A 115,343-nucleotide genomic window follows, 5' to 3' on the forward strand; every position below is an offset into this window, starting at 1 on the left:
AGGCTCATAACCTGAAGGTCGTCAGTTCAAATCTGGCCCCCGCAACCAGGGGAGATAATAAAACAAATCAAAGATATAGCCGCCCTTAGGGGCGGCTTTTCTATGCTCAAAATCAACCCCCACATACCGCATAGACGGGAGCAATCTTGTAGCGGTTTAACAGCGCCACCGTGGCGCCGATGGAGGCGTTCATCGCGAGGGATTGGGTATTACGACGCCCTGCAAAGCAGTAGGGCCAGATGCGATTTAACAGGGCGTCGTTCTGATGCGATGTAGCGCTTACCAGAAGATCGCATACAAGGCGGTAAGGATGGCGACTACGCCAATCGCGGCGATGTTAAATCCCCACGAGGTTTTAAAATCGATTTTTGCCAGATCGATGACAGCGCCCGATCGGGACTCGTCAGTAAGCAACGAAACCGCAATGCAGGTGAGCAGCGATATCCAAAAGACCCACCCCACCCGATTCAGGAATGGCATGTCCGGCAGATGGGTGATCAGCCAGCCTGTCAGTGGCCCCTGAGCCGGATGGTTATGGAAATAGGCGGCCAGGTAAAAGACGCAAGAGGCCAAAAAGCCTGCGGCAATGGCCGCAAAGGCGCCCGGTGTCGTGCACGGCTTCCATACCATGCCCAGAACAAAAATGACGACGACGCCTGGCGCAAAGAAACCGGTCAGGCTTTGACCGAACTGAAAAACCTGGTCAAAATTGCCCAGGAGCGGCTTGGCGACCACGATGGCGATAAAAAGCGCGGCGACCGAGCTTATGCGGCCTGTCATGACCAGCGATTTGTCCGAGAGGGCCGGATTGACCGGCTTTACGATATCCATCGTAAAAATAGTCGCTATCGCGTTTATTTTTGAGGCCGACGACGCAACGATGGCGGCGACGAGCGCGGCGAAAACAAGTCCCAGGCATCCGGTGGGCAACAGGGTCATCATCGTAGGGTAGGCCTGGTCCGAGCGTTCAAGGTTCGGCGCCAGTACAAGCGCAGCCATGCCGGGAACCACTACGATCAGCGGCATGAGCAGTTTGAGATAAGCGGCAAATGCCATGCCCTTTTGGGCTTCCGGGAGCGATTTGGCCGCCAGGGCGCGCTGGATAATGTATTGGTTGAAGCCCCAATAGGAGACATTCATGATCCACATCCCGCCGATCAGGACGGCGATTCCTGGAAGGTCTTTGTAGTAGGGACTTGTCTTGGGAAGGATCATTTTGAAGTGCTCAGGAAATTGACGCATCAAAACAGCGGCGCCCTCGAAAACCGCTGGCAATGAATTATGTCCGCCAATCTTGGCCAGGGTGACGGCGACAATAATGAGGCCGCCTAATGTGAGCAGGGTCACCTGCACGATATCTGTCAGGGCCACCACTTTCAGGCCGCCGGACAACTGGTAGGAAAGAGCAAAGGCGCCGAGCAGGATCAGGGCTAGCATCGGGTCCATGCCGGTCACGGTTGTGATGGCGGTCCCGCCCAGCCAGAGAATGGCAGTCAGGTTGATCAAAATGTATTGGGCGAGCCAGAAAATCGCCATCAGATATCTGACGCTCGGGCCATAACGCTGGGCCAGGAAGCCCGGCATGGTCAGAATGCCGCTGCTGAAGAAAACCGGCAAGGCGAATTTGCCGACAAGGAGCAGGGTCGCGGCGGACATCCATTCGTATGAGGCAACGGCAAGGCCTATCCGAAAACCTGAACCAGACATACCGATGATTTGCTCGGCGGAAATATTGGCGGCAATCAGTGAGGCGCCAATCGCCCACCAAGGGAGCTGATTGTCAGCGAAAAAATAGCCCTTTGTGCTGGTCTGAAGTTCGGGCCGCCGGCGCGAAACGTATTGCGCCAGGGCGAAGATGGCTATCGCATAGATGATGGTAATCGAGACATCGACAGCCGATAAGGTATTCGCTGTCATGCGTCGTCTGCCCGTTCCGTTTCGCTGTTATCTGAGACTGTTTTATAGCCCTAGCGGAAATCGTCATCATGCGTAAGGTGGGGCATGGCTGAAATTCGCAGGATACCGGTGTCGATTGGCGTGATTACGTCTGGTGACTGCAAAGCGTCTCATGCGAGGCATTTTTTAGTTTTGCGGCGTTCTCTGATTTTTGGGCGCCGCTTATAGTCGCGTTACTTGTTGGGCTTTGAACACGCCCGCATATTGTCACTCACCATCAGGATCAGGCTCTTAACGTGTGAAATGGCGCTATAGGCATCATTTGCCTTCGAAATTTAAGGTTTGAAAACGAAGAAAAAATCATACAAATTGGCCTGTTAAAGTTTCATTGCTTGATTCCAGTGTTCCCTGAGGAGAAGGTCGCGCCTTGATCTTCTCTCCTGACTCGACTGAAGTTCTCCTTCATGCTCGTCCCGCGTATGGGAATGGCGGGAATTTCTTTCAGGTGGCTTCAGAGGCATTACGGGTGAGCCTGATCGATTTATAACGAAACAATAAGGGGAGGGGGGCGGTGCGCCTCTTTGGAAGCAGGATGCGTCTGCTAAGTGTCATGGCCGCCAGCCTCGTCTGTCTGGGGCAATTTTCAGCCCCTGCTTTCGCCGCCTCCCAGGCGTGCGCCGCTGCTTCGCGGGATGCGCTGGCAGATGTGGCGATCTCGCCAAAATGGCATGAGCCGGGAAAGGCCTTCGAAGGCTGGGGGACAGCCCTTGTCTGGTTTGCCAATGTCACCGGCAAGCTGCCGCCGGAAAAGCGCGAAAAACTGGCCGACCTGCTGTATGGCGATAGCGGCCTCAGGCTGAATATCGCCCGCTACAATATTGGCGGTGGAAATGCCCCCGAAACGAAGCCCTATCTGCGGACGGGCGCCGATATTCCGGGATTTTGGCGGCGTCCCGCGGGCGTGCAGGGCGTGGACTGGTGGCGGGCCGATGAGGAAACGCAATGGGACTGGTCGGCCGATTCGGGGCAGCGCTGGTGGCTGGACGCCATTCGTGATCGCGTGCCGGCAAAGGAACAGATTTTCGAAGCCTTTTCAAATTCGCCACCTTATTTCATGACCATGAGCGGTCTTGTGTCCGGCAATGCGGATGGCCTGACGGATAACCTGCGGCCTGGTTTTGAAGATTCGTTCGCTGACTACCTGGTGCGGGTGACGGGCGAGCTGGAGCGGCGCCATCATATCCATTTCCGCACCCTGTCGCCGGTCAATGAGCCGAACACACCTTATTGGTATGCGGGCAATACGCAGGAGGGGACGCATTGGTCGCCGGCTCGCCAGGCGCAGGTCATTAAGGCTGTGGACAAGGCCCTGCGGGCGCAGGGCCGCGATACGCAGATATCCGCAGTGGACGAGACGAACGCGCAAACCTTCGTCGAGGACTGGGCCGGTCTTGATCATGAGGCGATTGCGGCCATCGACCAGATAAATGTGCATAGCTACGATACGACCGGGAAGACGGGCGTTCGTGACATTGCGCGGATGACCGGCAAGCGCCTGTGGATGTCGGAGGTGGATCTGTCGCCGCCAAATGTGCCGCAGGCCTTTGATGACATGCGTCCGGCCGTGGCCTTGGGCGAGGAGATCGTGAGCGACATCAATCGCCTGGAACCCGCCGCCTGGGTGTTGTGGCAGGCGGTGGAGAATGAATCGAAACCGCCCGCGAAAGGATCGGACTGGGGGTTGATCAAGATGGATTACGCGGATACGGCCAATCCGCAGATCAATGTCACCACCAAATACTGGGCTATGGCCAATTTTTCGCGCTTCATCCGGCCCGGTGACAGATTCCTGCCAACCGACGATACGGATACGGTGATAGCGCTAAAGCCGGATGGCCGCACATTTGTCGTTGTCCACGTTAACCCCGGCCTTTACGCCCGGCGGCTAAGGATCAATATGCCGGGTCCTGGCGCCTATCGGATATCATCCACGGTAACGGACGCGGCGCATCACGCCGAAACCGTCTGCGCCGGTGAGGCTCTGGATGGCGGCGCAGTTGTGGCGCCGCCGCGATCGATCACAACCTTTGTTTTCACGCCAGGGGCTGGTAGCGGCGCCGGGAAAAGGCCATAATCCACCTGAAGGTCGCGGGGGCGCACGGTTGACACCTTGCGTTGATCCTTTAGCTAATACATATGAATGGATGTAAAAGGGCCGGGTTTGACTGATGCACGACAGTGGAACGAACGACGAAATGGGCGACTTCACTTATGATGAAGGCCTGTCACAGCGTCGGCTTCATGGAACGCTTGCGCATCGGTTGGCGGTAGATATCCTGCGGGGTGTCTATAAGCCTGGCGATATACTGCCGTACCAGCTCGATTCCAGCGAAGCGCTCAATATATCGAGAACGCCCTATCGTGAGGCGCTCAAGATTCTGGCGGCCAAGGGGTTTGTCGAGAGCCGGCCCAAACGCGGCACCCGTGTTTGCGATCGCACGCAGTGGACCCTGCTTGACCCGGAAGTCATGGGGTGGATGTTCGAAACGACGCCTACGGCCGGCTTCATCGACGGCCTGTTCGAACTGAGACTCATTAACGAGCCGGCGGCGGCCGAACTGGCGGCGGAGCGCCGGACCGAAACGGAGGTCGACCGGATGCGGGAGGCGCTGGAGGTCATGCGCGTCGAGACCCTGGCCACGGAAACCGGTCGGGTGGCAGATCTCGATTTTCACAAAACGCTGCTTATCGCCACGCGCAATGAGGTGCTCATCTCATTGAACAGTTCCATCGCCGCAGCCATCGCCTGGTCAACGCGCTTGAAATCAACAGACCCCAAAGATGCCCGAAACAGTTGGCAGGACCACGCCAGGGTGTTCGATGCCATTGCCGCCGGCGATGGTCGTTCGGCCAGGTGGTCGATGGAATCCCTGGTGCGCCTGGCGTTGGAAGATACCCGGCGCTCTCAAATGCGCCGTGACGCCGCACCGGTAGCTTAATCATCGGATCATAAAGCTATTGATTTGCGTCAATAAGTCACATTTTATAATTGCCTTCCCTTTATTGTGTGATAATTGAAATATCAGCGCTTGCTGGGATTGGGTCAATTCAGGTCTCGCGGCGGTTAAAAATTAAACAGAATGTGCCGCTTTTGAGCAAGGCGCCACACAAATATCGTGTTGGCGGGCGTCTTGTCCGTCAGGTGGCTGGCTTTGAACGAGGTATAAAATCGCATTTAAGGGGTGGTTGAAGAGCCGCTCTCGGCGCGTTCATGCGCGGCAACAAATGGTAAGCGGCCAAAACAAATCGGGAAGAAAAAGACTCAGATGGAAGCGAACACGTTAAGCAGACGAAATTTCATGTCGATGGTGACGGCGATGGGCGCAAGCCTCGCGGTTTTCAGCCCCGTTATGGCCTCCGCGGCGGCGCCGAGATTTATCGTTCAGGATGACGAATTCAGCCTCGACGGAAAGCCCTTCCAGATACTTGCCGGTGAAATGCACTATCCGCGCATTCCGCGTGCCTATTGGCGTGACCGGTTGCGCAAGCTGAAGTCCCTGGGTCTCAATACACTTACGACCTATGTCTTCTGGAATGCGCACGAGACGGCGCCGGGCGTGTACGACTTTGCTGGCAATCTCGATATCGCCGCCTATGTGCGAATGGCGCAGGCGGAGGGGCTGTGGGTCAATCTTCGGCCAGGGCCGTATGTCTGCGCCGAGTGGGATGGCGGGGGTTTGCCGGCGTGGCTGTTCCCCGAAGAAACCGGCATCGCCCGGACCCGCGACCCCAAATTTATCGAACCGATGAAGCGCTGGTTCAAGCGCCTCGGCCAGGAACTGGCGCCGCTCCTGATTGATAACGGCGGGCCGATTATCCTGACGCAGGTAGAGAATGAATACGGCGCGTTCGGCGCTGATCATGGCTATATGGAACAGGTCATGCAGGCCGAGCGCGACGCCGGCTTCTCCGGCCTGCTCTATACAGCGGACCCCTCGCAATTCATCGCCAACGGCTCTCTGCCGGGCGTTGTGGCAGGCATCAATTTCGGCACCCATTACAAGGCTGAAGAGGAGTTCGCCGCGCGCGCCAAGGTGCGCAAGGACGGTCCGTTCTTCAATTCCGAACTGTGGGGCGGCTGGTTTGACGCCTTTGGCGACCTGCACGCCACCATGGAAATTCCGCCGCTCATCGCCAGCCTGAAATGGATGCTCGACCGGAAAATGTCGATCAGCTTCTATATGTTGCACGGCGGTACGTCGTTCGGCTGGTACGCAGGCGCCAACTGGGACAGCAAGGGGTATGCCGCCGATATTTCGAGCTACGACTACGACGCCATACTTGATGAAGCCGGGCGGCCGACGCCAAAGTATGAAGCGGTTTTGGCGCTTCTCAAAAACTACCTGCCGGCCCAGGCCTTCGCGGCGTTGCCGGAAGCTGAAGCGCCCGTCATCGTCCCGCGTTTCCGTTTGAAGGAAGTTGCCGCGCTGAGCCAGTTATTGACGAAGCCCGTCCTGCAAAAGACGCCGAAGTCGCTGGACGCTTCCGGGCAGATGCACGGGCTTATGCTTTATCGCCATCGCGCCGCCGTGGCAGGGAAGGGGGAACTCAAATTCGGGGATATTCGTGACTATGCGCTTATCCGGATCAATGGCAAGACCGTGGCGACGCTGGACCGCCGCCTGAAGGAGGCCTCGGCCACGATCGATCTGCCCAAGGGCGCGGTGCTTGAGGTCCTGGCCGATACGCATGGCCATTGCAATTACGGTAAGAATATCGGGCGGGATCAAAAAGGCATTATCGGCGCCGTGACGCTGAACGGCGCGCCACTGGAGGGCTGGGAGCAGTTCGCCCTGCCGATGGACGGCCTGGAAGGCCTGACGTTTTCCTCTACAGCGGCTGAGGGACCTGCCTTTTATCGCGGGACGTTCGCGGTCAATACGCCGGGCTTCACCTTCCTCGATCTGCGCGGCTGGGGAAAGGGATATGTTTTCGTCAATGGGCACAATCTCGGCCGTTATTGGTCAGTGGGGCCGCAGCGGGCGATGTTTGTGCCGGGACCGTGGCTGAAGGCCGGCGAAAACGAAGTCGTGGTGCTTGACCTGCATGAGAGCGGCGAGCGCACGCTGGCCGGCGGCGCCAATGAAATATGGGACCTGCCAGGCCTGGTTAAGGCCTAGTCATCAATCGTGACAAGAGCAATCATGCCCCGCCGGACGGGACTGTAACAGGCAATTGGAATGTTGATCTTTGCCGAGGCAGGATATGCCCCGGCAATCATTCTGTCTGGCAATTGAGTCGATTTTTGCGAGGATTGGCGGGGTGAAATGCCGAGAACGGGGGCTGGCGCGGGTTGATTCATGTCAATCTGCCCTGAATAATCCGCTTTATAGTCGCTTAAAATTATAAATTAGTGCGATTTAATTGACGGCGCAGCGATCAAGTTTGGATCGTTGCGATGCGCGGCGTCATGGGCGAAGTTGCGGGCTTACAATTAGTTGTTAAAAAAAATAAGTTAAATCAATGTGTTGGTATTTTCAGCGGTTGCCTTGGGAAGATGCGTTCCGGCCTGTCTGTCTCCAGCCGCAAATGCGTGTAGCAAAACCGACACAGTGGTCACGATTTAATCGACGGACTAAAATCTCTTTTTGCAATTAAATCATATTGTCGTACAAATGCCTTCAACAAAGTGTGCCTCTGAAGCGCGCTTTATAACAACTCCGGGAGGAACGTATGAGATTTAAAATTCAATTGCTCGCGTCTGTATCTGTTGCCCTGCTGACGGCACACGGCGTGGCCCTAGCGCAGTCCGCCACGGATGCCGCAAAGCCGGGCGCCGCCGTTGCGGATCAGGCCACGACGGATAAATCCGGGGCAAAGACGGACGATACAATCGTTGTCGTCAAGGGCTACCGCGCCAGTCTGCGGTCCGCGCAGCAAATCAAGCGCCGTTCAGATTCGATTGTTGATGCGGTCGTCGCCGAAGACATCGGCAAGCTGCCTGACGTGAACGCGGCTGAGTCGCTGGCGCGTCTGCCGGGTATTCAGATTGTTCACGGCAGCGATGAAGGCAGTGGCGTGCTGGTGCGCGGTCTGCCGGATGTGGCGACCACCGTCAATGGCCGCGATATCTCGACCGCCGAACTGCGTCGCGTCCAGCTTCAGGATTTCCCGTCCGGCGCCCTGGCCGGCATGGAAGTCTACAAGTCCGGCACGGCGGATCTGCTGGAACCTGGCCTGGCGGGTCTGATCAATGTCCGCACCCGCCGCCCGTTCGACTTCAAGGGTTTTGAAATCGACGGCGCCATCCGCGAAACCTACAACGACCAGAATGAAAAGTTCAACACCAACGGCAACCTGCTGATCACCGATCGCTGGTCGACGAGTCACGGCGATATCGGCGCCCTGCTGAACGTGTCCTATACCGAGCAGGATTTCCGCAACGCTGTCCGCTGGGCGACCGGTTATATCGCCAATTCCACTGCGGACCCAGCATTGCCCAGGTATCCGGACCAGGTTGGCGTTTATATGGATACCGGCCACCGCTGGCGTCCGTCCGCCAATGCCACGCTGCAATGGCGCCCGAACGATCAAACCGAACTTTACGCCGACTTCCTGTGGCAGGCCTATCGCGCCGAACACTGGAATGACTGGGCCATGGCACCGTTGTGGAGCGGTACAAAGACCAATGTCGTGATGCAGGAAGGCACCAATCAGATCGCCAGTATGACCAACACGGGCGGTGATCCGATCCAGTTCTACCGCTCGACAGGATTTGACCGCACCGACACGCAGCAGATCGCTGTGGGCGGCAGTTGGACCAGCGGCAAGCTGAAGCTCTCCACTGATCTGGCCTATACCAACAGCCTCTATTCGAACTCGTCATGGAGCCTCGACTCGGCGCTCAAGCAATCCTATCCGATTAATGTTAGCTATGTCACTGACGGTGGCGCTGCCTGGTCGGCCGAAGGTCTGGATGTCTCGGATGCCAGCAATTATGTCTGGCGCGGCTATTATGAAAGCATCTACAAGGTTGGCGGCAACGGTATCCAATGGCGTGGCGATGCGGTCTATGATACCGATTGGGGTATCTTCAAACAGTTGAAAGCCGGCCTGCGTTACTCGGATCGTAACGCCTTCTACGAAGCCAATGATCGTTATGGCTGGGTGTTGCCGCTCGCCATTCCGTTCGACTCGATCGGTGTTGGCGAACTGTCTCTCACGCAAGATACTTTCAGGGGCAGTGATCAGGGCTTCCGGAACTACCTGCAGCCTTCGCGTGCCGGCATTGTAGACAACACGACGCTGCTGGTGAACGAGACCCGCGCGGCGCTTGCCCAAATGGGGAATACTGGTGGCGTGGCGCAGTACACCCCGATCCTCATGGGCTATGATCCATTCCGTGGTTTCACCGCCAAGGAAGCGACCCGTACAGCTTATGCCCAGGAGCACTATCAAACCCACTTCTTCAACTCGGATGTTGACGGTGTGATTGGTGTGCGTGTGGTCAATACGGTCGGCAAATACAGCGGATATTCGCGCGTGAAGTGGAACAATGTCGAAACCGGCGTTCCGAAAACCATTGATCAGAACTACATCGATGTTCTGCCTAATTTCAGCATGCGCCTGAAGCCGAACAGCGAAATGCAGATTCGTTTGGGGGTGACTAAGACCCGCACGCGTCCGGATTTCAGTCAGCTCAACCCGGCGTATAGTATTACGCAGTTCGATCCGAGCACGGGCGGCAACAATCCTGATCCGGCCGATGCCTATGGTTCCGCCGGTAATCCGGACCTGAAGCCGCTGACGTCGACGAATTACGACGTCACCTGGGAATACTATCCGGAGGCGAATACCTCGGCGAGCGTGGCCGTGTTCTACCACGACCTCTTCGGCTTCATCAGCAACTATACGACCCGGACCAATGACCCGATTTACGGTGTTCTTGAAGTTTCGCGTCCTGAAAACGCTGGCGCCGGCAAGATCAAGGGTGTCGAAGTTGCCGGTCAAACCTTCTTCGACTTCCTGCCGGGGGCGTGGAATGGTCTCGGTGTTCAGGCAAACGTTACCTATATCGATGCGTACAATGAACTGCCGGACGCTATCGACCACTCGAAGCAGATGGTGAAAATCCAGGGCGTGTCGAACTGGAGCTATAACCTGGCTCTGTTCTACGAAAAGGGTAAGATCTCCACGCGTCTGTCCTATAACGGCCGCTCTCGCTGGATCAACTCCTATGATAACCGCAAGGGCTCTTGGGAAGGTGAAGGTACGGAAGCTGTGAACCGCCTAGACTATTCGCTCAGCTATTCGCCGAACGACGCTTACACGATCAACCTGGATGCCTCCAACCTGCTGGCGCAACCGTTCCATAACTTCCACGAGTATGACGGCAATGCGCACGCAAAGTTCGTCCGTGATATCCGTGACGAAGGCCGCTATTACGGTCTGTCGGTACGCTTCAAATATAACTGATTGAAAATTCGGGGGCCGCGCCTTGCGGCCCCCGAATAATTGCTGGATTTCAAGTTCTTGGGGCCGGTCCAATCGGATACGGCCCCATTCATATCCTGTGGGGGTAACGCCCATGAGAACGCGCAAGCCTTTCCCCATAAAGCGACCCGCAGATGATGAAGGCTGCCGGCATCGCTGTTTCGATTCAGTGCCAAAAAGGAAACGACCCCTCATGAGCATATTTAAATCATCCATTCCGGCGGGTACGATGGCCCTGGTTCTCGCATTGCCGTTGTGCCAGATCGCCCACGCCGAGACTGGCCGCTGGAGCGAGGCGAAAGCCAATGCCTGGTATGGCGAACAGCGCTGGCTCGTCGGTAGTAACTTCCTGCCCGCCGACGCCATCAACCAGTTCGAGATGTGGCAGGCCGACACTTTCAACCCGGCCGAGATCGACAAGGAATTTGGTTACGCCGAGGGCATCGGCATGAACACCATGCGCATCTTCCTGCATGATCAACTTTGGGCGCAGGACCCGGAAGGTTTCAAGAAGCGCATCAATATTGTCCTCGATCTCGCCGCCAAACATCACATCAAGCCGATGCTGGTTTTATTCGATTCCTGCTGGGATCCGAATCCGAAGACGGGTCTGCAACATGCACCTGTGCCAGGCGTTCATAATTCCGGCTGGGTACAGTCTCCCGGAACCGCCGGGCTGCTCGACGAGGCCGGTTGGCCGAAATATGAATCCTACGTCAAGGGCATTGTCGGTGCATTCGGCAAGGATAACCGTATTCTCGCCTGGGATGTGTGGAATGAACCCGATAATACGGGCGGTGGAAATTACACGCAGCTCGACGAACCGACAAAGACCGGACAGGTCGCTAAACTCCTGCCGCAGGTCTTCGCCTGGGCGAGAAGTGAGGCCCCGATCCAGCCGCTAACTTCCGGTGTCTGGCACGATGATGACTGGTCGCCAAAGGGAAGGCTTAATGCGGTCGAGCATGTGCAACTCGATCAGTCAGATGTCATCAGTTTCCACAGTTATGATTGGCCTGAGCGCCTCGAAGAACGGATCAAGTCGCTTCAGCCCTATGGGCGGCCGCTGCTGATGACGGAATATATGGCGCGCGGCAATGGCTCGACCTTCGATTCCGCCTTGCCGATGGCGCGCAAGTACAATGTCGCTGCGATCAACTGGGGCTTTGTGCTTGGGAAGAGCCAGACGAACATGCCCTGGGATTCCTGGGAGAAGCCCTATGTTAAAAATCAGCCGACGCTATGGTTTCACGACATCTTTTATCCGGACGGCAAGCCCTATCGGCCGGCGGAAACGAACCAGATCCGCTCGATGACCACCGAGGCGGACAAGGCGTTTGCCCGCAAATAACCTTTGGATGACACCAAAATGCGAAACGGGAAATCGATGTTAATGCCTGGCGTAAACATGACGGTTCTGGCGGCCGCTACCGGGCTATGTATATTTGTATCCGAACTGATGTGATGAATGGCGAACGGGGTTTTATGCCATGCGCGAATTGACGCGGCGGGGCGTTACCATTCCCGATCAGGTCGCCGTCATGGGCTTCGACGCGCTGATCGAGGGCGATGCGGTGACGACCACGCGCATCCCGACACAATTGGTCATCCGTGACTCATGTGGCCCTCAGGGGCGCCAGACGTAGGGCGCTGTGGATGTGACTTCCGGCACAGGCGCGGTCAGGTCGCCACCCTGTTTCGGATCGGCCTGCGAGTCTTGGTCGACAAAGCCGCTATAGACGCCTTTGTTGAGTTTCGGGCCGCCGCGCACCTCGGCGTCACCGATGATTTCGGCTGTGCCGGAAAGTTCGGTGCCGGGTTCGAAGCCGCCAATACCGAGGAAGGTGGTCTCGACCTTCGCGATATCCTTTACCGTCACGCCATCGTCGATGAGGCTCATGGCGCCGATCACCGCATTGCCGGAGACCGTGCCGCCGCGAACCAGGGCGTGGTCCTCGATACGGGCATTGCCCCTGACCGTGCCGCCGAGCACGCGGGCGTATGGTCCGACATAGACCGACGCATCGACATGGGCCGCATTGCTGACCCAGCCACCGCCATTGGGGTGGGCGTGGCCATTGCTGCCGGCGGTATAGCCGGCTTCATAGCCTTGCGGTAATGCGCCGGTGAGCTGCACCATCCACGGATAGCGATAGATCGAATACCAGGCCTGATCCCACTGGATCTTCTGCTGGCTTGAGGGGGTGCCGACCACCACCATATAGACCGCCTGGTCGCCGGCCTTGAGGTCGAACGACAGGTCGCCATCGGCGCCGCCCATCAGCGGGCCATAGCGCGGCGTGCCGTCGGCCTGGATAGCCACCACGCCCCAGCGCCAGTCGGACGAGGGTTGGGGAACCGCCGCCGGATCATTGGTGAAGCCGGGCAGGGTGGTGGTAGCCGGGGCGGCCTGCACCACGCCGCGGAAGCGGACGGTAATCTTCGTCGCGCCGGCATCGGGCATCAGGCGCACGACATTATAACCCCAGCGCTGTGGCGCCCACGCATTGGGCACGGCGAAGCGGCGCTGGCCGAGGTCCATCGGATCGAGCGAGGTCACCCGCAGGGCGCGCTGGCCTTCACGCTGGTCGTATGAACCGTATTTGGCGTGATAGACCGGCCCCTGGTCATTGCCGTCTTCATCCACGTAATCCCAGGTGATGTTGCGCAAGGCCCATTCGCCGAACTCATCGTTGAGATCGGCAACCGACCATTTCTGATTGCGCATCAGGGTGCTGAACGGGTCTTCCTCCAGATAGCCGGCCTGGTCTGGTTTCAGACCATTGGCCCAGATATCGTTGACCGTCTGATAGCCATACTTGTCCTTGAGATATTCGAGGAATTGCCAGTTGCAGTAACGGTCGCGGGTCGAGCCGTAATAAAGGTGCGGGAAATTGACCAGCAGTTCCGAGCAATGAACCTCGTTGCGGTATTCCGGCATCTGGTGTGCCATCCAGTTGGCATGGCTTTCCCATAGCCAGCCGACATATTTGCCGTCGCGGAAGCTGCGGGTCGAGCCTTGCAGGGCATGGGTGAATTCATGCGCCAGGCCCCAGTGGTCCTTCAGCGCCAGTGGCCCCACCCACATGCCCATGTCGCGTTCGCCGGTCGGGCCGCCATAGAGGCCGGAATCGGGGTTGATATTGATATTGGCCTTATGTTTTCTGGCCGTGTCGCAATAAGGTTCCGGAAACTTCACATCGGTTATGAAGGTCTTCCAGACCAGTTCGAGATACTGACCGGCGGTCACGGCATCGGCCATCTGCACAACGCCCGTCTTCCAGCGGAAGGCGAAGTGCGCCGTTTCATACTGCACGGCCTGTTCATCGGGCGTGCCGGAAACCACCGTCCATGCGCCGGACACACAGGCGCCTGTGACCGGGGGCTTTACAGGCGGCGTGACCGGCGGGGTTTGAGCCGCTGCCGAGCCGCCGCCGCATCCCGTGAGAAACGCGCAGACCGGCAGCAGGGCAAGATGGGATACGCGTGTTCTCAGCATGATTTTCAGGCCTTCACATCTGAGGGCGCGGCGGTGAACAGCAGGACGCCGAAGACCATGCCGGTGGAGCGGCCTTCCACAGGCACGAGCTTGACCGTCACCGAGGTTTTGCTCTGCGTCAGGGCTTCCGGCACAGGGTATTGCTCATCGAAGAACTCACCGGGCTTTACGGGTGCCTTGTGTGAGACGGTCGTCATTTTCTGGCCGTCGATCAGGATATCGAACGCGCACTTGTCATCGCCCCAATAGGTCGCCTGCATGACCAGCGGGCCGGGCTTGACTTTCATGGTGAAGGACATGAAACCGCCGGAGCGGGCGTCACGGCCATTGCGGCCGCGATAGGTGCCGGGCCAGGACACGTCCGATTCGAGGTTGTGGTCGCGTTCGGCCTGCATTTCGCCGAGGTGCATGACATCGACCGAACGCGCGGCGAGGTCGCGCTGGCGGGCCTGTTCGGCGATAAAGGCGGCTTCCTCGACCTTCCAGGCGGCCTCGTCGAAGGCCTTGAAATAGACGCCGCTGCGGCGTTCATACTGGCTGTAGAAGGGCACGAAGTTGAGTTCGCCTGGGCGACCGATACCGACCGTTTTATAGTGCGCCTTCTCAATAGCCACGGGCGCGAAGCCGGCCAGCAGATCATCGCCGACCAGCGCCGGTTCGGTCGCCTTGTAATCCTCATCGACGGAACCGAGATCGGCCGCCAGCACCAGCGGGCCACGCAGAATGGCCACGACGCCGGGATTGTCACTGGTCGGTTCGATGAGCAGGTCAAGCGGCAGCGAGAGGGCGATCTTGTCGCCGGCCTGCCAGACGCGATCGACGATCAGATAACCGCGGTCGCGCGTCGCTTCGGCCGGCCTGCCATTCAGCTTGAGCGAGGCGGTTCTCGCCCAGCCGGGCACACGCAGGGCCAGTTTGAAACGGGTCGGACGGCGGATGGCGGTCAGGCTGAGGCGCACCTCACCGTCAAACGGATAGCCGGTATCGAGGCGCAGGCTGGCATTCTTGGCCGCCCACTTGGCGGTCGAGGGGATATAAAGATTGACGAACAGCGTGTCGTCGTCTTGCCAGTAGATCGACTCGGCGTGCCGGGCGTGGCTTTCCATGCCGGTGCCGTGGCAGCAGGTCCAGTTATCGACCGGATCGGAGAAGCCGCGGGCGGCGCCGGTGAACAGCGGCGTCATGTAGGAGAACATGCCGGTCTTCGGGTTTTGCTGCGCCAGCACATGGTTGAGATGGGCGCGCTCGAAATAGTCGAAATAACCGGCGTCGGGCGCCCAGCTATAGAGCTGGCGCGACAGCTTCATCATGTTGTAGGTGGCGCAATGCTCGCAAGTCGCCTCGGTGATGTGCTTCGAGATGGTGTCCGGGTCGAAGAAATATTCGCGGTCGCCATTGCCGCCGATAACGAAGCTGTGGTGCTTGGTCACGCGCTCGTAGAAGAAGTCGGACGCCGTATGGTAATCGGCCTTGCCGGTGACTTCGTACAGGCGCGCCAGGCCGAGCACCTTTGGGATATTGGTGTTGGAGTGGATATTGGCCAGCTTGTCTTCGCGCGCCACCAGTGAATCGAGTACCCTGTGGTGATAGAGGCGCTCGGCCAGTTTCAGCCAGCGGGGATCATTGGTGCGGGCGTATAACTCGGCGAAGCTGTCATTGATGCCGCCGTGTTCGCAGTTGAGCACCTCCTGTACCTGGGCGTCATCGAGTGCGGCGAAGACTTTGTCGATATAGAGGCTGAGATTGACGGCGACCGGAATCGCCTTGTCGAGGCCGCAGAAGGTCTGGGCGTCATAAAGGCCGGCATAGAGCTTGTGCCAGTTATAGAAGGGCACCCAGCAACCATTGAGGTCGAAACCGGCCGAGCGGATATCGCCCGCCATGATTTCCGGGAAGATTTCCTTGCCGTCAACCACCGTGCCGTCTTTGCGTTTGCGCAGGAAGCCGGCGACGTAACCATCGCCCTGCATCCCCTGGATCAGGGCCAGTTCATCGATGACGTAGGATGCGTGGGCTTTCAGCGCCGGATCGCCCGTTTGCGCATACATCAGCGAGATAGCCGAGAGGTAGTGGCCGAGGCTGTGGCCGGCGATGGTGTCCTGCTCCCAGCCGCCATAGGCTTCGGCCTTCGGCTTCAGGCCGGCGCCCTTGCGGAAATTATGCAGGAAGCGGTCAGGTTCGAGCGTGATGAGATAGGCATGGTTGACGTCGAGCGCCGTCTTGAAATCGGACGGCAGCAGGCGGACATCCGACAAGGGCAGGGCGGTGGCCTTTTGTGGTGTTATTACACCGGCAAAGGCGTGGCGGGAAATCAGGCTGAACCCTGCGAAAGCCACCGTTGCGGTTAAGATTTGGCGACGATTGCCGGTCAAAATAGCCATGTTTACCCTCCAGTTGTCGGACAATTTGGTATACAATATACATGCAATTGCAAGCGGGAAAGCGTATAGCTGTCGCCACAATGTGAGGTTTCACAGACGAAATATCTGGTTCTGATTGGATTTTGTTGCGGAAATATTTCAAATTCATGCATGTTTTCAAAATGTGAATTTACATATTATATATTAAATTCAATGTATTATGTTCAAATTTTTGCTGCGTCCCTATATGTGGAATACGGGCAGGGCATACCTTTCGCCTGTTGCATGTTAGCCACATTAAATTGTCATGTTATTGGATTTGTCATGATATCGCCGTATATCGTATAAAATATTTTGACGACCTTCGATTTTCATGTCCACATCGTCACATCGGGTTTTTTTGAAAACGGGGACTATAGATGTTGACGACACGAGTGAGTAAAACTGTATTGCTGGCCGCCACAGGTCTGGCTGCGGCGATGATCTGCGCGCCGGCCCTGGCGCAGGAGCCGACCGCTGCCGAAAAGGCCGCCGCTGCTGCTGCCGAAGCGCAAAGCGATGAGGTCATTATCGTCAAGGGGTTGCGCAAGAGCTTGAAGTCGGCTGTCGACCGCAAGCGCAAGGCGGCCCAGATCGTCGATTCGATCGACGCCGAAGACGCCGGCAAGCTGCCGGATAATAACGTCATCGAAGCCATTGCACGCGTCACCGGTGTTCAGATCGAACGCGAACGCGGCGAAGGTTCGGGGCTGAAAATCCGCGGCATGGAAGATGTCCAGACCACCCTGAATGGTTCGCCGAACAATACCGGTGTTGGTCGTGCAGCCTCGCTTAACGATATCCCCGCCGAACTGCTGAAGTCGGTTCAGGTCTACAAGAACCGCACGGCTGATCAGGTCGAAGGCGGTATCGCCGGTACGGTCAATGTTGACCTGCGTCGTCCGTTCGACCTGCCGAAGAAGTGGACCTTTGCGGGCAGCATCCGCAATGTCTCTGCCGATGTCGGCAGCACCGAAAGCCCCTATGCTTCAGCCCTGGTGTCCAAGCGCTGGGATACGCCGATCGGTGAGATGGGCTTCCTGCTCAACGCCTCATTCCAGGAAAATAATTATAAAGAACAGTGGGTTACGTCGGAAACGCCGTATGACTTCCGCTGGTGGGATACGCAGCGCCTGAGCCTGCCTGCCGACAGACTACCCACCAACGAAGCTGGCAAAATGGGCGATGTCATCGCACCCTATAAGGTTCAGAACGGTATCCAGGTCGGTACGGTCAAACGCAATTCCTACAATGCCGCCTTCCAGTGGCGCGCCACGGAAAATCTGGACTTCCTGATCGAAGCCTCCGGCTTCAACGCTGATGAGAATCGCGCAGACGATTTCCTTGAAGCCCGCATTAAGGACAGTCCCGGCACCCTGTCGAACATCGTCTTCATGCCGGATGGCCACACGATCAAGTTCGTGACATCGACTGATCCCAATCCGGCGGATGGCAATATCCTGCCAATCGGGCCGTTCGCCCGCGATAACGTCATCACCACGCGCAACACCCGCGTCAATTTTGAGGCGCATTACAACAAGGACCGATGGACGGTCAATTTTGGCGCTTATCGTGACGAAAACCGCCTGGACCTCGACTGGTATCAGCAGTTGCTGCGCATGAAGAACATGGGATCGGTCAATTTTGACTTCGCCTCGGACAAGATGGCGGAGCCTGGGCCTTACCTGCAATTCTTCGATACCGCCGGAAAGGCTTACGATTTCAGTAACAAGGACAACTACTATGTCCGCGAGATCGAGAACGGCAAGGGCTACGAAACCAGCACGGAAAACGTCTTTACGCTTGATGGCACCTATCGGGTCAGCGACGACAAGCTGATCCGCAGCATTCAGATGGGCGTCCGTAAGACCACCCGCGACGCTGCACGTCTCTACGGTTATCGTTATGCCGGCTTCGCGGACGCCAAGGCCATCCTGCTGAATGATTTCCCCGGCGGCACGGGCGCCAACACCATCTTTGCCGACGTGCCGGGCTATCAGTCGGCGCAATGGTATCGCATGTCGCTCGACAGCTATCTGGCCAATTTTGACGCGATCCGCGGCCTGGCCTCCGATCCGGCTACTCTGTCCTATGGCGGCGGCGGCGCATGGGACCCCGCGACCGGTGCGGTGCCGGCGACGGAACAATGGTCGACCGCAGAGGTGCAGACCGAGCGGATGATGGGGTCGTTCACGACCCAGGAAAACACTGCGGCTATTTATGCCCAGATATTCTATGGCTTCAAGATCGGCAATATCCCAGTAGATGGGGTGATCGGCGGGCGCGAGATTCATACCTGGGGCAGCAGCTTCTCCTATGATCGCCAGATCAACTGGCTTCCTAACCCAAGCTACGATCCCACCCTGCCGGAGGGCACGCCAGGCAATGACGAACTGATCGTCGGCACGCCCGACCAGATCATGGTGCCGCGCACCACGGAACTGGATTACAAGGACTTCCTGCCCAGCGCTCACGCCGTGGTTCACTTCACACCGAAACTGCAGTTCCGCGTGGCCTATTCGTTCAACGTCCAGCGTCCGCGCTTTGACCAGGCAACGTCCTTCACCTTCCTCGACGCGGGCAACAAGAGCACCAATGTCGGTGGCGGCTGGGGCGGCAACGCCAATCTGAAAGCCAACAAGGAAGACAATTACGATGCTTCGCTGGAATATTACTTCGGTCGCGGCAGCGTTATCTCCTTTGCCGCCTATCTGAAGAAGCCAGACGGCTTCATCTATGACTCCACCGAACTGGAGACGATCGACGGCAAGCAGTACAATATCACCCGCCCGCGTAACGCCAGCCCCGGCACTTTCCAGGGTTACGAGTTCAACGCGCAAGGCTTCTTCGACTTCCTGCCGGGCAAGCTCGCCAACTTCGGCGGCCAGTTCAACTACACCTATAACCAAGTCGCCAAGATCGATTATCCGGGTGATGATGATAACGCGGTCGGCAATTCGAAATACACCTATAACCTGATGTTGTACTACGATACGCCGCAATTTAGCGCCCGTATCGCCTATAACTACCGCGACCGTTTCCGCGCTTGGGCTTTGCCTGAATTCTCGGAATACTCGCCATATGTCGAGGCCACTTCGCGTCTGGATGCGGCCGTCAACTGGACGCCGGTCAAGTACATGACCCTCAGCCTGGAAGGCACTAACCTGCTTCAGAACAACACCCAGATGTATTGGGGTGAGCAGAAACTGTTGCCGCAAGGTATGCGGGTTCAGGCCCGGACCGTTCAGCTCAGCGCGCGTTTCCGTTACTGATCTGATTGCTGCCAAAGCAAAACACCCCGCCGGGCAACCGGCGGGGTGTTTTTTTGTACTTGATGCAAAAAAAGAATTGAGTCAGACGTTAACCAGTTGCGGTGAAGGGCACACCTTGGCGACATAGGCGTCGTGCATGGGCATCGCATTGGCCAGGCCCGTCGTGCCTTCCTTCACGCGATCCATCCGCCAGCGGAACTCGTCTTCCGTCATCAGGTCGGCAACGGGGTGATAGGATTTAGGCGTCAGGCCTTGCCCGACAAGGACGGCGAACCAGCTCGCCTCCTTGAACAGTTCGTTGGGTTGCACCAGCGACAGATTGTTCTGCTCGAAGCTTTCCAGGCGCGCTTTCAGGCTGTCGGGGATATCCATATGCTTGCACCAGGCCCAGAACGGCGTGTCCTCGCGCGTCGTGATCTTGTAGTGGGCGATCAGGAAGTCCTTCACATCGTCATAGGCGAACAGCATTTCACGGTTGAAGTTTGAGCGCAGGCTGTCGGTGATCCGGTCGCGCGGGAAGTAGCGGATCAGCTTCATGATCGCTTCCTGCAACAGGTGGATCGAGGTTGATTCCAGCGGTTCGAGGAAGCCGCTGGCTAGCCCCATCGCCACGACATTGCGGTTCCATTGCAGTTTGCGGTGACCAGTCGTGAAGCGGATGATGCGCGGATCGGCCTGCGGCTTGCCATCGAGCCGTTGCAGCAGCAGTTCGGCGGCCTTGTCTTCCGAAAGGAAGTTTTCGCAGAAGACATAACCGTTGCCGGTGCGGTGTTGCAGGGCGATGCGCCATTGCCAGCCGGCTTCGCGGGCGGTCAGTTGCGTATAGGGGGTGACGGGCTTCACCTTGTCGCACGGTACGGCGGCGGCGCGATTGCACGGCAGCCAGTGGCTCCAGTCGGTATAGCCGGTTTTCAGCGTCTGCTCGATCAGCAGGCCGCGGAAACCGGAGCAGTCGATGAACAGGTCGCCGGCGATGGTCTGGCCGCTTTCCAGCGTGACCGAGGTGATGTCGCCGGTTTCCGGGTGTTGCGTGACGGTGGTGATCTTGCCTTCCTGGCGCACGACGCCAAGTGCCTCGCTGTAACGGCGCAGGAATTTGGCGTAGAGCGAGGCGTCGAAATGGAAGGCATAGTTGACGTTCGGCGCCTTCGGGTTGATCTCGCTCATGCGGCCGAAGCGGCCCTGCCGGGCGGCGACGGTTTGCGGATTGAACAGGCCGAAATCCGCTGCTCCCCCTGCGAGGCGATAGCGCATCCAGTAGTGGGTGAAGTTGACATTCATATCGACGCCATAGGTGCCGAACGGGTGGAAATACTCGCTGCCGGGCGCCGACCAGTCGAGGAAGCGCAGGCCCAGCTTGAAGGTGGCGTTGGTCTCCTTCACGAACTGGTTCTCGTCGAGTTCCAGAAGCTTGTTGAATTCCTGGATGGTCGGAATGGTCGCTTCACCAACCCCGACAATGCCGATCTCGTCGGATTCGATCAGGGTGAGGCTGTACTTTTGCGTGCCAAAAACCTTGGCAAGCGCCGAGACGGCCATCCAGCCGGCCGTGCCGCCGCCCACTACCACGATTTTACGAATATGACCTGCCATCCGAACGCCTTATAATCTTGTTGTCAGGCGATTATGACCGGCTGGCCTGCTATGTCAATTCATCGGTATATCGTATAAAATATTTGACATTTAAATATGGCCGTGCGGATTATGTCTGACAATAGTTTGGTGGGGGTTGTGACATGCGGATAGCGAAGCTTTTTATATTGGGTGCGGGGATTGCGCTGGCCGGGATGAGCCAGGCAGCCCTGGCGGAAACCGTGACGGTGAAGGTGCCGGGCACATCCATGCCGTGGGTCATCAAGAAGAAAAATCCGGACCTGCCCTATGGCAAGGTCGATGGTACGGCCCCGGCTGTGGCGGCGCTGAAACTGACCGCCGGCACGCCATTGCAGATCACCGCGACGGGATCGACCACGACCGTGGCCGGCGGTGGCGGTTTCGATCCCGGCGGCCAGGCTGAATTTATCTGTGATGACCATCTCGGCGGTTCGGGGATGCCGTTTCCCAGCATGTATATGGGGCATGGTTTCTATCCGGTGCATCTCAATGAGCTGGTGGCCGTCTTTACCGACGCCAAGGGCAAGATCGTCAAGTCGCCGTTCCCGATCGGGCCGGGCCTGAACATCACCGTGCCAGAAGGGGCGGAGGCCATCCAGTTCGGTCTCAATGACGACATCTATGCCGACAATACCGGCGAGATCGAGGTGACCATCACCTCGGCTCCGCCCGCGCAATAATTTTAAAGAGTAGATCATGCGATTATTTCCCCTTCTCGTAACCGGCGGCGCTTCACTGCTCGCCCTGACCTCCGTCGCCTATGCCGAAACCGCGCCGATCGCCGAGCGCTACGCCACCGCGCAATCGTATCTGGCGGGCAAGACCGGTGAACTGGTCACCGATCTCGACCTGCGGGCGCGTTTCGTGGCGGGCGGAACGAAAGTGCTCTATCGCCACGGCGCCAAAGGGCAGGGGGTGATCGCGCTGGCCGATGCCGCTACGGGGCAGATCAGCGATCTGGTGACGGAAGCGGCCATGCAGCCGCTGTTGGCGACTGTATTGGGCGATAAGGGACCGTTCGATGTCTCGCCGGAAGATTACGACGCCGACAAGCGCAGCCTGACCTTTTCGTCGGGCGGGCGCAAACTGATCTACGACATGGCCGCGAATACGGTCACGAACGCACCGCCACCGCCGGCCATCGATGAAGGCGTGGTGTCGCCGGACGGCCTCTACAAGGTGATCCACAAGGGCTATGATCTGGCTCTGGTCGAGATCGCCACCGGCAAGGAAACGTCGCTAACCGCCAATGGCAGCTATGACCAGCGCTACGGCATGAACTACCCGATGTTCGCCGATATGGTGGCGGCCCAGACCGAAACCCCGCCCATGCCGGTCAGCGTGCAGTGGTCGCCGGATTCGAAGCAGATCCTGACCTACCGCATGGACCGCAACAACAGCTACATCTGGCATGGCGTCCAGCCCAATCCGCCGGGCAGCCAGTTCCCGCGCCACTATGATTATGTCTACCCGACCGCCGGCGCCGAATTCGTGCCGCAGATCGTGCCGGTGGTGATCGATGTGGCCGCGTCGCTCAAGGGCACGGTCGCGCCGAAAGTGCTCAATGTGCCGGCCAATTCCCTGCTGTGGCCGGGCGATCCCAATATGAGCTGGGACAAGGACAAGGTGCTCTATCAGTGGACCAAACGCGGTTATGGCGAGGTCAATCAGTACGAGATCGATCCGGCTGCCAATGTCGCCACTCTGCGGGTGCATGAAGCGGTCAAACCGATCGTGACGGTGACCTCATCGCAGGTCAGGCCGGTGCCCGAACTGAACGGCGATCTGGTGATTTCCGAGCGCACCAGCTGGGCGCAGCTTTACTATGTCGCCAAGGGGACAAACCCGGCCGGCGGCAAGGCGCTGACGAAAGGCAACTGGGAAGTCACCGATATCGTGCGCGTCGATGACAAGGCGAAGGCGCTGCTGGTCACCGGCATCGGCCGCGAGGCCGGCGTCAATCCCTATTTCTCCAGCCTGTACAGCGTCACGCTCGATGGCGCGATCCGCAACCTGACACCCGAACCGCTGGATCACGATGTCAGCGTGTCGGAAGACGGCAAGACCTTCATCGACCGCATGTCCAGCCCGACCGTACCGACGCGCACCCTGCTGCGCAGCGCGGCGGATGGCCATATCATCGCCGAACTCGGCAAGGCTGATCCATCGGCGCTGCTGGCCAGCGGCTTCACGCCCGCCGAACCGTTCCAGACCCTGGCTGACGACGGCAAGACCGTGCTCTATGGCATGATCTTTCGGCCGAAGAACTTCGATGCGTCGAAGACCTATCCGGTGATCGAATATGTCTATACCGGCCCCACCACCCATGTGATCGACGAGACCTATGGCCGCAATATCCGCAATCCGGCGGTCGGCATGGCACAGATCGGCGCCATCGTGGTCGAGATCGACGCACGCGGCAGTTCGCAGCGCGGCCAGGCCTTCCGCCTGCCGGCCTACCAGAATCTGGGCGAGGTCGGGCTGGACGATCATATCTGGGTGCTGAAGGCGATGAAGGCGAAATACAGCTATTTCGACCTCGATCGCGTCGGCGTGTTCGGCCATTCGGCTGGCGGTTATGACGCGGCGCGCTTCATCCTGCGCCGGCCTGATTTTTACAAGGTGGCGGTGGCCAATTCGGGCAATCAGGATCAGCGGCTCGACAAGGCGTGGTGGCCGGAAGTCTCGATGGGCGCCGCCGACGATGCGACCTGGGAGAAAAACTCCAATATTCCGCTGGCCGGCAATCTCAAGGGCCATCTGATGCTGACCCACGGTGACATCGACGACAACGTGCCGGTAGCGGCGACCCTGCGGCTCGATGCGGCGCTGGTGGCGGCCAACAAGCCGCATGAACTGGTCATCTTCGCTAACCGCAATCACAATACGATCGGTCCGTACTACTGGCGCAAGCATATGGACTTCTTCACCCAGCATTTGCTGGGCGAGACGCCGCCTGCGATCCAGTAACAAAAAGCCTGACCACAATAAGCGGTCAGGCTTTTTGTTATACCTTCTGCCGCGCCCTGAGGTCCGGCAGCCAGGCGGCCAGCAGGCCGATGGCCGGCAGGACAGCGCAGACCTGGAACACGGTGTCTATGCCCCAGACATCGGCCACCTTGCCGAGCACCGCGGCGCCGATGCCGCCCATACCGAACGAGAAGCCAAAAAATAGCCCGGAGATCATCCCCACCTTGCCGGGCACCAGTTCCTGCGCGAAGACGACGATCGCCGGGAAGGCCGAAGCCAGCATCAGGCCGATGATGACGCTGAGCACGCCGACCCACATCAGCGACACATAGGGCAGCAGCAGGGTGAACGGCAGGACGCCCAGTATCGACGCCCAGATGACGTATTTGCGGCCGAAGCGGTCACCGATCGGTCCGCCGATGAAGGTGCCCGCCGCCACCGCCGCCAGGAAGACGAACAGGTGCATCTGGGCATTGCCGACCGACACGCCGAAATGGTGGATCAGGTAGAAGGTGAAGTAGCTGGTCAGGCTGGCGAGGTAGACATATTTCGAGAAGATCATGGCCAGCAGGATGGCAATACCGCGCCGGGCCGCGCCTTTTGGCAGGACGACGCCCTCCATCGCCTTGCGGTTCAGGTTGAGGCGCGTCAGGCCGTGATGGCGATACCACTGGCTGACATTCCACAAAACGGCGCAGGACAACAGGGCCAGCAGGGCGAAGGTGGCGATGCTGCTCTGGCCCCAGCGCACGACGACGATCGCCGCTGCCAGCGGGCCGAGCGCCGAGCCGGTATTGCCGCCGACCTGAAACAGGGCTTGGGCCATGCCGTTGCGACCGCCGGCCGCGGCCCGAATGACGCGTGAGGATTCCGGGTGGAAGATCGAAGACCCCATGCCCAGGGCGCAGGCGCCCAATAGCAGCAGCGGATAGATGTGCGCCGTCGACAGGATGGCCAGGCCGGTCAAAGTAAACAGCGGGCCGCCGGGCAGGGCCAGTGGCGTCGGCCGGCGGTCGGCATAGAGGCCGACAAGCGGTTGCAGGATCGAGGCGGTGATCTGGTAGGCGAGGGTTATAACGCCGATCTGAGTGAAGCTGAGGCCCAGCCCGCTTTTCAGATTGGGGTAGATGGCGGGCAGCAGGGCCTGCATCATGTCATTGAGCATGTGGCAGAAGGCGACGGCCAGAATAACGGAAAAGACGGTGCCGCCGGCCTGTACGACGGGGGCGGGGACTGTGGCGGTTGGCGATTGTTCCATGATGGACTTCCTCTGTAATGGAGGCCGTGATAGAGGAAAGGCGAGCGTCCCGCATTCCATGACGGGACTATATGTTTTGAGAGTGGGGCGATCCATGAAGAACTCTGGTCATGAAAAACCCGGGCCATGAAAGAACCCTGGATATACCGCAATGAGTATGATCACATTCCGCGCCCAATCGTGGCAAGGGCCAGGAGCTATCCGCCTTCCTTCGAGCTGGATTGGCACACGCATGGACGTGGCCAGTTCGTCTATGCCGCCAGCGGGGTCGTGGTCCTGAGTACGCCCTACGGCGCCTGGGTGGCGCCGCCGGAACGTGCGGTGTGGACGCCGGCGGGAATGCCGCATTCGGTGCGTATGGTCGGCGCGGTCGAAACGCGCAGCGTGCTGCTCGATGAGGACACCGCGCGCCTGCTGGGGCCGAAATCGGCCGTTATGAGCGTCTCGCCCCTGCTGCGGCAGCTGTTGATCGCCGCGGCGGACCTGCCGCTGGAATATGACATCAGTGGCCGTGATGGGCTGGTGATGTCGCTACTGGCGGCGGAACTGGCCCATGCGCCGCGCGTCGATCTGTCGGTGCCCTTTCCGGTATCGCCGAAACTGGCGGCACGCTGCCATGCCTTTCTGGAAGCGCCGGATATCCATGCCACGATCGAAGACTGGTGTGACGCCCTGGGCATGGACCGTCGTGCCTTTACCCGTGCTTTCCGGCGTGAAACCGGGATGAGTTTCGGTGAATGGCGGCAGCAGGCCTGCCTGCTGGTGGCCCTGCCGCGGCTGGCGGCGGGGGAAAGCGTCACCGCCATCGCGCTCGATCTGGGTTATGACAGTCCCGCCGCCTTTTCGACCATGTTCCGCCGGTTGCTGGGCGTGCCGCCAAGTCGGTATGCCGGTTAGTTCGGCGATTGACGCTTTCAGATGCCGGCCATAGGGTGCGGGCCTTAGCCGGAGGTCACCATGAAGCGTTTGTATTCTATAATTATCATTCTGGCTCTGATCGGCTGGAATGGCATGGCCCACGCGGCGGGCTGCGGAATAGGCGCGGCGGGCACGACGCAAAGCATCGCCATTGGTAACACCGGGCGGTCGATGTTGATTCACTTGCCGGTAAGTGCTGACGGTTCGCCCTTGCCGGTCCTGTTTCTTTTTCATGGCAGCACCGGCACCGGCGCGGGGATGCTAAAGGATTCGCGGCTGGAAGAGACCGCCGACCGGCATGGCTTTATCGTTGCCGCGCCCGATGGCGGGATTGCGGTGGAGAAGGGTTTTGTCTGGAACATTCCCGGTGTGCCGACCGTCACCGGCGCCATTCCCACGGAAACCGACGCCGATGATGTCGCCTATATTGGCGCGGCGATCGACTGGCTGGTCGGGCAGGGCTGCGTGGCGCGCGATCAGGTCTACGCCACAGGGCTTTCCGGCGGCGGACGGATGACCTCGTGGCTGGGGTGCGTCGATGCCGACCGCTTCGCCGCCATCGCGCCGGTGGTGGGATTGCGCGCCGGTAATCCGTCGAAAGCCGATCCGACAAAGCCCGATCCGGCCACCTGTAAGCCATCGCGCCCCATGCCGGTCATCGCCTTCGCCGGTGACAAGGATACCACCAATCCGATCGAAGGCGGCGGCGCGGGCTACTGGCAATACACCATGCACGCCGCCGAACAGCGATGGGCGCAACTGAATGGCTGCGCTGCGGCGCCGACAACCGAGTGGGTGGCGACCGGCGTCTATGAGGAGCGCTATACCGGCTGCCGTGGTGGTGCGGACGTGGCCGGGCGGATTACCGTCGGCGGCAAACACCAATGGGTGGTCGATAACGAGGCGATGTGGGCGTTTCTGTCGCACTATCGCCGATAGAGCAAAATGACTTAGATAGAATCGTCATTTTGCTCTATCTTTTTGTTTTGCCGCGCAATTTATCCGAAACGAAGTTCGGCGAAGCCAAAAGTGGTGGCCACTTTGTCGGATTGCGCTCTAGGACTAACTTCCGGCTTTACAGGTCAATATCGTATACGGTATCCGTGTGGGGTTCTCCAACCCAAAGGTCTTGTCATGCGCCGTTCCCTGCTGTTGCTTCCGTTATTGCTGATGGCCGGTGCGGCACAGGCCGAAACCTGGGCCGTGAATTCCCCGGATGGACAAGTTGTCGTAACCATCGACAAGGCCGATGCTGGATTGCCAAAATACAGCGTCAGCTTTCATGGAAAGACCTTTATCGCGCCATCGGAACTGGGCCTGCGCACCGATCTCGCCGGGTTTGGCGCGAAAGGCTTTGATGCGCCAGCCGTGACGACGCGCGCGGTCAACGAGACTTACAAGATCGTGGCCGGCAAGGCCGCCAGCGCTCCTGACCATTATAACGAACAGACCCTGACCTTTCATGAAACCGGCGGCAGCCGTAATCTGACGCTGATTTTCCGCGTCTATGACTCAGGCGTTGCCTTTCGCTATATCGTCCCGGCGCAAGACGCGGCTTACGGCCTTTATGGTGAAAAGACCGAGTTTGCCTTCGCTGCCGACTATGACTGCTGGGGACTGAACCTTGGCAAGTTCCACAACGCCCACGAAGGCGAATTCGATCCCGTCAAGGCGTCGCTGATCCGCGACCACAGCCTGTTCGACTCGCCATTGGTCTGCAAGACGGGTGAGGGGGAAAGTACCTTCGCTCTGGCCGAATCCGATATCGACCACTATCCGGCGACCTATTATTCGCGCACCGGCGACAACAAACTCGGCGTGGCCATCCACCTGCCGCCGCGCCCCGACGCTGACGACATCAAGCCCTATGTGGCGAAGTTCGCCAGCGATGCCGAGGTGAAGACGCCGTGGCGGGTGATCATGGTCGGCGACAGCCCGCGCCAACTGGTCGAATCGAACCTGATCGCCACGCTTGGCGCGCCGTCGCGGATAAAGGACGCAAGCTGGATCAAGCCGGGCAAGAGCGCCTGGGACTGGTGGAATGGCTTCCGCGCGCCGGTGGCCAATCCCGGCATCAATACCGAAACCTACAAGGCCTATGTCGATTTCGCCCACGAGATGGGGCTGGACTATATCCTGATCGACGAGGGCTGGTATGCCGGTTCCTCCACACGGTCCAAGCCGGGCGCTGACGTGACGAAACCGATCGCCGCCGTCGATATGCCGGCCATCATCGGCTATGCGAAAGACCGCAATGTCCGCGTCATGGTCTGGCTGCAATGGCAGCAACTCGACTGGCAACTGGACGACGCACTGGCGGCTTATGAAACGTGGGGACTGGCCGGGATCAAGGTCGATTTTATGGACCGCTCCGACCAGGACATCACCGACTATTATCACCGCGTCCTGTCAAAGGCCGCCGATCACCACCTGCTGGTCGACCTGCACGGCGCCTATGCGCCATCCGGTCTGCTGCGCACATATCCCAACTATATCACGCAGGAAGGCGTGCTGGGGGCGGAATATAACAAATGGACGACGCGCATCACCGCCACGCACAATGTCACCCTGCCGTTCACCCGCATGATCCTGGGGCCGATCGACTATACGCCGGGCGGCTTCGGCAACCGCACGCCGCAGACCTTTGAAATCCACGAGGGTCATCCGCTGACCCAGACGACGCGCGGCCAGGCCATCGCCATGTATGTCGTCTATGACAGTCCGCTGGTCATGGTGGCCGACGCGCCGCAAGCTTACAAGAAGGCGGATGGCGCCTGGGAGGATGGCGTCGATTTCATCCAGGCCGTGCCGACGAGCTGGGACGAGACCCGCGTGCTGCAAGGCGATATCGGCCAATATATCGTCACCGCCCGCCGCAAGGGCGACGTCTGGTATGTTGGCGCCATGACCAATGAGCTGGGCCGCACGATCGAAGTGCCGCTGAACTTCCTCGGTGTCGGCAGGTATGAGGCGACCGTCTGGCAGGACGGAGACACGCCGACGACCCTGACCCGCGCCACGCGCAAGATCAGCGCGACCGACAGCCTGACCCTCAAACTGACCGGATCGGGCGGTGGGACCGCTATCATTCGTCCTGAAAAGACGTTGAAAAAGAAGGCATAAGCATCACGCTTTCGTAATCGTATAATTTATATTTGACGCGCGGCGCGATCAATGGTTTAGATTACTCAGTCAATTAGCCTCCACCATTCCTCCCTGGAAAGGCGCGCTGCTTGATGAACGTTGTCGCTTCGTTACGGACGTGTTGAGTATCTGTCCGGATCGCCAGGGGTTCTCCGGCCTTAGTGCGGTAGGCTTCGGGCGGCGCGTTTAACGTCTCTGATCTGGTTCCGGATCACCCTTTCCGATGCCCGCCCGGTCTCACTCCCGTGACCGGCCTCGTGCATCGGGACAAACTTTCAAACGCCTGTCGCAACGGTCCCCCCAATGCGGCAGGCGTTTTTTTATGCGAATTTTGGGGATCGGCTTAGGCGCTGGCCACCATCTTTTCCATTTCAAACTGCTTGCGCAGGTCTTCCAGCGTTATGGCGATATGCTGCCGCATTAGGGCGGACACCTCATCCGACCTGCCGGCCGACCACAGGTCCAGCAGGGCGGAGTGCTCATTATGGGCGCGATCGTCGCGGCCCGCCGGCTCCAGATGCTTGCCGACATAGCGTTCACAGATAATGTTCAGCCGTTCAATGATCTGGAGCGTGACCTGACGATGCAGCGGGCGGACCAGCGACATGTGGAAGGCGCGGTTGAGCTTGCCGACCTGGGTTTTATCGGTATTGGCGGCGACATCGAGCGCATCGAGCGCGGCGCGGGCGGCCTTGCGGTCGGCGTCGGTTGCCATTTTCGCAGCCTCGCCAACGGCGTCGGGTTCCAGTTTGAGGCGCAGGGCGTAGATCTCTTCGACTTCATCAACATTGAGCGGACGAACAAAGTAACCGCGATTGGCGTGTGACAGCAGCAAGCCTTCCTGTTCTAGGCGGGCCAGGGCTTCGCGCAGCGGAATCTTGCTGACGCCCAGTTCGGCGGCCAGGGCGTCCTGACGGATGGCGGCGTCTGCCGGGATCCTGCCGGAAATGATGCGATCGCGGACCAGGGAGAAAATCTGTTCGGAGAGGGTTTGAACCACAATTGTCATGGCGGACCTTGCGATGGAGAAAGGGAGGAAAGTTATATAATTTAAGCTTTACCGGCTTGTCAGGCATTCATTCTGGTGTCCGGCAAGCTGTGTCAGGGTTGATTAAGGGGTGATTCTGCAACTTCAGGAATGGAGGTATCTTTCAGGGAGGCAAAGGCCTATTGCTATTGTCAGACTATTGTATACCGTATAACACTTAAGAAAGTGCGCAACCTGACAAAAGAGGCCAGTGATGACCCGGAATTTTGCCAATCCCCAGTTTAAAATCAGGCGTGGTTTTATGTCGCTAATCTGCGTCCTGCCGCTGCTGATGGCGTGCGCGCAGGCGCAAGAGTGGGAAACCGTCCAATCGCCAGGCAATCCGATCCTGGCCGACGGCAAGGACTATAGCACCGATCCGGCGCCGCTGGTGGCCAATGGCAAGCTCTATATCCTGACAGGCCGCGATACGGCCGCGCCCGGCGTCAACGACTTCATCATGCCGGAATGGCAGATGCTGGAAACCGAAGATCCGGCCTCCGGCGTGTGGCGGCATAATCCGCATTTCGTTCGTCCGGAAGCCGTGTTCAAATGGGCGACGCCGGCGCGCGCCTATGCCGGCCAGATCGTACAGGGGCCTGACAAGCGCTATTACATGTACGCGCCGATCATCGAGGCGGACAGCAAGAATAAGGACCCGTTCGCCATCGGGGTGGCGGTTTCCGACAGTCCGGAAGGGCCGTGGACCGATGCGCATCCCTCAGGCCCGATCGTGTCGCAGTCCTATCCGGTCAAGAACGAGATCGAGAACATCGACCCGACCGTGCTGGTCGATGACGATGGCCGCGTCTATTTCTACTGGGGCACGTTCGGCCGCCTGAAAGGCGTCGAGCTGGAACAGGACATGGTGACCTTCAAGGGCCAGCCAGTCGATGTCCATGGCCTCAAGGGCTTCTTCGAGGCGCCCTGGTTCTTCAAGCGCAACGGCACATACTATATGATGTATGCCGGCAATACGGCTGGTCCGGACTCGGAGTGCACCGAAGCGGTCTACTATGCCTGTCAGGCTTACGGCACGGCATCGTCGCCGCTCGGCCCGTGGACCTATCAGGGAGTGCTGCTCGATCCGGTGTCCTCGACCACCTCGCATGGCGGCATCGTGCAATATAAGGACAAGTGGTATCTCGCCTATCACACGGCGGATGCGAAAGGCGGCGATCACTTCCGCCGCAGCGTCGCTATCGATGAGGTCAAATGGGATGACAGCGTGACGCCGGCCCTGATCGAGAAGGTGATTCCGACGCATCTGCCGGCGCCGGCGCCCTTGCCAACGCGCAATATCGCCCCGGCGGCGCGCATCGTCGCCTCCAATTCGCCGGTGCCGGTGCAGTACTGGATCAGGGCGCTGAATGACGGCAAGGTGCATGAAAACCCGCTACCGCCCGACACATGGGGCACCTGGTCGCCGAACAATCCGGCGCAGCAATGGGTGGTCTACCAGTGGGAACAAAAGCTGAAATTCAATGGTTCGCGCATCCGGTTCTGGAATGACCAGCCGGCAGGTTCCGGCGTCGGGGTAGCCGCCCCGAAAGCCTGGCGTCTTGAATACTGGAATGAGCAGAAATGGGTGCCGGTATCCAATGTCAGCGCCTATGGCACCTCGACCGATGCCTTCAATGACGTCAGCTTCGATATAGTCGAAACGCGCTGCCTGCGGGCGGTGTTTGATGCCTCGACCGATGGCAAGTCCTATGCCGCCGTGGCCGCCCAGGAATGGGAAGCGCTGTACCCCAAGCCGGTTCTGGTCGAGCCGGCGGATACCAAACTGCCGGCCTCGCCGGTCTGCGCCGCGACTGAATAAAACCCGCAATCAATCAAAAAGAAGAAATGCCAATGTCCAGGAAGTTCCTCGCCGAAACCAATCCCCATCTCTGTGAAGCCGCCTGCGGCTGTGGCGCCGTCAATCGCCGCTCCGTTTTCGCCTGCGCCGCCGGCGCGGCGGTCTTCGCCGGTCTCGGCAGCTTTGCGTTTGCGTCGCGCGCCGATGAAACGTCGGTCAACCTGGCGAAGGTGGCCACGCCCTCGACCTCTTTCCAGTCCGGCGACAGCAAGGTCAGCGCCATTAATGACGGCGCGGTTCCGGCCAACTCCGCCGACACTGAAAAGGGCATGTACGGCAACTGGCCGAAGACCGGCACCGAATGGGTGCAGTATGACTGGAGCCAGCCGGTCAGCCTGAACAAGGTGGCCGTCTACTGGTGGGTGGACGGGCAGGGCGTCGGTGCGCCACAGGCCTGCCGCGTGCTCTACTGGGACGGCAAGGCCTTTGTGCCGGTAGCCAATGCCAATGGCCTTGGCGTGGCGAAGGACAGTTTCAATACCACCACCTTCGATCCGGTGACCACCGACAAGCTGCGCCTGGAAATCGTCTCGGACGGCAAGCTGTCCACCGGCGTGCTGGAATGGCAGGCATGGAGCGTGGGTCCGGTGCCGGCCTTTGCCCCGGTTGTGGCGGCGGGTATTGATCGCACCGTCGTCATGGGCGGCAAGACCTACCTGATGGGCAAGACGGACACCCTGACCGCCGGTGGCGATACCGGCAGCCTGTGGCGTAAAATCTCTGGCCCAGGCAATGTCACCTTCGCCGACGCGCTGTCGCCGGAAACCACGGCCACCGTCTCGGCGCCGGGCGCCTATATTCTTGAACTCACCGCCCATGCCGGTGGGCAGGTCTCGACCTCGCGTCTGCGCCTCAATGCCCAGGTCGCGCCGCCGCCCCAGCGCCTTGATGTCGTCTATACCAAGAATTACACTATCGACAGCCCGCTGTGGAACGCCCGCGCCAAGGCCCTGATCGTCAACTGGATTCCACACGTCATCGATTACTGCGAACGTACCGACCTCAAGATCGGTAATGGCGGCCTCGACAACTTCATCGAAACCGGCAAGGCCAATCGCGGCGAACCGCATGGCCCGCACAAGGGCTATGTCTTCTCCAATGCCTGGGTGGTCGAGTCGGTCGAGGCCATGTGCATCGCCCTGATGGTTGATCCACAGGGCGATCCGGAAATGATCAAGGCGCAGGACAAGATGCGCGCCACCCTGGAGCGCTGGATTCCGATCATCCTGGCGGCGCAGGAACCGGACGGCTATCTGCAAACGGCCAAGACTCTGGCCGCGCCGGGGGCATGGGACGAGCGCTGGGATCCGGCGCACCGTTCCGATCACGAAGGCTATATCGCCGGCTATTTCATTGAATCCGCCATCAACCATTACACCCTGACCAATGGCCAGGATCTGCGCCTGTATAACGCCGCGAAGAAGCTGGCCGATTGCTGGGTCGCCAATATTGGCCCCGGCAAGAAGGAATGGTTCGACGGTCACCAGGAGATGGAGCAGGCGCTCGTCCGCTTCGGCCGCTTCGTGAATGACGAAGAGGGCAATGGCAGGGGCGACAGCTACATCGCGCTCGCCCGCTTCCTGCTGGAATCGCGTCGTGGCGGCCAGGAATACGACCAGAGCCACCTGCCGCCGATCAAGCAGTACGAGGCCGTCGGCCATGCCGTTCGCGCCGTCTACTTCTATTCCGGCATGGCCGATATCGCCGCCGAAACCGGCGATGTCGACTACCAGAGCGCGGTCGCCTCGCTGTGGGACAATATGGTCAACCGCAAATACTATGTCACCGGCGGCGTTGGCTCGGGCGAAACCTCGGAAGGCTTCGGACCGGATTACTCCTTGCGCAACGGCGCCTATTGTGAATCGTGCTCCAGCGCCGGCCTGATCTTCTTCCAGTACAAGATGAACCTGGCCTACCACGACGCCAAATACGCCGATCTCTACGAGCAGACCATGTACAACGCCCTGCTCGGCGGCATCGATCTCGACGGCAAGAGCTTTTGCTACACCAATCCGCTGGTGAATACCGAGCGCACCCTGTGGCACGTCTGCCCGTGCTGCGTCGCCAATATCCCGCGCACCCTGCTGATGATCCCGACCTGGACCTATGTGAAGGACGCCAGGGGGCTGTACGTCAATATGTTCGTAGGCAGCAAGATCACGGTCGAGAAGGTGGCCGGCACCGATGTCGAGATGGTGCAGAAAACCGACTATCCGTGGAACGGCCAGGTCAAGATCACCGTCAATCCGAAAGAAACGAAGACTTTCGCCCTGCATGTCCGTATCCCGGACCGTACCACCAGCGAACTCTATACCACCGTGCCGGTGGTCAATGGCGTCAAGCTGTTCAAGGTCAATGGCAAGGCGATGACACCGAAGATCGTCAATGGCTATGCCGTCGTCGAGCGCCAATGGCAGGCCGGCGACACCATCGAACTGGAACTGCCAATGGCGCCGCAGCGCATCTATGCCGATCCGAAGATCGAGGCCGATCGCGGCCTGGTGGCGCTGGGCTATGGCCCGCTGGTCTATAATGTCGAACTGGCCGACCAGAAAAGCATCACCCAGCCACTCGGCAAGGCCGCTCTGAAAGCGGAATGGAAGCCGGATCTGCTGGGCGGCGTCATGGCGCTGAGCGGCAAGTGGGCCGATGGTTCTGCCATGCTGGCCGTGCCCAACTATGCCCGCATGAATCGTATCGGTGGTCCGGAAGAGATTGGCGCCGGTGATGTCGATTACGCGCCGGGAACCGAACAGGCGGCCCTAGCCGAGGTGGGGCCGCGCCGGCATTTCAAGGGGCTGCAATCCCAGGTGTGGGTCAAAAATCAAGCCTAAAAGGCGAGGAGGGGGAGGGAGCTAACATCCTCCCCCTTCGTTCATTTAGAAGATTGTGTCCATAAGGTGACAATGTTTCAGACTTTTTACCCGGACCTATCGTATACAGTAGTAAATATACTTAGATTATTATAGCGTCGGCCCTATAAACTTAAAAAGGGTCAGGTTATGAAACATTCGTCGCTTCGCGGCTCACTCACCTGTGGCTCGATCCTGGTCCTGAGCATGGCGGCCTTTGCCGCCGGTGCTTTCGCCCAGGAAACGTCAGGCGCCACTCAGGCCGCCGATGACGCGGCGTCGGAGACGACCGAGATCGTCGTGACCGGCACGCGCATCCGCCACAAGGGGGCGGCCAGCGCCACCCCGACCACGGTCATCAATGCTGAAACCATTCGCAAGACCGGCACGCGCCAGATCGCTGATCTCGTCAACCAGATGCCGGCGCTCGTTATCAGCCAGAGCGACCAGACCTCCAACGCCAACCGCGACAAGGATTCGCTCGATCAAAGCCACCCCGGCCTGAACGCGCTTGACCTGCGCGGCCTCGGCACCAAGCGGACCCTCGTTCTGGTTAATGGCCGCCGCCATGTGCCCGGCGCTCCTGGCACCTCGGCCGTCGATATCAGCACTATTCCCGCGGGCCTGGTTGACCGCATTGAAGTCATCACCGGCGGCGCCTCCGCCCAGTACGGCGCCGACGCCGTGGCTGGCGTGGCCAACTTCATCCTGAAGAAGAACTACGAAGGCCTCGACGCCAGCCTCCGCTACGGCAACTCGACCTATGGCGACATGCCGAGCTATGACGCCGATATCCTGTGGGGCAGGAATTTCGCCGGCGGCAAGGCCAATGTCACCCTGTATGGCTACTACGGCCAGTCCAACGGCGTCGTTGGTGGCCAGGATCGCCCGTCGACTGCCTATGGCAATCCGTGGTGGACCCGCCCGCCGGGCCAGACGATGAACACCATTCTCGACGACCAGCACAGCCTCAGCTACTCGAAGCGCGCCGTGGTTCTGCTGGGGTCGAAGCCCTACGTCTTCAATGATGACGGCACCATGCGTGCCCCGGTCCTCGGCTCGGCCGGTATCCTGCCCAATCAGCTCGACCTGACCCTGAATTCCAGTGTTACCCAACTGGCGACCAACAGTGGTTCCGAATTCGGCGGCCGCTACGACAACTGGCTGCTGTCGGTGCCCAATGACCGCTTCATCACACACGGCACCTTCGGCTACCAGTTCAACGACAATGTGCGCTATTTCCTCGAAGTCGATTACGCTACCAACAAATCGCATGGCGAATACGGCGTATGGTATGAAGGTGGCGGCAACAAGCTGTGGGACGGCAATCCTTTCATTACACCGGAAATCATCGCGGCCAATGACGGCAAGCCCTTCGGCGACGCCGGCCTGACCTTCGTGCGCCAGTATCCGGAATTCGGCAAGTCGCGCTCGGACTACAAGCGCGACATGTACCAGATGGTGACGGGCTTCGAGGGCGAACTGCCGGCCCTGTTCCGCGAGCATGACTGGGCCTGGTCGACCTACTTCTCGTATGGCAAGACCACCGAAACGATCCAGGATTTCAACAGCACTTCCAATGACCGTTATCTCCGTGCGCTCGACGCCGTGGCCGGTCCGGGCGGCACGCCGATCTGCTGGGTCAATTCCGACGCCGACACCTCGAACGACGATCCGAACTGCGTGCCGCTCAATCCGTTCAAGCCGGTGACGCAGGACGTCATCAAGTATCTGCAATATAACTCAAGCGCCTCTTCGACCTCGCTTGAGCAATACGTTCTGTCGGGTTATGCGACCGGCGGCATCTTCACCCTGCCGGCCGGCGAGGTCCAGGTGGCGTTGGGCGGCGAATACCGTCGTGAAGCCAATAATATCGGCGCTCGTGCCGAATACGATCCGAACAACCCGGCCTATGTGCCCGATTACGGCGTCGTCGAAAATCCGCTGAAAGGGTCTTTCGACGTCTCGGAACTGTTCGCCGAACTGAGCGTGCCGATCCTGAAGGACCTGCCGTTCGCCTATCGCCTGACGGCCGACGCCGCCGTCCGCACCGCCGATTATTCGACCGCCGGCAAGACAACCGCCGAGAAGTACGGCCTGCAATGGGCGCCGGTCAGGGATATCCGTTTCCGCGGCACTTACGGCAAGGCCGTTCGCGCGCCGAACATCAGCGAAGTCTTCACCGCCTCGTCGATCAGCGGCCAGTGGCTGAGCGATCCGTGCAACTACTGGAATCTGCCGAATCGCGTCGACAAGACCCAGTACACCGCCGCCAATTGCGCCGCGGTCATGCCGGCCAACGAGAACGACTACTGGCTGTATCTGGACGTCATCAAGAAGGGCAATGCCGATCTCAAGGTCGAAACGGCCAAGACCCTGACCCTCGGCGTGGTGCTGCAACCGCGCTTCCTGAAGAACTTCACCGCCACGTTCGATCACTACGATATCGATATGAGCAATGTGATCTCCTCGATCGAACCGCAGACCATCATCAACAAGTGCATGGATGCGCCGACGCTCGACAACTCCTACTGCGACATGATCGTGCGTGATCCGGTGACGCATAACCTGGTTTCGGTGGTGAAGCAGAATATCAACCTGGCCCGGCGCACCACCAGCGGCCTTGATGTGGAACTGGACTACTTCGTCGATCTGGAATCGTGGGGTTTCAGCAGCAACAGCGGTCGCCTGGGCATCAACACCATGATCACGCGCCTGTACGAAAACAAGTACACCGCCGATCCCGATCATCCCGAAGTGATCACCGATACGCTGGGCGTCTTCGGTTTCCCGAAAGTCAAGTCACGCACCGCCTTCACCTACAGCCGCGACAAGCTGTGGCTGGGATGGACCGTGCGCCACTATTCGGGGATGCGTCAGACCACGACGATCACGCAGGCCACCTATACGCCCTACATGACCAAGCCGATCGACTATAACGATTTCTACATGTCATATCAGTTGAAGCCGAACATGACCCTGGGGGCGGGCTTCACCAATGTCTTCAACAAGCAGCCGCCCCGTTATCCCGGCGCGGAAGCCGGCGGCGCCTATTTCGGCGACGAAGGCTGGCAGTCCGGCATTTATGACGTGATGGGCCGCACGGGCTATATCAGCCTCCGCTTCACCCGCTAAATATAAAAGGCCCCGGTATGCAAACGCCGGGGTCTTTTATTGTGGCCAAAGCCAGCTTTTAACGCCAGGCAAAATACGATATGCACATGCCAATCGCACCTCAAGGCGCGAGACAGACAAGGGCGGATATAAAGCGGAATGGGTGCGCATAATCAGGGGCTTGAGTTTCGCCATGTCGTCAAAGCCTACGATGATCTGTGCGTTTTCGAGAACCTTTCGCTGACCATCGGGACCGGCGAATTCTTTGTTATCCTTGGGCCTTCCGGTTGCGGCAAGACCACCCTGCTGCGCCTGATCGCCGGGCTGGAAAAGGTCGATGGCGGTGAAATCTGGCTGAATGGCCGGGCGATCCATAATCAGGCGGCGGGCGATCGGGGCGTCGCTATGGTGTTCCAGGACTACGCCCTCTATCCCCATATGACGGTCAGCGAAAACCTCGCCTTCGGCCTGCGCAACATGGGCGTGCCGACCGTCGAGATTGCCGCCCGCATTGCCGATACGGCCAAAATACTGGCCATCGAGCCTTTTCTCGACAAGCGGCCGTCCAAGCTGTCCGGCGGCCAGCAACAGCGCGTGGCGCTGGGGCGGGCGCTGGTCAAGAAACCCGATCTGCTGCTGATGGACGAACCCCTGTCGAGCCTTGATCCGGCGCTGCGTTTGCGGACCCGCCGCGAACTGGCGCAACTGAGCCGCAGCCTGTCGGCCACGGTGGTGATGGTGACCCACGATCAGGTCGAGGCCATGACCCTGGCGTCGCGGATCATGGTCATGCACGATCATGTCGTCCAGCAGATCGGCACGCCGCTGGAAATCTTCATGCGGCCGGCGAACTTGTTCGTGGCGCAGTTTGTCGGCGCCACGCCGATGAACGTGCTGGCCGGACAGTTGCGCAATGGCAGCGATGGTCTGGCGGAAATGACGCTGGCCGGTGGCGCGGTGGTGAAGACGGCAGTGCCGACGGCGAATCTATCCGAAGGCTTGTGGCGAATCGGCTTGCGGGCCGAACATGTGATGCTGACCGCGCCGGACGGCGGCCTTTCCGGCGTCGTTGATTTTGTCGAACGGCTGGGTGAGCAATCCTGGGTCCATGTGCGGCTGGGGGACGGCAGCGAAGTGGTGGCGGCCCAGGCCGGCGTCAGTGCGCTTCAGGCCGGGGATGCGGTTGGCGTGACCCTCAATGGCGCGCAGGCGCATCTGTTCGATGCGGCGGGTGCGGCCTACCACGCGCCGGAGCCGGCGTGATGACGACGCGCGGTGCGCCAAAGGGCTGGGGAAACCTCCTGTTCGCCTTGCCGTTTTTGGCCGTTTATCTATGGCTGCTTGTCTATCCGCTGCTCGCCGGTATCCGCCTCAGTCTTTACCGCGCCAATCTGTTCGGTGGCGAGCACTTCATCGGCTTTGAGAACTATGCCCGGCTGTTCCGTGACCGGACCTTCATCCAGGCGCTGGGTAACAGCCTCCTGTTCGTGGTGCTGACCGTACCGCTGCTGATTGTCCTGGCGCTGGGTCTGGCCCTGGCGCTCAACAGGGGGACGCGTTTCGCCGGTTTCATGCGCAGCGTCGTCTTCGCCTCGTCGGTCCTGTCGGTGACTGTGCTGACGATCATCTGGCGGCAGATACTGGTGCCGGATGGTGGCCTGATCAGCCATTTCAGCCGCCTGATTGGCCAGACGCCGGTAGCCTTCCTCAATGACCCGAAACTGGTCCTGCCGAGCCTGGCCATCATTACCGTCTGGTGGAGCCTCGGCCTGCCGATGATCCTGTTCCTGTCTGCGCTCCAGCAGGCGCCGCGTTCGGTCTATGAGGCGGCGGCGCTCGATCGCGCCACGCCCTGGTCAATCTTCCGACGCATCACCCTGCCGGCGGTCATGCCGGCGGTGATACTGGTCGCGGCCTATGAATGCGCCTTGCAGTTTCAGGTGTTCGGCCAGCCGCAGTTGCTGACTCAGGGCGGTCCGAACGGCGCGTCGCGGCCGCTGGTGCTTTATATTTATGAGACTGGCTTCAATCACTGGGATATTGGCTATGCCGCGGCCGCCTCACAGATGCTGTTCGCGCTGATCCTGGTGGTGTCACTGGTGCCGCAAGCCGGACGTTGGTTGATAAGGGGGCGGGCATGAGCCAGGCGCGCGGCCGCGAGGTGTGGCAATGGCTGAGATACGCTTTTTGCGCCGTCATGCTGGTGCTGATCCTGCTGCCGCTGGTTTGGACGGTGTTTCTCAGTCTGCGCAGCAATATCGATCTGATGCGGCAGGCGCCCTTGAGCCTTTTCGGCCCCTATACCTTGGGCAATTATGGCGAGCTGCTGAAAAACCAGACCCTGTTCCGCTGGTTCTTCAACTCGATGATCGTTTCCGGCTTTTCGGTAGCGGGTGTGCTGGTCCTGTCGTCGCTGGCCGGCTACGCCTTCGGACGGCTGCATTTTCCTTTCCGGAACTGGCTTTATGTGTTCGTGCTGATGGGGCTGGCGATCCCCGATCAGTCGGTTATCCTGACGCGGCATCACATTTTCAGCACCCTGCACTGGCACAACACCTATCTGGCGCTGATCCTGCCGGGACTTTCGGCGCCGCTGGGCGTCTTCCTGATGACCGAGACCTTCCGGGCGATTCCGAAGGGCATGGAGGACGCGGCCAGGCTCGACCGGGCGTCGCCGTTGATGGTCTTCTGGAAAATCCTGTTGCCGCAGACCTTGCCGGCGCAGGCCAGCCTCGGCATCTATACGTTTCTGCTGTCGTGGAATGATTACTGGTGGCCGCTGATCTCCGCCACCCGACCGGACATGTTCACGCTGACCGAAGGCATGGCGGCGGCGCAGACCAATTATGCCGAAGTGACCGGAATGGGGGTGCTGATGGCGGAGGCGGTGCTCGCGGGATTGCCGGTGCTGATCATCTATATCGCCTTCCAGAAGCATATCGTTTCGGCCATCACCGGCATGGTGAAGCTATGAAACGGTTTCTGTTCCTGCTGATGGCGCTGACTCTGGGGTCTTGCGAAAAAACCGATACGCGCCCCACAATCACCGTGCAGCGCATCTTTGGCGACTGCCGCGCCCATGTGCCGAAAGGCAAGGCGCCGACCGCCAATCCCAATGGCGAATGCGAGATCATCACCGGCCTGCTGGATCGCTTCGAGGCCGAAAATCCCGATATCCATCTGAAGATCATTACCGTGGCCTGGCCGGGCTATGACCAGCTTTCGGCGGAATATGCCGCCGATGACGCGCCGGATCTTGTCACCATGCACATGGCGGTGATCCCCGATTACAAGAGTCATCATCTGCTGATGCCGCTGTCTGAAAGCCTGAAAGAGCAGGGGATTACGCCGGACCAGTTCACGCCGGTGGCGCGCCGGGCGGTCAGTATGGACGGCGACATTTACGGCCTGCCGTTCGACACCTGGACCCAGCTTTTCCATATCAATATGAATCTGTTCGCCAAGGCCGGGCTGGTAAAGAATGGCAAACCCGTCCTGCCGCGTAATGCCGCCGAACTGCTGGTGCAGGCGCGGCAGTTCCGCCAGCGCACGGGCAAGCCGTATTTCGTGCAGTCGATGGTCAATGAGAAGGCGGCCTATGCGCGCAATCTCTATATCTACCTGCTGGCGCAGGATGAGGTCATCTTCCCCGATCCGAACCATATCCGGCTGAATACGCCGCGCGCCCGTGAAATCGTCGGGCTGTTCAAGCAGATCTATGACGAGCGCATGACGACGCGCGATCAGGACTACGGAACCGCGACCGCCGCCTTCGTCAACGGTCAGGGCGGTGTCTACATTGTCGGCACCTGGATGATCGGCGCCTTCGATGCCGAGGCGGCCACGCCGGGTCGACCGCTCTATACGGGCTATACGGTCGTACCCTATCCGGTGCTGTTTGGTGAGCGGCCGGCGGCGTTTGTTGATGGACACGCCTGGGTGATGCCGGTCAGGGATCGCACCCCGGCACAGACAAAAGCGGTGATGCGGCTGCTGAAATTCCTCAGCGTCCACGAAGCCGACTGGACGCGCTCCGGCCATCTGTCTTCGATGAAAGCGGTGGTTAACGATCCGGCCTATCAGGCTCAGCCGCATCGCCGCGATCTGATGGACATCACCAACTATGGTCAGGGGTTGCCGATCGATGTCCAGCGGCAATTCGCCATTCAGGATATGCTGAGCGAGGAACTGGCGGCGGCGATTACCGGCGCGAAACCGGTTGATCAGGCCCTGAAAGACGCCGAAACCCGGATCAACGATATGCTGACCAACCTCTCCTGATTATTTATCACGCCGGTTCAATCGCTTATTCATACAAAGCAAATTCCCGCTTTTAATTATCTTATAAATCAGATAAACATGATTTCAAAGATATAATCAGGTGAGGATGATATGACAAAATTTCACGTGCTGACCGGCGTGGCGCTGGCGGCTTTGCTTTCGACGGCCCTGGTCTTTGCCGGCCAGGCGCAGGCCGCCGACGCCAAACGCACCGATTTCGGCAAGCTGGCGGATGGGCAAACCGTCGAGGCGATTACGCTCAGCAATCACAAGGGCATGTCAGCCACGGTCATCACCTATGGCGCCAGCCTCCAGGCGCTGATAACGCCCGATCGCAATGGTAAGCCGGCCGATATCACGCTGGGCTATGCGGATCTGGATCATTACGTCTCGAACCCGCAGTATTTCGGCGCCACGGTCGGGCGCTTCGCCAACCGCATCAACAAGGGCCAGTACAGTATCGACGGCAAATCCTACCAGGCGCCGGTCAATAACGGCGTCAATTCGCTGCACGGCGGCACCAGGGGCTTCGATAAGGTCAACTGGAAAGTGGTGAAAATCGCGGACGGCGACAGCGCCTCGGTCGAGCTGGAATATGTCAGTCCGGACGGCGACATGGGCTATCCCGGCCAGATGACGGTCCATGCGACCTATGCGTTAAATGAAGCCAACGAACTGACGATCAAATACATGGCCGCCACAACGAAGACGACCATCGTCAACATCACCAACCACGCCTACTGGAACCTCAACGGCGAAGGCTCGGCGCACAGCGTCAACGATTCGAAACTGACCCTGCTGGCCGACAGCTATTTGCCGACCGATTCCGGCGCAATTCCGACCGGCGAGGTGCGCAAGGTCGCGGGCACGGTTTTCGATTTCCGCAAGCCCACTGCCATCGGCGCTCGCGTGCGCGATGCCTCGGAGCAGCAACTGGTCTATGGCCGCGGCTACGATCACAACTGGATCGCCAGCCGTGAAAAGACGGCCCAGCCGCGTCTGATGGCCGTGGTTGAGGATGATGTCTCCGGCCGCAAGCTGGAGCTGCTGTCCGACCAACCGGGCATCCAGTTCTATTCCGGCAATTTCCTCGACGGCACCTCATCAGGCAAGTCCGGCGGCATCTACCGCGAGGGCGATGCTTTCGTTCTGGAGCCGCAGATCTTCCCCGATACGCCCAATCAGCCGGCCTTCGGCTCGGCCCTGCTGCATCCCGGCGAAACCTATTCCAACACGCTGATCTACCGTTTCAGCGCGCAATAAGGGCTACCCATGAAACCCATGAAATTCTTTATCGCCACCGGTCTGGCCCTGGCAATTCTGACCCCGGCGGCGCATGCGGAAACCGCCCGCTGGTCGCCGGAAAAGGCCAATGCCTGGTATGGTCAGCAACGCTGGCTGGTCGGGTCCAACTATATCAATTCGAGCGCCATTAACCAGCTTGAGATGTGGCAGGCCGACACCTTCAACCCGGCCGAGATTGACCGCGAACTGGGCTATGCCGAGGGCATCGGCATGAACACCATGCGCGTCTTCCTGCATGATCAGTTGTGGCAACAAGACCCGGAAGGCTTCAAGGCGCGCATCAATACCTTCCTTGATATCGCCGCCAAACACCACATCAAGCCGATGCTGGTTTTGTTCGATTCGTGCTGGGATCCGTATCCGCGCCTCGGCACGCAGCCGGCGCCGATTCCCGGCGTGCACAACTCCAGCTGGGTGCAAAGCCCCGGCGCTATCGGTCTGCGCGAGGACAATACCGCCAATCTCAAAGCCTATGTCGAGGGCATTGTCGGCGCTTTCAGTAAGGATGACCGCATCCTGGCCTGGGATCTGTGGAACGAGCCGGATAACCGCGACGGTCAGACCTCGGACTGGACGCACGACGGCGCCATTCAGGCCAAGGACGGCGGCCGTTCGGACCAGGACACCAAGGTCGCCAATGTCGATCGCCTGCTGCCGCAGGTCTTTGCCTGGGCGCGCGAGCAAAACCCGATCCAGCCCCTGACCTCCGGCGTGTGGCTGACCGCCAATGACTGGTCGCCGACGGGCAAGCGCTCAGCCACCGAAGCCATTCAGCTCGATAATTCCGACATCATCAGCTTTCATAGCTACGAGTGGCCGGAAGGCCTGGAAAAACGCATCAGAATGCTCCAGCCCTATGGCCGGCCGCTGATCCTGACCGAGTACATGGCGCGCGGTAATGGCTCAACCTTCGACAGTTCGCTGCCGCTCGGCGTCAAATACAAGGTGGCGATGATCAACTGGGGCTTCGTGCTCGGCAAAACGCAGACCAATATGCCGTGGGATTCGTGGCAGCGGCCCTATACCGCCAATCCGCCGACCCTGTGGTTCCACGATATCTTCTATGCCGATGGCAAGCCTTACCGCAAGGCCGAAACCGACCAGATTCGCGCACTCACGGCCAAGGCGGAAGCGGAATTCACTGCAAAGAGCGGGAAAACAAAGTAATGAAACCGATCAGGTATTTTTTAGTGGCGGGCAGCATGGCGTTAGCCTTATCGACTCAGGCATTTTCACCCGCGCAGGCGAAAACCCAGCGCTGGACTGCGGAAGAAGCTCACGCCTGGTATGGTCAGCAGCGCTGGCTGGTCGGCAGCAACTTCATGCCGGCCGACGCCATCAACCAGTTCGAGATGTGGCAGGCGGATACCTTCAACCCGGTCGAGATTGACCGCGAACTGGGCTATGCGGAGGGGCTGGGCATGAACACCATGCGGGTTTTCCTGCATGATCAGCTATGGGCGCAAGACCCTGAGGGGTTCAAAAAGCGCATCAGCACTTTCCTGGAGATTGCCGACAGGCATCACATCAAGCCGATGTTCGTGCTGTTCGATTCGTGCTGGGACCCCAATCCGAAGCTGGGCAAGCAGCATCCGCCGATCCCCGGCACGCATAATTCCGGTTGGGTGCAGTCGCCCGGTTCGGCCGGGCTGATGGACGAGGCCGGCTGGCCGAAATACGAGGCCTATGTGAAAGGCATCGTTGGGGCCTTTGGCAAGGACAGGCGTATCCTGGCCTGGGACGTGTGGAACGAGCCGGATAATCAGGGCGGCGGCAATTACAAACAACTCGATGAGCCGGTAAAGATCGCCCAGGTCGCCAGGCTGCTGCCGCAGGTCTTTGCCTGGACGCGCAGCCAGGACCCGATCCAGCCCCTGACCGCCGGGTTATGGCACAATGACGATTGGTCGCCCGCCGGCAAGCTGAACGCGGTCGAGCAGATTCAGGTCGATGAATCGGATGTGATCACCTTCCACAATTACGACTGGCCTGAGATGCTGGAAGCGCGCATCAAGTCGCTGCAACCTTACGGACGGCCGATGATCCTGACCGAATACATGGCGCGCGGTAACGGCTCTACCTTTGATTCTGCATTGCCGATCGCCCGCAAATACGATGTCGGCGTCATCAACTGGGGCTTCGTGGCCGGCAAGAGCCAGACCAACATGCCGTGGGATTCGTGGCAGCGGCCCTATACCCACAATCCGCCGACCCTGTGGTTCCATGATATCTTTTATGTTGATGGCACGCCCTATCGCGCCGCTGAAACCGACCAGATCAAGGCCATGACAGCCGAGGCCGAAAAAGCCTTCAAAAAGCAGCGTTAAAGCGCGGGGAGGCGCTGGCCTCCTCTGCGACTTTTTTATCACTTTTGAGATGATTGCTCAATAAGTATGATAATTATCTATTGGCGATATCTTATTTATCATATAAATAAGATATCGAAGGCGGCGGGCAAGTCTCGCGCCTGCGATCGAACAACGAAAAAAGAACAGAAACAGGAGAGGGGTTATCCCATGAAAAAGTCCACGAAGCATCTCATCCTCTGCACGGCATCCGCCGTTGCGCTGATGATAACCGCTGCGCCGGTATTCGCGCAGGAGGCAACGCCGGATTCCGCCGCCGTTCCGGCCGATGACACCCAGACGGTTGTCGTTATCGGCCAGCGCAACAGCCTGCAAAAAGCCGCAAACATCAAGCGCCGGTCCGACAATGTTGTCGATTCTATTGTCGCCGACGACATCGGCAAGTTCCCGGATAACTCGGTGGCCGCTGCGCTCCAGCGCGTACCAGGCGTCCAGACTTCGAACGGCTACAACAACGAAATCCAGGGCGTCATCATCCGCGGCCTCGGCGATATCGAGACCACGCTCGACGGCCGTGAAATCTTCACCGGCGTCGGCCGCGGCTTCGCCTTCCAGGACCTGCCGGCGGAATCGGTTTCGGGCGTCGATGTCTACAAGTCGAACTCTGCCGACCTGATTGAGGGCGGCGTGGCAGGCGTTATCAACATCAAGCGCCAGAAGCCGTTCAACTTCAAGAAGGGCCTGACCTTCGCTGGCAATGTCCGTTATAATTACGGACAGATCACCGAGAAAAGCAATGCTGTCGCCAGTATCCTGGTGTCGGATCGTTTCGACACCAATCATGGCGAGATGGGCCTGCTGCTCGACGCCTCCTATTCGAAACAGGAATTCTCGCGCCCGATCTCGTTCAACTGCGACCCCCGCTCCGGCGATCGTGGTCCGGCTGGCGGCGCTGGCGGCGTCTTGCCGACCTGCGTCGGCGGCCTGACCGATACCGGCACGACCGAACGCCCGCAAATCCTGGGTGTCTTCCAGTGGAAGCCAAATGACAATCTCGAACTCTATGCCGATGCGCAATATGCCGGCTGGAAATCGACTTTCGGCACTTTTTTCATCTTCTCCGATATCTTCGGCGCACAGAGCATCACCAATGTCGAGAACTCGGATGAATGCTTCGATATTCCCGTCAATGGGGCCGGTTTCTATGACGCCAACGGCACCGTCGTCCATAACTGTATGGGCAACAAGGCCACCTTCAACAATGTTGCCGGTCTGACCTCGACCCAAGCCAAAACGGGCAAGACCGACCAGTATATCTACGGCGGCGGCGCCAAATGGCATTCCGGCGCCTTTAGCCTGAACTGGGATCTGTCCTACATCCGCTCCTATAATGCCAATCGCAACACCATTGTCGATATCGGCAAGACGATCCCGACCGTCAACATCACGGTCAATGACGATCATCACGGCACCACAGTCATGACGGGTGATCCACTCAGCGATCCATCGGGCTTCCTATTGGCCAACGGCCTGTTCCAGGATTACAACAAATCCTATTCGGATATGTTCCAGACACGTATCGATGGTAGTTACGATTTCTCATCGGGCTTTATCAAGCAACTCCAGTTCGGTTATCGTTACGCTGACCGCAGCGCGCTGTTCCAGGCGGTTACGGCTAATCCTGGCGCGCCCGGCGGCAATCGTCAAACCTTGGTCAGCGATGTTCTGCCTGACGGTTTCCTGGTCGAATCGCCTGATAGCATCCCGGTCATCAATAACGGCGCGAAGTGGTATACGCCGGATGCCGACTATCTGCGCGACCACACCGACGAACTGCGTGCCCTCTATGGCCAGGCAGCGGGTGATCCGGCCTGGGATCCGACGCGTACCTATAATGCCAATGAAACCACCTGGGCCTTCTATGCCCAGCTCAAATACGGTTTTGATTTCGCCAATGGTATGTCGCTCGACGGTTTGATCGGCGGCCGCCAGACCTCGACGGACCGCGAGTTGAGCGGTACGGGTACAATTACTGAAATCGATCCGATCACCGGCAATCCGGTCAGCCGGCCCAATCCGCAGACACGCAGCACCAGGGATCGCGACTTCCTGCCGAACTTCAGCGCCCGCCTGCGAGCCACTGACCACCTTCAATTCCGCGCCACCTATGCGAAGACCATCGCGCGTCCGTTCTTCGGCGACTTAAACCCCGGAATCACCTATTCGGTTCCGCTCAATGCCAATATCCTGCCCAGCGCCGGTGGCGGCAATCCGGACCTGCGTCCGGAAAAGTCCGACAACTACGACCTGACAGCGGAATATTACTGGGGCCGCAGCAACTACGTGTCCCTGGCCCTGTATGATCGTGAAATCGTCGATCGTGTCGCGACCGGCACGACGCGACAGAATATCGGCGGTATTGACTATATCGTCACCCAACCGCTGAACCTGGGTTCGTCCAAGCTGCATGGTTTTGAAGTAGCGGGGCAGGTCTTTTTTGACTTCCTGCCAGAAGGCTGGAACGGTCTGGGCCTGATGGCTAACTACACCTATGCGCCATCGGAAGTAACCGATCCGAACAGTGATCTCTATGGTGAGCAGATACTGGGCGTTTCAAAAACCGCCTATAATGTGGGTCTGTTGTATGAAAAATACGGTATTACTGCCCGTGTCGTTTATAACTGGCGCAGCGAATATACCGATGGCTTCTTCGGTGCCAAGCTGGTCACGCCGGGCTTTGATGGGGCGCAGTTCAACTATGTCCGTCCGAATGGCCGTCTCGACTTCTCGATCGGCTATGACATCAACGAGCACTTCACCGTCAGCGTCGATGGCGTGAATGTCAACGGTGGCAAGTACTACAGCTACTTCGATACGCCGATCTTCCCACACGACATCCGCTTCGACGACAAGTTCTACGGTATTACGTTGCGCGCGAAGTACTAGCCGACTACCGGGCGCGGGCCTGCTTTCCCTTTGGGTCCGCGCCGACTGGCATCAAAAGATCTCCCGGTCGTGATGCCGCCTTTGCGGGGAGGAAGCCCAAAGTTCCCTAACGAAAACCTTTCCTCCTGACGTGCCGGTCGCCACTCCCTGCTTGGGTTGGCCGGCACGTTTTTTTATTGGCCGCCCAGCCGGTTCACTTCTTCCTGGGCATGGATAACATCGAGCACGTCATTGACGATCAGGAACATCGCCGCATAGGCCCGTTGCGGGTCACGGTCGAAGATCGCCTTCATGATGTTTTCGTGGGCTTCCAGGTTCGGCGTCACCTTGTTGATGCGGGTGGTGAACTTGATCGAGGTCTGGAGCGCCGTGCGGATCAGTTCCTGAAACTGATAATAGAACGGATTGCCGGAAGCCAGCAGGATCGAGATGTGGAAATCGATGTCGGCCTGGGTCGGGTCGCCGTGACCATGTTCGGCCTCAGCCATGCGCTGGAACGCCGCCTTCATGCGCTGGAGGTCTTCATAGGTGGCGTTACGGGCGGCCAGTTCGGCGCCCTTGGGTTCGATGGAGACGCGCAGTTCGGTGAACTGACGCAACAATTGCAATGAAAATTTGCGCTCCAGCAGCCAGCGCAGCACATCCTTGTCGAGCAGGTTCCAATACAGGGTGGGCTGTATTACCGTGCCCTGGCGGGGGCGGGCAGTCAGCAGGCCCTTGGCCGTCAGCATCTTGACCGCTTCGCGCGTCACCGAGCGGCTGACCTTGTACTGGTCGGCGAGGGCGGCTTCGGTCGGGAAAATCTTGTTGTCGTAAAAACCGGTGACGATGGCCTTGCCAAGGTGATCCAGCAGGCCGACTGTCAGGTTGCGGCCGAGCGACAGGCTGGTAGCGGACTCTTTTTCAACGTGCATGGCGTGGGATTTATACCGGAAAAGCGGAACAAGGCAGATGCGTCATTGGTCCGAGTCGCAAATGAAAAGTCAAGCATCTCATTTATATTATTAATATTTTGTTTGTTCCGCGAAAAAGCCCCGGCAGATTCATCTGCCGGGGCTTTTTCGGATGAAGCGCTTTTTCGGGCGAAGATCAGGTGTGTTAGAGACTGTTTTGAAAATGCGTCAGGCTGAGCCGAAACGGGCTGATTTCGAGAACCGGAGCGCAGCGTATTTAAGTATGTGAGCACCGGAAGCGCTGAAAAGAGCACGTTGCAGGCCAGCATAACGCATTTGCAAACAGTCTCTTAGCTGGTTTTGGTGATTGTGACCGTAAAAGGCGCAGATGTGGTAACCGTCGGATCGGCGGCGCTGGTGGCGGTCAGGGTGCCGCTATAGGTGGTTGAGACCGGGGTGGGCGTCGTGCCGCCACCGCCGCCGGAAGAACCGCCGCCCCCACCGCAACCCGTCAGGATCAGTGGCAGGGCGAGCAGGGCCAGGAGCGGATAAACGCGTCCATTCTTGTGCCGGATGCCGATCAGGCCCAGAAGCGCCACGCCGAACAGGCCGGCGAAAAGGACACGGCTATTGGTGGCGGCCAGGGTGGTCGGCTTGACCGTGACCTGCACGGTGGTGTCGGTGATGGCGGACAGCGTGACAGAGGCATCGGACAGGGTGACCTCCGCCGGAAGGCCGGGGATATCGACGCTCAGATTGTAGACGCCGGCCTGATTGGCTGAACTGCGCAGGCTGACCGTGCCGGTCGCCGATGCGCCCTTGGCGACCGACAAGGTGGTGGCCGAGGCCTTGACACCGCCAAGTGGCGCGACCTTGAAATAGGTCTTGCAGGTATTGCCACTGACAAAATCGGACGCCAGTTGCAGCAGTTTTTTGCCGCCGTCCAAAGCCAGCAACGGCGAGGAATAGTTCTGGCAGAAATTGCCCGCGGTGCCCGCCGGCATGGTGATGGCCGTGGCGGCATCGAAAGCGACCCAGGGGCCGGTGCCGTCACCCGCCGCATTGAGCAGAAGGGTCTTGCCGTTTCCGGTTATCGGCGCGCCGTTTTTCACGAAGATCTGGCCTTGAAGGACCAGTTGCCCCGTGGCCGAACCCGCGACCGGCGCCCAGGCCAGGGTTGGGGTATGCCAGAAGGTCGCGCCATTGTCCGTGGCGATCGCGGCTCCGTGGCTGGCCGGATCGCCCCAGTTCACGCCATCGGGCGAGGTTTTCAGGAAGGCGGCGCAGTTGAGCGGGCCGCACATTTCAAAGCTCATCAGGTAGCTGCTGTCCGGCAATCTGACCACATTGGCCATGCCGGGGCGATCGGCTTGGGTGTTGCTGGCGACGATCTCGATCGGCGTGCTCCAGGTCACGCCATCACTGGATTGCGTCAGTTTGAGCACCTGCGAATGGCCGGTTTCAGTTTCGTCGGAATAGAAGCAGATCAGTTTGCCGTCCTGGCCGATGGTGAATTCCGGTTCCCACAGGCCCCCGCCGTTGCGCGGTTTTGAACCGGTGGCGCAGTTGGAGAGATAGGCCCAGTGCGCGCCCTGGTCGGTGCTCTTGAATATCCGGAGTTGCATCGGTTCTGCTGCTGTATCGCCGCCGACCGAACCGGCCCAGAGCAGGGTGCCCGCCGGCATGGCGCCGATAGCGACCGGCAGTTCATACAGTCCGCCGCAGCACAGGCCCTTGTTGAAGTTTGTGTCGGTCACCTGGCCCGCGAGGGTGAAGCTCAGGCCGTGGTCATGGCTGACGAATATGTCTTCGTGGCCGCCGCCGGTAAAGCTGGTGACGCTGGCGATGATGGCGCCATTCTTCGAGTTGTCGGCATTGTGGCTGAGCGCGACGATGCGCGGGTACAGGCCGTCGTTTTCACTCAGCAGGGCCTGACCGGCAAAAGCGCGTGTCGAGGTCAGCCCGATCGACAGGCACAGGCCCGCCAACAGAAAAATGACAGCAGCAGTGAACCGGTTCTTTCGATACATGATGACTCTCCCTTATTATACTATTTATAAGATAAATAAATGAGATATGTCAATCGCCAGCGTTCCGGTACGTGATGTGCGTTTTGACCGGCTATTTATCCTTGCCATGCACCTGCCGGCAGATTTCCGGCGCCGACGGGTGTTTCGCGTGACATCGCTTATCCGCCATATGGGTGAAAAAGGCGCTCAGCAGCCACCACCAAACGGCGATGCAGAACGCGATACTCGATAAGATAACCCATCCCCGAAAAGAAATACGTAAGATCATTACGGCTGAAGCCTCTGTGTCTCTAATGAGAGGGAGAGCATATACTCGGAATAGCGGCGGATTATGTGAAGCGATATAAGAGCATGGTTAACGGCTTTATAATTCTCTACGGGAGAATAACTCTCACCATACTGCGATCTGGTCAATAGTTGTATGGCAATCAGCCGTGCATAAAATTTATTATAGTATCTTGTTAATATTATTTGTTAACTATACTTACAAATTTCATGTAAGCGTGGACGTCAGGTCAATGTTTTCTGCATAGTGATATGCGGTAGGGTCACTTCCTCGAAGACGTCTCCCGCCGCCATATATCCATTCCGGGCATAGAAGGGTTGGGCGGTGACGCGGGCGGCCAGGGTGATGCGTGTCTTGCCGGCGGCGCGCGCTTCGGCTTCGGCGGCGGCCAGCAATCGTGCGCCGACGCCCTGGCCCTGTATGGCGTCATCGACCGCCATCTGGCGCAGTTTCATTGTCTGATCGTCATAAGTTGACACGAGCACCGTTCCCACCAGTTCCTCGTCTTCAAAGGCAGCGAGATGGATATCGCCGGCCTCGGCCGCCAGTTGCGTGGAAGTGAAATCGAGACCAAGTGGCGTGCGCAGAAGGGCGCGGCGCAGATTGACGGCGGCGGCATAGTCGGCGGAACCGTGAATGATAGGGCGGATGGAAAGGGACATGGGCGGAGTCCTGATGTTATGCTGTTGGATGGCAGGCGGGGATAATGGCAAGTTGGTGGCGCTTATGATCAGCAATTTACAAAATCATGTGAGGCCGAACATGGCTTTATATATATTCAGCCCTTAATGCTGATCACGAATATGACCTCTATGCGGAGAAAGCCCATGAAAAACCTTGTCAAACTCGCCAGCCTGACCACGGTTGCCGCGATGGTGCTGCTGAGCGCCTGTTCGCCCAGGCCGGGTGACGATGAGGTCGCGGCCTCGCAGGCCTCCGAATCGGCCGCTATGTCGATTACCGCCGCCGAGGCGGCCTCGCAGGCCGTGGCCGAAGCAATGACCAGCGTGGACGCCACCGGTTATGTCGGCAAATGGACCGGTCCGGAGGGCACGGCCCTGACCATTACCCCGGCTGGCAGCGAATATGAGGTCGTGATCACCAATCTCGACGGTCCGCGCACCTTTACCGGCACGCTGGAAGGCGACGGCATCCATATCACCCGCGATGCGTCGCCCCTGGTCATCCACAAGGGGGACGGCCAGGCGACGGGCATGAAGTGGCTGGCCGATAAAAAGGATTGCCTCGTGGTCGCGGCCAATGAAGGATTCTGCAAGGATTAGTCATTTGCCGCCGGGCCGCACGTAGGGTAGGCGGAGAAATGCTTTGGGCAAGGGTATTACAAATGGCTGACGACGACATCATCGTAAAGGATTCCAACGGTACGCAGTTGCATGACGGCGACAGCGTGACCCTGATCAAGGACCTGAAGGTCAAGGGCAGCGGCGGGGTGACGCTGAAGCGCGGCACCCTGATCAAAAATATCCGCCTGACCTACGACGAGGCGGAAATTGAATGCAACGCCGATAAGGTCAAGGGACTGGTTTTGCGGACGGAATTCGTCAAAAAGGCTTAGGGGGCCATGAAGCGTAGCGTACAATCGATTGTCGTTCTGGCGCTGGCCATCGCCCAGATCGCGACCGCGCGCCTGATGGTCGCATTCGGCATTGGGGAGCCGGTCGAGGTGCAGTCGGCCCTGATCAATCATCCGCTGGTACCCTACAAGACGGCTTTCATTATCTGGGGCGTGATCTATGCCTACGCCCTGGTCGCCGCCATCTGGCAGATCATGCCGCGCCAGAAGGAAAACGTGGCGCTGGAAACGGTCGACTGGAATCTGATCGTCGTCTGGCTGGTCAATTCGCTGTGGCAATTATGGGTGCCGGTGATCGGCCTGGAATGGATCAGCTTCTGCCTGATCGCCGTCGCTGTCTTCGCGGGGCTGAACGGCCTGCTGAAACTGCGCAACGAACTGAACCTGTCCCTGAAAGAGAAAATTCTGGTCGCCGGCCCGCTGGCCCTGGTGACCGGCTGGCTCACCGCCGCCTGTTTCGTCAACTTCACCTCGGCCATGATCTGGACGGGGTTCGGCCTTGATGCCGGCAATGCCGCCGTATCCGCCGTCTTCCTGATCGGCCTGATCGCCTTTGGCGGATGGATGGTCTACCGCACGGGCAACAGCCTCTACGCCGCCGGATTGGCGTGGGCGCTGTTCTGGGTGATGGTCGCCAACCAGAGTCGTGACCACGAACCGGCCATGGTCGTCATCGCGGCCATAGGCATTGCCGTGGTGGCGGGTATCCGGATTTATGTGCAGTGGCGCAAGCCGCAGGCGCTGGCGGTCTGACCATGCAGGTTTTTCCCGCGACGGCTGAGGACAAGGCGGAATGGTTGCCGCTGTGGCGCGCCTATCTCGATTTCTACAAGCAGGCGCTGGATGACGAAATCACCGACCTGACTTTCGCGCGGGCGCTGGACGGCGACGAAAACCTGAATCTGCTGGTCGCCAAAAGCGAGGGCCGGATCGTCGGTTTCGCCACCTATGTGCTGCACCGCTCAAGCTGGGCGCGGGACTGGTATTGCTATCTCGAAGACCTGTTCGTGGCGGCCGACCAGCGCGGCAAGGGCGTGGCGCGGGCGCTGATCGCCGCCGTGGCCGAGGCTGGCAAGGCAAAGGGCGCCGAACGGCTCTACTGGGTCACGGATGAGGCCAATAAAACCGCCCAGGCGCTGTATGAAAAGCTGGCGACGAAGACCGATTTCATTCAATTCCGCCACGATTTATAATCATTTCAGGGCCGCTTCGAGCGCCGACTGAAAAGTTGCCGGCTGGTCGAGCATGATGAAGTGGCGGCTGTTGTCGATGCGGCTGAAGGTGATGTTCGGCTTGGCGGCGTAGCTGCTCTTGTAAACCGCTTCGGTGGTGGCGGCGTCCTCGCCGGTGGTGATCGGGAAAATCAGGACGGTCGGGGTATCAATGCCCGCCAGATCCGGGCGCAGGTCGATAGTCAGGTCTTCATAGAAGCTTTCTGCCAATACACGGCGGTCTGAGGTCAATGACCAATCGAGCACCTTCGCCTGATCGTCGGGAGCCGTGACCATACGGGCGGCGCCGGCGGTCTGCTGTGCCCTGAAGGCGTCTGTCGGGGCAGCGATCATACCGTCACGCATGGCGACGGCCTGGGGCCTGACCATCTCGACCGTGGCCATCGGATTGAAGAGCGCCCCAACATAGGGCAGGGCGTCGACGATGACCAGCCGGCCGGCATCCTCCGGATGGGCTTTCGCCAGCATCAGGGCCATCAGGCCGCCCAGCGAATGACCAACCACGACCGGCTTTTGCAAATGATTGGCCTTGATATAGGCGTCGATCGCTCCCACCGACGGCGGGAGGATATCGCCCACAGCATTGGCGCCAGCGGGTTCGCCGGCGAAACCGGCCAGGTTCAGCACATGAAGACGATAATGGCCGTTCAAGTGCGTCACGGTGTCGTCCCACACGCTTGCGGAAGACGCGAGGCCGGGGATCAGGATGACGTCCGGGCCTTCGCCGCTGACCGTCACCGAAAAGCGGGCGGTGGCGGCATCGGGGAAGGGTGCGGCCGCTTTGGAATGGCCGGCGGTCATCGCCGCCACAATGCCGATAATAACGGCGATCAGCGCCATCGGGCGGTTGAAAATGCCGCTCCTGCGGCGATCGGGACAATTGAAGCCGGACATGGGAGTTACCTCGTGAGGGCGTTGAAGAGGAAGGTAAAAAGCGACATGGCGAAATGAACCAGAGGATGCCCCGGTTCGAGCAGGAGGAGGGCGTAGACGCCCGTGCCAAGGATGACGGTGGCGACCTGGATGCGGTACAGGTTGCGGGCAAGGGGGGAGCGCATGCGCTCCGAGGGGATGCGCAGGGACATGGGAAATGCCTTTATCAGTTAGGGGTTAGCGGTAGGGGTTTGGGAAGATCGCCTCGACCGGCAGGTTGAACACGGCGGAAATCTTGTAGGCGAGATCGAGCGACGGTGAGTGCTTGTCGGTTTCCAGGGCGATGACCGCCTGGCGGGAGACACCGAGTTGGCTGGCCAGATCGGCCTGGGTCAGGCCTTTTTCGGTGCGCAGTTCACGCAGGTTTTGCTTCATGACGCCTGCCTCAGGACGAGGCTGGTGGCGCCGAACAGACCCCAGAACAGCGGATAGACCAGGTAAAGCGAGAACTGGTGCGCGCCGGCGTTATTTTCGAGAAAGCCCCAGGCGGTGCAGATAAACAGGGTCAGGCCGGTGGCGATGATGAAGCGCCTGACCAGGATGGCCCGCAAATATTCGTCCACGCGCTCGATATAATCGAGAAAGGTCAGGATTGTGCCACCGATCGGCAGGGCCGGCAGAACGGCGAGGACGTAGAGCAAAGGACCGGTGGGGGCTTGCGACTGGATCAGGGTGATCGATCCGAAAAGGGCGGCGACATATAACACCATCCAGATGGTCATGCCGATCGCGTAACGGGCGCCGGGAGATTTGAGGTTCATGTTTCAGGTTCCAAACAGGGGGTGAAGATGCACCGGTGTAAGGCTGACCTTACATCGAAAAAATGTAATGTCAACATGACATCGCAAAAAAATGTAAGCTTAACCTGACATTATAATTGGTTTTGGATTGGCTGCTAACTGGATGTAACCAGCCTGGGCTTGGCAAGCCGGGCAAGCTGTGAGAGTGTCGGGCCATAAAACGGACAGGGGCGAATAGTGGCGGCGGAAATACTCAAGTTTGAAAAACGCGAAATCCCGAAGGTGGAGGTGCCAAAGGCGAAGCGGTTTGAGGCGCTCGATATCCTGCGCGGGCTGTTCATCATTGGCATGTTGCTGGCCAATAATGCCGGCGACTGGTCACATATCTGGCCGCCGTTCGATCATGCCGAATGGCATGGCTTCACCATGACCGACCTGGTTTTCCCCGGCTTCATGGTCTGTGTCGGCATTTCGATGACGCTTTCGATGAGCCGGCGTATCGGCGAGGGTGGTAAAAAAGAGATGGCGGTCCATGTCCTGCGCCGCGCCGCCATCCTCATCGCCATTGGCCTGTTCCTCAACCTGCTGCCGGGTTTCGATTTCGCCCACTGGCGCTATCCGGGCGTGCTGCAGCGCATCGGCCTGTGTTATGGGCTGGCGTCCGGGCTGGTGCTCCTGCACAGCCATATCGAAGGTGGCCGGCTGGTGCTCCATGCCAGGCCCCTGGCCTTCTGGGCGCTCGGTCTGGTCCTTGGCTACGCCATCCTGATGAAGTTTGTGCCGGTGCCGGGCTTCGGCCTCAGCGATTCCTTCGGGCCGGAAGGCTCATGGCCGGCCTATATCGACCGTATCATCCCCGGCATCCAGCACATCTACCAGGGCGGCACCAATGAGGCGGGGCAGGTGGTCTATGATCCTGAGGGCCTGCTTTCCACGGTCCCTGCGGTGTTCAATATCCTGGCCGGCCTCCTGATCGGGCTGTTGATCCAGAAACAAACCCCGGCGAAGGCCGTGAGCAGCGTGGCATTGGCTGGTCTGATGCTGGTTATTGTCGCCTTGGCGATGGATGGGCAAATCCCGATCATCAAGAAGCTGTGGACCTCCTCCTTCGCCTTGCTTACCAGTGGCCTGGCCATGCTGATCCTGTCGGCGCTGATGCTGATCATGGATCGTCTTGGTCATGTTAAATGGGCCATGCCGATCCGCGTCTTCGGCACCAACGCTATTCTGGCCTATGTGTTCGCCTGGCTGTTCTCGGTCTTCCTCGATGTCACCGGAGTGGCGGGGATAACCACCCGCTGGATGCACAGCGTTATCGCTGATCCTTACCTGATGTCGTTCCTGTTCGCGCTTGGCGTTCTGGCCATTTGCTGGCTGTTCGTCCTGCCGTTCTATCTCAGGAAGATATTCCTCAAGATATGACCTTAAAAACTCGGCAGCTTATGGCTTGCCGGGTTTTTAATCTTAAGTTACAGTACTGACTGGTCAGTACTGTAACGAAGCTGCAAAATGGAAAAAGCCGTTCGCCGCCGGGCCGCACCAGAAGTGCGCCAGGCTGATATCCTCACCGCCGCGCTGGAGGAATTCTCGCTGCATGGCTTCGAGGGCGCGCGCATGGAGGACGTGGCGCGGGCGGCGAAGGTGAGCAAGGGCACGGTCTATCTCTACTACCCGACCAAGCAGGCGCTTTTTGAAGCCTTGGTCATGCGTGATATCGCCCCGCGCGTGGAACTGGCCTCTACCTTTCTCAAGGGCTATGACGGCCCATTGGAGCCGGCCCTGATGCGCATGGTCGAAATGGCGGCCATGGCGATCGAGGTCGGCCGGTTGCCGGTATACCCCAAGCTTCTCATCGCGGAAGCCGGCCGCTTTCCTGAACTGGCCGCCTTTTATCGCCGGGAGGTCGTACAGAAGATGCTGGGCGCGCTGACCAGCCTGTTTCAGCGGGCGCTCGATCGCGGCGAGATATCCGGTATCGAGGCCGGCATGGCGGCGCATCTTGTTATTGCGCCGGTGCTGAAAGCCGCGCTGTGGACGCTGGTCTTTGCCGATGGCGAAGAGGCGCCGTTTCCGCCATTACCTTACCTGCAAACCCATGTGCGTGTCTTTCTGAAGGGCCTCGATCATGCGTAATCTCCTGCTGCTGAGTAGCTGCCTTGTGCTGGTGGCCTGCCAGTCGAAACCGGCCGATAGCTACAGTGGCTATGTCGAGAGCCAGGCCGTCAGCATCAGCGCGCCGCAATCGGGCTGGCTGGCGGCTGTCAATGTTGATCGTGGTGATGCGGTGACGGAAGGCGAGGCCCTGTTCCGGCTGGACGCGACGCAGGCCGAACATGCCCTGAGCGGCGCCGAAAGCCGGGCCGTGGCGGCGCAGGCCAGTGCGGCCGATCTTGCCAAGGGCGCGCGCGAGGCCGATATCGCGCCATTGCTGGCCCAGCGCATACAGGCGCAAAGCCAGCTTGATCTCGCCCGCGCCAACGAGACACGCTATGCCCAGCTTGAGCCGAAGGGCTATGTGTCGGCAGCGCAGATGGACAGTTTGCGGGCTGCGACCAAATCGGCCCAGGCGCAATTAATCAATATTGACAAACTGATCGCCGAGAAGCGTCTGGCCTCGCGTGAGGATCAGCAACGGGCCGCCCAGGCGCAAGCCGCCGCCGCCAGCGCCGATGTCGCCGGCGCGCAATATACGGTCGATGATCGTGACGTAAAGGCGCGTCTGACCGGGCAGGTCGATGAACGCCTGCGCGAGCCGGGCGAGTTCGTGGCGGCGGGCGCGGCGGTCCTGACCGTGCGGCCGAAGGGGCGGGAATTTGTGCGCTTCTATGTGCCGCAGGGGGATCTCAGCAAGTTTCGCGTGGGGGCGGTGGTGCATGTCGGTTGTGATGGTTGCGTCGCGCAGACGGCGAAGGTGCGCTTCATTTCGCCGGAGGCCGAGTTTACCCCGCCGGTGATCTACAGCGTTAAAGAACGGCAAAAGCTGATGTTCCTGATCGAGGCGACGCCGGAAAAGCCCGAAGCGCTTCATGCCGGCCAGCCTGTGGATATACGGCTGTGAGGGAATTTTTACCCCCTCTTGAAAAATCGCCGGGCGGTTTCCCCAACTCCCCCCCCCAAGAGGGGGAGATCAATTTTTCTAAATCTCCCCCTCTTGGGGGGGGAGTTGGATTTTTGGCTAAGCCAAAAAGACAGAGGGGGTAAAAATGCCTGATATCGCCCCCGATCTCGCCATCGATGTCCGCGGTCTGACCAAGAGCTACGGCAAGCTCAAGGTGGTCAACGCTGTCGATATCCGGATGCCGCGCGGACAGGTCTGGGGCTTTCTTGGCCCCAACGGTTCCGGCAAGACGACGACTATCCGCATGTTGTGCGGCCTGCTGAAACCCGATGCCGGCGACGGCACCTGCCTGGGCTACGATATCCTGAAACAAAGCCGCGAGATCAAGAATCAGGTCGGATACATGACGCAGAAGTTTTCCTACTGGGAAGACCTGTCGATCCGCGAGAATCTGGAGTTCGTCGCCAATCTCTACGACCTCAAGAACAAGAAACAGATCGTTGATAAAACTCTGGAAACGCTTGGTTTAAGTTCGCGCCAGAAACAACTGGCCGGCACGCTGTCCGGCGGCTGGAAACAACGTCTGGCGCTGGCCGCCTGCACCCTGCACAATCCGAAAATGCTGATGCTCGACGAACCGACGGCCGGCGTCGATCCGCAGGCGCGGCGCGACTTCTGGGACCAGATCCATCGGTTATCCTCCGAAGGCATGACCGTGCTGGTCTCCACCCATTATATGGACGAGGCGGAGCGCTGCGACCAGATCGCCTATATCGCCTATGGCAACCTGATGGCGCAGGGGCGGGTGGAGGACATCATCGACCGGTCCGGCCTCTATACCTTCGTGGCCGAAGGGACCGGTGTGCGCGACCTGATGGAAAGCCTGCGCAGCCAGCCGGGCGCCGATCATGTCGCCTATTTCGGCAATGCGCTGCATGTCAGCGGCGGCGATCTGGAAGCGCTGAAACGGCTGGTCGCCGCGCATCAGGTGAGCGGGATCAAATGGCGGCAGGAACGGCCCAATCTGGAGGATGTCTTCATCCACCTGATGCGGCAAAGTAAAGACAATTCGGTGGCGGTGTAACATGAGCGCATGGCGGCGCATCGGCGCCATCCTGACCAAGGAATTCATCCAGATGCGGCGCGACCGGCTGACCTCGGCTATCATGATCATCATGCCGATCATGCAGTTGATTTTGTTCGGTTTCGCCATCAATTCCGATCCGCGCCACCTGCCGACCCTGCTTTACCTGGAGGACCGTTCGGCCGTCGTGCGGTCACTGAAGGCGGGGCTGCAAAATTCGAGCTATTTCGATATCAAGGGCGAGGTGCAGAGCGCCGATGCCGGCACAAAGGCCTTACAATCGGGCGAGGCGGCCTTTGTGGTGACTGTGCCCGCCGGCTTCACGCGCAACCTGCTGCGCGGCGACCATCCGCAACTGCTGATCGAGGCCGATGCCTCCGATCCGTCGGCGGCCAGCAACGCCGTAGCGATGATCCAGCAGATCACGGCATCGGCGCTCATACAGGACCTGAAAGGCGAGTGGGCCGCGCTGGCGCAGGGGCCGCCGCCGGTCGATATCGTCATCCACCGCATGTATAATCCCGAAGGCATATCGCAATACAATATCGTGCCGGGCCTGCTCGGCGTCATCCTGACCATGACCATGGTGATGATCACCTCCATCGCCATGACGCGCGAAACCGAGCGCGGTAATATGGAAAACCTGCTGGCCATGCCGGCGCGGCCGTGGGAGGTGATGGCCGGCAAGATCATTCCCTATATCGGCGTCGGTATTGTCCAGACCGCCATTGTGCTGCTGGCCTCAACATTCGTGTTCGGTGTGCCGTTCCTGGGCTCGGTGTGGCTGCTGTCGCTCGGCGTCGGGCTGTTCATCATCGCCAACCTGGCCGTGGGCTTCACCTTCTCGACCGTGGCGCGCTCGCAGATGCAGGCCATGCAGATGACGTTTTTCTTCTTCCTGCCATCGATCATGCTGTCGGGCTTCATGTTCCCCTTCCGCGGTATGCCGGCCTGGGCGCAATGGATCGGCCAGGTATTCCCGCTGACCCATTTTCTGCGCGTGGTGCGCGGCGTGATGCTGAAGGGGTCGGACTTCGCCGCCATGTGGCCGAATATCTGGCCGATGTTGATCTTTATCGCCGTGGCGACGGCTGTGGCCATGCTGCGGTATCGCTCCACACTGGACTGATGATCATCTATGGCCCGTTGGCTCCTTTACCGAATTGGAACAAAATAAGAACATTATTAAGCTTTGGGGTTTTATCTCCTCCCCATTTTTCAAATGGGGAGGTGTCGAGCAAGCGTAGCGCGTCGAGACGGAGGGGTATCTTTCATGCGGGGAAATAAGTCTCAATACAAATACGCTTTGGCTCGGCAGTTCCGCAGGACGCTGACGCCACCGGAAGTGCGTTTATGGACACGGCTGAAAGGCAAAACGGACGGTCTGCACTTTCGCAAACAGCATCCGATCGGTCCTTATATTGTTGATTTTTACTGCCCGAAGGCCAAACTGATCATTGAAGTCGACGGCTTGATCCATGATGTAGCGGATGTCGTGGTAAGGGATGAGCGGCGTAGTCAGTGGCTGTTAGATTTCGGTCTGGAAATCTTGAGGGTAGCGGCGAGTGAGGTCATGGCTGATCCGGATGATGTCGCTCTGGGGATCATTGCCTATGCGCGGTCACGGCTTAGGAAGTGACCCCTCCGTCGCGGACTTCGCCGCGACACCTCCCCATTTAGGAAATGGGGAGGAGGAATAGGGTTGTTATTACTTACAAGACGATTATCTACAAATCAAAGGAGTGAGCCGTGTCTGTTGAAACCTGGTGCCTGTATTTTGCCGCTGTCTTCTTGCTGAGCGGCACGCCGGGGCCGAACATGCTCCACGTCCTGTCACGCAGCGTGCGTTTCGGCTTTCGCCGCTCAACCGCCGCCATGCTGGGCTGTGGACTGGCCGTGGTCGTCGCCCTGATCGCCTCGGCGGCCGGGCTGGCGGCGGTGCTCACGGCCTCGCCCCTGCTGTTCGAGATCATCCGTTATGCCGGTGTCGCCTATCTGGTCTGGCTCGGCATCAAGGCCTGGATGGATAAGGGCGAGGACGCCGGCATCCGTCCGGACGGCACCCCCATTGGCATGTCGGCTCTGGCCTTGTTTCGCGGCGGTTTCCTGGTCAGCATCACCAATCCGAAGCTGCTGCTGTTCGCGGCGGCCTTCTTGCCGCAGTTCATCAATCAATCCGCGCCAAAATTTCCGCAGTTCGCCATCCTGATCGTGACCTTCGCGGCGATCGAAACCTTCTGGTACGCGATGTACGGACTGGGCGGGCAAAAGCTGGCTGTTTACCTGAAAAAGCCGGCGCTGAACAAGTTATTCAACCGACTGACCGGTACGCTGTTTTTCGGCTTCGGCTTCATGCTGCTCAAGGCCAAGCACTAGGTTTGCCAGAGGCCTATCGTTCGACCGGCAGGCCGGCCATCGCCCAGGCGCGCAGGCCGCCGGCGAGGTGATCGTGGATGTCGAGGCCTGCCGCCTGGCATTGCAGGGCGGCGTTTACCGAGCGGACGCCGCCGGCGCACGACAGCACGACATACTTGCCTTCGGCTGAGGGCAGGGCGGAGGGATCAAACGTCGAGAGCGGATAGTTGACCGCACCTTCGATGCGGGCGTCGGCGAACTCATGCGGTTCGCGCACATCGACCAGCAGGATTTCATCGGCGGCGAGGGCGGCACTGACCTCTTCGGGCGTCATGTTGCGGATCGGTGTGGACATATGGGGGGCCTTTTCAAAATGTTCTGTCTAGATATGACCGGAATGACATCGGCGCAACTGCTTAGATCAGGCCGTTGAAAATTTGGGCAAAAGCCAAATCCAGCGCAGGATATCGGAAGGTATAGCCGGCCGCCAATGCACGGGCGGGGACGACCTTCTGACCGTGCAGCAGGATGGTTTCCGCCATTTCACCGAGGGCCAGTTTCAGCGCGAAGCCGGGTAGCGGCATGAAGGCCGGGCGGTGCATGGCGCGGCTTAAGGCGCGGATGAAATCGTTGTGGCGCAGGGGCTGCGGCGCGGTAGCGTTGACCGGCCCGTCTATGCCCGTGTTGATGATGTGGGCCATGAGGCCGCAAACATCATCGAGGTGAATCCACGACATCCACTGGCGGCCATGTCCCATCGGACCGCCAATGCCAAATTCGAACGGAAAGAGCATCTGCGCCAGCGCGCCGCCTTCCAGCGCCATGACAAGGCCAAGGCGTACGTAGCTGACCTTGACGCCATGCCGGGCGGCCTGCTGCGCGGCGCCTTCCCATTGCCGGCAAAGATCGTAGGCCAGGTCGGGTTCGCCACCCTTTGTGTGCTCACTGAATTCCAGCGTTTCGCTATGACCATAGTAGCCGATGGCCGAGGCATTGATCAGGTGCTTCGGTTTCTCCGGCGCCGCGGCGATCCAGTCCGTCAGCGATTGCGTCAGTTTGAGGCGGCTGTCGTAAAGCGCCTGTTTCTTCTTCCGGGTCCACAGGCCGTTGCTTAAGGATTCACCCGCCAGATTGATGATGATATCGACCGTGTGCAGGTCTTCCAGCCGGTCGACCAGGGTGACGCGGCCGGTGAATTTGGCGGCCTTCGCCTTGTTACGCGTCAGGATGGTGATGTCATGGCCGTCATCAATCAGGGCCTGGCCCAGCCGTGTGCCGATCAGCCCGGTGCCGCCGGTCAGGAGGACGCGCTGGCGCGGTCTTTCGAGGTGCAGGACAAGCGGCGTCTGCACGAGCCGGAAACGTTTCGAGCGGGTATAGTCGAAGACGGCCCAGGCCAGCACACCCAGGGCAAAAAAGGTCATCACCCACGACCACAGGCCATGAGGGGCGACGTGAAAGCCGGCGGGCAGAATGGCCCAGCGCATAAGTTCCGGCGCCAGCAGGGCGAGGATAATGCCGTAATTGATGGTGAGGATCGTATGAGTGATGCGTTCGCTGGCCGGCAGTTTGCGGGTGCGGTCCTCGATGACGAAATCCCACAGGGTCAGGCCGATTTCGCCGAGCAGCATGGCGGCGAATACAAAAGCCAGCCACCCGCCCCAGGCCAGCCAGCCGAGCGACGCGAAAATGACGGCATAGAAAAAGTTGCGCACGCCGTGAATCCATAACTCCTGCGCGGCTTGTCGTTTCCAGGGCAGGCGCTCGGTGAATTCGTGGTGATAGAGGGTATCGAAGGCGCCGAGGCAGCCCTGGACAATCATCATCAGGAGAAGCGTATTCATTGAGCTGCCTCCCGGAAGACGCCGGTCTGGTAAAAGGTGCGGCCAAGCTGACGATGGTCCATCGAGATGGTGAAGCGGAAGTTTCCGCCGCCGAGGTCGGTATGGCTGACATGGGTTTCTCCCGGTGACAGCCAGTGCGGCAGCGGTATCTGTCGCCCGGCGATTTCCCAGAAATAACGCTCGCTGGTAAAATGCAGGGCGCCATCCTTCGCATAAACGCGCAGACGCATCCCGAAGCCCATCCCGACATATTCGCAGAGCTGGCCCCTGGCGTTTTCACGCTTGGCGGAGGTGACCGTGACGGGCCGATCAAAGCCATAGGTGCGCCGCCACCATACGCCGCCGCCTTCGCGTTTGGTGAGCAAGACCTGCATGGGGATATCACGACCACGCCGGGCGGTCAGCGGATTGCCGATCAGGCGGGTCAGTTGCGCGAACAGCCAGCCGGCGCGCGAGCAATAGACAGTCTCCATGACACCTTCATAGAGTACCGGCTGTTCCGGTTCATGAGCGAAGCGGGCGCGGACGGAAGGATGCAGGCGATACCAGTCGCCCCCCAGCAACCGCTGCAAAAGTCCGGTTGCATCCCCCGAACCGTGACACCTTTTGTGTGCCGCCTGCATCTCTCCCCCCCGAAGTCAACTTGACTTTTCCAGCAAATTAAACTACATTTAGCTAATGAACTAATTGTTATGCCGTTCATAACAATTCGTCAATAGGCTAAATGTAATGCGTGCGATTCAAGCGGCTAAAATCTTTGCGGCGATGGCTTCCGAGCCACGGTTGAAGATCCTGGCCTATCTTTCCAAGGCGACGATGACGGCGGGAGAGATCGCCGAGCGCTTCGACATGGCCAAGCCATCGCTATCGAAACACCTGAGCATCCTCGAAAACGCCGGCCTGGTTTCCAGCGTCAAGAAGGGCAAGTTCATCCATTACAGCATCATGGAAGCGCATATCGTCAACTCGCTCGACGGCTATTTGCAGGAGGTCTGCCCGACGCGCAAACCCCTGCGCGAAGAAAGCGCCGCGAAGGCGAAAGGAGAGGCGAAAGATTAAGATGCGGGCCTTAACTCAGGTTAGACAGGATCGAGACAACGCAGGTCAGAAACGCAGCAGTTGAAACGACCGGCAACCAATAGGCCGCCTTTGGTTTCTTGAAAATAAAAAGAACCAGCGAAAGACCCTGCACAATCAGTATTGCGGGTATGCCCACAAAATAAGATGCCTGATAAAGATTTATGAGCAGATCGCGGTGGGGCTCCGGCCAGGTTTGAAAACCAAGCCCCAGCGGGGACATGTACCAACCGATGGCTAAGCAACTGGTCACAACTGAAGTAGCTATGAAATACAGGGCATAGGCCGCGCGCTGATCGGTCTTTGTCATACAGTCAAGATAGCAGATTTTATAATTTCCGGCCTGCGACAGCCTGACGCGCGGCAGTATGCGCAGGTTACCCATATAAAAAATGTGGATATACATATGTCATCGCCTCAACAAGAAGGAGTATGGCATGACACGTATTATCAAGATTATAGCTGGGATGGGCGCTTTGGCCCTGGTCGCCGGTGCGGGCGCAGGCCACGCAGCGGATTTCACACCCAAGCAGAAGGGCACAGTCATTATCGCCGCCCGCGTCACCACGGTGGCGCCTGATGAGAGCGGTGATATCAAGACGGCGGCGGGTGTCGATTCCGGCCTGAATGTCGATGTCAATAACAGCACTGTGCCGACGCTCGGCTTCACCTACTTCTTCACCGATCATATCGCGGTAGAGGGCATTCTCGGCACCTCGAAGCATCAGATCAAGGCGGTTGGGCCTGCCACCGATGTCGAGGTCCACGAGACTTGGGTGCTGCCGCCGGTCGTGACTCTGCAATATCACTTTAATCCGGCTGGCAAGGTCAGCCCCTATGTCGGCGCCGGCGTCAACTATATGAACTGGTATGGCGGCAAGGATCAGAACGGCTTCAAGGTCCGGCTGAAAAGCGGCTTGGGCACGGCGGTTCAGGCCGGAGTGGATGTGGCGCTGAAAGGGCCATGGTCGCTCAATCTTGACGTCAAGAAGGTGTTCTACAAGACCGATGCCCGCATCAATAACGGCGCCCTTCTATCCAAGGTCAAGCTCGATCCGGTGGTGGTCTCTGCCGGTATCGCCTACCGTTTTTGATCATTTAAATATCCCCCAAACTGCGGCGGTTCTTGTTCGAGAGGCTCCGCCGTTTTTTATGGGTGAAGTAAAATTTATATGACAAACCGTAGTGGGTATCGCTAACATACGTTGAACCGTAATAATTCAGGGAAACGGAGACGGGGCATGATAAGCAAACGCGTTGTGACGGGTATAATGGCGGGCATGCTGGTCGCCATGTGCGGTGTGGCGCAGGCCCGGCCCTATGACTGGAAGACCATTCCGCTTCAGGGCGGCGGCTTTGTCGATGGCTTCCTCTATCATCCGAAAAAGGCCGGTATTCTTTACGCCCGTACCGATGTCGGCGGCATGTACCGTTACGATTATACCCATGCCCGCTGGATTCCGCTGATGGACGGTTTTGGCAAGGATGACTGGGACTGCATGGGCGTCATGACCATGGCGGTCGATCCGCAGAAGCCGGAACGGCTCTATGCCACCTGCGGGCTGTATCTAAATGATCGCGCCCCCAATGGCGCGGTGGTGCGCTCCGATGATAAGGGCGCGACCTGGGCGATAACGCGCCTGCCGTTCAAGCTCGGCGGCAACGCTATGGGACGCGGCACGGGCGAGCGCTTGCAGGTCGATCCGGCGGACAGCAACACACTCTGGCTCGGCACCAACCAGGACGGCCTGTGGGTCAGTCACGATCAGGGCAAGGGCTTCACCCGCTCGGCCTATGCGCAGAAATCGGTGACGACGGTGCTGATCACCGGCAAGACGATCTATGCCGGTTCCGGTGAGGTGGGAGAGGGACTGTTCAAAAGCAGCGATGGCGGCCGAACCTTTGCGCCGGTGGCCGGTTCGCCGAAGATGATTCCGCACCAGATGGCGCTGGGCCAGGACGGCACGCTCTATGTCACCTTCAGCGATAATCTGGGGCCGCACGGCGTTACCGATGGCGCCGTGTGGAAGCTTAAAGGCGAGACCTGGACGGATATCTCGCCGGCGAAACCCTCGAAAGAAGCACCCTTTGGCTATTCCGGTCTGGACCTGTCGCCGCAAGGCGCGCTGGTGGTCTCGACCTCCGATCGCTACAGTGGCAGCGGCGATGACCTCTATATCAGCCATGACAGCGGCGCGCACTGGACGCCGGTCGGGCCGCAGGCTGTCCATCATGTCGAGACACATCCGTGGCTGGTCGACTATATGGGCGGCAATGATCCGGACGCCGTGGCGCGCAAACATATGGGCCACTGGATGGACGCGGTGAAGATCAATCCGTTCAATCCGAACGAACTGCTTTACGGCACCGGCTATGGTGTGTGGATGACTGATAATCTTGAGGCTTTGGATACCGGTGGGAAGGTCGATTTTCATTTCCGTAACGACAACTTTGAGGAAACGGTGGTGCTGGGGCTGGAAAGTCCATCGGTTGGCCCGAAAGTGTTGATGGCGGCAGGTGATGTGGGGGGCACGGCGTTCGATGATTTTTCCCAAACGCCGCAGCACGGGCTTTTCAGTCCGATGAACAAGACCAACCAGTCGGTGGCCTTCGCCGCCCTGAAACCGAATATCATCGTGCGCAGCGTCGATAATGAAACGGCGCGCGGCTATATTTCGACCGATGGCGCCGAAAGCTGGACCGCACTCAATGCGCCGGCGCCGCTGGCGACGACCGACTGGCATAACCATCGCGCCGGCAAGCTGGCGATATCGGCCGCAGGCAAGGCGATGGTCTGGGTGCCGGAAGGCGAGGGGGCTTATCATTCGAATGATCTTGGCCAGACCTGGACGCTTTCGACCGGCTGGCCGAAGCCGGAGCGCGGGCAGGAAGCCATAGCGGATAAGGTCAATGACGCGGTGTTTTACGCCTTCGATCGCGGCACGGGCACGGTTTTGGTCAGCCGCAATGGCGGGGCGGCCTTCGCGCCGCTGTATCAACTGACGGCTGGGCAGGGGCAATTGCGCGCCGTGCCGGGTCACGAAGGCGATCTGTGGCTGGCGGCGGGCACGGCGCTTTATTATGGCGAGAAGGCGGTGGCCGGTGTCGATGCCGCCTGGCAGGTCACCTTCGGCAAGGCCGCGCCGGGTAGTGATTATCCGGCGGTTTTCCTGTGGGGCAAGGTGAAGGGGGAAGAGGGCTTGTGGCGCTCGGATAATGCGGGCGCGGACTGGGTGCGCATCAATGACGACGCCCATCGCTTCGGCCAGATGCGCGCCATCGCCGGTGATCCGCGCGAATACGGCACGCTGTATATTTCGCCGGATGGTCGTGGGACGATGGTGGGGCGTGCGAAGTAAGATACCCCTCCGTCTCGACGCGCTTCGCCTGACGGCTTCGCTTGCTCGACACCTCCCCATTTGAGAAATGGGGAGGAGATTCAGGGCGGTTCTGTAGTGGCCGTTTCCGACGCGCGGGCTTTGAGGTATTGAGCGAAGATGTCGTTGGCGCGTTGTTCCAGGTCGAGCGTCGCCTGGGCCTCTGGCGAGAGCGGTTCGACCTCCTGTTCGGGGGCGTCGTCTATTCCGTCATCGTCGTAAGTGTAGACGAACGGGGTTTCCTCTTCCGTCTTATTCGGCACGCGCGGCGTATAAGACGGGTATATCGTCCGGCGGGCCGTGGCTGGGTCAATCTGCTGTAAGGGCGTAATCCTTTTGTACAACTGAACCAGCATCCGGTCGGCGGCCGTGACGGTGCGCAGGGTGCGCTCGGCGTCAGCGGCGGTCTTGGGCATGGGCAGGGCCTCGACGGCCTCCAGCACACGGTCGGCAAAGGCGCGTAACCGCGCCCGCCGCTGTTCGAGCGGCGAAAGGTCGTCTGCGATGTCGTCTGAGGTGTCCATCAGGGAATGATGGGCGCATTTTCATGAGCGGGGATAAGATCAGGAAGATTGTCCACGAACCAACACGAAATCTGTGTGCCGGTTGGCAAGGCCAGTGTCGATAAGAGGATCACGGAAGGGCACGGAAGAAGACGGAACACACGGAAGGTTCACGCGGCAATACCTGCGCGAAGCGCCAGCATGTCACTATCTGTTTTCACAGGTATAACTGTCGCCCTTCGGGCACAGGGATATCAGCACACTCATATCTCCGTGTGTTCCGTCTTCTTCCGTGCCCTTCCGTGATCCGTTTTACTGACGCATCAAGGCTCGCCGGCACATGCCGCTTAAATCAGGCTCATATTGAGGATAAAGGCCGGGCCGAGATAGATGGTCTGCTTGCCGGTATTGAGATGGATGGTCAGGCCGGCGGTCTTGGGATCATGGTCCTCGGCCGCGGTGAACTCAAGCGTCTGCATCTGCCAGTCCGGACCGGCGCTGATCGGTTTCTCGCCGAAGGAATCATAAGGCGGCGAACTGACCTGCATCCGCATATTGAGATTGGCGGGCGCATTGTCGGCGGTTTTCGAGCGTACCCAGACCGCGGCGACGATCTTGTCGCCCTTGCTGATCTTGCCGGTGATCTGGCTTTCAGCCGCCGCATCCCACGGATTGCCGCCCGCGCTGGCGATCTTGATCTCCATGGCCTGACCGCCCTGGACATTGGCGTCCTTGACGCGCTTGTTGGTCTGGGTTGTGCCGTAAATGTTCCAGCTACCGGGTTCGTTGATCAGTTTTTTGCTGATGTCATCCTGGGCGAAGGCCGGAAAGCCGGGTACGCAGACAAGGGCGCAAACCCCCGTCAAAAGCTGACGTCTGTTCATGTTTTTCTCCCGAAAACGTTTCTTGTTTTCAGGTAGAGTGACACAGATTACGGTGTTTTTCCATAGGCGTAGGGGCCGATGAGCGTGCCGACAAAGCCGCCGGCCTTCTCTGTTGACAGATTTGTCACATCGACATCCGCCGCGACGATCGTGCCCTTGCCGTAGCTGAAGGATGCGCGGCCGCCCTTGATATCGGCCGTAAGCGTCACGGGGCCGGTTGGGGCGGGAAGGGTGGCGAGCACTACGCCGTCACGAGGCTCATTCGGGCCGGCACGGCGGGTGACTTCCAGAACTGTCTTGCCCTCACGCATAGCCAGACCAAAGAAGATGAAGAAGTCGTCATTTTGCAGGGCTACGACGCCGGCGCGGTCACCTTCCGAGCGGGGTTGATAATTGACCGCGGTGCTGAAGATGGCGTTCACATGCTTCTGGCGCAGGCCGAGATAGGCCGGATGGGATTGCAGATCGCCGATCGCTTCCGGCAGGGCGGTCAGGCCCACGGTCTCGTTATTGAAAACGGTGAGGAAGGCGGTTTTCGGGGTGCGGATTTGCAGCCAGTTCAGCGGCGTCAGGTTATCATAGCGATAACCCAAATGGTGCGAAGAGCGGGTATAATGCGTTTCCTGCACCTGACCGGGGAGATTTGGCAACTCCACCATGTGTGGAATGGTCTCACCGTGCGGCAGGATGATCGGCCAGCCGATGCCCTTTTCGTCCTTTTTCCACGTCACCGGCAGCATGAAGGTTTCGCGGCCGGTATTGTAAAGATTGCCCTCATAGGGCTGGACGGCCAGGAAAATCGCGTGCCAGTCCCCATTGGGCGTCTGAACCAGGTCGGCATGGCCGGCGGAGGTAATGGGCATTGGCCGCGCCGGATCGAGGTCACGCTGGGTCAGGATGGGATTGCCGGCATAGGGCACATAGGGGCCGCCCACTTTTTCCGAACTCAGAATGACTTCCGAATGGTTGACCGATGTGCCGCCTTCGGCGGCCATCAGGTAATAACGGCCATCGACCTTGTAGATATGCGGCCCTTCGATCCAGACCGGCTTTTTGGAGATATCGACGCCGCCATTGACGACGACATGCTTCTCGCCGACCATCTGCTGCCTGACCGGATCGAATTGCTGGATCCAGATGGCGCGGTGGCCTTCATAAAGCGGTTGGTCTTCGGGGGAATCGTTCCACACGACCCAAGCTTTTCCGTCATCGTCCCAGAAAATCGACGGGTCGATGCCGCCAAAGGACAGCCAGACCGGATCGGACCACGGCCCGGCCGGGTCTTTCGCCGTGATGACGAAATTACCCTTGCAGTCGACGCAGGTGTTGATGATGTAGAACAGGCCATCGTGATAGCTGATGGCGGGCGCGAAAACGCCGCGTGAGGTGGCCAGTCCGGAAAAATCGAGCATGTCCGGCCGGTCGATGGCATTGCCGATCTGCTTCCAGTGGACGAGATCGCGCGAGTGGAAGACGGGGATGCCGGGATAGTAGGCGAAGCTCGAATTGATCAGGTAATAGTCGTCACCGGCGCGGGTGATGCTGGGGTCCGGGTAAAAGCCGGGCAGGACGGGGTTTTCATATTGCGGCTTTGTCGCCTTGGCCAGACCGGGCGCCTGGCTGTCCAGGCGGATATCGGAAAAAATCGCCTGTCCGGCTTGCGGCGTCGGGCCTTCTGGCAGGGTGGCGCAGGCAGAAAGCGCCAGCAGGGCGAGCGCGGCGACGAAGATTTTCATAATCGATTACCTTTGCGGTGCGGTTTTGAAGGCGGCGGCTATGGCGTCATATAGCGGCTTCGGCTTGAACTCCGCATCGAACGGCGTTGGGCGCAGGGGCAGCTTGTCGGCGCGCGGGGTGAAACCTTGCAGCCAGTTATATTGATCCGGCATCCCCCAGAACAGCACATCCTTGGTTTGCTTGTAGCTCAGCATCTGGTCGAGATAGACTCGGCCGACCGTGGCGACGATGGCGTCGCGCTGCTCGATATCGCCGGTCGGGATGGTCTGGTCATCGACATCGAATTCGGTGATCAACAGGTCGAGGTCGAGCGACACCACCTCATCGAGGAAATCCTTCCACTGATTGACCTGACCGCCGAGCAGATCGAAACCGTTGCCGATATGGGATTGCACGCCCAGGGCATCGATCGGCACCTTGTTGTCGCGGAACCAGTGCAGCAGTTTCAGCACGCCCTTGCGGTGTAGTTCGTTGCCGGCTTCCCAGCTCATATAGTCGTTATAGGCCAGTTGCGTCTTCGGCAGGTGTTCGCGCGTGGCCTCGAAGGCGATCCGCATCGTGTCCATGCCAAGTACGCGCGAGAAGGCGTTCTCGCGCACCTCGCCGGTCTTCGGATCGATGGTTTCGTTGACCACATCCCAAGAGGTCAGGCGGTCGCCGTAATGATCGGCCACCTTGGCGATATAGTCGCGCAACAGTTTTTCGGCCTCGGCCTTGCCGGAGAACTTGTAGTCCTTCAGCCACTGCGGGGTGAATTCATCGCGCGCCCAGAAGAGGTTGTGGCCGCGCATGGCGATATGGTTCGTTTCGGCGAAGGCCAGCAATTCGTCGGCCGGCTTGAAGTTGTAATCTTTAGGGTTTTCGTTGTGCGTCACATACATCTTCAGCTCGTTTTCCGGCACGATGATGTTGCACTCGCGGATGACCAGATCGCGGACCTTCGGATCGGCGTACATCTTCATGCCGATGGCGGTGCCGAAGCGCAGGCCCTTGGCGGCGGCCAAATCCTTCAGGGACGCCTCCGGGGTGGCAAAAGCGGGCAGGGTGCTGGCAGCGAGGGCGGCGGTCCCCAGGCTCAGGGCGGCGCGGCGCGACAGATTCTTGTCCGTGTTCTGGCTCATGACATTTTCCCTGTTGAATTTTATTCTGTTAGCGCTAACAGTGTCATCGTTCAATTCCGCCGTCAAGCGCGGCAGAGGCCTTCGTAATTGGAAGTGCCGATAATAGAAAAACAGGGATGAAGTTATGAAGTCTGCGACACCCGCCGTCACCCGCCGCCTGTTCGGCGCCTCCACCATTGCGCTGACCGCTGCCACAGCCACTGGCGCGCTGGCAAAGGTGAAGGCCAAGGAAAAACTGCCTTACAAGGATGCCGGTCTCGCCACGGAAGCGCGCGTCGCTGACCTGCTCGGCCGCATGACGCTGGAGGAGAAGGTGGCGCAGATGCTGTGCGTCTGGCAGGAAAAAGGCAAGATTCAGGACCCCGACGGCAAGTTCAATCCGAAAAAAGCCTCGCAGGTCTATCCGAACGGGCTTGGTATGGTGGCGCGTCCGTCCGACCAGCAAGGTTTGGCCACCACGACCGGTGCAGGTGATTCCGGCGCTATGGGCAACCGCGACGCCTTCAATACCGCCACCCACATTAACGCCATGCAGAAATGGGCCGTCGAAGAGACCCGCCTCGGCATCCCGATGATCATGCACGAGGAAGCGCTGCACGGTTATGTCGCCAAGGACGCCACCTCCTTCCCGCAGGCGATCGGTCTGGCCTCGTCGTTCGACCCGGATATGGCCACGAAGATCTTCTCGGTGGCCGCCCGTGAAATGCGCGCCCGCGGCGCCAATTTCGCCCTGGCGCCGGTGGTCGATGTCGCCCGTGAACCGCGCTGGGGCCGCATTGAGGAAACCTACGGCGAAGACCCGCACCTGTGCGGCGTCATCGGCAAGGCGGCAGTGATCGGCTTCCAGGGCGAAGCCCTGCCGCTGGCCAAAGACAAGGTGTTCGCCACCCTGAAACACATGACCGGCCACGGCCAGCCGGAAAACGGCACCAATGTCGGGCCGGCCGAGATCAGCCAGCGCACCCTGCGCGAGGACTTCTTCCCGCCGTTCGAGAAGATCGTCAGGGAAACCAATATCCGCGCGGTCATGCCGTCCTATAATGAAATCGATGGCGTGCCCTCCCATGCCAACAAGTGGCTGCTGACCACGGTTTTGCGCGATGAGTGGGGGTTCAAGGGCGTCACCGTTTCCGACTATTTCGCCATCAAGGAAATGATTACCCGCCACAAGCTGGTGCCGAACGAAACCGAGGCCGCCTATCGCGCCTTCAAGGCTGGGGTCGATATCGAGACCCCGGACAACCAGGCCTATGGCGAACTGATCGGGCTGGTAAAGGCGGGGCGGATCAGCGAGGACGAGATCAATGCGGTTGTCGCGCGTATCCTCGAAATGAAGTTCCAGTCGGGCCTGTTCGAGAATCCTTACGTCGATGCGAAGAAGGCCGACAGCCTGACCGCGACGCCGGATGCCGTGGCCCTGGCCCGCGAAGCCGCCACCAAGTCGGTGGTGCTGCTGAAAAACAACGGCCTTCTGCCGCTCGACGCCAAAAAGGTCGGCAAGGTGCTGGTGCTTGGCACCCACGCCCGCGACTGCCCGATCGGCGGCTATTCCGACAAGCCGCGCCATGTCGTCTCGATCCTCGAAGGGCTGGAGGCCGAGGGCAAGAAAGCCGGCTTCGAGGTTGCTTACTCAGAAGGGGTGCGCCTGACGGAACAGCGCATCTGGGGCCAGGACGTTATCAATTTCACGCCGGACTCGGTCAATGACAAGCTGATTGCCGATGCCGTGGAAGCCGCCAAATCGGCGGATACCATCATCATGGTGCTGGGCGATAACGAGCAGACCTCACGCGAAGCCTGGGCCGACAATCACATGGGCGATCGCCAGTCGCTCGACCTGATCGGCCGCCAGAATGACCTGGCCGCGCAGATTTTCGCGCTGAAAAAGCCCACCGTGGCCTTCCTGCTCAATGGCCGTCCATTGTCGGTCAACCTGCTGAATGAGAAGGCCGACGCCCTGATCGAAGGCTGGTATATGGGGCAGGAAACCGGCTGGGCCGCTGCTGATATTTTGTTTGGCCGGGCCAATCCGGGCGGCAAGCTGCCGGTGTCGATCGCCCGCAATGTCGGACAATTGCCGATCTTCTATAATTACAAGCCGACGGCCCGCCGCGGTTATCTCGACGGCACGACCTCGCCGCTGTTCCCCTTCGGCTATGGCCTTTCCTACACCACTTTCGATATTTCGGCCCCGAAGCTGGAAAAAGACACCATCGGCGCGGCGGACAGTGTGACGGTCAGTGTGGACGTCAAGAATACCGGTGCGGTAAAGGGCGACGAAGTGGTCCAGCTCTATATCCGCGACGACTTCTCATCGGTCACCCGTCCGGTCAAGGAATTGAAGGGTTTCAAGCGGATTACGCTCGAACCTGGCGCCAGCCAGACGGTCAGCTTCACCATTATGCCGGCCGATCTGCAATTCTATAATATGGATATGCAGCGCGTTGTCGAACCGGGCACCTTTACGATCTCCGCCGGAGCCAATAGTGTGGACCTGAAAGTCGCCACGCTGACCGTGGCATAACTCAGGGGATTTTCTATGACGGATATCAAACGGCGCCATTTGCTGACCGGGGCATTGGCCGGCGGCGCCATGCTGGGCGTGGCCACGGCCGCCAGCGCACAAAACAAGGGCCAGGATAATGCGGAGGCTCAAGCCGTGCAGGCGGCGTTGCAGGATTATAACGATCCGGCGACGCTGACCGTCCAGCCCGCCGGCATCGACTGGGCGCAGCTTCGCCGCTATCATCTGGCCAATGCCGATGTGGTCAAGCTGCCGGAAACCGCGCGCAAGGTCGTCATGATGGGCGATTCCATCACCGACGGCTGGCCGGGGCAATCCGGCAGCTTTTACGCCGATAACGGTCTGGTCGGGCGCGGGATCGGTGGACAGGTTTCGGCCCAGATGCTGGTCCGCTTCATGGCCGATGTCGTGGCCCTGCGTCCGAAGGCCGTGCATATCATGGCCGGCACCAACGACATCGCCGAAAATCAGGATCCGTATGATCCGGTGGCGACCACGCAAAACCTGCAGGCCATGGCCAATCTCGCCAGCGTATACGGCATCAAGGTCATCATGGCCAGCGTGCCGCCGGCGGATCATTTCCCGTGGAAGATGGCGGTCGGCAATCCGGTCGAAAAGATCAAAGCGCTGAATGACTGGATCAAATCGGTCTGCATGGCGCAAGGCTATACCTTTGTCGATTACTGGCCGGCCCTGGCTCTGGACAGCGGTGCCATGCGTCCGGAATTCAGCGCCGATGGCGTCCATCCCAACAGCACGGCCTATGCCAGCATGGCGCCTTATACCCTGGCCGCCGTGGCTGCGGCCCAGGTCTGATGCAACCGGTCAGGGTCGTCACCGGTGTTGATCGCGCCCGTTTCGAGGCGGAGATTTTGCCGGCGCGGCAGCCCGTTGTCCTGAAAGGGCTGGTGCGTGACTGGCCAGTGGTAAAGGCGGCGCAGGAGTCCAATGCGGCAGTAACGGCCATGTTCAAGCGGCTGGATACAAGCGGCAAGTCCGCGAGTATCAGTATATTGCCCCCGGTCCATAAGGGCGCCTATTTCTACAATGACGACCTGACCGGCTATAATTTCATGGTCGACCAGACGACGGTTTCGGCTTTGCTTGACCGGCTCCTGGAGAACGAAAACCGCGAAGACTTCGTCACCATCTATGCGCAATCGCTGATCCTGGCGGACTATATGCCGGCCTTCGAGGCGGATCATCCGCTGCCGGTGCTGGCATTATCGACCGGGCCACGCCTGTGGCTGGGCAATCGTGTCCGCACCCAGACCCATTTCGATCCGGCGCACAATATTGCCTGCGCAGTGGCGGGGAAGCGGCGTTTCACCCTGTTTCCGCCGGGGCAGATCGATAACCTCTATCCGGGGCCGTTCGATTTCGCACCGGGCGGGGTGCCGGTCAGCATGGCGCCACTGGAAAATCCCGATTTCGACCGCTATCCTTTGTTTGAGAAAGCGCTGGCGCAGGCGCAATATGCCGATCTCGAACCGGGTGACGCGCTCTATATCCCTTATGCCTGGTGGCATCACGTCCAGTCACAGGCCGGTCTCAACGCCCTGGTCAATTACTGGTGGAACGAGGCTGGCGCCGACTGGATATCACCCAATATCGCGCTTTACGCCGCTATCCTGACCCTGCGCGATCTGCCGGACGACCAGAAGCATATCTGGAAACATATGATGGAGCGCTACGTCTTCGGCGATACCGCGGCGTCAGTGGCGCACCTGCCGGAGAGTGGCCGCCACGGATTCGGCAGGCTGTTACCGGCGGTGCGCGCACGGCTCAAGGGCTTTATCCGGACGGCGATGGGATCATAAACAGGCTTGCCGAGAGCTGAGCGTGTGCGCCGACGCGAGATTGCGCAATATATTGATGGTGTCTATAGTCCCTTTTCATAGATATTCTGTCTTTCAAAGTTCCGTCCATTTAGGATAGATCTCCAGGAAGGTACTTAAACGGAATTTCATTTTTTACCTTTGCGGGGCAAGGTTACGATGACGAGTTGCAGTATTATAATTCCAACATTCAATTCCGAACATTATATTGAAAAATCACTCAAGACCGCGATGGAGCAAAAAGGCGGGCCGTTTGAGATTATTATCGTGGACGATGGATCTTCGGATAACACGATAAGTAAGGTTGAAGCCATTCTTGGCTCTTTTTCGGGGCCTGTTCAGATTATACGCCAGCCTTCGAACATGGGGGTCAGCGCTGCGCGTAATAGGGGCTGGCGCGCTGCGACCTCGGAATGGATACAGTTTCTCGACAGCGACGATTTTCTGCATCCCGAAAAACTGAGCCTGCAATTATCTGTGGTGAGATCAAATCCCGACCTGGATGTCGTTTATTCTGGCTTTGAATGTGTATATGTTGAAGACGACAAGACGATAACGACTGAAGTGATTCAAAGCCGGATCGTCCATAAAAAGGTTCCTATGGCCCTGCTTGCGGCCAAAAACCTGATACATCCCGGTTCATTAATCGTGCGCAAACGCACCTTGGAATTGATCGGAGGCTTTGATGAGCAACTGCGGATCTGGGAAGATATAAAACTGCTTATCAGTCTGCTCGAAAGTAAGGCGTATTTTCATTATCTGCCGACCGAAGCGCCATTATATCAATTCCGACTTTATCCGGACCAGCAGAGGATGGGGGGAGATGAGGCGCGCTACCGTCTTGAGCAGGTCTGCTCGATCTGGATCGATCAACTCGCCGCTTTCAGTTCAGGGCGGACACTCGAAGAGCAAGGGATGGCCCCGGAAGACCTTCAATTTCTTAGAGAAAATGCCACATCCTATCTGCGCGAACTGTCCTTGTATAACAAGTTTTACTTCCGCGAGTTTTATGGAAAGCTGCTTCAGCTTTATCCCAGCTATAAGCCTGCAGGGTCCCGGCCTTTTCAGTTTTTGACGGGCCTGTTCGGGTTTGAAAACGCGGAGGTCATAATCTCTTCGATTCGTGGTATCAGGAAGAGGTGATCTCTGCGGGCGCAGGCCTTAAGCGCGGCGGCGGCCCTGTTGCGGCATGGTCGATTTGATAAAGCCAGCGGGCGGGTCGGTTTCGGCCAGCACCTGTTCCTTGATGGCGCGCGGTTCGCCGAACAGGTGGCCCTGCGCATAGCCGATCTCGATATCGAGGATATCGACGACCTGCTTTTCGCTTTCGACCTTTTCGGCAATGACCTCGATGCCGTAGCGCGCCAGCAGACCGGCGTAATCACCGGCGTGGATATCCTTGAGGAATTTCATCGCCGGCTTGCCCTCGACTTCGAGCAGTTGTTCGAGCAGCAGATTGGCGCCGATCTTGACATAACGGACGTCGGAACGGTGCAGGTCCTGCAAGTCGAAATCGATGCTGACCACCTTGTCGAGCGAGAAGCGGAAGCCGAGATCGGCCAGCTTTGCCATGTTGCGCGCCTCGACCGACCCGCGCGTGGCGAAGGCGTCCTGGCCCAGTTCAAAGATCAGCGATCCGGAGAGGTCACGGTTTTCATTGAGGAATTCGAGGAACTGCGGGAAGAAGGTCTCATCGCGCAGGGAGGTCAGCGAGATATTGCAGAAGATGCCGATGCGGCGATCCTGCTTGGCCAGGCGGCGGACAATCTGCACACAACGGAACAGCAGCAGGTTATCTATGCTCGGCACCAGACCTTCGGCATCGGCCACGGTCAGATATTCGGCCGGCATCATTACGCGGCCGGTGGCGTCGCGCAGGCGCGAGAACGATTCGTAAAAGATGGTCTTGCGCTGGGGCAGGGAAACGACCGGCTGGAGATAGAGATCGACCCGGTTGGCGATCAGCGCCTCGCGGATGGTCTCGATCAGCGCCAGAGCCTGAGCTTCTTTATGGTTCATGGCGGGCGAACCGCGCAACGGCACCACGGTGGCCGGCGCCGATTGCCATTCATGCAGGCGGTCTTCGATGCTCTCGCCGAGCTTCATCACCAGGTCTTCGAGCATCTTCACTTCAGAGGTCAGTTCCTCGGAGCGCGAGGTGCGCTGGTTCTGCACGCGGTCGGCCAGTTCGATCATGTCCTTTTGGGTCGAATCAATGGCGTCGACCATCAGGCGGTGCGCATCACGGACGTTTTCGACCTCGCGGATGATGCGGCGCTCGGCCAGTTGCTGCGAGGCGTAGGCGTGGAAAGCCAGGCAAACCCCCAAGGTGCCGGCCAGGACGGCCAGGGCCGTGCCGAAATCGGAGCCGCCGTTCCACACCATCGCGGCGAGGCTCAGCCCCACCAGAATATAGGTCAGTACAAGGATAGCCGGGGTAAACTTGCCCATTGATGGTCCCATTTCGCAGGATGCGGCACATAGAATCGCAGGCCTGACTATGGAATGATTCAACTCACTCGCCTAGTGGGCGTTAATATTTACTAACAGAAGATTAAAGTTAATAGGCGCCGTCGGTATTGCGGCGGAACGGGCCGGAATAGCTCTGGTCGGCCGTGCGGCGGCGATCCGGTCCGAAATAGGTTTTGCAGCGGATAAACGGGCGCGGCCGCATGATGACGGAATCGAGTCGGCCGAGCAGGGCGCGGGCGGTCAGGGGCTTGACGACGAATTCATTGACCCCGGCGTCGCGCGCCTGAATGACGCGAGACCGTTCGGAATGGCCGGTGATCATGACAATCGGCAGGTAGGGGTTTGAGGAATCGGACGAATTACGCAGCATTTTGGTGAATTCAACGCCGTCGATCGGCTGCATGTTGAAATCGACCAGGGCGATATCGGCGGGATATTGGCGCAGCATGTCCAGCCCCTCGGCGCCATCGCGGGCCTCGCGGACATTGCGGATGCCGGAGCCTTTCAGGATGGCGATCACGATGGAGCGCATATGCTGATTGTCTTCGATCAGCAGGATTTTCAGACTACTGTAATCGGCCATGAGTTCGGATGAGGGGATGAAATGGGGACGCGTTTTTAATAGTGTTGTTATAAAAAACGCATAGGCCTGTTACGCCAAATGTTCAAACGTTTTCAATAGAATATTGCGTCTGTGGTAATTGGGTGACGGGGGCTAACCCACCATAAGGCTGGGGTCCATGTGGCGGTCGCCCCATTTCAGCCGCCAGCACAGGTGCGGACCGGTGGCGCGGCCGCGATCGCCCACCAGGCCGATCAGTTGCCCCTGAATGAGGCGGTCGCCTGTTTTCACCAGCACGCGCGACTGGTGCAGGTACATCGAAATCACGCCTTGCCCGTGATCGATAAAGGTCAGGCCGCCTTCATAAAACAGATCGGGTTCGGCCAGCACCACCAGCCCCCCCTGCGGCGCGTAGATCGGGGTGCCGACCGGCGCGGCCATGTCGAAGCCGTAATGCGGGCTTTTGGGGATACCATTCAGGATGCGCTGATTGCCGAAACGGCCTGAAACGACATAGCTTTTTAGCGGGTAGATAAAGCCGCCCTTGAAGGTGTCGTCATTATCTCGGCTGGCGAAGGCGGTGGCTTTCAGGGCGGCGTCACGCTTGATGCGTTCGAGGGTTTCCGGCGCTTGCGGCGCTACAGTTTCGGGCGGCAGGCCATCGACGCGCTGGGTGTCGTAGGTCTGGGGTGCTATGGTCACCGTGGCGGCCTGCGTGCCGGCGGCTGTCCGCAGTTCGATGCGGCAAGACGCCGGTGAATCGCGGTCGAAACCGACATAGAACCAGCCTTCGGGCGAGGCCGTCCCCTGCCGGACGCCATCCACCCATAGCTCGGCATCAGGGGCCGCATGGCCGACGCAATAACCGCTCTGGATGAAGCGGCCTTTAAGCTGGAAGGGATCGGGCGCTTGCGCCAGCGCAGGCAAGGCCAGGCCGCCGAAAAGGGCGGTTCCAAAGGTCAGGACGGATCGGCGGTTTAGCGCTGAAGGCGTTTCCAAGCTTGGGTGGCCTCCTCAGGACCGGCATAGGCTTCCTGGGTGCGCGGGTTCCAGTATTTCAGCGCTTCGAGCGGCACCTGCTTGCCGGAAACGGCGCAGAGCACGAACTTGCCAGGACGCATGACGGTGTAGTCGCCATCGCCATAGTGGACGACGGCCTGGCCGGGCAAGGGGGAGGGCGTGTGCATATTCATGCGCTCAACATAGGCCGGAGATACGGTATGATCAAGAGCGACGACGTTAAAACAGGCTGCCCTGATCCGGCGCGGCGGGTTTGGGTTTTGCCGGGGCCGGTTTGGCGGTGGATGTCTGTGGCGGTGGGGTTCCGCCAACGCCGGCGATGACATCGAGTTTCTGATCGCCCTTGAAGGTGAGAATCAGGGCCGCGCCGCTGTCAATGCCGGCGGGCGATTTGACCAATACGCCATCCGGCCGGTTGACGCGGGCAAAACCCAGGTTGAGCGGCCGGTCGGGATCGAGACTGACGCGTAATTGTTCCAGATTTTTCAGCCGGTCGGTCTTTTGCTTCAGGCTGCGATGGAGGGCGTCGGCCATGCGCTGGCCGAGTTCGTCGAGGCGAGCGTGGCTCTTCGCTGTGGCGACGCTGCGGCTGAGAGCATTCAACGCGCGTGTGGAAAGCTGGGCGAGTTGCTCTGCCTTGAGCTGGTGCGGGCGCTCCAGCAGAACAGGGGAAAAGCGTCCGGAAACGCGGACGAAGCCGTTTTGGTGCAGGTTGAGGTTTTGCAACAGGCCGCCACCGAGCCGGTGCGCCACATAGTCGAGCCGTTGCTGCGCGGCGTTGATCAGGTCGAGCGGCTTGGGCAGGGTGCGGGCCAGCAGGGCCACGCGCTCGCGGCGGGTTTCCAGTTGCCGTGCCATCGTGCCCTGGCGGCGGCGTTCGAGATCGGCGGTAAAGGCGCGCAGTTCACCGAGCACCGGCGTCGCCATTTCGGCCGCGCCGGTGGGGGTGGGGGCGCGGCGATCACTGACATAGTCGATCAGGGTGGTGTCGGTCTCGTGGCCCACGGCCGAGATGATCGGAATAGTGCTGGCGGCGACGGCGCGCGCCAGGTCTTCGCTGTTGAAGGCCCACAGGTCCTCGACCGAGCCGCCGCCACGCGCCACGATGATGACGTCCGGGCGCGGAAGTGCCGGGTCAGTATGGAAGCCGCGCAGGGCGTTGATCACCTGTGGGGCGGCGGCATCGCCCTGCACCACGACCGGCCAGACGATGACCTGACACGGCCAACGGTCGCGGATACGATGAAGAATATCGCGGATGACCGCGCCGGTCGGCGAGGTAATGACGCCGATGGTGCGCGGCGCATAGGGCAGCGGCTTTTTACGCGCCGGATCGAACAGGCCCTCGCCGTGGAGCTTTTTCTTGAGGCGGTCGAGCTGGGCCAGCAAGGCGCCGACCCCAGCCACCTCCATCGCCTCGATGACGATCTGGTATTTCGATGACGCCGGGAAGGTGGTGATCTTGCCGGTGACGATGACCTCAAGCCCATGTTCGGGCTGGGCTTGCAGGCGGCTGACATTGCCCTTCCAGATCACCCCGTCGATGGCGGCCTTGTCGTCCTTGATCGTCAGGTAAACGTGGCCGGAGGCGTGGCGCGTGACCTTGGAGATTTCACCGCGCAGCCGGACGTGATCGTAGGTGGTTTCCAGCGTGCGTTTCAGCGCGCCGGCCAGTTCGGAAACCGAATAGGCGGCAGCGTTTGTTGATTCGGGGGCGAGCAGATCGTTGGCCATGGCGGCACTTTAGCGCAATTTTCACCAGTGACCCAATTTTGCCGCTCTAATGTATTCTTATCCACAAATGTTTAGGCTTTATTCAGAGGACTCAACTTAGGGTGAGTCCTGTAAAAACCGCGGGTCAGAGTTCAATGCGTCCCCAATTGCCAAGGCCGGACAAGAGCAGTCGCCACGCTGCCTTCCATCAGGCTGACGTTTTCGAGGCCGAACCGGAATCGGGCTTCGATCATCTGACCGCGCTGGCGGCGGATATTTTTGACGCGCCCATCGCCATGATCTCGCTGGCGGATGGCGAACGCCACAGTTTTGTCTCTACGCACGGGCTGGCCTTGAAATCGATCCCGGCGGAAGTCTCTTTCTGCGAACATACCCTGCGTTCCGGCGGCCTGATGATCGTGCCGGACGCCCGCGACGATCCGCGCTTTGCCGGTAATCCGTTTGTAATGGACGCCCCAAACGTCCGTTTCTATGCCGGCGCGCCCCTGCATTATGAAGACGCCCTGATCGGCACGTTTTGCATCATCGATGTCAAAGCGCGCGATGACTTTGACGCGGTGCAGGCCGGGCGCCTGCAAAAGCTGGCGGATAGTGTGTCGGATATGCTGACCCTGCGCAAAAGCGGGGTGGCGAAAAAAACCGTCATCCGCAAGCTCCAGGAAACGCAGCGCAAACTCGAATTGATGGAGGAGGTGGCCGGCGTCGGCTACTGGCATATCAACGCCCGCACCGGCGAGTGTTTCTGGTCGCGTGGCGTCTATGCCATTCACGGACTGAGCCGCGGCAGTTTCCAGCCGCAGATCGATACCGCCATCCAGTTGTTTCACCCTGATGACCGTGCTGCGGTCGAGCGCTGCGTGCGCAAAGCCATGACGACAGGCGGTGATTTCACCTTCGAGGAACGCCTGATGCGGGCCGATGGCGAGGAACGGATCGTCTATTCCAAAGGCGGTGTTGAAATCGGTGAGGATGGCAAGCCGGAGTTCATCTTCGGCATATTGCAGGATGTCACCGAGCAGGCGCATCTGGAAGATACCTTGCGCACGGCCAAGGAAAACGCCGAGGCGCATCAACTGGCCAAATCGGATTTCCTCTCCAATATGAGCCACGAAATCCGCACGCCGCTGACGACGATCCTGGGCTATGCCACGCTTCTGAATAGCGTGCAGGAGATGCCGCCCGACGCCCGGCACTATATCGGCCGTATCAACAAGGCGAGCGAGGCCTTGCTCAGCCTGATCACCGATATTCTCGATTTTTCCAAGCTGGAGGCGGGGCAGGTTCACCTCAATCCGCAACCGACCGACCTGCGCGGATTGACTGCGGACATTGTCGATCAGTTCGCCGTTCTGGGCCAGACGCGTAATATCGAAATCCGCTGCGATTATGATCCGCAAACGCCCGACTGGCTGATGCTGGATGAGGTCCGTATTCGTCAGGTATTGTATAATCTGGTCGGCAATGCCTGCAAATTCACGCCGAATGGCACGGTGACCGTGTTGGCGGTGGTCGACCGGACAGGCCGCCTGCGTGTCGAGGTCCGGGATAACGGTCCGGGTATCCCGCTCGATCAGCAGCCGGCCCTGTTCACCCGCTTCAACCAGATCGACAACAGCATCAATCGCAAATATGGTGGTTCAGGCCTTGGCCTGTCGATCTGTTCCGAGATCGTGCGTTTGATGCAGGGCGAGATCGGCGTTGACTCGGTGCCGGGCGAAGGCGCCTGCTTCTGGTTCGAGATGCCGGTGACTATCGCCACCGCGCCGCTGCCCGTTATGGCGAACGACCTGAAGCCGGTTTTCCTGGAAGACCGCAAGGTGCTGATCGTCGATGACCACCCGATCAACCGCGAACTGATCCGCCTGCTGATGACCGATTCCGGTCTCGAAATCCATGAGGCCTGCGATGGCGAGGAAGCACTGGAAATCTGCGAGCGGATCAAGTTCGACCTGATTTTCATGGATATCCAGATGCCGGTGCTCGATGGCATCGCCGCCACGCGCTGCGTGCGCGAACAGGGCGGCATCAACAGCGAAACGGCGATTGTGGCGCTCAGTGCGGCCGCCCAGACCAAGCTTTCCGATGATACGCGCGGTCATGGCTTCAACCATGTGCTGACCAAGCCGATCGATATGCCGCAGTTTTTCAACACGTTGCACGCTTGCCTTGAAGGTACGGTGACGCCGTATAGGTTGGCGGGCTGATAGTTTTTGCTTGACCCGAAAGGCAGGGTGAGGGAAGCGGAAACGATGAACATTCTGCTGATCGGTTCGGGCGGCCGCGAACACGCCCTCGCTTGGAAAATCGCCCAGTCGCCTTTGTGCGATAAACTGGTCATCGCGCCGGGCAATCCGGGCATGGGCAGCTTGGGCGAGTGCCGCGACATCAAGGCGACGGACGTGCCGGGGCTGGTCGGGCTGGCGCGCGAGATCAAGGCCGATCTGGTCGTGGTTGGCCCTGAAAGCGCCCTGGCCGAAGGACTGGCCGATGCCCTAGCTGCCGCCAATATCCCTTGCTTTGGACCAATGAAGAAAGCGGCCCAACTGGAATCGTCAAAGGCCTTCACCAAGGATTTCTGCAAGCGCCACAATATCCCGACATCGGCGTCCGAAACCTTCGATAATGTCGCCGAAGCCCGCGAATTCCTGAAAACCTACAGCCCGCCCTATGTCATCAAGGCCGATGGCCTGGCCGCCGGCAAGGGTGTCGCCATATCGCCCGATTATCAGGACGCCGTGGCCGAGGTCGAGGCCATGCTCGGCGGCCGTTATGGTCCGGCCAGTTCGAACATCGTCATCGAAGAATTCATGACCGGTGAAGAAGCGTCGATCTTTGCCCTGTGTGACGGTGAAACCGCGCTGCTGTTCGGCTGGGCGCAGGATCACAAGCGCGCTTTCGATGGCGACACGGGGCCGAATACCGGCGGCATGGGCACCTATTCGCCGGCGCCGATCGTCACGCCGGAACTCCTGCGCATCACCCAGGCTGAGGTGCTCAACCCGACCATGACGGGCATGAAGGCCGAGGGCAATCCATATAAGGGCGTGCTCTATGCCGGTCTGATGGTCGAGGATGGCAAGCCGCGTCTGGTGGAATATAACGCGCGCTTCGGCGATCCGGAATGTCAGGTGCTGATGCTGCGCCTGAAAAGCGATATCGTGCCGTACCTGCTGGCGGCGGCCAAGGGGGGGCTGAAAAACCTGCCGGCGCCGGAATGGCATGATGAGCCGGCGGTGTGCGTCGTCTATGCCGCCAAGGGTTATCCCGACAGCCCGCTGACCGGCTCGATCATTCGCGGCGCTGAAGAAGATTTCGGCAGGGACGTGATCGTGTTTCATGCCGGCACCCACCGCGCAGAAGACGGTTCTCTGCGCGCCGCCGGTGGCCGTGTGCTGAATATCTGCGCCCGCGGCAAGACCTTGCAGGAGGCTCGCGACAAGGCCTATGCTGCGATCAACCAAATCGACTGGCCGGGTGGATTTTTCCGTCGTGATATAGGCTGGAGAGCCCTTTAGCCTTCGATCATATAGGTAAACGGCTTGCCGCGCGATTCCGGCTCCCAGCCGTCGGCAATGGCCTTGCCGATCTGAATGGCGACATCACGCTTGTCGATCTTCGGCCGCTGGGCGTGGCGGCTCGGCTTGGGGAATGGATATTCCAGCAGGAGAATCTTCTGCGGGTTCTCATCATGCTGCACGGAAATACATAGCCCCTTGGCGCCATCGACCGACGCCCACTGCGGTTCGCGATGAATGTGCCAGCGATAAGCCACGCCATCCACCTTGGCGATATCTTCCATCGATCGTTTTGCTTTGGCAACCACGGGCAGCGTCCTCAAATATAAAGCGCACGTCATAGACAGCGAGGCGAGGCTTGTACAGGTGAAAGCAAAAAGGACGCCCGTGAAGGCGTCCTTTTCGTTTGGTCTATTGAGCGGCCGGGCTGTTCGGCAGCAGGGCCTTCAGCAACGGTTTGACCCACTGGCCTTTCTCCGCATCCCAGACGCCGAAGCCGCCGCCATCCTGATAATACCAGTAGGCGCGGGCGAAACCGCGATCGTCCGCCGCCTTGGAGACGGCGCGGGTCCAGGCCGCACGGTCATCGATCTGGTCGTTGAACTGGCCGTAGGTGCCGTATTCGCCGAGGAACATCGGACGGTTGTTGGCTTTGGACCAGGCTGTCACCTTGTCGAACGTGGTATCGATTGCCGCCTGTTGTTCGGCTGTGCCGGTCCAGCGAACGCCGCGCAGCTTCTCAAAGGCGGCTGTCCAGCTTGCGCCCTGGTGGGTGAATTCCATCGGCGTGTAATAATGGAAGGTCGCAATCAGGTGACGATCGGCGGCCGGCAATTCCAGGGTCGATAACTGATCGGCGCTGTTCCACATGACGGGGCCGACGATGATATTGCGGGTCGGGTTGGTTTCCCGCACGATGCTGATCAGGTCGGGCACCCAGGTATTCCAGATCTTGGCGTCGACCCCCCCGTTCGGCTCGTTCAGCAGCTCAAAAACCACCGAACTGGGCGCGTCCTTGTAGCGTTCCGACAGATCGTACCAAATGTTGGGCAGCAGGACGGCGCAGGCGTCGACGTCCTTGGCGCAGTCCTCGAAATCGTGCTCGTCGAGAATGACGGTCAGCTTGTTCTTGACGGCCAGATCGATGATGTGGTCGAGGCGGTCGAGCCATTTCGGATCGAGATGGCCCTGGGTATCGGCGATATGCTTGAAGGTGAACAGGGGCACACGGATGGTCTTGAAGCCCGCCTCCTTGACGCGTTTGATATCCGCATCGGTGAAGGTTGTCTTGCCGCCGGTCCAGTAAGGATCATAGCCGCCGATGATGTTGATGCCGGCGCCCATGGCGGCGACCTGATCCTGGGCGGATATTTCGGTGTATTTGGGCCAGGTGCCGACGAGGCTGTTGAAACTGCGAATCTGTTCCTGGACGACCTGGGATTCACGGCTGCCGGACACATTATGCTGGGCGTCGGGCCCAACGGCGGTCGAGGTCGGGATCTGCGCGAAGGTGACGGCGGGCAGGGCGGATGCCGCCAGGACGGTGGCGGTCAGCAAAAGGGCTTTGGCCCACGTGTTCTGTGATATGTGCATGGAGGCTATTCCTTGATGTCGGATAAGGGCTTGCAGGCGGGAGTCGAACCGTGGCTACAGGCACAAGAAAGCGCACGCTTCGCACAATGCCGAACGCGGCTGTCAGCCGCATCGCATGGTCGAGCAAGGCCTGTGCCTGCCAGCTTCCTGAACACCGTATCTCCTCCGACCAAATTCTAAGTCTGGCACTTTTAGTTTATTATTTGCGTCATTCTAAGCGCAATTTCGGAGCTATGGCAAGTCTGGCGGTTGAGGCGCGTCAGCCCTGCCGTGACCGGATCAGCTTCAGCAGACCGGCCTCGTCATCGAATTTCGCGGATATCGGCAGGCAGGCAATGCGTTCGCGCCACGGGGCGTCGAGCTTGATCCAGTCTTTTTGCGTGGTGATCAGGCGCGCGCCAAGGTTTCCGGCCCTGGTGGCCAGCCTCTCCAGTTCGACGCCGGAGAGGGCGGCATGGTCGGGAAAGCCGTCGAAGCCGGCGAGATCATAGCCTTCATTGCGCAGAGTCGCTTCGAATTTCCACGGCTTGGCGATGCCGGCGAAACCGTAGACCAGCGCAGGAATGGCCGGCGCAGAAGCTTGCAGGCGGGCGATAAAGACGGGCTTGCTGCCCAGCAGATTGATCAATTCCGGATCAGGCTGAGCCTCGTCGTCCGGCATCCAAAGCACGCAGATATCGGCCCGTTTGAGGCCCTCGGCGAAAGGTTCCCGCATCGGGCCATAGGGGCAGACGCCGCCGTCACCGAAAGGCCAGGCGCCGTTGCGCGTGTCGCCGTCGATGACCAGAATGTGCAGGTCCTTGGCGATTTTCAGGTTCTGGTGGGCGTCATCGACGACAGCGATAGTCGGTTTGGGTTTCTTGCGGCGCTTTTCGATCAGGCGCAGGCCCGCGGCGCGATCACGGGCGATAACGAAGGGATGATCCTGCGCCAGCAACAGGGGTTCGTCACCGACTTCGGCGGCGGTGTGCATCCCCGGATCAACATTGATTGGGCCGATAAGGCTGCCGCCGTGTCCGCGTGACAGGCCGGTGGCTTCAGGTGCGAGCAGGTCGAGCAGCGCGCCGGTGATCGGCGTCTTTCCGGACCCGCCAAGCGTCAGATTGCCGATACTGATAACGAACAGCGAGGAGCGATAAGGACGGGCGTTGGCGGCTTTCAGCGCGTTGACGCCTCGCCAGACCAGCGACAATGGCCACAGCACGGGCCGCCACCACGGCGCGCCGGCGGCGTTCTTTTTATACCACCAGTCGGGGGTCTTAATCGCCATTCGCCACTTTCACGGCTTTTGGCGGCAGAAACGGCTCCAGCGCCGCCCAGACGATATCAAGCGTATCGGCTTCCTTGCGGCTGACCTCCAGCGCCTTGCTGTTGGCGGTCTTGACCACCGCCGGGTGCTGGCGAAGCTGGCTCAGCAGGAAGCCCAGTTCGGTGGTCCCCTTGACGCGGAAGGCGGCGTCTTCGTCCAGCAGATCAGCATAAATACCCGACCAGTTGCTGATGTCGGGGCCGGTGATGACGCATTTGCCGAGACGGGCGGCTTCGAGCGGATTATGGCCGCCGATGTCTTCCAGGAAACTGCCGCCCATGAGGATGATATCGGCGATGGTGAAGAAAAGCCCCAGCTCGCCGAGCGTATCAGCCAGGTAAACGTGGGTCTGATTGGTGATCGGCTCGTTCTTCGAGCGCTGCGCCACTTTCAGGCCGAGCGCTTCAAGATCGAGACGAATGTCTCCGGCGCGAATGGGGTGGCGCGGGGCGACAATCAGCAGGTCGCCGCCCCATAGCGCCGGTTCCAGCGCCTTGGCGATCAGGCTGTCCTCGCTGTAATGGGTGCTGGCGGCAAAATAGACGAACTGTTTGCCGATCAGCTTTTTCAGGTCGGATAGCGCCTTTGGATCGACGGGTAGCGGGGCGCCGATGGTTTTCAGATTGGCGCGCGGGCCGGGCGTGACGCCCATCTGTTTCAGCCGGTTCTCGCTGGCCTTGTCCTGCGCCATGATCAGGCTGTAGCCGGCGAGCAGAGGCCGCATCGCGCCCTTGAAGCGCTGCCAGCCCTTATAGGTTTTCTCGGTAATCCGGGCGCTGAGCAGGATATGTGGCACCTGGCGCGCCGTGAGGGCGCTGAGCTGGATTGGCCAGATGTCGCTCTCGATAAAGACGGCGAGATCAGGCTGCCAATGATCGAGAAAAGCCGTGACCGCCTGCGGTGTATCGATCGGGGCGAACTGATGGATGACGCCCGCCGGCAGACGCCTGGCCAGAATATCGGCCGAGGTGGTGGTGGCGGTGGTGATGAGGATTTTCACATCCGGGCGGTCGACCGCCATGGCGACGATGAGCGGTAGGGTGGACAGGCTTTCGCCGACGCTGACGCCGTGAAACCACACGAGCGGGCCGTCCGGACGTTGCGCCTGCGTCTGACCAAGGCGTTCGCGGTAACGCAGGGCGTCTTCCTTGCCGCGTTTGACACGTCTTTGCAGCAAGCCTGGCGCAATCAGGTGCGCGGCGCCCATCAATCGTTGATAAATGGACAGGGAAAAACTCATTTTAGGCCCAATATCTCATCGGCGCGATCGGTGACGCCGGTCAGCGCCCGCTCGGCTTGCAGACGCAAAATCTCCATTTGCGTCTCGTCGGTATCGGCGGGAATGGCGGGAAGGACGCCCCAGACCATGGCGCCGCGCGTGAAGGGCAGGGGAATGCGCATCCGGTCCCAGGTGTTGAACTCCAGGTAGTTTTTGGTCGACTGGCCGAGCACGACCAGCGGGGCGCCCGACATCTGCGACAGCTTGAGTGAGCCTTCGGTCATGATGCGCGCCGGACCGCGCGGACCATCCGGCGTCATAGCGACGCAACGGCCGCCGGTTTGGTCGCCGCGTATCCAGCGGATCAGTTCGCGGAAGGCCTGGGCGCCGCCCTTCTGCTTGGTCGGATCGGATTTCTTGGCCGAAGAACCGCGGATGGAATGATAGCCGAAGCGGGTATTGATCTTCATGCTGACCTCGCCGCTTTTCGACATGGACGCCAGCACGCATACCGGCTGCCCGCGATCGCGCGGCCAGGAGGCATGGCCGAGATGGAGACGGCCATGCCAGAACATCAGCACGACCGGTCCCTTGCCGTCCCAGATCGCTTCAACCGGCGCCTGACCTTCTATGGTCCAGCGCGTTGTTCGGTAACAGAATTTCAGATAGCCGACGAGCGTGCCGGCGATCAGGTCCTGCATGAATTCGGACTGGAGGATGTCCTTCACTGGGCCACCTCCGCGACGGGTTCACCAAATTGCGTGGCGGCGAGGCTGGCATAGAGGCCGCCAGCGCGGATCAACTGGTCATGCGTGCCGCGTTCCACGATTTCACCGGCATCGAGCACCAGTATCTGATCGGCGTGGCGGATTGTCGAGAGGCGGTGGGCGATGATAAAGGTTGTGCGGCCGGTCATCAGGCGTTCCAGCGCTTCCTGGACCTTGATCTCGGATTGGGTATCGAGCGCCGAAGTGGCTTCATCGAGCAGCAGGAGCGGGGCGTCTTTCAGGAAGGCGCGGGCGATGGCGATGCGTTGTTTCTGACCACCGGAAAGGCGCGAACCGGCCTCTCCGACACGGGTGTCGTAGCCCTGCGGCAGGGCGCGGATAAAGTCATCGGCGGCGGCGTCGGTCGCGGCCTGTTCGATCTGCTCAGCGGTCGCGCAGGCATTGCCGTAGGCGATATTGGCGCGGATGGTGTCATCAAACAGGAAGGGGTCTTGCGTCACCAAAGCGATGCGGCTGCGCAAGGCGGTGATGGCGATATCGCGGTGACTCAGGTCATCGAAACGGATATCACCGGCGGTCAGGTCGAAGAAACGCGGCAGCAAATTAAGCAATGTTGATTTTCCGGAGCCGGACGGCCCGACCAGCGCGATGCTTTCACCGGCCCTGGCGACGAAACTGACATCGCGCAGGACGGGCGCATCGCCATAGGAGAAGCCCGCATGATCGAAGGTGATGGCCTTGAAATTCCGGCTGAGCGGCTTGGCGTCGGCGGTTTCAGTGATTTCCGGTTCGATATCGAGCGCCCTGAAAAGACGGCGCGCGGCGGTCATGCCCTGGGTGAATGTGCCTTGTAGTCCGGCCAGTTGGCGCAGGGCCTGACTGGCGGTGCCGAGCGCGGCGATATAGGCGAAAAGGCCCGCCACGGTCAGGTGTCCGGCCTGGGCGCGCCAGCCGGCGAAAGCCAGTAGTCCGGCCAGCAGGAAGGCGGTCAGGACTTCGGTGGCGGGCGCGGCCATCGAGCGGGCGTTGGCGCCTTTGATCAGGAAGCGCTGCCGGCGATTGATGACCTCGCCGACGCGCATCTCTTCGGCGGCCTCCTGATTGGCGATCTTGACGATTTTCACCCCGTCGAGGCTTTCCATGACGGCGGTGGAGAGGGTCGAGGTTTCCGCCATCGCGCCCTGCGCCGCCTTGCGGGTGGCCTTGAGATATTTGCCCATGACCGCGCCGATGACCGGTCCGGCCAGCAGAACGACAAGGGTCATCGACCAGTCCGTCCAGAACATGAAGGCCAGGTTGCCGATGACCAGCAGAAGGGCCTGAATATACTGCACCAGTCCGGTCGAGGCGGCGTCGCGCACCTGATCCGCATCATAAAGAACCGACGATAAGTATTGGCCGGAATGGGCTTTTTGCAGATGGCCGAGATCAGCGCGAACCAGGCGGGAGAACAGTTGTTCCTGGATACGGCCGACCAGTTGATTGCCGACATGGTTGAGCGTCGTCGTCAGACCGCGCTGGCCGGCGAAACGCAAAAGACCGAAGACGATGATCACGGCCGGCACGGAGATAAGCGGATGCGTCGTGAGCCAGTCCGGCAGGTGCGGGGTGATCCGGTCATTGGCGCTGTTGACGTGGAACAGCAGGTTGATCGCCGGGTCGAGCCAGCCGACCAGGACGGTCGTTGTTAGCGCCACCACGACGGCACAGGCGATCGCGAAGCCGAGCAGGCCCTTTTGCGGGGCCAGATATTGTGACCACACGCGGGCGATGAGCGCGGAGGTGCGCATTTCAGTCGCAGCGGTGGTCGGCGTGTGGGTCATGCGGGTCTGGAAAAGGCTTTGTGAGCGATTATATAGGCTTATGCGTGATTTCTTCAAACCTGTCGCCTGTTTATGTGTTATTTGCGAGGCGAATCCACAGTCGAGGCGTCCTTGAAGCTGCTCCCCAAAAAATCGCACGTTAAGCCGTTTCCGACGGACACCAAATGGGGGCTGTTCACCACCTATCTGCATTACCTGTGGGCGGACCATGCCTATTTGCGAATCGGCTTCACCAACGCCCACTGGATCGGACCGGATATGGTGCGGACCAATCAGCCGTGGCCGTTCCAACTGGCCTGGTGGAAAAAACAGGGCGTGAAGACCGTCATCAACCTGCGGGGGGGCAAGGGGTCGTTCTATTATCTCGAAAAGCACGCCTGCGAAAAGCTGGGGCTCACGCTGGAGGATTTCGGCCTGACCTCGCGCAGCCTGCCGACGGCGGCGGAGTTCCGAGAGGCGAAGGCCTTGTTCGACCGCATCGAATACCCGGCGCTGCTGCACTGCAAGTCGGGCGCCGATCGCGCCGGCATGATGAGCGTGCTCTACCGCCACTTCCATTTGGGGCATTCGATCCGCGATTCGGCGCGCGAACTGGGGCTGCGTACCCTGCATATGAAGGCCGGTCACACCGGCGTGCTCGATTATGTGTTCGAGGTCTATCTGCGCGATATCGAGCCGCAAGGCATCAGCTTCTGGGACTGGACGCAAGGCCCGGACTACGATCCGGATAAGCTGAAATCCACCTTCAAGGCCAGTTGGTGGGGCACCCTGCTGACCGACAAACTATTGAAACGCGAGTAATCATGCCGATCGAAAACGAGAGGAAATATATACTGCCGCTCGATTTCGATGCGTCAGCTCTTCATGGCTGGGAAAAGCATGATATCCTGCAGGCCTATCTCGATGACGGTCCGCGTATCCGCCAGATCAATGCCGACTATATCTTCACCTACAAGAAGTGGATTCCGCAGGTGAGCGAGTTGGTCGAGATCGAACTGGCCATCTCAAAAGACGATTTCGACCTGCTGTGGACGCAGCGCGTGCAATCGCTGGAGAAGACGCGCTACGAGAAACATATTGGCGAGGCCGAATGGGTCGTCGATTTTCTGCGTGATCCAGCGGGCCGGAATTTTGTGGTCATGGCCGAGGTAGAGTTGCCATGGCTATACGCCGGAACCGGATTCCATACCTGACGAGATCGCTTCGCACATACTGTATGCTGTAGAGGCGAGCGATAACCGGTTCACCAACAAGAAACTGTCGGACCCCGGTTACGCCGCGAAAATATACGAAGAGGTCGTGAGCAAGGTTTAGTGAGCGTGATCGTCGGCCGACGGATCGATCAGCTTGTGCGCGTGGATCACGAAGTACCGCATCAAGGCGTTGTCAACGGTTGATTGCGCCTTGGCGCGCCAGGCGGAAACCGCTTCGGCGTTATTGGCATAGGCGCCGACAAACTCGATCTTTTTCAGATCCTTGAAGGTGGCGCCATCAAGGCTCGTCAGTTCGCCGCCGATGACGATATGGAGGAGTTGTTTATCGCTCATTGTTTTTTACTCTTACGCGTTGATATCAAAGGGTTTCCAGGTGGGCGCAGCGCCGGATGATTTCATCGAAAAGCGGGGCGCCCGCACAGATCAGACTGGGTTTCAGGCTGTCTATAGCATTGAATCCATAAGGATTGCCTAAGTGATCCGACACCCTGGCGCCGGCTTCCTGGGCGATCAGGGTGGCGGCGGCCACGTCCCAGTCGCGCTTTGGCGTCAGGGCCACGGTGAAATCGGCCTTGCCGGCGGCGACACACACCATGCGATAGGCGACGGACGGCCGTGAATGGACGCTCATCCGGGGCCAGGGCAGGGGCCAGATATCCCTGCCGAACAGGCGGGCATCACCCAGCACTTCGGAATCTTCCAGTTGCGTGCGCTGGCTGGCCTGGATCGGCGCGCCATTGAGCCAGGCGCCTTCACCAAAGGCGGCCGAATAGATTTCACTCGAATCAGGGGCGTAGACGACGGCGGCGATCGGCTGGTTGGCTTCGATAACCGCCAGGGCGATGGTCCAGTAAGGGCTGCCCTTGGACAGGCCCATCGTGCCGTCGATCGGATCGAGGACGAAGGTGCGTAAAGATGTCAGGCGCTCGGCATTGTCGGCCTCTTCCTCGCTCTGCCAGCCGTAATCGGGACGGGCGGCGAGCAGGGCTTCCTTCAGCCACAGATTGACTTCGGTATCGGCATTGGTGACGATGGAGCCATCGGCCTTGTAGCGGGTGATCAAGCCATTGGCCTTGAGATGCTGTGCGAGCGCGCCGGCGCGACGAACCTTGTCGGTGATCAGTTCAAGGTCGGTCGCGTGGTCGTCGCGCATCATTTGCCCCCGACGCTCAGGGCTTCGATGAGCAGGCTCGGCGTGTCGAACGTGCCCTTGATTTCAAGGTCGCTGGCGGGCACGAGGCGGGCGTACATATCGATCAGATTACCGGCCACGGTGATTTCATTGACCGGATAGGCGATGACGCCGTTCTCGAACCAGAAGCCGGATGCGCCGGCGGACCAGTCGCCGGTGTCGCTATTGACGCTGGGGCCGAACATCGAGGTGACGATGACGCCCTTGCCGACGGTGGCCATCAGGGATTCGACCGATTGGGAACCGGCATTGAGCGTGACATTGTGCGTCGATACGCCCGGCGGATTAGCCAGGCTGCGCGAGGCATGGCCTGTCGAGATCATGCCGAGTTGCTTCGCCGCTGAGCTATTGAGCAGCCAGCCGCCCAATACGCCGTCCTTGATGATGGCGCGTTCGCTCACCGCCACGCCCTCGTCATCGAACAGGCAGGAGCCAAGCCCGCGTACCCGCAGCGGGTTATCGATGATCTGCACGGATGGATCGAATAGCTGCTGGCCGAGTTTATCCTTCAGGAAGCTGGAACCACGCGCGATCATGGTGCCGGAAATGGCGCCGATGAACTGACCGATCAGCGACTTGGCGATGCGCTTGTCGAAGATGACGGTCGCCTTCTGCGTTTCCAGCTTGCGGGCGCCCAAGGCGGCCAGGGCGCGCTCGGCGGCGACCTTTCCGGTCTCGGTCACATCAGGCAGATCGGCGGCAAAACGCACCGAGCGGCCTTCGCCGTCGCGTTCCATATTGCCTTCCGTGTCGGTGGCGATGAAGCGGCCCGACTGGAAAAACAGGCTGGTCTTGTGATTGCCGCGGAAGCCATCAGAGGTCAGCATCGACCACATGTTTTGCACATAGCCGGCGCTGGCGGCGTCGCTTTGAAGCGCGTCATTGCCGAGGCTCAGGCCGGCCGATTCGATATCGAGCGCGCGCTGTTGCAGGCCTTCGGCGCTGAGGTGCGTCTCATCGAACAATTGCAGATCGGTGGCGGCGCCATTGTAAAGCAAAGCAGGATCGGCCAGGCCGGCATAGGCGTCGTCGGGCGCCAGTTCGGCCATGGCCACGGCGCGCTCGACCAGGCGATTCAGCGTGCCTTGCGAAAATTCGGAAACCGAGACCACGGCCTGTTTCTGGCCGACAAAGACGCGCAGGCCCAGGTCGCTGTTCTCGTCGCGCTCGACGGTTTCGACCGCGCCCTTGCGCACCCCGACCGACAGCGAACGGCTTTCGGCGAAGACGGCTTCGCAAGCGTCGGCGCCGGCCTTGCGGGCGGCGGCCAGGATATTTTCGAGGCGCTCGAACTGGGCGTCCGCCGAGGCCGTCTGGGTGTCGTTTCGCGTTTGCAACATGGGAATTCTATAGGCCCGCCGTGGACAGGAAAGCAAGTCTCGTTTGTGACAATTTAAACCTGCCCTTTCCAAATGAAACCGACGTTTTATTGCATTTAGTTACCGCAGGTTAGCGGTTTTTTTAGGTGTCTCTATTATGATTTCTCCGATCAGGCCATGCCTGGTGTGTTTTGAATCAGGACCGGGCCAGTATGTTGCGTTGGATGAATTCGATTTCTGCCGCCTTGACGATCAGGCGCCAGACGAACAGAGGCGTCGGAAATTCTGCGGGGCGGAGCCTGAGCGAATCCGAAGAAGTGGCGGCGATGAAACCCATCGTCTCAAGCTTTTGCCTGCTCAGTGGTTGCCACTATACACTCATTGCCCTCAATCGTTTCTGGACGGAAACGGGCACAGCGCTGCTCACTATGGCTATCCTGTCGGGGCTGACCGTGATCGCCAGCTTTTATTTGTACTTCATCTATTTGAAATCCGTGCGGCGCGTTTATCAATTGAATATCGCCAGTCTGACGGTCAACCTGTTGTTGTTCGTCAATCCGCTGACCTTCCAACTCCTGCATTTTGACAGCAAGCGGCTGGTATATTTCATTTTTCTGACCCTGGTGTACGCTATGACAGGCATCAGCCTGCGGGTTGTGATCCCTAGCGTGACTATTACCCTGATCACGGTGGCCCTTCTGGCGCTCAAATATAATGGCCAGGTATCGCTGAATAATGCGTCTATGGTCCTGCTGATGGTGCCGATGGCGATTCTGCTGGCGACTGTGGTGCGCCAGACCCTTCTGCGTGCGGTACAGGCGCGCGTCATGGCCGAGGCATTGCATACCGAGGCGCAATCGATGGCGGACAGCGATGTCCTGACCGGCCTGCCCAACCGGCGCAGTTTTTTCCGGGTTATGGAGACAGCCCTGGCCGGCGCCGGACAGACACCTTTTCACCTGGCCCTGATCGATCTCGACGGCTTCAAGCCGATCAACGATATCTACGGCCACAGTGTCGGTGATACCCTGCTGATCGAGGTGGGCAATCGCCTGCGCCGGGTGTGCGGCGAACAGGCGTTCGCGGCGCGGATGGGGGGCGATGAATTCGCCATTATCCTTTACGGCGATATCGCCGTCGCCGATCTGGACGCCTTCGGGATGCAGCTTTGCGACGCCCTGCGCGACACCTATTTCCTCGGCGGCGTGACCGCCAATATTTCCGGCAGCGTTGGTTTTGTGCGCTGCGCCACGGACCAGCTCACACCTTCGCAACTGCTGGAGCGCGCCGACTACGCCCTTTATTTCGCCAAGCAAAACCTGCGCGGCGCGCCGGTCGTCTTCACCGAGAAGCACGAAACCGAGATGCGCGATTTCAGCCAGGTCGACCAGACCCTGCGCACCAGCGATCTCGATGCCGAACTGTCGATCATGTTCCAGCCGCAGGTCGATGTCGTTGAGAACCGCACGGTCAGTTTTGAAGCCCTGGCGCGCTGGAATAGCGGCAAGCTCGGTAGTGTGCGCCCGGATATCTTCATCAAGGCGGCGGAACGTTCAGGCCTGATCACGCAAATTACCCTGCTTCTGCTGGAAAAAGCATTGAAGCAGGTGCGCGAGTGGCCGGAGCATACCAAGGTGTCGTTCAATCTGTCGGCGCGCGACCTGCGCTCCGGTATTTCGATCACCAATATCTGCGCCGCCGTGCGCCAGTCCGGCATCGATCCGCACCGGATCGAGTTTGAAATCACCGAAACCGCCATGCTGACCGATTTCGAACTGGCGTGCGAGGCGCTGGCCCGATTGAAGGCTATGGGGTGCCGTATCGCCATCGATGATTTCGGTTCCGGCTATTCCAGCTTCAGCTATATCCACCGTCTGCCGGTCGATAAAATCAAGATTGATCGCAGCTTCGTGGTGCAACTTCTTGAGCATAACTCGGCGCTGAAAATCATCAAGACAATCATCGACCTGTGCCGCAATCTTAATCTAGATTGCGTGATCGAAGGCGTTGAAACCCAGGCTGAAATGAACAAGCTGGCGCAGATCCGCGCCCGCTATATCCAGGGCTACCTGTTCAGCAAGCCGATGCTCGCCGAACAGGTTCTGCCATACCTTCAAACGGAAACGTCGCGTATTCATGCAGCGCTTAAGGCCGGCTGATTACTTCCAGATGCTCTTGCCGGAGCCGGGCAGGCCCATTTCGGCCCACTTTTCCGACACGCGATCAATGATGGATTGATCCATATAGAGCTTCTCGCCCCATTCGCGGTGGGTTTCTGGTTCCCACTTGTTGGTGGCGTCGAGGCCGATCTTTGAACCGAGGCCCGATTCTGGCGAGGCGAAGTCGAGATAATCGATCGGCGTGTTTTCGACAACCGTAATGTCGCGCGCCGGGTCCATGCGGGTGGAGAGCGCCCACATGACGTCCTTCCAGTCGCGGGCGTTGATGTCGTCGTCCACCACGATGATCCACTTGGTGTACATGAACTGACGCAGGTAGGACCACGCACCCATCATCACCCGCTTGGCGTGGCCGGGATAAGCCTTCTTCATGCTGATGACGGCGATGCGATAGGAGCAACCTTCGGGCGGTAGCCAGAAATCGACGATTTCCGGAAACTGCTGCTGGATCAAAGGGATAAAGACTTCATTCAAGGCTTCCCCCAAGACGCTTGGCTCATCGGGCGGACGGCCGGTGAAGGTCGAGAGATAAATCGGCTTCTTGCGCATGGTGATGGCGCTGATCTTGAAGATCGGGAACTTTTCGACCGAATTGTAATAGCCGGTGTGGTCGCCATAGGGGCCTTCATCGGCGTAGTCATCGAGCAGGACATGGCCTTCGAGGATGATCTCGGCATGGGCCGGCACGAGCAAAGGCACGGTCTTGGCCGGCACCAGTTCGGCCTTCTGTCCGCGCAGCAGGCCAGCGAACTGATACTCGGACAGCGTATCCGGCACCGGCGTCACGGCGGCCAGGATCAGGCCCGGATCGGCGCCCAGCACCGCGGCGGCGGGGAGTGGCTCACGTCTGCCCTCAGCTTTCCAGCGGCGATGGTGCTGCGCGCCGCCGCGATGAGCCAGCCAGCGCATGATGGTGGTGTTCTTGCTCAGAACCTGCATCCGGTAGATGCCGAGATTATAGTCATCCTCGCGTTTATCCGATGGCCCCTTGGTGACGATCAACGGCCAGGTGATCAGCGGCGCCGGCTCTCCCGGCCAGCAGCCCTGAACCGGCAATTTCGTTAAATCGATATCTTCACCGGTCAGCACAACTTCTTGAACCGGCGCGGTTTTTACTGTTTTGGGCCGCATCGAAAGCACCGTCTGCATCAGCGGCAGCATGTCGAAAGCGTCTTTCAGGCCGCGCGGCGGTTCCGGCTGGCGCAGGAAGGCCAGCAACTCGCCGACTTCGCGCAATTCCGGCGCGGTGGTGCGTTCCTTGCCGTCCAGCGTTACGCCCATGGCGACGCGCTTTACGTTGCCGAACAGGTTGACGAGAACCGGCATGGGAGAGGGGGTGCCGTCTTCCAGGGTGACATTCTCGAACAGCACCGCCGGACCTTTCTCGGCCAGCAGGCGGGTCTGGATTTCGGTCATTTCGAGATGGGTCGAAACGGGCGTTTTCACCCGCACCAGTTCGCTGGCGGCTTCCAGTTTATCGATAAAATCACGGAGGGATTTATAAGCGGACATATTGAACCCTGTAGGTGGCTATGCGGGATGACATAGGGCTGAAATGCCTTTAAGACCAGTTATAAAAGACTTTGGGAACCACGAATGAAGAACTTGCTGGTCATCGGCGCGCGCTCCCTGATCGGACGGCGGATGCCTGAGGCGATCAGGGCCGCCGGCTGGCCGGAAGAGTCCGTGCGCTACAGTTCGCGTCAGCCCGTAGCGAAGCAGGGCGTGATTCTCGATACGGCTCGTCCCTATGATTTCCAGCCTGACCGCCCCTTCGTCGCCGTCATTGTGTGCACCCCGATCTGGTTGATCACCGAAACGCTTCTGGAGCGTCTGGTCGACCTCGGCATGAAGCGCATCATCGCCTTTTCTTCGACCAGCCGGCTGACTAAAGGGGCTTCCGGCGAGGCGGCCGAACGCGACGTGGTGGCGAAACTGGCGGCCGGCGAAGACGCCCTGACCGCCTTTTGCGAAGCGCGCGGTGTAGCCTTTACCATCCTGCGGCCGACCCTGATCTATGAGGAAGGCCTGGACCAGAATGTCACGCGCATTGCCGACCTGATCCGCAAGCTTGGCTTCTTCCCGGTCTGCGGTCTGGCGTCGGGCCTGCGCCAGCCGGTCCATGCCCGCGATCTGGCCACGGCGGCGATGCAGGCTCTGACGGCGAAGGCCAGCTTCAACAAGGCCTACAATCTCAGCGGCGGCGAAGACCTGACCTATGCCGCCATGGTGCGGCGCATTTTCGAGGCGCTCGGCCGCGGGCCGGTGATTATCGCCCTGCCGGAAGTCCTGTGGCGTCTCGGTTTTTTCGCGCTGAACCTGATCCGGCCGAAAAAGCTCAAGCGCAATATTCATATGGTGCTGCGGATGAACAGCGACCTGTGGTTTGATCACAGCGCCGCCACGTGCGACTTCGGCTATCAACCGGGCGCTTTTAAACCGGACTTCAGCCGAGAACCCACCTGATCATTGTGTGGAAGGACTTGCCCGCATGTTGTGTTTTCTAGGCGTCTTTCTGGGTAACCGGAATGGGGCGCAGAAGCATACGCAATGTCGCCTGAGCGAAGCCATATCCGGCCGGTGATTCATGCAGCACAAGGCAGTTGTCGAGATTGCCTTCGTTGTTCCAATGACAATCGATAGTGACGCTGCCTTCTACCTCATCATAGACGGCCCGATCGGGATAAAAGTCATTGAGTTGAGAGAACATATATTGCGCCAGCGGCGCCTCGATATTCCCGCCATCCGGTGCTTTTACCGTGCTGGTCCATAGGGCCGGTGGATCTTTGAATGGATTGCTCTGGTTGGCTTTAAGGCTATCTTCGGTGATTTCGGGATGACCAGCCATCCATGTGATGGCATCGGATTGTCCGGCGCTGGCCGCAAAATAGTATAGCCGCGCAGCCTCCAGCGGTTCGGCGGAGACGCCAAGTCCTTTATCATACTGTTGCGCCAGATAAGCCGCTGTCACCATTCGGCCATATCCCATAGCCTTGCGAAAATAGATGGCCGATTTGGCATAGTCCTGCGGGACCAAAAGGCCCTGCAAGTTCAGGCGGCCCAGATATTCGGCCGCGTAAGGTTCATTCATGCCATCGGCCTGAGCAAGATAACCGAGCGCCTTTATCTGATCGACCGGCAATCCGCCCTTGCCCTCAGCATAGGCGACGCCCATTGCGGTCAGGCCAACGGCAATATGATTGTCGGCAGCTTTCTGGCAAAAGAGCGCGACCTTGCTCCAGTCACTCTCCATGACGCCACCATAGAAGTATGCGGCGCATATGGGCTGGAGGGCCCTGACAACGCCATGCGTTGCGGCTTTTTCGTACCATCCGAGCGCTTTGAGCCTGTCATTCGTGACGTAGAGATCACCCAATTGCATCTCGGCATCGGCGTTACCCGCTTCAGCCGCCTTCAGGAGCCACCTTTCTCCCTCGGCGGGATTGTAATGTTTATCCCATTTGTACAGGTAAACTTTGGCAAGCATAAGCTGCGCCGCGGCATCGCCGCTTTCCGCCTTCTGTTGCAGATCAGTGAAGGTGTCGGCAAAAGCCGGTGTGGCGAAAGCCAATGAGATGGCCATGAGCAGGCCGCAGATATATTTCATTATTTCCCCCGTTTTCTTTAAATCTACTCCGGTTTCCAGCGCATGGACAGGCGCAGGGACTTGCCATCGTATTGCTTGGCCCAGTCGGTCTTGTTGCCCGATGTGCCGAGGCGATCCATGATCCGCATCAGCGAGACGCCGAAGCCGTAATCCTTCGGGTCTTCTTCCGTCAGCACGCAATCATCGAAATCGCCGGAGGCGGTGAAGCGGCATTCCGCCGAGGCCCTGCCGGAAACCTTGTCGTTCTGCGCATCGACCGGGTAGGCGGAGACGCTCAACTGGTCGTAATAGCCATGAATATCCATCGTCTGGAAGCGCGGATCGTTGGTTTCCGTAGCGAAGAACATGATGTCGCGTGGAATCTTGTTGAGGTCGAGCACCGTATCATCCGGCGCGTCGGGATGGGCCTTGAGCCAGTCCTTCGCGGCGGTGTCGCTGTCGTCACGCGCCAGTATGCGGTAAAGCCGGGCGGCGCGGCCAACATCGGCCGGAGTGCCCATGCCGGCTTCATACTGATGAGCCAGCAGTTGAACCGCCTGGCGATCGCCGCGTCGCGACGCTTTTTTGAACAGGTGCAATGATTCCGTATAGTCCTGCGGCGCCAGATCGCCGATCAGGTATATCTGGCCCAGTTCGGTCAGGGCGGCGGCGTGGCCCTGATCGGCGGCCTTTTTCAGATCGGCGATGGCCAGTGCATTGTCAGGCGCGATACCCCGGCCTTCGGCATAGGCCATGCCCATAGCGTATTGCGCGCCGGGATCGCCTTTTTCAGCCGCCGTCTGGCAATAGGGCAGGGCTTTCGGCCAGTCCGGTTTGACGGTCAGGCTCTGGGTATAGGCGTTGCAAACGAAGGTGCGGGCTTCATCGCGGCCCTGATCGGCGGCTTTTTGATACCAGGTGAGCGCCTGGGCCGCATCCGGCTTGACGCCGTGGCCAAGGCGATAGGCGACCGCCAGATCGTATTGCGCTGTCGCATTGCCGGCTTCGGCGGATTTGGCGACCCACGACATGCCGGTGTCTGGGTTGGGCTTCTGCTCGTAGCGGCCTTCGATAAAGGCGACGCCGAGATCATATTGCGCCTGGGCGTCGCCGCTTTCAGCCTTGGCGGTCAGGGTCTTGAGCTGTTCCTTCGGCGTCGGGCCTTTCGGCGGCGCAAGCTTCGCCGCAGCGGGTTGCGCCGTTATCGCCATGAGCGCCATCAAAGAAAGCCAGCCGAGCCTTTGCACAATACCTCTACTTATCGGGCCTCTACTTATCGGACCAGACGGCCAGTTCATTACCGGACGGATCGGTAAAATGAAACCGCCGCCCGCCGGGAAAATCGAAGATCGCCTTGGTGATGGCCGCCCCTTGCGCCTTTACGGCCGCCAGAGACGCTTCGATATCCTCACTAAATAGGACCACCAGCGGCTTTTCGGAAGGCTCCGCCGGATCGGCCTGGAAACCGCCGTCGATTCCGGCATCGGCCAGAGCAGCATAGGTCGGGCCATAATCGATGAAATTCCAGCCGAAGGCCTTGGTGTAAAAGGCCTTGAGTGGTTCCAGATCGCCGCCGGGAAATTCAATATAATCAATCTTGTGGTGTACGGGCACTTCAGCTCTCCAGTTTCCAGACGCTGGCCGGTTTGACGGCAGCGTCCTCGATATCGGCATTGGTCAGGATATCGTAGTCGGCCAGCCGGATCAGGCCCGTTTTCGGGAAATAGGTCCGGTGCGGATCGCCGATATAGACCTCTATCTTGTGGGGGGCGGCGCGGCGAAAATATGTCAGCATGGCGTCGGTCATCGGCTTTTCGTAACAGATATCGCCGGCGAGGATGATATCGACATCGGGGATTGGCCCGGCCAGCAGGTCGTCGCCGGTAAAGGCCAGCTCTACGTTGTTCAGTTCGGCATTCAGCGCGGCGGCGACCCCGGCATAGGCGTCGATATCGTTGCACAGCACGCTTTGTGCGCCGGCCAGCCTGGCGGCGATCCCGACAAGGCCCGAACCGCAGGCGATATCGAGCACCTGCCGCCCCCGGACGATTTCCGGATGTTCGAGAATATACCGCGCCAGCGCCTGACCGCCCGACCAGGCAAAGGCCCAGAAAGGCGGGGCGAGGTGCTGCGTGGCCATGTCCTGTTCGGTCATCAGCCACAGGGGCGTGACTTCATCGGCCTGATACAGGCGGATCGACGGCACGGAGGACACAGGCAGGGGGCGGGTCTGCGCCCGGATAAACGCTTCAGTATCGCTCACTCGGCGTCCGGATCGCTGAGCGCCTGATCCTTGACCGCTTCGCCGCCGAACTGATCGGCGAATTCCGGCGCCAGCACATCGCCCAGGAGGGTTTGCGGCACGCGGATCTCATACGGCCCTTCGGCATAAGGACCGACATCATAGGGGGCATATAAAGCATCGATGGCCCCGGCTGTGCCGCCGGTTGTGGCAGGAATCAGCACCAGCCGGCTGTCAGCGAATTTTGGACAGGCGAAGCCGGTGCCGGACTGCGATATCGGTTCGCCGGCGCGTTTCGAGCGTTCGGCCTCGACCTGATGGCAGAGATAGGCGTCAATCGCCTTGAAATCAGCGCTGGCCTTGAACAGGCGTTTGGTGGCGATCTCGGTCTTCGTGGTCTTGTCCCACAGCAAGGTCTGGATGGTGTGGTTGGGGTGCGCGCCGCCCTGGTAGTCGTCTTCTTCGGAAAAGACAGAAACAAGGCGCGGCGTCTGGGCGGCTATCTTCCAGACAATGCTGTGATAATAGGGCGGCTCCTCGATACCATCGGCGCTGTTCTGGGCGCGGTCCTTGTGCGCCTGATCCATGAAGGCGGTCAGGGCGGACTGGCCTTCCTTGAAAAGGCGGGCGTGCAGTTCGGGATAGAGCCTGATCGGTTCCGGCAGGGTGAGGTTGATCTGCGCGTCCGGATTGGAAGCCGCAAGGGTCAGGGGCACGGTCGCCGCCGCTACCGGGGCGGCTGCCTGGTCATCTTTCGGCTTTTTATGGCAGGCTGATGCGGCGACCAATACGCCCAGCGCCAGTCCGGCGAATAGCTTGCGTGTCGGTATATGCCTCATGCCAAACCTCTAAGTGTTGAGAAAACCGGTGAAATGCACCGCCAGCAAACTGAAAAACCACAATAACCCGGACGAGCGGTTGGACTTGAACAGTTTGAGCGCCAAAGCACTGTCCCAGTTTTCACCCGACGAATCCGGCCGCAGGCGAACAAGCTGCATGAATAGATGCGTGGTCACCAGCAAAAGTCCAACGAAAAAGAGTTGCGGCAGGCCGGCGAGATAAGCCGCCACGCCGGTCAACACCGAGGCCATGCCATAGAACAGGCTGACGCCCGTGACGGTATGCTTGCCAAGCGCACGGGCGCTCGACTTGACGCCGATCATGGCGTCGTCCTCGATATCCTGCAAGGCATAGATAGTGTCGTAGCCGAGCGTCCAGAAAACCAGCCCGGCATAGAAGATCAGCGCGGCAAAGGTCAGGGTGCCGGTCACGGTGGCGAAGCCCATCAGGAAGCCCCAGTTGAAGGTCAGGCCGAGCCAGGCCTGTGGCCACCAGGTAATGCGCTTCATGAAAGGGTAGGCGGCGACGAGCGCTAGCGACCCCACACCGAGTGCAATGGTCAGCCAGCCCAACTGGATCAGGATCAGGAAGCTGATCAGCGAACAGCCGGCGGCGAAGGCCAACGCCTGCTTCGCGCTGATCTGACCGGAAGGGATAGGGCGGCCGCGCGTGCGTTCGACCTTGGCGTCGAAATCGCGGTCGACGAAATCATTGAAGGCGCAACCGGCGGCGCGCATCAGCACCGAGCCGATGGCGAACAACAGCAGTTTGTACCAGGGGAAATGGTAGCGCAGGATTTCCTGCGGCAGCATCAGGTTGGTTGTGCCGTCCAGCGAATTGGAAAAAAACGGATGGGCGATGGCGAAGGCCAGTCCCATGGCGCCGGGCAGGAACAACAGCCAGATGCCGATTGGCCGATCGAGCCGGCCCAGCTTGAGCCAGGGTTGCAGCGGACGTGGGGCAAAGCGGTCAACCCAGTTGAGTTTGGCGGCGTCGGGCAGGGGCGCGGGAGCGTGTGTCGTCATGTGTCGTTGATGAACCGGCCGCCCCGGATTGTCGAGGGGGTTTCTTGCTTATTAAGCTCTACGCTTGATCAGTTGCGAGCGGTCCTTGCGCACCTGCGCCGCCGGGATCACCCGTGCGAACGGGCGCAGGCCGAAGAGGCTCTCTTCCATGCCGGTTTCCAGAATGTCGCCGCGCTTGGGGGCTTTCAGGAACAGGTCTTCCATCGGCGTGATGACATAGAGGCCTTCCGGCGCATAGACCAGCACCAGGCCTTCATTCTTCGGCATGACCTCGGACCACAGCTTGAGCTGATCGTAATAATAGGGCAGGCGCCAGGCGTGGGGGCGGTCATAATCGACATCGACGGCCAGGGTGGTGCCGTTAGGTTCCAGGCGCAGCACAAAGCCGGCCTGATCGGGACGCCACAGCGCGTTCATGTCGTCGTGCTTCAGCCACAGGCATTTGAAATCCTGGCAGATTTGCGGATGCAAACCCCAGACGCCGCAGCCGCCTTCCGGGCGGATATTGAAACAGGTATGGCCGGCTTTTTTCTCAAGGTCGGGGATGTCGTAGACCTTGCAACACAGGTTGCAGTCGCCGCACTCCTTCAGTTGCGCCCGCTTGGCGGGAACCGGGGGCGGAGCCTTCTGGCTTCTTACATCATGTGCGCTTCGCGTCACGGGGGGGATCATCGGCCCTGAACCTTTTGTTCAGACTGACAGCCCTCTTGCCGCCAGTACCGTCGCCAGCCTCCCAAATCAGAGTCAATAAACGGTTACTTTAACCTTTTATTTTTCAAGAATGTGTGCAGCGATTCGGTGTTCCTGACTTGTTCTGGCGGTGACGGCCTACTTGTACAGGCTCTTTTTGCCGGTAATGACGTCATCGTAAGAAAAGATGACATCGGCATCGGGTGCAGGCACCTTCACAGAATATTTCGGGCAGCCGATGGCTTTCAGCAAATAGAGAATGATATTTTCACGCGCCTTCGTCTTGGTGTCGGTCATGACGCAGGTCCAGGGCGTCTCCTCGCTGTGAGAGCGCCACAGCATCTCGTCACGCGCCGTCGAATAGTCGCTCCAGCGATCCTGCGCAACGGCGTCGAGCGAACTAACCTTCAGGCGCTTGCGCGGATCACTGCGGCGTTCATCGAGGCGCCTCTTCTGTTCATCGCGCGAGATATCGAGCCACAGCTTGACCAGGATGATATCGGAGCGGACCAGCAAACCCTCGAAGGCCGGTACGTCACGGATAAAGGCTTCCTGCTGGAGGGGGGTGGAAAAGCCCATGACCTTCTCGACGCCGGCGCGATTATACCACGAGCGATTGAACATCACCCATTCGCCGGCGGTCGGCAATTCGCTGGCATAGCGCTGGAACCACCACTCGCCCTGTTCGCGTTCGGTCGGCTTGGGCAGGGCGATGACTCGCGTCTGGCGGATGGACAGGCATTCGGTGATGCGTTTGATGGCGCCATCCTTGCCGGCGGCGTCGCGGCCCTCGAAGACGATACACAGGCGCTTGCCTTCCTTCTGCGACCAGATTTGCGCATCGACCAGCGCGATCTGGAGTTGTTCGAGGCGATCTTCGGCGGTATCCTTTTTATCGGGCTTGTCGTCCTTGGGCTTGTTGTCCTTAGGCATGGGGAGGTCTCCATATGATCAGGCGCTGAGTTTTGCGCCTAATCCGTAAGGAAGCAAGGTATTATGCGATGCGCCGTCCCTCGGAAGTCACGAGTCGCAGGTGTGCCGCTTTGGTGTTTTGATCCGGTTCGTACAGCTTGGAAGCTGCCAGCGTATAGCGGCCCAGCGTGCCGTTCGGGTTCATCGGCATGGCGCTCAGGGTCTGGTAGATGCCGACCAGGCGATCGACCTTGCCGTAAGTGTTCATCATCGGGCACAGGCAGATTTCAAAATGGACCGTCTCATTCTGAAACAGCGCGGCTTCTTCCGCTGACATTTCAGGATGGGTGGTCTGCCAGGGCGCGGACAGGCTCAGGATAACCGGCTGTTCGCGGCGGCGGGCCAGCATCAGGGCGGTGGTTACCGGGCTGGCAAAGGGCTTGCGGAAAAGCGCCGGAAAGGACGTGTCCTTCAGTTCGTAGCCGTGCAGGGCGCGCAAAAAGCCGCCCGCCAGGCGAAAGCGGTGGCTGTGATCGGTTGTCGAAACCATCATCATCTGCGGTATCAGGCTCTTGAGGCGCGCCGGATCGAACAACTCCCGCGTGGGCGCCCGCTCCGGATCAATCTGAAGGCTGCGCCAGTAGCTGAGGAACGAAACTGTACTGGAATGGGGCACGGCGATCTCCTTTGCCCTTGTGAAAGGCAAGATCGCTGCCGAAAAAACGCCGTTTTGGGCTTTTTTCGACGCCGGGCTTAATCAAAAGGCAAAGTTTAGTGCGGTATGGTTCTTGCTGATATCTGGCCAGAATAGCCATGAGGGCGAAAAGCCATGAGGAAAGTTTTGATGCGCGCAGCTTTGAAAAACCTGTTCACCGTCCTTTTGGGCGCCGGAATGCTGGCCTTCGCCGGCGCAGCCACCGCGGCTTGCACGACCGGTTGCGCCCCCCCGCCGCCGCCCACTGTGCCGCATAATCCGCGGCCGCCGCATACCCCCTGCACGAGTTGCGGGGGCGGCGCCAATGTCAATGTGAACGTCAATGTCAAGGTCGGCGCCGGTGCGAGCGCGGGCGCCAACGCCGGGGGCACCTATTATGGCGGTGGTTACAGCAACTGGTCGCAGACACCGGGTTATCCGCAAGCGGCTGGCAGCCTGAATGTCGTCAGCGGAAATTGCTGCGGCGCCATGGAAAGCTACAGCGAGCAGAAGAGCTTCACCAGGCAGACCATCATTCAGGCGAGCTGCATCGACGATACCGGCGTGCCGCATCCGGCCTCGCAGGTTTTTTCGGGCCGCGATATCGCCGGCAGCTATCGCGGCGAGGTCTATCGCTGCATTGCCGGCACGCGTATGCAGTGGACCTATTCGGACTATGACGGCTCGCACATCAATTTCGACGGTGGCAAGAACGCCACCTGTGCCAAGAATGAAGCTCTGTGGTTCGAGAACGGTACGCTGACCTGCAAGACGCAGATCCCGCAGCGCCAGTGCAATGAACGGTCGCTGCTGCGCCGCTTTGGCGTCGGCATCAAAATCCTGACCCTGACCCGTACCGAAACCATCACCAAACAGCGCCAGATGGCCTGCAATAGCTGCAATGGTAACGGCGCCAACACGGCTGTCATGAGCTTCGATGGCGGCGTTGGCGGTTTCGTCCAGTAAACCATAAGAAAGTGCACACAACTGAAAACCCCGCCGGTCTATCCGGCGGGGTTTTTGTTTGGCTTACTTCGCCGCATCCGCGGTCGCCGGTTTGATCTGTATGCGCAGGGCCTTGCTCATATCGAGATATTCATTAGCCAGTTTCTGGATATCGGCCACGGTCACAGCCTTGTACTGGTCGCGGCGGGTGCGGATATAGTCGAGTTTGCGCGCATCGGTGGTCGAACCGGGCAGGGCGCCGGCCCAATAGGTATTGGTCTTCAGGTCGGTATCCATGCGGTCGAGCAGGGGCTTTTGCGCGCGCAGCAGTTCGTCGTCGCTGATGGGATGGGCCTTCAGGTCGGCGACGATCTCGGATACCGCGTCATAATAGGCCTGATCATCTTCCGGCTTCACCTGGGCGACGGCGCTGAGATAGCCGAAGCCGGGGAAGGTCTGCGAATAGTAGTTGCTGGCATAGGGGCTGTAGCTCAGGCCCTTCTGTTCGCGCACGACATCGGTCAGGCGCAGGGACAGCACTTCCGACAGCACGGTCAAAGCACGGGCGCGCTGAGTATCGGACGCGAAGTCCGTTCCCGGCCAGGCGATATAGCTCAGGTCCTGATCGGCGCGACCCTCGTGCTCGAAAACGCGCTTGAGGTTCTGCGTCGGAAAATGCAGCGCCAGGCCATCGGCCGGTACCACCGGTGCGTCGGCGCGCTTGCCCAAGGCAGCGAAGGTTTTGGTGATTTCGGCCTCAGCTTCGGCTTCGGAAATGTCGCCGACAATGGTGATTTCGACCGGACCGGTCTTGAGCTGGTGATCGACCAGAGCCTTGACCCGATCATTGGTGGTGGCCAGCAGGTCGGCCTGAGCGGGCATGGTGAAGCGCGGATCGTTATCGCGCAAAGCCGCCGCGCCGCGCATCTGGAAGACGCCGCCGGGGGTCGATTCCAGCGAAGCGTAATAGTCAGGCACCAGCGACTTCAGGCGCGCGAAGGCGTCTGGGCTATAGGCCGCATCGGTGGTGAAGGCCATGAGGACCTCCATTTGCGTGGCGAAATCGGTCGGGTTGGTTCCGCCGGAAAGCGTGGTGGCGTCTTCGCCAATGCCAAGGCCCACGCTGTAGATCTTGCCGGTCAGGCTGTCCTTGATCTCGGAGGCTGAAAGCTTGCCGAGGCCGCCTTCCTGGAGATCGGAGATCGAGGCGGCGAAGACCGGCGGCCTGGCGGCCGGTGACAGTGAACTTAAGCCGCCGGCGAAGCGAACCGTGATGCCGATCTCGTCATCCTTGAAATTGGTCGTCTTGATCGTTGCGCGCACCCCGTTGGCGTAGGTCAACTGGGTCAGACCAAGGTCCTTGATCTCCTCGCGCTTGACCAGCTTCGCCGGCGCGCCGAAATCGGTATAGGGCCAGGGTTTGTTGACGCGCGCCTCGGCGGCGGCGATCTTGGCGGACTGCACCTGAGTGTAGGTATCGAGGAAGGCTTTCTGGTCGAAATCACCCAGGGTCGGGCCTTCGTGCCATAGTAGCGGCCCGTCGCCAGCAAACAAGGGCTTGATGCCGGCATTGAGCGCTTCCAGCGTGATCGCGGGTTTCAGCGTCTGGAAATAATCCCAGTCCTGCTGCGGGGAGGTAAAGACCTCGCCGTCGGCCACGGTATCGACCAGGCCCTCCGACAATTGGCGGCTGTTGCGCGTATTGGCGCCTTGCAGGGCCTGTTTGAAATAGGTTTCCGTGTCGCTCAATGTGCGGTCAAGCTCGGCCTGATCGGCGCCAAATTCGGCAAACTGACGCACGGTGGTGTAGGCGGCGACAAAGGCGTCCTTCTCGCGGCCAGGCTTGGGCGTGACCGAAAGCTGCGTGACCGTGGCGGTGTGATCGACATCATCGTGGGCGATGGCGGCGGCGGCGAAGGGCGTATCGGGCAGCTTGGCCTGACGCTCCAGACGCTCGTTGAGGATCTGTGTACGCAGGCCGTCGAGGAAGTCGGCGGTTTCCTTGGCCTCGGTCTGGTAAACCTCTTTGATGGGTTGCGACCAGGTCATTGTCAGTTCGGTGCGCAGACCCTTTTCGGTATAGGCTTCCGAGGTCACGCCCTTGGGCTTGTAGGCGCCGAAGTCGGTAACGCGGATCGGTGCGGCCGGTTTCTGCCAGTCGGAGAACTTGCTCTTGATGCGCGCTTCCATCGCCTCCGGATCGAAATCGCCGACGACGACGAGGGTGGCCTGTTCCGGACGGTAGAAGCTATTGTAATAGTCGACGAAACGGTCGCGTTTGGCGTTCCTGATGATGTCGGTCAGGCCGATTGGCAGGCGGACGGCGTATTTCTGGCCACCAAAGGCTGCTGTCGCCCACTTCATATAGGCGTGGCGGCTGGGGCTGTCGCTGGCGCGCTCTTCGCCGAGGATGACGCCGCGCTCGCTGTCGATGGCGCTGTCGGCCAGCAGCAGGTTGCCGGCGGTTTCGCGCATCAGGAACAGGCCGGTATCGAGGTCGTCATCGGTCACCTTGGGCAGGTCGAGTTCGTAGACGGTTTCGCTGAAGCCGGTATGGGCGTTGGTGTCGGCGCCGAAGGCCAGGCCGTGGCGTTCGAGGATTTTGACCATCTCGCCTTCGGGCACATTCTTCGAGCCGTTGAAAGCCATGTGTTCGAGGAAGTGGGCGAGACCCTGCTGGCTGTCATCTTCCATCAGCGAACCGCCATTGAACCGTAGTCGTATCGAGGCGGTGCCCGGCGGCGTGGCGTTCTTCAGGATGATGTAGGTCATGCCGTTCGGCAGCTTGCCAAACCGGACGGCGGGGTCAGGCTTGATGTTGGAATGGTTCTGGGCGAAATCCAGCCCCTTGCTGATATCGATCGGTTGGCCAATGGCGGCGGCAACGCTGGCCGGCGCCTCGGCGTAACCGCTAATGGGTGTCAGCGTGGTCGTGGTCAGGGCCGCGATGGCGAAGGCGGTCAGCAGGGATGTCTTCATCAGCATTCAAGTGTCTCCGGTTTTATGGAAGTGACACTGCCGCAGGATTGTGTCCGAAGGAAGAGAAATCCGGTGGATTAACTTTTGTTAAGGTCGGCCGATGGCGTGGGCGTTGCTGCTTGCAGCGGGGCGGGCTTCTTTTTCTTCGCCGGCTGGCAGACCACCAGTGTTACCGGGATATTGCGCAGATTGCACGCGGCCTTGGTCATGTACTGATGATAGGTCAACGGCGCATAGAAGAGATAGCTGCACGCAATCGCCACACTCAGTCCGCACAAAATGCCGAACCGGTGCTTATTGACCAGCGGTATCTGTCGCGCCGCGATCTTGAAGCACAGGGCGACCAGCAGGTAACTCAGGGCCAGGCCGATGAAATAATGGTAGATGTACATCACCCGGTGGATGCCGAGATAGATATGGAACACCCAGAAGATCATGAACATGGCGAACAGGGCTTCCAGGCGGTCAAAATCCGGGGCGAAGTCTGATTCCGTCTTGTCGAAGCGGCGGCGGGAAATCAGCACCATCGCGCCGACGATTCCGACAAGACCTAGGCCCCAGTTGACCGGATTGCCGACCATATGGGTATAGGCAGTCTTCTTGCCGTCGAAATCCCAGCGGTAGGTGATCGCCTTGGCCATGAAGGGCCACAGGACGGGCTGCGAGCCATTGGGTTCGGTCTTCACCTCGCCGGTGAAATCATACTTCATGTACTTGTAGTAGCCGACCGTCGCGTCCCAGACGACGGCGGGGGAAAGCCCACGCTTGTCGGCGAGATAATCCTTGTAGACCTGGCCCATGGCGCCATTGTCACGCGCGCCGGCCTTGGTTTTGGTGTCCGGTGCATTCGGATTGAAGACGACGTGCAGGGTGAAAATCAGCGTTACCACGGCGAGAAAAGCGCCGGCGATCGACGAACCGCGCCAGAATTGCCGCAGCCAGTTCGGGCGCGAATGATCGAACCACAGGGCGCGGCCGAGACTGAGGGCACCCAGCACCAGCATGACCAGTGAATTGACCTTGACCATGAAGCTCAGGCCGCACAGCAGGCCAAACGCAGCATAGGTCAGCAGCGGCCGTTTCGGTTCTCGGCCGAAGGTATAGAGCCAGACCAGGATCGAGCCGAGGGTAAAGGTGAACTGATAGGAATCGAGGTGGGCGGCGCGGAAGTGGACGATATAGGCGTTCTCGAAAATGAACAGCAGCGAGAAGACAAACGCCTCGAACGCCTCGCCATTGAGCCGCAGAATGATAAGATAAAAGAGCAGGGCGCTGATCACCGCGA

96 protein-coding genes (1 of these 96 running past the window's edge) are annotated in these 115,343 nt (G+C 59.6%); 49 read left to right on the forward strand and 47 right to left on the reverse strand.

All coding sequences use genetic code 11. The features are described from left to right. Window positions 1-279: 279 nt before the first annotated feature. On the reverse strand, window positions 280-1,917 hold the full coding sequence (locus tag VL130_RS11025; protein ID WP_325362940.1) for a sodium:solute symporter family transporter: 1,638 nt from the start codon (window positions 1,915-1,917) through the stop codon (window positions 280-282). A gap of 571 nt (window positions 1,918-2,488) precedes the next feature. Between VL130_RS11025 and VL130_RS11030 the strand changes: the two genes are divergently transcribed. From VL130_RS11030 to VL130_RS11055, 6 genes are all read left to right on the forward strand, one after another. Further along, window positions 2,489-4,030, forward strand: a complete 1,542-nt coding sequence (locus VL130_RS11030; protein ID WP_325362941.1) for a glycoside hydrolase family 30 protein — start codon at window positions 2,489-2,491, stop codon at window positions 4,028-4,030. Between the two features lie 94 nt (window positions 4,031-4,124). Further along, entirely contained in the window at window positions 4,125-4,895 is a 771-nt protein-coding gene (locus VL130_RS11035) for a FadR/GntR family transcriptional regulator (protein ID WP_325362942.1), read from the forward strand. Between the two features lie 327 nt (window positions 4,896-5,222). Beyond that, a complete protein-coding gene (locus VL130_RS11040) occupies window positions 5,223-7,076 on the forward strand; it encodes a beta-galactosidase family protein (RefSeq protein ID WP_325362943.1) in 1,854 nt (617 codons plus the stop codon). 553 nt (window positions 7,077-7,629) lie between these two features. After that, window positions 7,630-10,371, forward strand: coding sequence for a TonB-dependent receptor (locus tag VL130_RS11045; RefSeq protein WP_325362944.1), 2,742 nt, complete (start codon window positions 7,630-7,632; stop codon window positions 10,369-10,371). Window positions 10,372-10,582: 211 nt separating this feature from the next. Beyond that, window positions 10,583-11,740: a 1,4-beta-xylanase gene (locus tag VL130_RS11050; RefSeq protein WP_325362945.1), complete on the forward strand. Its 1,158-nt coding sequence runs from the start codon at window positions 10,583-10,585 to the stop codon at window positions 11,738-11,740. Window positions 11,741-11,879: 139 nt separating this feature from the next. Beyond that, a complete protein-coding gene (locus VL130_RS11055; RefSeq protein ID WP_325362946.1) occupies window positions 11,880-12,035 on the forward strand; it encodes a hypothetical protein in 156 nt (51 codons plus the stop codon). On the opposite strand, the gene VL130_RS11060 is transcribed toward VL130_RS11055, so the two are convergent. Both VL130_RS11060 and VL130_RS11065 read right to left on the reverse strand, forming a co-directional pair. Further along, complete coding sequence (locus tag VL130_RS11060) at window positions 12,017-13,888, reverse strand: Svx/AvrXca family virulence/avirulence protein (RefSeq protein WP_325362947.1); 1,872 nt, start codon at window positions 13,886-13,888, stop codon at window positions 12,017-12,019. The two genes, VL130_RS11055 and VL130_RS11060, sit on opposite strands and share 19 nt — an antisense overlap. 5 nt (window positions 13,889-13,893) lie before the next feature. Further along, window positions 13,894-16,269 carry a glycoside hydrolase family 127 protein gene (locus VL130_RS11065; RefSeq protein ID WP_325362949.1) on the reverse strand — a complete coding sequence of 792 codons (2,376 nt, stop codon included), beginning with the start codon at window positions 16,267-16,269 and terminating at the stop codon, window positions 13,894-13,896. A gap of 413 nt (window positions 16,270-16,682) precedes the next feature. Between VL130_RS11065 and VL130_RS11070 the strand changes: the two genes are divergently transcribed. Beyond that, entirely contained in the window at window positions 16,683-19,559 is a 2,877-nt protein-coding gene (locus VL130_RS11070; RefSeq protein ID WP_325362951.1) for a TonB-dependent receptor, read from the forward strand. An 81-nt stretch (window positions 19,560-19,640) separates the two neighbouring features. Here VL130_RS11070 and VL130_RS11075 read toward each other — a convergent pair whose 3' ends face one another. Continuing rightward, the gene (locus tag VL130_RS11075) at window positions 19,641-21,152 is read right to left on the reverse strand and encodes a tryptophan halogenase family protein (RefSeq protein WP_325362953.1); all 1,512 of its coding nucleotides are present in this window, start codon (window positions 21,150-21,152) and stop codon (window positions 19,641-19,643) included. Between the two features lie 143 nt (window positions 21,153-21,295). Here VL130_RS11075 and VL130_RS11080 point away from each other — a divergent pair, with 143 nt between their 5' ends. After that, a complete protein-coding gene (locus VL130_RS11080; RefSeq protein ID WP_325362955.1) occupies window positions 21,296-21,853 on the forward strand; it encodes a hypothetical protein in 558 nt (185 codons plus the stop codon). A 16-nt stretch (window positions 21,854-21,869) separates the two neighbouring features. Further along, the gene (locus VL130_RS11085; RefSeq protein ID WP_325362956.1) at window positions 21,870-24,143 is read left to right on the forward strand and encodes a S9 family peptidase; all 2,274 of its coding nucleotides are present in this window, start codon (window positions 21,870-21,872) and stop codon (window positions 24,141-24,143) included. A 37-nt stretch (window positions 24,144-24,180) separates the two neighbouring features. On the opposite strand, the gene VL130_RS11090 is transcribed toward VL130_RS11085, so the two are convergent. After that, complete coding sequence (locus tag VL130_RS11090) at window positions 24,181-25,401, reverse strand: MFS transporter (RefSeq protein WP_325362958.1); 1,221 nt, start codon at window positions 25,399-25,401, stop codon at window positions 24,181-24,183. A gap of 126 nt (window positions 25,402-25,527) precedes the next feature. Here VL130_RS11090 and VL130_RS11095 point away from each other — a divergent pair, with 126 nt between their 5' ends. The 3 genes from VL130_RS11095 to VL130_RS11105 all read left to right on the forward strand — a co-directional run bounded on the left by VL130_RS11095 (window position 25,528) and on the right by VL130_RS11105 (window position 29,442). Beyond that, complete coding sequence (locus tag VL130_RS11095; RefSeq protein WP_325362960.1) at window positions 25,528-26,298, forward strand: helix-turn-helix transcriptional regulator; 771 nt, start codon at window positions 25,528-25,530, stop codon at window positions 26,296-26,298. 60 nt (window positions 26,299-26,358) lie between these two features. After that, the gene (locus tag VL130_RS11100; protein WP_325362962.1) at window positions 26,359-27,258 is read left to right on the forward strand and encodes an alpha/beta hydrolase family esterase; all 900 of its coding nucleotides are present in this window, start codon (window positions 26,359-26,361) and stop codon (window positions 27,256-27,258) included. Window positions 27,259-27,453: 195 nt separating this feature from the next. Next, window positions 27,454-29,442: a glycoside hydrolase family 97 protein gene (locus tag VL130_RS11105; RefSeq protein ID WP_325362963.1), complete on the forward strand. Its 1,989-nt coding sequence runs from the start codon at window positions 27,454-27,456 to the stop codon at window positions 29,440-29,442. 364 nt (window positions 29,443-29,806) lie between these two features. Here VL130_RS11105 and VL130_RS11110 read toward each other — a convergent pair whose 3' ends face one another. Further along, a complete protein-coding gene (locus VL130_RS11110; protein WP_325362964.1) occupies window positions 29,807-30,472 on the reverse strand; it encodes a GntR family transcriptional regulator in 666 nt (221 codons plus the stop codon). A 280-nt stretch (window positions 30,473-30,752) separates the two neighbouring features. On the opposite strand from VL130_RS11110, the gene VL130_RS11115 reads away from it, so the two are divergent. The 11 genes from VL130_RS11115 to VL130_RS11165 all read left to right on the forward strand — a co-directional run bounded on the left by VL130_RS11115 (window position 30,753) and on the right by VL130_RS11165 (window position 49,155). After that, a complete protein-coding gene (locus VL130_RS11115; protein WP_325362965.1) occupies window positions 30,753-32,312 on the forward strand; it encodes a family 43 glycosylhydrolase in 1,560 nt (519 codons plus the stop codon). Window positions 32,313-32,344: 32 nt separating this feature from the next. Beyond that, window positions 32,345-35,185: a glycoside hydrolase family 127 protein gene (locus tag VL130_RS11120; RefSeq protein WP_325362966.1), complete on the forward strand. Its 2,841-nt coding sequence runs from the start codon at window positions 32,345-32,347 to the stop codon at window positions 35,183-35,185. A gap of 168 nt (window positions 35,186-35,353) precedes the next feature. After that, window positions 35,354-38,338 carry a TonB-dependent receptor plug domain-containing protein gene (locus tag VL130_RS11125; RefSeq protein WP_325362967.1) on the forward strand — a complete coding sequence of 995 codons (2,985 nt, stop codon included), beginning with the start codon at window positions 35,354-35,356 and terminating at the stop codon, window positions 38,336-38,338. 138 nt (window positions 38,339-38,476) lie between these two features. Continuing rightward, window positions 38,477-39,580 (forward strand): ABC transporter ATP-binding protein, encoded by a 1,104-nt coding sequence (locus VL130_RS11130; RefSeq protein WP_325362969.1) that lies wholly within the window; start codon window positions 38,477-38,479, stop codon window positions 39,578-39,580. Continuing rightward, a complete protein-coding gene (locus VL130_RS11135) occupies window positions 39,580-40,458 on the forward strand; it encodes a sugar ABC transporter permease (protein ID WP_325362970.1) in 879 nt (292 codons plus the stop codon). Before VL130_RS11130 ends, VL130_RS11135 begins: the two co-directional genes overlap by 1 nt. Continuing rightward, window positions 40,455-41,291, forward strand: a complete 837-nt coding sequence (locus VL130_RS11140; protein WP_325362971.1) for a carbohydrate ABC transporter permease — start codon at window positions 40,455-40,457, stop codon at window positions 41,289-41,291. The genes VL130_RS11135 and VL130_RS11140 overlap by 4 nt, the downstream gene beginning before the upstream one ends. After that, entirely contained in the window at window positions 41,288-42,598 is a 1,311-nt protein-coding gene (locus tag VL130_RS11145; protein WP_325362973.1) for an extracellular solute-binding protein, read from the forward strand. The genes VL130_RS11140 and VL130_RS11145 overlap by 4 nt, the downstream gene beginning before the upstream one ends. Before the next feature lie 111 nt (window positions 42,599-42,709). Beyond that, window positions 42,710-43,861: an aldose epimerase family protein gene (locus tag VL130_RS11150; RefSeq protein ID WP_325362974.1), complete on the forward strand. Its 1,152-nt coding sequence runs from the start codon at window positions 42,710-42,712 to the stop codon at window positions 43,859-43,861. A gap of 9 nt (window positions 43,862-43,870) precedes the next feature. Next, complete coding sequence (locus tag VL130_RS11155; RefSeq protein WP_325362975.1) at window positions 43,871-45,070, forward strand: cellulase family glycosylhydrolase; 1,200 nt, start codon at window positions 43,871-43,873, stop codon at window positions 45,068-45,070. 35 nt (window positions 45,071-45,105) lie between these two features. Continuing rightward, window positions 45,106-46,230, forward strand: coding sequence for a 1,4-beta-xylanase (locus VL130_RS11160; protein WP_325362976.1), 1,125 nt, complete (start codon window positions 45,106-45,108; stop codon window positions 46,228-46,230). 189 nt (window positions 46,231-46,419) lie between these two features. Then, complete coding sequence (locus VL130_RS11165; protein ID WP_325362978.1) at window positions 46,420-49,155, forward strand: TonB-dependent receptor; 2,736 nt, start codon at window positions 46,420-46,422, stop codon at window positions 49,153-49,155. Between the two features lie 173 nt (window positions 49,156-49,328). On the opposite strand, the gene VL130_RS11170 is transcribed toward VL130_RS11165, so the two are convergent. After that, a complete protein-coding gene (locus tag VL130_RS11170; RefSeq protein ID WP_325362980.1) occupies window positions 49,329-50,069 on the reverse strand; it encodes a FadR/GntR family transcriptional regulator in 741 nt (246 codons plus the stop codon). A gap of 329 nt (window positions 50,070-50,398) precedes the next feature. Next, window positions 50,399-52,078 (reverse strand): sialidase family protein, encoded by a 1,680-nt coding sequence (locus VL130_RS11175; protein ID WP_325362981.1) that lies wholly within the window; start codon window positions 52,076-52,078, stop codon window positions 50,399-50,401. A gap of 46 nt (window positions 52,079-52,124) precedes the next feature. Between VL130_RS11175 and VL130_RS11180 the strand changes: the two genes are divergently transcribed. Beyond that, window positions 52,125-52,310 carry a hypothetical protein gene (locus VL130_RS11180; RefSeq protein ID WP_325362982.1) on the forward strand — a complete coding sequence of 62 codons (186 nt, stop codon included), beginning with the start codon at window positions 52,125-52,127 and terminating at the stop codon, window positions 52,308-52,310. A gap of 278 nt (window positions 52,311-52,588) precedes the next feature. Here the strand turns inward: VL130_RS11180 and VL130_RS11185 are convergent, their stop codons facing one another. After that, window positions 52,589-53,026 carry a GNAT family N-acetyltransferase gene (locus tag VL130_RS11185; protein ID WP_325362983.1) on the reverse strand — a complete coding sequence of 146 codons (438 nt, stop codon included), beginning with the start codon at window positions 53,024-53,026 and terminating at the stop codon, window positions 52,589-52,591. 165 nt (window positions 53,027-53,191) lie between these two features. On the opposite strand from VL130_RS11185, the gene VL130_RS11190 reads away from it, so the two are divergent. From VL130_RS11190 to VL130_RS11205, 4 genes are all read left to right on the forward strand, one after another. Continuing rightward, a complete protein-coding gene (locus tag VL130_RS11190) occupies window positions 53,192-53,647 on the forward strand; it encodes a hypothetical protein (protein WP_325362984.1) in 456 nt (151 codons plus the stop codon). Between the two features lie 62 nt (window positions 53,648-53,709). Next, complete coding sequence (locus VL130_RS11195; RefSeq protein WP_325362985.1) at window positions 53,710-53,940, forward strand: alkylphosphonate utilization protein; 231 nt, start codon at window positions 53,710-53,712, stop codon at window positions 53,938-53,940. A gap of 6 nt (window positions 53,941-53,946) precedes the next feature. After that, window positions 53,947-54,711: a hypothetical protein gene (locus tag VL130_RS11200; protein ID WP_325362986.1), complete on the forward strand. Its 765-nt coding sequence runs from the start codon at window positions 53,947-53,949 to the stop codon at window positions 54,709-54,711. Window positions 54,712-54,713: 2 nt separating this feature from the next. Further along, window positions 54,714-55,151: a GNAT family N-acetyltransferase gene (locus tag VL130_RS11205; protein ID WP_325362987.1), complete on the forward strand. Its 438-nt coding sequence runs from the start codon at window positions 54,714-54,716 to the stop codon at window positions 55,149-55,151. Here VL130_RS11205 and VL130_RS11210 read toward each other — a convergent pair whose 3' ends face one another. The 4 genes from VL130_RS11210 to VL130_RS11225 are packed head-to-tail and all read right to left on the reverse strand — an operon-like array spanning window position 55,152 to window position 56,884. Then, entirely contained in the window at window positions 55,152-56,084 is a 933-nt protein-coding gene (locus VL130_RS11210) for an alpha/beta hydrolase (protein ID WP_325362988.1), read from the reverse strand. It lies immediately after the preceding gene. Between the two features lie 5 nt (window positions 56,085-56,089). Then, the gene (locus VL130_RS11215) at window positions 56,090-56,275 is read right to left on the reverse strand and encodes a hypothetical protein (RefSeq protein WP_325362989.1); all 186 of its coding nucleotides are present in this window, start codon (window positions 56,273-56,275) and stop codon (window positions 56,090-56,092) included. Between the two features lie 25 nt (window positions 56,276-56,300). Beyond that, the gene (locus tag VL130_RS11220) at window positions 56,301-56,498 is read right to left on the reverse strand and encodes a helix-turn-helix transcriptional regulator (RefSeq protein WP_325362990.1); all 198 of its coding nucleotides are present in this window, start codon (window positions 56,496-56,498) and stop codon (window positions 56,301-56,303) included. Continuing rightward, entirely contained in the window at window positions 56,495-56,884 is a 390-nt protein-coding gene (locus VL130_RS11225; protein WP_325362991.1) for a hypothetical protein, read from the reverse strand. The genes VL130_RS11220 and VL130_RS11225 overlap by 4 nt, the downstream gene beginning before the upstream one ends. A 216-nt stretch (window positions 56,885-57,100) precedes the next feature. On the opposite strand from VL130_RS11225, the gene VL130_RS11230 reads away from it, so the two are divergent. The 7 genes from VL130_RS11230 (at window position 57,101) to VL130_RS11260 (ending at window position 63,381) form a co-directional block, all read left to right on the forward strand. Further along, the gene (locus VL130_RS11230; protein WP_325362992.1) at window positions 57,101-58,285 is read left to right on the forward strand and encodes a DUF5009 domain-containing protein; all 1,185 of its coding nucleotides are present in this window, start codon (window positions 57,101-57,103) and stop codon (window positions 58,283-58,285) included. Window positions 58,286-58,372: 87 nt separating this feature from the next. Beyond that, the gene (locus VL130_RS11235; protein ID WP_325362993.1) at window positions 58,373-58,996 is read left to right on the forward strand and encodes a TetR/AcrR family transcriptional regulator; all 624 of its coding nucleotides are present in this window, start codon (window positions 58,373-58,375) and stop codon (window positions 58,994-58,996) included. Further along, entirely contained in the window at window positions 58,989-59,921 is a 933-nt protein-coding gene (locus VL130_RS11240) for an HlyD family secretion protein (protein WP_325362994.1), read from the forward strand. The genes VL130_RS11235 and VL130_RS11240 overlap by 8 nt, the downstream gene beginning before the upstream one ends. A 145-nt stretch (window positions 59,922-60,066) precedes the next feature. Continuing rightward, window positions 60,067-61,005 carry an ABC transporter ATP-binding protein gene (locus VL130_RS11245; protein WP_325362995.1) on the forward strand — a complete coding sequence of 313 codons (939 nt, stop codon included), beginning with the start codon at window positions 60,067-60,069 and terminating at the stop codon, window positions 61,003-61,005. A gap of 1 nt (window position 61,006) precedes the next feature. Next, on the forward strand, window positions 61,007-62,134 hold the full coding sequence (locus tag VL130_RS11250) for an ABC transporter permease (RefSeq protein ID WP_325362996.1): 1,128 nt from the start codon (window positions 61,007-61,009) through the stop codon (window positions 62,132-62,134). A 144-nt stretch (window positions 62,135-62,278) separates the two neighbouring features. After that, entirely contained in the window at window positions 62,279-62,644 is a 366-nt protein-coding gene (locus VL130_RS11255; RefSeq protein ID WP_325362997.1) for an endonuclease domain-containing protein, read from the forward strand. 110 nt (window positions 62,645-62,754) lie between these two features. After that, a complete protein-coding gene (locus VL130_RS11260) occupies window positions 62,755-63,381 on the forward strand; it encodes a LysE family translocator (RefSeq protein ID WP_325362998.1) in 627 nt (208 codons plus the stop codon). A gap of 13 nt (window positions 63,382-63,394) precedes the next feature. Here the strand turns inward: VL130_RS11260 and VL130_RS11265 are convergent, their stop codons facing one another. The 3 genes from VL130_RS11265 to VL130_RS11275 form a co-directional block, all read right to left on the reverse strand. Further along, entirely contained in the window at window positions 63,395-63,715 is a 321-nt protein-coding gene (locus tag VL130_RS11265; RefSeq protein WP_325362999.1) for a rhodanese-like domain-containing protein, read from the reverse strand. A 61-nt stretch (window positions 63,716-63,776) separates the two neighbouring features. Further along, on the reverse strand, window positions 63,777-65,204 hold the full coding sequence (locus VL130_RS11270) for a TIGR01777 family oxidoreductase (RefSeq protein WP_325363000.1): 1,428 nt from the start codon (window positions 65,202-65,204) through the stop codon (window positions 63,777-63,779). Further along, complete coding sequence (locus tag VL130_RS11275; protein WP_325363001.1) at window positions 65,201-65,827, reverse strand: DUF4166 domain-containing protein; 627 nt, start codon at window positions 65,825-65,827, stop codon at window positions 65,201-65,203. The genes VL130_RS11270 and VL130_RS11275 overlap by 4 nt, the downstream gene beginning before the upstream one ends. A gap of 106 nt (window positions 65,828-65,933) precedes the next feature. On the opposite strand from VL130_RS11275, the gene VL130_RS11280 reads away from it, so the two are divergent. After that, window positions 65,934-66,263: a metalloregulator ArsR/SmtB family transcription factor gene (locus VL130_RS11280; RefSeq protein WP_325363002.1), complete on the forward strand. Its 330-nt coding sequence runs from the start codon at window positions 65,934-65,936 to the stop codon at window positions 66,261-66,263. 10 nt (window positions 66,264-66,273) lie between these two features. On the opposite strand, the gene VL130_RS11285 is transcribed toward VL130_RS11280, so the two are convergent. Continuing rightward, window positions 66,274-66,687 carry a hypothetical protein gene (locus tag VL130_RS11285; protein WP_325363003.1) on the reverse strand — a complete coding sequence of 138 codons (414 nt, stop codon included), beginning with the start codon at window positions 66,685-66,687 and terminating at the stop codon, window positions 66,274-66,276. Between the two features lie 31 nt (window positions 66,688-66,718). Here VL130_RS11285 and VL130_RS11290 point away from each other — a divergent pair, with 31 nt between their 5' ends. Together VL130_RS11290 and VL130_RS11295 are read left to right on the forward strand one after the other, a co-directional pair. Then, window positions 66,719-67,375, forward strand: coding sequence for an OmpW/AlkL family protein (locus tag VL130_RS11290; protein WP_325363004.1), 657 nt, complete (start codon window positions 66,719-66,721; stop codon window positions 67,373-67,375). 147 nt (window positions 67,376-67,522) lie between these two features. Continuing rightward, window positions 67,523-69,640: an exo-alpha-sialidase gene (locus VL130_RS11295; protein WP_325363005.1), complete on the forward strand. Its 2,118-nt coding sequence runs from the start codon at window positions 67,523-67,525 to the stop codon at window positions 69,638-69,640. 80 nt (window positions 69,641-69,720) lie between these two features. Here VL130_RS11295 and VL130_RS11300 read toward each other — a convergent pair whose 3' ends face one another. The 4 genes from VL130_RS11300 to VL130_RS11315 form a co-directional block, all read right to left on the reverse strand. Beyond that, the gene (locus VL130_RS11300; protein WP_325363006.1) at window positions 69,721-70,182 is read right to left on the reverse strand and encodes a hypothetical protein; all 462 of its coding nucleotides are present in this window, start codon (window positions 70,180-70,182) and stop codon (window positions 69,721-69,723) included. Window positions 70,183-70,508: 326 nt separating this feature from the next. Beyond that, window positions 70,509-71,045, reverse strand: a complete 537-nt coding sequence (locus VL130_RS11305; RefSeq protein WP_325363007.1) for a hypothetical protein — start codon at window positions 71,043-71,045, stop codon at window positions 70,509-70,511. A 47-nt stretch (window positions 71,046-71,092) separates the two neighbouring features. Further along, window positions 71,093-72,781, reverse strand: coding sequence for a glycoside hydrolase family 43 protein (locus VL130_RS11310; RefSeq protein ID WP_325363008.1), 1,689 nt, complete (start codon window positions 72,779-72,781; stop codon window positions 71,093-71,095). 6 nt (window positions 72,782-72,787) lie between these two features. Continuing rightward, window positions 72,788-73,903: an endo-1,4-beta-xylanase gene (locus VL130_RS11315; RefSeq protein WP_325363009.1), complete on the reverse strand. Its 1,116-nt coding sequence runs from the start codon at window positions 73,901-73,903 to the stop codon at window positions 72,788-72,790. A gap of 124 nt (window positions 73,904-74,027) precedes the next feature. Between VL130_RS11315 and VL130_RS11320 the strand changes: the two genes are divergently transcribed. The 4 genes from VL130_RS11320 to VL130_RS11335 all read left to right on the forward strand — a co-directional run bounded on the left by VL130_RS11320 (window position 74,028) and on the right by VL130_RS11335 (window position 79,408). Beyond that, on the forward strand, window positions 74,028-76,427 hold the full coding sequence (locus tag VL130_RS11320; RefSeq protein ID WP_325363010.1) for a glycoside hydrolase family 3 N-terminal domain-containing protein: 2,400 nt from the start codon (window positions 74,028-74,030) through the stop codon (window positions 76,425-76,427). A 15-nt stretch (window positions 76,428-76,442) separates the two neighbouring features. Next, window positions 76,443-77,243, forward strand: coding sequence for a GDSL-type esterase/lipase family protein (locus tag VL130_RS11325; RefSeq protein ID WP_325363011.1), 801 nt, complete (start codon window positions 76,443-76,445; stop codon window positions 77,241-77,243). Further along, the gene (locus tag VL130_RS11330) at window positions 77,243-78,247 is read left to right on the forward strand and encodes a cupin-like domain-containing protein (RefSeq protein ID WP_325363012.1); all 1,005 of its coding nucleotides are present in this window, start codon (window positions 77,243-77,245) and stop codon (window positions 78,245-78,247) included. The genes VL130_RS11325 and VL130_RS11330 overlap by 1 nt, the downstream gene beginning before the upstream one ends. A gap of 177 nt (window positions 78,248-78,424) precedes the next feature. Further along, window positions 78,425-79,408 carry a glycosyltransferase gene (locus VL130_RS11335; RefSeq protein WP_325363013.1) on the forward strand — a complete coding sequence of 328 codons (984 nt, stop codon included), beginning with the start codon at window positions 78,425-78,427 and terminating at the stop codon, window positions 79,406-79,408. Window positions 79,409-79,426: 18 nt separating this feature from the next. Here the strand turns inward: VL130_RS11335 and VL130_RS11340 are convergent, their stop codons facing one another. The 5 genes from VL130_RS11340 to xseA all read right to left on the reverse strand — a co-directional run bounded on the left by VL130_RS11340 (window position 79,427) and on the right by xseA (window position 84,053). Next, on the reverse strand, window positions 79,427-80,716 hold the full coding sequence (locus VL130_RS11340; RefSeq protein WP_325363014.1) for an EAL domain-containing protein: 1,290 nt from the start codon (window positions 80,714-80,716) through the stop codon (window positions 79,427-79,429). 109 nt (window positions 80,717-80,825) lie between these two features. Beyond that, the gene (locus VL130_RS11345; protein ID WP_325363015.1) at window positions 80,826-81,320 is read right to left on the reverse strand and encodes a response regulator; all 495 of its coding nucleotides are present in this window, start codon (window positions 81,318-81,320) and stop codon (window positions 80,826-80,828) included. A gap of 132 nt (window positions 81,321-81,452) precedes the next feature. Beyond that, window positions 81,453-82,298 (reverse strand): M23 family metallopeptidase, encoded by an 846-nt coding sequence (locus tag VL130_RS11350; RefSeq protein WP_325363016.1) that lies wholly within the window; start codon window positions 82,296-82,298, stop codon window positions 81,453-81,455. After that, window positions 82,277-82,492 (reverse strand): DUF2093 domain-containing protein, encoded by a 216-nt coding sequence (locus VL130_RS11355; protein ID WP_325363017.1) that lies wholly within the window; start codon window positions 82,490-82,492, stop codon window positions 82,277-82,279. The genes VL130_RS11350 and VL130_RS11355 overlap by 22 nt, the downstream gene beginning before the upstream one ends. A gap of 46 nt (window positions 82,493-82,538) precedes the next feature. Beyond that, window positions 82,539-84,053 carry an exodeoxyribonuclease VII large subunit gene (gene xseA, locus VL130_RS11360; RefSeq protein WP_325363018.1) on the reverse strand — a complete coding sequence of 505 codons (1,515 nt, stop codon included), beginning with the start codon at window positions 84,051-84,053 and terminating at the stop codon, window positions 82,539-82,541. A 134-nt stretch (window positions 84,054-84,187) separates the two neighbouring features. Between xseA and VL130_RS11365 the strand changes: the two genes are divergently transcribed. Continuing rightward, on the forward strand, window positions 84,188-86,257 hold the full coding sequence (locus tag VL130_RS11365) for an ATP-binding protein (RefSeq protein WP_325363019.1): 2,070 nt from the start codon (window positions 84,188-84,190) through the stop codon (window positions 86,255-86,257). A 45-nt stretch (window positions 86,258-86,302) separates the two neighbouring features. Beyond that, window positions 86,303-87,568 (forward strand): phosphoribosylamine--glycine ligase, encoded by a 1,266-nt coding sequence (purD, locus tag VL130_RS11370; protein WP_325363020.1) that lies wholly within the window; start codon window positions 86,303-86,305, stop codon window positions 87,566-87,568. Here the strand turns inward: purD and VL130_RS11375 are convergent. The 6 genes from VL130_RS11375 to VL130_RS11400 all read right to left on the reverse strand — a co-directional run bounded on the left by VL130_RS11375 (window position 87,565) and on the right by VL130_RS11400 (window position 94,240). Beyond that, on the reverse strand, window positions 87,565-87,876 hold the full coding sequence (locus tag VL130_RS11375; RefSeq protein WP_325363021.1) for a hypothetical protein: 312 nt from the start codon (window positions 87,874-87,876) through the stop codon (window positions 87,565-87,567). The two genes, purD and VL130_RS11375, sit on opposite strands and share 4 nt — an antisense overlap. 103 nt (window positions 87,877-87,979) lie before the next feature. Further along, window positions 87,980-89,161 carry a glycoside hydrolase family 5 protein gene (locus VL130_RS11380; RefSeq protein ID WP_325363022.1) on the reverse strand — a complete coding sequence of 394 codons (1,182 nt, stop codon included), beginning with the start codon at window positions 89,159-89,161 and terminating at the stop codon, window positions 87,980-87,982. Window positions 89,162-89,420: 259 nt separating this feature from the next. Further along, complete coding sequence (gene lpxK, locus VL130_RS11385; RefSeq protein ID WP_325363023.1) at window positions 89,421-90,431, reverse strand: tetraacyldisaccharide 4'-kinase; 1,011 nt, start codon at window positions 90,429-90,431, stop codon at window positions 89,421-89,423. Continuing rightward, on the reverse strand, window positions 90,421-91,710 hold the full coding sequence (locus VL130_RS11390; RefSeq protein WP_325363024.1) for a 3-deoxy-D-manno-octulosonic acid transferase: 1,290 nt from the start codon (window positions 91,708-91,710) through the stop codon (window positions 90,421-90,423). Before VL130_RS11390 ends, lpxK begins: the two co-directional genes overlap by 11 nt. Beyond that, window positions 91,707-92,417 carry a lysophospholipid acyltransferase family protein gene (locus VL130_RS11395; RefSeq protein ID WP_325363025.1) on the reverse strand — a complete coding sequence of 237 codons (711 nt, stop codon included), beginning with the start codon at window positions 92,415-92,417 and terminating at the stop codon, window positions 91,707-91,709. Before VL130_RS11395 ends, VL130_RS11390 begins: the two co-directional genes overlap by 4 nt. Then, window positions 92,414-94,240 (reverse strand): ABC transporter ATP-binding protein, encoded by a 1,827-nt coding sequence (locus VL130_RS11400; RefSeq protein WP_325363412.1) that lies wholly within the window; start codon window positions 94,238-94,240, stop codon window positions 92,414-92,416. The genes VL130_RS11395 and VL130_RS11400 overlap by 4 nt, the downstream gene beginning before the upstream one ends. 111 nt (window positions 94,241-94,351) lie before the next feature. On the opposite strand from VL130_RS11400, the gene VL130_RS11405 reads away from it, so the two are divergent. Further along, complete coding sequence (locus VL130_RS11405; RefSeq protein WP_325363026.1) at window positions 94,352-95,041, forward strand: fused DSP-PTPase phosphatase/NAD kinase-like protein; 690 nt, start codon at window positions 94,352-94,354, stop codon at window positions 95,039-95,041. 2 nt (window positions 95,042-95,043) lie between these two features. After that, window positions 95,044-95,433 (forward strand): hypothetical protein, encoded by a 390-nt coding sequence (locus VL130_RS11410; RefSeq protein ID WP_325363027.1) that lies wholly within the window; start codon window positions 95,044-95,046, stop codon window positions 95,431-95,433. Between the two features lie 117 nt (window positions 95,434-95,550). Here VL130_RS11410 and VL130_RS11415 read toward each other — a convergent pair whose 3' ends face one another. Genes VL130_RS11415 through VL130_RS11425 form a run of 3 tightly spaced genes read right to left on the reverse strand, consistent with a single transcriptional unit; the run spans window position 95,551 to window position 97,986 of the window. Next, window positions 95,551-95,787: a DUF4170 domain-containing protein gene (locus VL130_RS11415; RefSeq protein ID WP_325363028.1), complete on the reverse strand. Its 237-nt coding sequence runs from the start codon at window positions 95,785-95,787 to the stop codon at window positions 95,551-95,553. Window positions 95,788-95,812: 25 nt separating this feature from the next. After that, the gene (locus VL130_RS11420; RefSeq protein ID WP_325363029.1) at window positions 95,813-96,607 is read right to left on the reverse strand and encodes a 3'(2'),5'-bisphosphate nucleotidase CysQ; all 795 of its coding nucleotides are present in this window, start codon (window positions 96,605-96,607) and stop codon (window positions 95,813-95,815) included. Beyond that, window positions 96,607-97,986 (reverse strand): TldD/PmbA family protein, encoded by a 1,380-nt coding sequence (locus tag VL130_RS11425; RefSeq protein ID WP_325363030.1) that lies wholly within the window; start codon window positions 97,984-97,986, stop codon window positions 96,607-96,609. Before VL130_RS11425 ends, VL130_RS11420 begins: the two co-directional genes overlap by 1 nt. Before the next feature lie 305 nt (window positions 97,987-98,291). Between VL130_RS11425 and VL130_RS11430 the strand changes: the two genes are divergently transcribed. Continuing rightward, complete coding sequence (locus VL130_RS11430; RefSeq protein WP_325363031.1) at window positions 98,292-100,124, forward strand: putative bifunctional diguanylate cyclase/phosphodiesterase; 1,833 nt, start codon at window positions 98,292-98,294, stop codon at window positions 100,122-100,124. Here VL130_RS11430 and VL130_RS11435 read toward each other — a convergent pair whose 3' ends face one another. After that, a complete protein-coding gene (locus VL130_RS11435; protein ID WP_325363032.1) occupies window positions 100,125-101,657 on the reverse strand; it encodes a UbiD family decarboxylase in 1,533 nt (510 codons plus the stop codon). 84 nt (window positions 101,658-101,741) lie between these two features. Between VL130_RS11435 and VL130_RS11440 the strand changes: the two genes are divergently transcribed. Then, window positions 101,742-102,611 (forward strand): SDR family oxidoreductase, encoded by an 870-nt coding sequence (locus VL130_RS11440; protein WP_325363033.1) that lies wholly within the window; start codon window positions 101,742-101,744, stop codon window positions 102,609-102,611. A gap of 37 nt (window positions 102,612-102,648) precedes the next feature. Here VL130_RS11440 and VL130_RS11445 read toward each other — a convergent pair whose 3' ends face one another. From VL130_RS11445 to VL130_RS11485, 9 genes are all read right to left on the reverse strand, one after another. Continuing rightward, window positions 102,649-103,752 carry an energy transducer TonB gene (locus tag VL130_RS11445; RefSeq protein ID WP_325363034.1) on the reverse strand — a complete coding sequence of 368 codons (1,104 nt, stop codon included), beginning with the start codon at window positions 103,750-103,752 and terminating at the stop codon, window positions 102,649-102,651. A gap of 23 nt (window positions 103,753-103,775) precedes the next feature. After that, window positions 103,776-104,942 (reverse strand): tetratricopeptide repeat protein, encoded by a 1,167-nt coding sequence (locus tag VL130_RS11450; protein ID WP_325363035.1) that lies wholly within the window; start codon window positions 104,940-104,942, stop codon window positions 103,776-103,778. Between the two features lie 58 nt (window positions 104,943-105,000). Then, on the reverse strand, window positions 105,001-105,345 hold the full coding sequence (locus VL130_RS11455) for a VOC family protein (protein ID WP_325363036.1): 345 nt from the start codon (window positions 105,343-105,345) through the stop codon (window positions 105,001-105,003). A 1-nt stretch (window position 105,346) separates the two neighbouring features. Continuing rightward, window positions 105,347-105,994, reverse strand: a complete 648-nt coding sequence (locus VL130_RS11460; RefSeq protein ID WP_325363037.1) for a class I SAM-dependent methyltransferase — start codon at window positions 105,992-105,994, stop codon at window positions 105,347-105,349. Further along, window positions 105,991-106,812, reverse strand: coding sequence for a DUF3298 and DUF4163 domain-containing protein (locus VL130_RS11465; RefSeq protein WP_325363038.1), 822 nt, complete (start codon window positions 106,810-106,812; stop codon window positions 105,991-105,993). The genes VL130_RS11460 and VL130_RS11465 overlap by 4 nt, the downstream gene beginning before the upstream one ends. 9 nt (window positions 106,813-106,821) lie before the next feature. After that, on the reverse strand, window positions 106,822-107,838 hold the full coding sequence (gene ubiA / locus VL130_RS11470; protein WP_325363039.1) for a 4-hydroxybenzoate octaprenyltransferase: 1,017 nt from the start codon (window positions 107,836-107,838) through the stop codon (window positions 106,822-106,824). Between the two features lie 51 nt (window positions 107,839-107,889). Next, window positions 107,890-108,498 (reverse strand): hypothetical protein, encoded by a 609-nt coding sequence (locus VL130_RS11475; protein ID WP_325363040.1) that lies wholly within the window; start codon window positions 108,496-108,498, stop codon window positions 107,890-107,892. Between the two features lie 168 nt (window positions 108,499-108,666). Next, the gene (ppk2, locus tag VL130_RS11480; RefSeq protein WP_325363041.1) at window positions 108,667-109,461 is read right to left on the reverse strand and encodes a polyphosphate kinase 2; all 795 of its coding nucleotides are present in this window, start codon (window positions 109,459-109,461) and stop codon (window positions 108,667-108,669) included. A gap of 61 nt (window positions 109,462-109,522) precedes the next feature. Beyond that, window positions 109,523-110,116 carry a PAS domain-containing protein gene (locus VL130_RS11485; RefSeq protein ID WP_325363042.1) on the reverse strand — a complete coding sequence of 198 codons (594 nt, stop codon included), beginning with the start codon at window positions 110,114-110,116 and terminating at the stop codon, window positions 109,523-109,525. A 153-nt stretch (window positions 110,117-110,269) separates the two neighbouring features. Between VL130_RS11485 and VL130_RS11490 the strand changes: the two genes are divergently transcribed. Then, complete coding sequence (locus VL130_RS11490) at window positions 110,270-111,100, forward strand: hypothetical protein (protein ID WP_325363043.1); 831 nt, start codon at window positions 110,270-110,272, stop codon at window positions 111,098-111,100. Window positions 111,101-111,163: 63 nt separating this feature from the next. Here VL130_RS11490 and VL130_RS11495 read toward each other — a convergent pair whose 3' ends face one another. Together VL130_RS11495 and VL130_RS11500 are read right to left on the reverse strand one after the other, a co-directional pair. Further along, window positions 111,164-114,064, reverse strand: a complete 2,901-nt coding sequence (locus tag VL130_RS11495) for a M16 family metallopeptidase (RefSeq protein WP_325363044.1) — start codon at window positions 114,062-114,064, stop codon at window positions 111,164-111,166. 71 nt (window positions 114,065-114,135) lie between these two features. Further along, window positions 114,136-115,343, reverse strand: partial view of a phospholipid carrier-dependent glycosyltransferase gene (locus VL130_RS11500; RefSeq protein WP_325363045.1) — the 3' portion only. It continues 409 nt past the right edge of the window; the window shows 1,208 of its 1,617 coding nt (coding positions 410-1,617); the start codon falls outside the window, past its right edge; its stop codon occupies window positions 114,136-114,138.

Source organism: Asticcacaulis sp., assembly GCF_035497195.1.
Lineage (GTDB): Bacteria > Pseudomonadota > Alphaproteobacteria > Caulobacterales > Caulobacteraceae > Asticcacaulis.

Coding starts and splice junctions, on each gene's coding strand:
- VL130_RS11025 (WP_325362940.1), bottom strand. CDS start 1,917: ATGACAGCGAATACCTTATCGGCTGTCGATGTCTCGATTACCATCATC.
- VL130_RS11030 (WP_325362941.1), top strand. CDS start 2,489: ATGCGTCTGCTAAGTGTCATGGCCGCCAGCCTCGTCTGTCTGGGGCAA.
- VL130_RS11035 (WP_325362942.1), top strand. CDS start 4,125: ATGCACGACAGTGGAACGAACGACGAAATGGGCGACTTCACTTATGAT.
- VL130_RS11040 (WP_325362943.1), top strand. CDS start 5,223: ATGGAAGCGAACACGTTAAGCAGACGAAATTTCATGTCGATGGTGACG.
- VL130_RS11045 (WP_325362944.1), top strand. CDS start 7,630: ATGAGATTTAAAATTCAATTGCTCGCGTCTGTATCTGTTGCCCTGCTG.
- VL130_RS11050 (WP_325362945.1), top strand. CDS start 10,583: ATGAGCATATTTAAATCATCCATTCCGGCGGGTACGATGGCCCTGGTT.
- VL130_RS11055 (WP_325362946.1), top strand. CDS start 11,880: ATGCGCGAATTGACGCGGCGGGGCGTTACCATTCCCGATCAGGTCGCC.
- VL130_RS11060 (WP_325362947.1), bottom strand. CDS start 13,888: ATGCTGAGAACACGCGTATCCCATCTTGCCCTGCTGCCGGTCTGCGCG.
- VL130_RS11065 (WP_325362949.1), bottom strand. CDS start 16,269: ATGGCTATTTTGACCGGCAATCGTCGCCAAATCTTAACCGCAACGGTG.
- VL130_RS11075 (WP_325362953.1), bottom strand. CDS start 21,152: ATGGCAGGTCATATTCGTAAAATCGTGGTAGTGGGCGGCGGCACGGCC.
- VL130_RS11080 (WP_325362955.1), top strand. CDS start 21,296: ATGCGGATAGCGAAGCTTTTTATATTGGGTGCGGGGATTGCGCTGGCC.
- VL130_RS11085 (WP_325362956.1), top strand. CDS start 21,870: ATGCGATTATTTCCCCTTCTCGTAACCGGCGGCGCTTCACTGCTCGCC.
- VL130_RS11090 (WP_325362958.1), bottom strand. CDS start 25,401: ATGGAACAATCGCCAACCGCCACAGTCCCCGCCCCCGTCGTACAGGCC.
- VL130_RS11095 (WP_325362960.1), top strand. CDS start 25,528: ATGAAAGAACCCTGGATATACCGCAATGAGTATGATCACATTCCGCGC.
- VL130_RS11100 (WP_325362962.1), top strand. CDS start 26,359: ATGAAGCGTTTGTATTCTATAATTATCATTCTGGCTCTGATCGGCTGG.
- VL130_RS11105 (WP_325362963.1), top strand. CDS start 27,454: ATGCGCCGTTCCCTGCTGTTGCTTCCGTTATTGCTGATGGCCGGTGCG.
- VL130_RS11110 (WP_325362964.1), bottom strand. CDS start 30,472: ATGACAATTGTGGTTCAAACCCTCTCCGAACAGATTTTCTCCCTGGTC.
- VL130_RS11115 (WP_325362965.1), top strand. CDS start 30,753: ATGTCGCTAATCTGCGTCCTGCCGCTGCTGATGGCGTGCGCGCAGGCG.
- VL130_RS11120 (WP_325362966.1), top strand. CDS start 32,345: ATGTCCAGGAAGTTCCTCGCCGAAACCAATCCCCATCTCTGTGAAGCC.
- VL130_RS11125 (WP_325362967.1), top strand. CDS start 35,354: ATGAAACATTCGTCGCTTCGCGGCTCACTCACCTGTGGCTCGATCCTG.
- VL130_RS11130 (WP_325362969.1), top strand. CDS start 38,477: ATGGGTGCGCATAATCAGGGGCTTGAGTTTCGCCATGTCGTCAAAGCC.
- VL130_RS11135 (WP_325362970.1), top strand. CDS start 39,580: ATGACGACGCGCGGTGCGCCAAAGGGCTGGGGAAACCTCCTGTTCGCC.
- VL130_RS11140 (WP_325362971.1), top strand. CDS start 40,455: ATGAGCCAGGCGCGCGGCCGCGAGGTGTGGCAATGGCTGAGATACGCT.
- VL130_RS11145 (WP_325362973.1), top strand. CDS start 41,288: ATGAAACGGTTTCTGTTCCTGCTGATGGCGCTGACTCTGGGGTCTTGC.
- VL130_RS11150 (WP_325362974.1), top strand. CDS start 42,710: ATGACAAAATTTCACGTGCTGACCGGCGTGGCGCTGGCGGCTTTGCTT.
- VL130_RS11155 (WP_325362975.1), top strand. CDS start 43,871: ATGAAACCCATGAAATTCTTTATCGCCACCGGTCTGGCCCTGGCAATT.
- VL130_RS11160 (WP_325362976.1), top strand. CDS start 45,106: ATGGCGTTAGCCTTATCGACTCAGGCATTTTCACCCGCGCAGGCGAAA.
- VL130_RS11165 (WP_325362978.1), top strand. CDS start 46,420: ATGAAAAAGTCCACGAAGCATCTCATCCTCTGCACGGCATCCGCCGTT.
- VL130_RS11170 (WP_325362980.1), bottom strand. CDS start 50,069: ATGCACGTTGAAAAAGAGTCCGCTACCAGCCTGTCGCTCGGCCGCAAC.
- VL130_RS11175 (WP_325362981.1), bottom strand. CDS start 52,078: ATGTATCGAAAGAACCGGTTCACTGCTGCTGTCATTTTTCTGTTGGCG.
- VL130_RS11180 (WP_325362982.1), top strand. CDS start 52,125: ATGTCAATCGCCAGCGTTCCGGTACGTGATGTGCGTTTTGACCGGCTA.
- VL130_RS11185 (WP_325362983.1), bottom strand. CDS start 53,026: ATGTCCCTTTCCATCCGCCCTATCATTCACGGTTCCGCCGACTATGCC.
- VL130_RS11190 (WP_325362984.1), top strand. CDS start 53,192: ATGAAAAACCTTGTCAAACTCGCCAGCCTGACCACGGTTGCCGCGATG.
- VL130_RS11195 (WP_325362985.1), top strand. CDS start 53,710: ATGGCTGACGACGACATCATCGTAAAGGATTCCAACGGTACGCAGTTG.
- VL130_RS11200 (WP_325362986.1), top strand. CDS start 53,947: ATGAAGCGTAGCGTACAATCGATTGTCGTTCTGGCGCTGGCCATCGCC.
- VL130_RS11205 (WP_325362987.1), top strand. CDS start 54,714: ATGCAGGTTTTTCCCGCGACGGCTGAGGACAAGGCGGAATGGTTGCCG.
- VL130_RS11210 (WP_325362988.1), bottom strand. CDS start 56,084: ATGTCCGGCTTCAATTGTCCCGATCGCCGCAGGAGCGGCATTTTCAAC.
- VL130_RS11215 (WP_325362989.1), bottom strand. CDS start 56,275: ATGTCCCTGCGCATCCCCTCGGAGCGCATGCGCTCCCCCCTTGCCCGC.
- VL130_RS11220 (WP_325362990.1), bottom strand. CDS start 56,498: ATGAAGCAAAACCTGCGTGAACTGCGCACCGAAAAAGGCCTGACCCAG.
- VL130_RS11225 (WP_325362991.1), bottom strand. CDS start 56,884: ATGAACCTCAAATCTCCCGGCGCCCGTTACGCGATCGGCATGACCATC.
- VL130_RS11235 (WP_325362993.1), top strand. CDS start 58,373: ATGGAAAAAGCCGTTCGCCGCCGGGCCGCACCAGAAGTGCGCCAGGCT.
- VL130_RS11240 (WP_325362994.1), top strand. CDS start 58,989: ATGCGTAATCTCCTGCTGCTGAGTAGCTGCCTTGTGCTGGTGGCCTGC.
- VL130_RS11245 (WP_325362995.1), top strand. CDS start 60,067: ATGCCTGATATCGCCCCCGATCTCGCCATCGATGTCCGCGGTCTGACC.
- VL130_RS11250 (WP_325362996.1), top strand. CDS start 61,007: ATGAGCGCATGGCGGCGCATCGGCGCCATCCTGACCAAGGAATTCATC.
- VL130_RS11255 (WP_325362997.1), top strand. CDS start 62,279: ATGCGGGGAAATAAGTCTCAATACAAATACGCTTTGGCTCGGCAGTTC.
- VL130_RS11265 (WP_325362999.1), bottom strand. CDS start 63,715: ATGTCCACACCGATCCGCAACATGACGCCCGAAGAGGTCAGTGCCGCC.
- VL130_RS11270 (WP_325363000.1), bottom strand. CDS start 65,204: ATGAATACGCTTCTCCTGATGATGATTGTCCAGGGCTGCCTCGGCGCC.
- VL130_RS11275 (WP_325363001.1), bottom strand. CDS start 65,827: ATGCAGGCGGCACACAAAAGGTGTCACGGTTCGGGGGATGCAACCGGA.
- VL130_RS11280 (WP_325363002.1), top strand. CDS start 65,934: ATGCGTGCGATTCAAGCGGCTAAAATCTTTGCGGCGATGGCTTCCGAG.
- VL130_RS11285 (WP_325363003.1), bottom strand. CDS start 66,687: ATGTATATCCACATTTTTTATATGGGTAACCTGCGCATACTGCCGCGC.
- VL130_RS11290 (WP_325363004.1), top strand. CDS start 66,719: ATGACACGTATTATCAAGATTATAGCTGGGATGGGCGCTTTGGCCCTG.
- VL130_RS11295 (WP_325363005.1), top strand. CDS start 67,523: ATGATAAGCAAACGCGTTGTGACGGGTATAATGGCGGGCATGCTGGTC.
- VL130_RS11300 (WP_325363006.1), bottom strand. CDS start 70,182: ATGGACACCTCAGACGACATCGCAGACGACCTTTCGCCGCTCGAACAG.
- VL130_RS11305 (WP_325363007.1), bottom strand. CDS start 71,045: ATGAACAGACGTCAGCTTTTGACGGGGGTTTGCGCCCTTGTCTGCGTA.
- VL130_RS11310 (WP_325363008.1), bottom strand. CDS start 72,781: ATGAAAATCTTCGTCGCCGCGCTCGCCCTGCTGGCGCTTTCTGCCTGC.
- VL130_RS11315 (WP_325363009.1), bottom strand. CDS start 73,903: ATGAGCCAGAACACGGACAAGAATCTGTCGCGCCGCGCCGCCCTGAGC.
- VL130_RS11320 (WP_325363010.1), top strand. CDS start 74,028: ATGAAGTCTGCGACACCCGCCGTCACCCGCCGCCTGTTCGGCGCCTCC.
- VL130_RS11325 (WP_325363011.1), top strand. CDS start 76,443: ATGACGGATATCAAACGGCGCCATTTGCTGACCGGGGCATTGGCCGGC.
- VL130_RS11330 (WP_325363012.1), top strand. CDS start 77,243: ATGCAACCGGTCAGGGTCGTCACCGGTGTTGATCGCGCCCGTTTCGAG.
- VL130_RS11335 (WP_325363013.1), top strand. CDS start 78,425: ATGACGAGTTGCAGTATTATAATTCCAACATTCAATTCCGAACATTAT.
- VL130_RS11340 (WP_325363014.1), bottom strand. CDS start 80,716: ATGGGCAAGTTTACCCCGGCTATCCTTGTACTGACCTATATTCTGGTG.
- VL130_RS11345 (WP_325363015.1), bottom strand. CDS start 81,320: ATGGCCGATTACAGTAGTCTGAAAATCCTGCTGATCGAAGACAATCAG.
- VL130_RS11355 (WP_325363017.1), bottom strand. CDS start 82,492: ATGAATATGCACACGCCCTCCCCCTTGCCCGGCCAGGCCGTCGTCCAC.
- xseA (WP_325363018.1), bottom strand. CDS start 84,053: ATGGCCAACGATCTGCTCGCCCCCGAATCAACAAACGCTGCCGCCTAT.
- VL130_RS11365 (WP_325363019.1), top strand. CDS start 84,188: ATGCGTCCCCAATTGCCAAGGCCGGACAAGAGCAGTCGCCACGCTGCC.
- purD (WP_325363020.1), top strand. CDS start 86,303: ATGAACATTCTGCTGATCGGTTCGGGCGGCCGCGAACACGCCCTCGCT.
- VL130_RS11380 (WP_325363022.1), bottom strand. CDS start 89,161: ATGCACATATCACAGAACACGTGGGCCAAAGCCCTTTTGCTGACCGCC.
- lpxK (WP_325363023.1), bottom strand. CDS start 90,431: ATGGCGATTAAGACCCCCGACTGGTGGTATAAAAAGAACGCCGCCGGC.
- VL130_RS11390 (WP_325363024.1), bottom strand. CDS start 91,710: ATGAGTTTTTCCCTGTCCATTTATCAACGATTGATGGGCGCCGCGCAC.
- VL130_RS11400 (WP_325363412.1), bottom strand. CDS start 94,240: ATGACCCACACGCCGACCACCGCTGCGACTGAAATGCGCACCTCCGCG.
- VL130_RS11410 (WP_325363027.1), top strand. CDS start 95,044: ATGCCGATCGAAAACGAGAGGAAATATATACTGCCGCTCGATTTCGAT.
- VL130_RS11415 (WP_325363028.1), bottom strand. CDS start 95,787: ATGAGCGATAAACAACTCCTCCATATCGTCATCGGCGGCGAACTGACG.
- VL130_RS11420 (WP_325363029.1), bottom strand. CDS start 96,607: ATGCGCGACGACCACGCGACCGACCTTGAACTGATCACCGACAAGGTT.
- VL130_RS11425 (WP_325363030.1), bottom strand. CDS start 97,986: ATGTTGCAAACGCGAAACGACACCCAGACGGCCTCGGCGGACGCCCAG.
- VL130_RS11430 (WP_325363031.1), top strand. CDS start 98,292: ATGAAACCCATCGTCTCAAGCTTTTGCCTGCTCAGTGGTTGCCACTAT.
- VL130_RS11435 (WP_325363032.1), bottom strand. CDS start 101,657: ATGTCCGCTTATAAATCCCTCCGTGATTTTATCGATAAACTGGAAGCC.
- VL130_RS11440 (WP_325363033.1), top strand. CDS start 101,742: ATGAAGAACTTGCTGGTCATCGGCGCGCGCTCCCTGATCGGACGGCGG.
- VL130_RS11445 (WP_325363034.1), bottom strand. CDS start 103,752: ATGAAATATATCTGCGGCCTGCTCATGGCCATCTCATTGGCTTTCGCC.
- VL130_RS11450 (WP_325363035.1), bottom strand. CDS start 104,942: ATGGCGATAACGGCGCAACCCGCTGCGGCGAAGCTTGCGCCGCCGAAA.
- VL130_RS11465 (WP_325363038.1), bottom strand. CDS start 106,812: ATGAGGCATATACCGACACGCAAGCTATTCGCCGGACTGGCGCTGGGC.
- ubiA (WP_325363039.1), bottom strand. CDS start 107,838: ATGACGACACACGCTCCCGCGCCCCTGCCCGACGCCGCCAAACTCAAC.
- ppk2 (WP_325363041.1), bottom strand. CDS start 109,461: ATGCCTAAGGACAACAAGCCCAAGGACGACAAGCCCGATAAAAAGGAT.
- VL130_RS11490 (WP_325363043.1), top strand. CDS start 110,270: ATGAGGAAAGTTTTGATGCGCGCAGCTTTGAAAAACCTGTTCACCGTC.
- VL130_RS11495 (WP_325363044.1), bottom strand. CDS start 114,064: ATGCTGATGAAGACATCCCTGCTGACCGCCTTCGCCATCGCGGCCCTG.